This window comes from Blautia sp. HCN-20427, from assembly GCF_037890365.1.
GTDB lineage: Bacteria > Bacillota > Clostridia > Lachnospirales > Lachnospiraceae > Blautia.
Genome location: NZ_JBBKBX010000011.1, coordinates 1 through 115,343 on the forward strand (window position 1 = coordinate 1; position 115,343 = coordinate 115,343).

Annotated in this window: 89 protein-coding genes, 3 tRNA genes, 1 pseudogene and 1 riboswitch (1 of these 94 running past the window's edge); of the genes and pseudogenes, 81 read left to right on the forward strand and 12 right to left on the reverse strand. The window is 44.9% G+C overall.

Translation table 11 applies throughout. The features are described from left to right. Nucleotides 1–10: 10 nt before the first annotated feature. From WKT17_RS08280 to WKT17_RS08315, 8 genes are all read left to right on the forward strand, one after another. Nucleotides 11–82, forward strand: a tRNA-Glu gene (locus WKT17_RS08280). 50 nt (nt 83–132) lie between these two features. Beyond that, nucleotides 133–203 (forward strand) — tRNA-Cys (locus WKT17_RS08285). Between the two features lie 11 nt (nt 204–214). Beyond that, nucleotides 215–287, forward strand: a tRNA-Asn gene (locus WKT17_RS08290). 177 nt (nt 288–464) lie between these two features. Further along, a complete protein-coding gene (locus WKT17_RS08295) occupies nt 465–848 on the forward strand; it encodes a hypothetical protein (protein ID WP_226853537.1) in 384 nt (127 codons plus the stop codon). 130 nt (nt 849–978) lie between these two features. Then, nucleotides 979–2,157, forward strand: coding sequence for a class I SAM-dependent methyltransferase (locus WKT17_RS08300; RefSeq protein ID WP_294541330.1), 1,179 nt, complete (start codon nt 979–981; stop codon nt 2,155–2,157). Nucleotides 2,158–2,169: 12 nt separating this feature from the next. After that, nucleotides 2,170–4,629, forward strand: coding sequence for a hypothetical protein (locus WKT17_RS08305; RefSeq protein ID WP_294541331.1), 2,460 nt, complete (start codon nt 2,170–2,172; stop codon nt 4,627–4,629). Nucleotides 4,630–4,649: 20 nt separating this feature from the next. Then, complete coding sequence (locus WKT17_RS08310) at nt 4,650–5,765, forward strand: aminopeptidase (RefSeq protein WP_173748873.1); 1,116 nt, start codon at nt 4,650–4,652, stop codon at nt 5,763–5,765. Next, nucleotides 5,762–7,075, forward strand: coding sequence for a winged helix-turn-helix domain-containing protein (locus WKT17_RS08315; RefSeq protein WP_340272373.1), 1,314 nt, complete (start codon nt 5,762–5,764; stop codon nt 7,073–7,075). Before WKT17_RS08310 ends, WKT17_RS08315 begins: the two co-directional genes overlap by 4 nt. Nucleotides 7,076–7,148: 73 nt before the next feature. On the opposite strand, the gene WKT17_RS08320 is transcribed toward WKT17_RS08315, so the two are convergent. Then, on the reverse strand, nt 7,149–8,369 hold the full coding sequence (locus tag WKT17_RS08320) for a YfcC family protein (protein ID WP_294541334.1): 1,221 nt from the start codon (nt 8,367–8,369) through the stop codon (nt 7,149–7,151). Nucleotides 8,370–8,385: 16 nt separating this feature from the next. Continuing rightward, entirely contained in the window at nt 8,386–9,576 is a 1,191-nt protein-coding gene (locus WKT17_RS08325; protein ID WP_294541335.1) for an amidohydrolase, read from the reverse strand. Between the two features lie 420 nt (nt 9,577–9,996). Here WKT17_RS08325 and asnS point away from each other — a divergent pair, with 420 nt between their 5' ends. The 9 genes from asnS to WKT17_RS08370 all read left to right on the forward strand — a co-directional run bounded on the left by asnS (nt 9,997) and on the right by WKT17_RS08370 (nt 26,575). Continuing rightward, nucleotides 9,997–11,388: an asparagine--tRNA ligase gene (asnS, locus tag WKT17_RS08330; RefSeq protein ID WP_173748877.1), complete on the forward strand. Its 1,392-nt coding sequence runs from the start codon at nt 9,997–9,999 to the stop codon at nt 11,386–11,388. A gap of 12 nt (nt 11,389–11,400) precedes the next feature. Further along, the gene (locus WKT17_RS08335; protein ID WP_173748878.1) at nt 11,401–12,459 is read left to right on the forward strand and encodes a metallophosphoesterase family protein; all 1,059 of its coding nucleotides are present in this window, start codon (nt 11,401–11,403) and stop codon (nt 12,457–12,459) included. Next, complete coding sequence (locus WKT17_RS08340) at nt 12,456–13,982, forward strand: AAA family ATPase (RefSeq protein WP_291681915.1); 1,527 nt, start codon at nt 12,456–12,458, stop codon at nt 13,980–13,982. The genes WKT17_RS08335 and WKT17_RS08340 overlap by 4 nt, the downstream gene beginning before the upstream one ends. A 102-nt stretch (nt 13,983–14,084) precedes the next feature. Further along, nucleotides 14,085–14,984 (forward strand): DUF2935 domain-containing protein, encoded by a 900-nt coding sequence (locus WKT17_RS08345; RefSeq protein WP_173748880.1) that lies wholly within the window; start codon nt 14,085–14,087, stop codon nt 14,982–14,984. 94 nt (nt 14,985–15,078) lie between these two features. Continuing rightward, nucleotides 15,079–18,387: a UvrD-helicase domain-containing protein gene (locus WKT17_RS08350; protein ID WP_291681913.1), complete on the forward strand. Its 3,309-nt coding sequence runs from the start codon at nt 15,079–15,081 to the stop codon at nt 18,385–18,387. A gap of 154 nt (nt 18,388–18,541) precedes the next feature. Further along, nucleotides 18,542–20,035, forward strand: coding sequence for a TIGR02677 family protein (locus tag WKT17_RS08355; protein ID WP_291681912.1), 1,494 nt, complete (start codon nt 18,542–18,544; stop codon nt 20,033–20,035). Then, a complete protein-coding gene (locus WKT17_RS08360) occupies nt 20,032–21,177 on the forward strand; it encodes a TIGR02678 family protein (protein ID WP_291681911.1) in 1,146 nt (381 codons plus the stop codon). Before WKT17_RS08355 ends, WKT17_RS08360 begins: the two co-directional genes overlap by 4 nt. After that, complete coding sequence (locus WKT17_RS08365; RefSeq protein WP_291681910.1) at nt 21,170–25,270, forward strand: TIGR02680 family protein; 4,101 nt, start codon at nt 21,170–21,172, stop codon at nt 25,268–25,270. Before WKT17_RS08360 ends, WKT17_RS08365 begins: the two co-directional genes overlap by 8 nt. 3 nt (nt 25,271–25,273) lie before the next feature. Next, the gene (locus tag WKT17_RS08370) at nt 25,274–26,575 is read left to right on the forward strand and encodes a TIGR02679 domain-containing protein (RefSeq protein ID WP_173748884.1); all 1,302 of its coding nucleotides are present in this window, start codon (nt 25,274–25,276) and stop codon (nt 26,573–26,575) included. Nucleotides 26,576–26,584: 9 nt separating this feature from the next. Here WKT17_RS08370 and WKT17_RS08375 read toward each other — a convergent pair whose 3' ends face one another. Continuing rightward, the gene (locus WKT17_RS08375) at nt 26,585–27,823 is read right to left on the reverse strand and encodes a MerR family transcriptional regulator (RefSeq protein ID WP_291681906.1); all 1,239 of its coding nucleotides are present in this window, start codon (nt 27,821–27,823) and stop codon (nt 26,585–26,587) included. A 173-nt stretch (nt 27,824–27,996) separates the two neighbouring features. Between WKT17_RS08375 and hisD the strand changes: the two genes are divergently transcribed. The 13 genes from hisD (at nt 27,997) to WKT17_RS08440 (ending at nt 44,300) form a co-directional block, all read left to right on the forward strand. Further along, complete coding sequence (gene hisD / locus WKT17_RS08380; protein ID WP_291681904.1) at nt 27,997–29,262, forward strand: histidinol dehydrogenase; 1,266 nt, start codon at nt 27,997–27,999, stop codon at nt 29,260–29,262. Between the two features lie 86 nt (nt 29,263–29,348). Continuing rightward, entirely contained in the window at nt 29,349–30,071 is a 723-nt protein-coding gene (locus WKT17_RS08385) for a FadR/GntR family transcriptional regulator (RefSeq protein WP_291681903.1), read from the forward strand. A gap of 171 nt (nt 30,072–30,242) precedes the next feature. Next, entirely contained in the window at nt 30,243–31,373 is a 1,131-nt protein-coding gene (locus WKT17_RS08390; RefSeq protein WP_173748888.1) for an Ldh family oxidoreductase, read from the forward strand. A 43-nt stretch (nt 31,374–31,416) separates the two neighbouring features. Next, nucleotides 31,417–32,592 (forward strand): NAD(P)-dependent malic enzyme, encoded by a 1,176-nt coding sequence (locus WKT17_RS08395; protein WP_173748889.1) that lies wholly within the window; start codon nt 31,417–31,419, stop codon nt 32,590–32,592. Between the two features lie 210 nt (nt 32,593–32,802). Continuing rightward, nucleotides 32,803–33,963 (forward strand): GGDEF domain-containing protein, encoded by a 1,161-nt coding sequence (locus WKT17_RS08400; RefSeq protein WP_173748890.1) that lies wholly within the window; start codon nt 32,803–32,805, stop codon nt 33,961–33,963. Between the two features lie 275 nt (nt 33,964–34,238). Then, nucleotides 34,239–36,836 (forward strand): ATP-dependent chaperone ClpB, encoded by a 2,598-nt coding sequence (gene clpB / locus WKT17_RS08405; RefSeq protein WP_173748891.1) that lies wholly within the window; start codon nt 34,239–34,241, stop codon nt 36,834–36,836. A gap of 13 nt (nt 36,837–36,849) precedes the next feature. Continuing rightward, nucleotides 36,850–37,023 carry a DUF4250 domain-containing protein gene (locus WKT17_RS08410; protein ID WP_173748892.1) on the forward strand — a complete coding sequence of 58 codons (174 nt, stop codon included), beginning with the start codon at nt 36,850–36,852 and terminating at the stop codon, nt 37,021–37,023. A gap of 140 nt (nt 37,024–37,163) precedes the next feature. Next, the gene (locus tag WKT17_RS08415; RefSeq protein WP_173748893.1) at nt 37,164–37,832 is read left to right on the forward strand and encodes a response regulator transcription factor; all 669 of its coding nucleotides are present in this window, start codon (nt 37,164–37,166) and stop codon (nt 37,830–37,832) included. Then, a complete protein-coding gene (locus tag WKT17_RS08420) occupies nt 37,829–38,842 on the forward strand; it encodes a sensor histidine kinase (protein WP_294541345.1) in 1,014 nt (337 codons plus the stop codon). The genes WKT17_RS08415 and WKT17_RS08420 overlap by 4 nt, the downstream gene beginning before the upstream one ends. Before the next feature lie 98 nt (nt 38,843–38,940). Next, nucleotides 38,941–39,708 carry an ABC transporter ATP-binding protein gene (locus WKT17_RS08425; protein WP_294541348.1) on the forward strand — a complete coding sequence of 256 codons (768 nt, stop codon included), beginning with the start codon at nt 38,941–38,943 and terminating at the stop codon, nt 39,706–39,708. After that, the gene (locus WKT17_RS08430) at nt 39,698–41,719 is read left to right on the forward strand and encodes an ABC transporter permease (RefSeq protein ID WP_294541351.1); all 2,022 of its coding nucleotides are present in this window, start codon (nt 39,698–39,700) and stop codon (nt 41,717–41,719) included. The genes WKT17_RS08425 and WKT17_RS08430 overlap by 11 nt, the downstream gene beginning before the upstream one ends. Nucleotides 41,720–41,728: 9 nt before the next feature. Then, nucleotides 41,729–42,580, forward strand: a complete 852-nt coding sequence (locus WKT17_RS08435) for an AraC family transcriptional regulator (protein ID WP_294541353.1) — start codon at nt 41,729–41,731, stop codon at nt 42,578–42,580. A gap of 73 nt (nt 42,581–42,653) precedes the next feature. Further along, nucleotides 42,654–44,300, forward strand: a complete 1,647-nt coding sequence (locus WKT17_RS08440) for a glycoside hydrolase family 43 protein (RefSeq protein WP_173748898.1) — start codon at nt 42,654–42,656, stop codon at nt 44,298–44,300. On the opposite strand, the gene WKT17_RS08445 is transcribed toward WKT17_RS08440, so the two are convergent. Beyond that, nucleotides 44,297–45,526, reverse strand: a complete 1,230-nt coding sequence (locus tag WKT17_RS08445; RefSeq protein WP_173748899.1) for an AraC family transcriptional regulator — start codon at nt 45,524–45,526, stop codon at nt 44,297–44,299. The two genes, WKT17_RS08440 and WKT17_RS08445, sit on opposite strands and share 4 nt — an antisense overlap. 151 nt (nt 45,527–45,677) lie before the next feature. Between WKT17_RS08445 and WKT17_RS08450 the strand changes: the two genes are divergently transcribed. Genes WKT17_RS08450 through WKT17_RS08460 form a run of 3 tightly spaced genes read left to right on the forward strand, consistent with a single transcriptional unit; the run spans nt 45,678 to nt 50,272 of the window. Continuing rightward, nucleotides 45,678–46,847, forward strand: coding sequence for a glycoside hydrolase family 5 protein (locus WKT17_RS08450; RefSeq protein ID WP_294460801.1), 1,170 nt, complete (start codon nt 45,678–45,680; stop codon nt 46,845–46,847). A 21-nt stretch (nt 46,848–46,868) separates the two neighbouring features. Then, the gene (locus WKT17_RS08455) at nt 46,869–48,251 is read left to right on the forward strand and encodes an MFS transporter (protein ID WP_173748901.1); all 1,383 of its coding nucleotides are present in this window, start codon (nt 46,869–46,871) and stop codon (nt 48,249–48,251) included. Between the two features lie 23 nt (nt 48,252–48,274). Continuing rightward, complete coding sequence (locus tag WKT17_RS08460; RefSeq protein WP_173748902.1) at nt 48,275–50,272, forward strand: beta-galactosidase; 1,998 nt, start codon at nt 48,275–48,277, stop codon at nt 50,270–50,272. An 88-nt stretch (nt 50,273–50,360) separates the two neighbouring features. Here the strand turns inward: WKT17_RS08460 and WKT17_RS08465 are convergent, their stop codons facing one another. Beyond that, nucleotides 50,361–50,639, reverse strand: coding sequence for a type II toxin-antitoxin system HicB family antitoxin (locus WKT17_RS08465; protein WP_173748903.1), 279 nt, complete (start codon nt 50,637–50,639; stop codon nt 50,361–50,363). Between the two features lie 277 nt (nt 50,640–50,916). On the opposite strand from WKT17_RS08465, the gene WKT17_RS08470 reads away from it, so the two are divergent. From WKT17_RS08470 to WKT17_RS08490, 5 genes and pseudogenes are all read left to right on the forward strand, one after another. Further along, nucleotides 50,917–51,750 carry a winged helix-turn-helix transcriptional regulator gene (locus tag WKT17_RS08470; RefSeq protein ID WP_226853541.1) on the forward strand — a complete coding sequence of 278 codons (834 nt, stop codon included), beginning with the start codon at nt 50,917–50,919 and terminating at the stop codon, nt 51,748–51,750. Between the two features lie 84 nt (nt 51,751–51,834). Continuing rightward, nucleotides 51,835–52,596 carry a class I SAM-dependent DNA methyltransferase gene (locus tag WKT17_RS08475; protein WP_173748904.1) on the forward strand — a complete coding sequence of 254 codons (762 nt, stop codon included), beginning with the start codon at nt 51,835–51,837 and terminating at the stop codon, nt 52,594–52,596. Nucleotides 52,597–52,612: 16 nt separating this feature from the next. Beyond that, the gene (gene hslO / locus WKT17_RS08480; protein ID WP_291681891.1) at nt 52,613–53,494 is read left to right on the forward strand and encodes an Hsp33 family molecular chaperone HslO; all 882 of its coding nucleotides are present in this window, start codon (nt 52,613–52,615) and stop codon (nt 53,492–53,494) included. 47 nt (nt 53,495–53,541) lie between these two features. Then, nucleotides 53,542–55,452, forward strand: coding sequence for an NAD(+) synthase (locus WKT17_RS08485; protein WP_291681889.1), 1,911 nt, complete (start codon nt 53,542–53,544; stop codon nt 55,450–55,452). A 46-nt stretch (nt 55,453–55,498) separates the two neighbouring features. Continuing rightward, a pseudogene (locus WKT17_RS08490) lies at nt 55,499–56,470 on the forward strand (Gfo/Idh/MocA family protein). Between the two features lie 100 nt (nt 56,471–56,570). Here the strand turns inward: WKT17_RS08490 and WKT17_RS08495 are convergent. Beyond that, nucleotides 56,571–57,002 (reverse strand): FMN-binding protein, encoded by a 432-nt coding sequence (locus tag WKT17_RS08495; RefSeq protein ID WP_173748908.1) that lies wholly within the window; start codon nt 57,000–57,002, stop codon nt 56,571–56,573. A gap of 195 nt (nt 57,003–57,197) precedes the next feature. Here WKT17_RS08495 and WKT17_RS08500 point away from each other — a divergent pair, with 195 nt between their 5' ends. From WKT17_RS08500 to addA, 3 genes are read left to right on the forward strand one after another with little or no spacing between them, the layout of a single operon-like run. Continuing rightward, the gene (locus WKT17_RS08500) at nt 57,198–58,004 is read left to right on the forward strand and encodes a Cof-type HAD-IIB family hydrolase (protein ID WP_173748978.1); all 807 of its coding nucleotides are present in this window, start codon (nt 57,198–57,200) and stop codon (nt 58,002–58,004) included. Nucleotides 58,005–58,032: 28 nt separating this feature from the next. Beyond that, the gene (gene addB / locus WKT17_RS08505) at nt 58,033–61,476 is read left to right on the forward strand and encodes a helicase-exonuclease AddAB subunit AddB (protein ID WP_291681887.1); all 3,444 of its coding nucleotides are present in this window, start codon (nt 58,033–58,035) and stop codon (nt 61,474–61,476) included. A gap of 2 nt (nt 61,477–61,478) precedes the next feature. Continuing rightward, complete coding sequence (addA, locus tag WKT17_RS08510) at nt 61,479–65,177, forward strand: helicase-exonuclease AddAB subunit AddA (RefSeq protein ID WP_291681886.1); 3,699 nt, start codon at nt 61,479–61,481, stop codon at nt 65,175–65,177. 64 nt (nt 65,178–65,241) lie between these two features. On the opposite strand, the gene WKT17_RS08515 is transcribed toward addA, so the two are convergent. Continuing rightward, nucleotides 65,242–65,859, reverse strand: coding sequence for a DUF4230 domain-containing protein (locus tag WKT17_RS08515; protein WP_291681884.1), 618 nt, complete (start codon nt 65,857–65,859; stop codon nt 65,242–65,244). 223 nt (nt 65,860–66,082) lie between these two features. Here WKT17_RS08515 and WKT17_RS08520 point away from each other — a divergent pair, with 223 nt between their 5' ends. The 6 genes from WKT17_RS08520 (at nt 66,083) to WKT17_RS08545 (ending at nt 69,290) form a co-directional block, all read left to right on the forward strand. Further along, the gene (locus WKT17_RS08520; RefSeq protein WP_291681882.1) at nt 66,083–66,406 is read left to right on the forward strand and encodes a PadR family transcriptional regulator; all 324 of its coding nucleotides are present in this window, start codon (nt 66,083–66,085) and stop codon (nt 66,404–66,406) included. Next, complete coding sequence (locus WKT17_RS08525) at nt 66,403–67,221, forward strand: DUF1700 domain-containing protein (RefSeq protein ID WP_294541359.1); 819 nt, start codon at nt 66,403–66,405, stop codon at nt 67,219–67,221. The genes WKT17_RS08520 and WKT17_RS08525 overlap by 4 nt, the downstream gene beginning before the upstream one ends. Next, nucleotides 67,218–68,045, forward strand: a complete 828-nt coding sequence (locus tag WKT17_RS08530; RefSeq protein WP_291681880.1) for a DUF4097 family beta strand repeat-containing protein — start codon at nt 67,218–67,220, stop codon at nt 68,043–68,045. Before WKT17_RS08525 ends, WKT17_RS08530 begins: the two co-directional genes overlap by 4 nt. A gap of 29 nt (nt 68,046–68,074) precedes the next feature. Beyond that, a complete protein-coding gene (locus WKT17_RS08535) occupies nt 68,075–68,260 on the forward strand; it encodes a PspC domain-containing protein (RefSeq protein WP_173748915.1) in 186 nt (61 codons plus the stop codon). Nucleotides 68,261–68,327: 67 nt separating this feature from the next. Further along, complete coding sequence (locus WKT17_RS08540; protein ID WP_173748916.1) at nt 68,328–68,531, forward strand: small, acid-soluble spore protein, alpha/beta type; 204 nt, start codon at nt 68,328–68,330, stop codon at nt 68,529–68,531. A 49-nt stretch (nt 68,532–68,580) separates the two neighbouring features. Beyond that, a riboswitch (cobalamin riboswitch) is annotated at nt 68,581–68,777 on the forward strand. A 135-nt stretch (nt 68,778–68,912) separates the two neighbouring features. Next, nucleotides 68,913–69,290 (forward strand): hypothetical protein, encoded by a 378-nt coding sequence (locus tag WKT17_RS08545; protein ID WP_291681879.1) that lies wholly within the window; start codon nt 68,913–68,915, stop codon nt 69,288–69,290. An 86-nt stretch (nt 69,291–69,376) separates the two neighbouring features. Here WKT17_RS08545 and WKT17_RS08550 read toward each other — a convergent pair whose 3' ends face one another. After that, nucleotides 69,377–70,555 carry an MFS transporter gene (locus tag WKT17_RS08550; protein WP_291681878.1) on the reverse strand — a complete coding sequence of 393 codons (1,179 nt, stop codon included), beginning with the start codon at nt 70,553–70,555 and terminating at the stop codon, nt 69,377–69,379. Between the two features lie 278 nt (nt 70,556–70,833). On the opposite strand from WKT17_RS08550, the gene WKT17_RS08555 reads away from it, so the two are divergent. The 22 genes from WKT17_RS08555 (at nt 70,834) to WKT17_RS08660 (ending at nt 98,547) form a co-directional block, all read left to right on the forward strand. Beyond that, nucleotides 70,834–72,129, forward strand: a complete 1,296-nt coding sequence (locus tag WKT17_RS08555; protein WP_173748919.1) for an ABC transporter substrate-binding protein — start codon at nt 70,834–70,836, stop codon at nt 72,127–72,129. 25 nt (nt 72,130–72,154) lie between these two features. After that, a complete protein-coding gene (locus tag WKT17_RS08560) occupies nt 72,155–73,057 on the forward strand; it encodes a carbohydrate ABC transporter permease (RefSeq protein ID WP_291681877.1) in 903 nt (300 codons plus the stop codon). A 12-nt stretch (nt 73,058–73,069) separates the two neighbouring features. Continuing rightward, the gene (locus WKT17_RS08565) at nt 73,070–73,894 is read left to right on the forward strand and encodes a carbohydrate ABC transporter permease (protein WP_173748921.1); all 825 of its coding nucleotides are present in this window, start codon (nt 73,070–73,072) and stop codon (nt 73,892–73,894) included. A gap of 33 nt (nt 73,895–73,927) precedes the next feature. Further along, on the forward strand, nt 73,928–75,106 hold the full coding sequence (locus WKT17_RS08570) for a glycoside hydrolase family 88 protein (protein WP_173748922.1): 1,179 nt from the start codon (nt 73,928–73,930) through the stop codon (nt 75,104–75,106). Nucleotides 75,107–75,117: 11 nt separating this feature from the next. Beyond that, complete coding sequence (locus WKT17_RS08575) at nt 75,118–76,497, forward strand: sulfatase family protein (protein WP_173748923.1); 1,380 nt, start codon at nt 75,118–75,120, stop codon at nt 76,495–76,497. A gap of 20 nt (nt 76,498–76,517) precedes the next feature. After that, nucleotides 76,518–78,032: a sulfatase-like hydrolase/transferase gene (locus tag WKT17_RS08580; protein ID WP_291681875.1), complete on the forward strand. Its 1,515-nt coding sequence runs from the start codon at nt 76,518–76,520 to the stop codon at nt 78,030–78,032. A gap of 143 nt (nt 78,033–78,175) precedes the next feature. Continuing rightward, nucleotides 78,176–79,960 carry a sensor histidine kinase gene (locus WKT17_RS08585; RefSeq protein WP_291681874.1) on the forward strand — a complete coding sequence of 595 codons (1,785 nt, stop codon included), beginning with the start codon at nt 78,176–78,178 and terminating at the stop codon, nt 79,958–79,960. A gap of 21 nt (nt 79,961–79,981) precedes the next feature. Then, a complete protein-coding gene (locus WKT17_RS08590; protein WP_173748926.1) occupies nt 79,982–81,628 on the forward strand; it encodes a response regulator transcription factor in 1,647 nt (548 codons plus the stop codon). 100 nt (nt 81,629–81,728) lie between these two features. After that, nucleotides 81,729–83,009: a glycoside hydrolase family 125 protein gene (locus tag WKT17_RS08595; RefSeq protein ID WP_173748927.1), complete on the forward strand. Its 1,281-nt coding sequence runs from the start codon at nt 81,729–81,731 to the stop codon at nt 83,007–83,009. Nucleotides 83,010–83,039: 30 nt separating this feature from the next. After that, entirely contained in the window at nt 83,040–83,225 is a 186-nt protein-coding gene (locus tag WKT17_RS08600; RefSeq protein ID WP_319017070.1) for a hypothetical protein, read from the forward strand. After that, complete coding sequence (locus WKT17_RS08605; protein ID WP_302702871.1) at nt 83,212–83,439, forward strand: glycoside hydrolase family 2 protein; 228 nt, start codon at nt 83,212–83,214, stop codon at nt 83,437–83,439. The genes WKT17_RS08600 and WKT17_RS08605 overlap by 14 nt, the downstream gene beginning before the upstream one ends. Nucleotides 83,440–83,454: 15 nt before the next feature. Beyond that, nucleotides 83,455–84,702, forward strand: coding sequence for an AGE family epimerase/isomerase (locus WKT17_RS08610; protein WP_330593639.1), 1,248 nt, complete (start codon nt 83,455–83,457; stop codon nt 84,700–84,702). A 100-nt stretch (nt 84,703–84,802) separates the two neighbouring features. Further along, the gene (locus WKT17_RS08615) at nt 84,803–86,185 is read left to right on the forward strand and encodes an NCS2 family permease (RefSeq protein ID WP_173748928.1); all 1,383 of its coding nucleotides are present in this window, start codon (nt 84,803–84,805) and stop codon (nt 86,183–86,185) included. Between the two features lie 543 nt (nt 86,186–86,728). Next, complete coding sequence (locus WKT17_RS08620) at nt 86,729–87,289, forward strand: M15 family metallopeptidase (protein WP_370779157.1); 561 nt, start codon at nt 86,729–86,731, stop codon at nt 87,287–87,289. Nucleotides 87,290–87,672: 383 nt separating this feature from the next. Continuing rightward, nucleotides 87,673–89,013 carry a TrkH family potassium uptake protein gene (locus tag WKT17_RS08625; RefSeq protein ID WP_173748930.1) on the forward strand — a complete coding sequence of 447 codons (1,341 nt, stop codon included), beginning with the start codon at nt 87,673–87,675 and terminating at the stop codon, nt 89,011–89,013. Between the two features lie 61 nt (nt 89,014–89,074). Next, complete coding sequence (locus WKT17_RS08630; RefSeq protein WP_291681870.1) at nt 89,075–90,637, forward strand: DUF4118 domain-containing protein; 1,563 nt, start codon at nt 89,075–89,077, stop codon at nt 90,635–90,637. Continuing rightward, nucleotides 90,630–91,325 (forward strand): response regulator, encoded by a 696-nt coding sequence (locus WKT17_RS08635; RefSeq protein ID WP_173748932.1) that lies wholly within the window; start codon nt 90,630–90,632, stop codon nt 91,323–91,325. The genes WKT17_RS08630 and WKT17_RS08635 overlap by 8 nt, the downstream gene beginning before the upstream one ends. A gap of 115 nt (nt 91,326–91,440) precedes the next feature. Then, a complete protein-coding gene (locus WKT17_RS08640; protein ID WP_291681868.1) occupies nt 91,441–93,972 on the forward strand; it encodes an FAD-dependent oxidoreductase in 2,532 nt (843 codons plus the stop codon). A gap of 166 nt (nt 93,973–94,138) precedes the next feature. After that, complete coding sequence (locus tag WKT17_RS08645; RefSeq protein ID WP_291681866.1) at nt 94,139–94,642, forward strand: GreA/GreB family elongation factor; 504 nt, start codon at nt 94,139–94,141, stop codon at nt 94,640–94,642. Between the two features lie 98 nt (nt 94,643–94,740). Next, nucleotides 94,741–96,501 carry a Na/Pi cotransporter family protein gene (locus tag WKT17_RS08650; protein ID WP_173748935.1) on the forward strand — a complete coding sequence of 587 codons (1,761 nt, stop codon included), beginning with the start codon at nt 94,741–94,743 and terminating at the stop codon, nt 96,499–96,501. Between the two features lie 43 nt (nt 96,502–96,544). Continuing rightward, nucleotides 96,545–97,219, forward strand: coding sequence for a winged helix-turn-helix domain-containing protein (locus WKT17_RS08655; RefSeq protein WP_173748936.1), 675 nt, complete (start codon nt 96,545–96,547; stop codon nt 97,217–97,219). Continuing rightward, entirely contained in the window at nt 97,216–98,547 is a 1,332-nt protein-coding gene (locus tag WKT17_RS08660) for a sensor histidine kinase (protein WP_173748937.1), read from the forward strand. The genes WKT17_RS08655 and WKT17_RS08660 overlap by 4 nt, the downstream gene beginning before the upstream one ends. 80 nt (nt 98,548–98,627) lie before the next feature. Here the strand turns inward: WKT17_RS08660 and WKT17_RS08665 are convergent, their stop codons facing one another. Together WKT17_RS08665 and trkA are read right to left on the reverse strand one after the other, a co-directional pair. Continuing rightward, the gene (locus WKT17_RS08665; RefSeq protein ID WP_173748938.1) at nt 98,628–100,070 is read right to left on the reverse strand and encodes a TrkH family potassium uptake protein; all 1,443 of its coding nucleotides are present in this window, start codon (nt 100,068–100,070) and stop codon (nt 98,628–98,630) included. 11 nt (nt 100,071–100,081) lie between these two features. Then, the gene (gene trkA, locus WKT17_RS08670) at nt 100,082–101,443 is read right to left on the reverse strand and encodes a Trk system potassium transporter TrkA (RefSeq protein ID WP_291681861.1); all 1,362 of its coding nucleotides are present in this window, start codon (nt 101,441–101,443) and stop codon (nt 100,082–100,084) included. 203 nt (nt 101,444–101,646) lie between these two features. On the opposite strand from trkA, the gene WKT17_RS08675 reads away from it, so the two are divergent. From WKT17_RS08675 to WKT17_RS08725, 11 genes are all read left to right on the forward strand, one after another. Beyond that, entirely contained in the window at nt 101,647–101,841 is a 195-nt protein-coding gene (locus WKT17_RS08675; protein ID WP_173748940.1) for a DUF6472 family protein, read from the forward strand. 84 nt (nt 101,842–101,925) lie between these two features. Further along, nucleotides 101,926–103,212 (forward strand): glutamate-5-semialdehyde dehydrogenase, encoded by a 1,287-nt coding sequence (locus WKT17_RS08680; protein ID WP_173748941.1) that lies wholly within the window; start codon nt 101,926–101,928, stop codon nt 103,210–103,212. 6 nt (nt 103,213–103,218) lie between these two features. Next, nucleotides 103,219–104,001 carry a CPBP family intramembrane glutamic endopeptidase gene (locus tag WKT17_RS08685; protein WP_173748942.1) on the forward strand — a complete coding sequence of 261 codons (783 nt, stop codon included), beginning with the start codon at nt 103,219–103,221 and terminating at the stop codon, nt 103,999–104,001. Between the two features lie 89 nt (nt 104,002–104,090). Continuing rightward, a complete protein-coding gene (locus WKT17_RS08690) occupies nt 104,091–105,365 on the forward strand; it encodes an ABC transporter substrate-binding protein (RefSeq protein ID WP_291681857.1) in 1,275 nt (424 codons plus the stop codon). A gap of 79 nt (nt 105,366–105,444) precedes the next feature. Further along, complete coding sequence (locus tag WKT17_RS08695) at nt 105,445–106,350, forward strand: carbohydrate ABC transporter permease (protein WP_291681855.1); 906 nt, start codon at nt 105,445–105,447, stop codon at nt 106,348–106,350. 16 nt (nt 106,351–106,366) lie between these two features. Beyond that, on the forward strand, nt 106,367–107,248 hold the full coding sequence (locus WKT17_RS08700) for a carbohydrate ABC transporter permease (protein WP_291681853.1): 882 nt from the start codon (nt 106,367–106,369) through the stop codon (nt 107,246–107,248). Between the two features lie 168 nt (nt 107,249–107,416). After that, entirely contained in the window at nt 107,417–107,638 is a 222-nt protein-coding gene (locus WKT17_RS08705; protein WP_173748946.1) for a helix-turn-helix transcriptional regulator, read from the forward strand. After that, on the forward strand, nt 107,625–108,368 hold the full coding sequence (locus WKT17_RS08710; protein WP_340272421.1) for a DUF3169 family protein: 744 nt from the start codon (nt 107,625–107,627) through the stop codon (nt 108,366–108,368). The genes WKT17_RS08705 and WKT17_RS08710 overlap by 14 nt, the downstream gene beginning before the upstream one ends. 15 nt (nt 108,369–108,383) lie before the next feature. Then, on the forward strand, nt 108,384–109,280 hold the full coding sequence (locus WKT17_RS08715; RefSeq protein ID WP_173748948.1) for an ABC transporter ATP-binding protein: 897 nt from the start codon (nt 108,384–108,386) through the stop codon (nt 109,278–109,280). Further along, entirely contained in the window at nt 109,277–110,521 is a 1,245-nt protein-coding gene (locus WKT17_RS08720) for an ABC transporter permease (RefSeq protein ID WP_298059890.1), read from the forward strand. The genes WKT17_RS08715 and WKT17_RS08720 overlap by 4 nt, the downstream gene beginning before the upstream one ends. 295 nt (nt 110,522–110,816) lie before the next feature. Next, nucleotides 110,817–111,995: an FtsX-like permease family protein gene (locus WKT17_RS08725; RefSeq protein WP_340272425.1), complete on the forward strand. Its 1,179-nt coding sequence runs from the start codon at nt 110,817–110,819 to the stop codon at nt 111,993–111,995. A 159-nt stretch (nt 111,996–112,154) separates the two neighbouring features. On the opposite strand, the gene WKT17_RS08730 is transcribed toward WKT17_RS08725, so the two are convergent. After that, entirely contained in the window at nt 112,155–112,769 is a 615-nt protein-coding gene (locus tag WKT17_RS08730; protein ID WP_008393242.1) for a helix-turn-helix domain-containing protein, read from the reverse strand. A 371-nt stretch (nt 112,770–113,140) separates the two neighbouring features. Then, nucleotides 113,141–113,812 carry a helix-turn-helix domain-containing protein gene (locus WKT17_RS08735; protein WP_008393244.1) on the reverse strand — a complete coding sequence of 224 codons (672 nt, stop codon included), beginning with the start codon at nt 113,810–113,812 and terminating at the stop codon, nt 113,141–113,143. Nucleotides 113,813–114,306: 494 nt separating this feature from the next. On the opposite strand from WKT17_RS08735, the gene WKT17_RS08740 reads away from it, so the two are divergent. After that, a protein-coding gene (locus WKT17_RS08740; protein ID WP_268885626.1) for a replication initiation factor domain-containing protein crosses the window boundary here: on the forward strand, nt 114,307–115,343 show its 5' portion. Its footprint extends 25 nt past the window's final position; the window shows 1,037 of its 1,062 coding nt (coding positions 1–1,037); the start codon lies at nt 114,307–114,309; its stop codon lies beyond the right edge, outside the window.

Consider the following 115,343-nt stretch of genomic DNA (forward strand, 5'->3'; position numbering starts at 1 on the left):
GATAACATTTGGCTCCTTGGTCAAGCGGTTAAGACATCGCCCTTTCACGGCGGTAACACGGGTTCGATTCCCGTAGGAGTCATTTAAAAATACTTGCATATTTTATAAATATGTAAGTATAATATAGTATATGGCGCCATAGCCAAGTGGTAAGGCAAAGGTCTGCAACACCTCTATCACCAGTTCAAATCTGGTTGGCGCCTCTTTTTTATATTCCTCCTTAGCTCAGTCGGTAGAGCATGCGGCTGTTAACCGCAGTGTCGTTGGTTCGAGTCCAACAGGGGGAGTTTTTTGTATTTTAAAATCTGCATAGATGTTTGATATAGATGAGGTTTTTGAGAGGCGGTTCCTGATTGGTCGCTTCTTTTTTTGTATGTTAGTTATGGTAGGTTGTCTATTTTTTCACGCAAACATCAGTAAGGGAATATACTAATAAGAACAAAAAACCAAAGGAAAGCAGTCATATGGCATCGATGGAGCATAGAAAGGCATTTTATCGCACAGAGGGAAAACATTACCGACAGGAAGCGGAGGCAGAAAAGGAGAAGTCCCTGATTTATTCCTATTATCCTAAGGAAACGGTTCTGGCTCAGGCGTTTGTAGAAGATGCATGCGACAGACTGGACTATGAGGGCAGCTTTATCTATGATGAATATCCGGATAAGTGGCAGATAGAGAGAACCTGCCGGGAAATCTGCAGGCAGATGGAAGGCGCAGGAGAACTGGAAGCAATGGAAAGCAGGGGAAAGAGGCAGGAGGGATTCTGGGAGACCCTGACGGGGACTTTGCTGTGCCAGGAAATTTACCGAAGAAGGTGCAGAAGAAATCGCTGCAGAAAACTTTGGTGAAAAAGAGAAAAGAAGTTCTCCAAAACTGTTCTTTTTGGGGTTGCGGATTTCCGCTAAAACTTTTACAATAGTAGTGAATTGCAGGAACTTTAAGAGAATAAGGGGAAATAGAAAAATACAGGGGAAAATTATGACAGATTTAAGAGACTTTTTGAATAAATATGTGAATGTAAATCTCAGACGAGTGATTGTCAGTAATGCCAGAAAAAAAGACGGCATTTCCAAGATACAGGTGCGTCCGATACAGATGAAAAACGGAATTTTTTATCAGGTAACAAGGACGTTAGGGCCTAAAGAAATTCACGAAAATTATGAAAAAGAGGCGTTGGTATCTTATTTATGCTGCCAGATGACAGAAAATTTCCGGCAGCTCCAGCTTGAATCCAGGACTGTACAGGGAACGGTTCTGGTAAGTAAAAAGGGAAGTATGAGAATTACAGTGAAAGAACAAAAAGGGAAGAAGGCCCAGGAGTATCCGCCTATGCTTTCACACAACAGGACGAAGAATTATGTACTGAAAGAGGGAATTCCCGTGCCCTGGCTTTTGGACCTTGGGGTTATGAGCCAGGAGGGAAAGGTGAAAAATTCCAGATATGACAAATTTAAACAGTTAAACCGTTTTCTGGAGTTTATTGAGGATATTCTGCCAAAGCTTCCAAAAGACAGAGAAGTGGAAATTCTGGATTTCGGGTGCGGAAAGTCGTATCTTACGTTTGCAATGTATTACTATTTGAAAGAATTGAAACATTATGATATCCGTGTGACAGGACTGGATTTGAAAGCAGACGTTATCGAAAAATGCGAAGCACTTGCCAGAAAGTACGGTTATGAGAAGCTGCATTTTCAGCAGGGAGACATTGCGTCCTATGAAGACATGCAGAAAGTAGATATGGTGGTTACGCTTCATGCCTGTGATACAGCTACGGATTATGCGCTGGCAAAAGCAGTGCAATGGGGTGCAGCCGTGATTCTTTCTGTACCCTGCTGTCAGCATGAATTAAATGGGCAGATCGATAATGAGATGTTGGCGCCCATTTTGGAATATGGAATTTTAAAAGAGCGTTTTGCAGCGATTCTCACAGATGGCCTGCGGGCACAGATGCTGCAGAGTGCAGGATATGATACACAGATTCTGGAGTTTATTGATATAGAACATACACCGAAGAATCTTTTGATTCGTGCGGTAAAAAATGAGAAAGTAAGAAATGAAAGTACGAAAAAACAGCAAAGGAAGGCATGGGAGAAGTGTATAGAAGAAGTTCATGCAGTGCCTACGCTCCAGAAGCTGTTGTTTGAAACCATAGATTAGGAAGGATTTTAGATGAAAAAACGAATAGCGAGAATTCTGGTACTGATACTTGTTTTTTTATTAGGCGTAGCTGGATTCAGTGGACTGATGAATAGTCAGAACACAGACAATAAGACAGACCTGCAGACAGCAGTCATTCCCTGTATGGCCATGAAAATCGGAAATACGGAGGTAAACCGCATGTACGGATATGCCCAGGATATGGACGAGTCTTATATGAGAGATACGCTGACCCCTGTGGGAACAGATAAAACACTGGCCGTAAGCATTACCCCGTATGGGAGAAAAATCGAAAGTCTGGTGTATGAAATCAGGACTGCAGATGGAAGTAAGGTTGTGGAAAACAATAAGATTAAAAACTTTCAGGAAGAAGCAGACGGAAAACTTACTGCGGAGTTTACTTTGCAGAAATCCATTCTGATGAATCAGGAATACTCTCTGAGTTTTACCTTAAATACAGAGGCCGGAAGCTGGACTTATTATACAAGGCTGATTCAGAGAGCAGGGCTTAGTACGGATAAATATATCGACTTTGTCAACAGTTTTTATACCAAGTCCCTGATGCAGGAGGACAACGGAGATTTGCGGACCTATCTGGAAACGGACAGCAGTATCTCCAACAATAGTTTTAACGATTTGGATATTCATGCCAGCCTGGAAATGGTGACCTGGGGGTCTTTGGCTCCGGAACTGAGCAGACCGGGTATTCCCTCCATTAAGGAAATCAATGAAAATACGGGAAGCGTTTCTATTACCTATTATATTACTGCTGAAAATGAAAACGGCGAAGTGGAGCGGTATCAGGTGGATGAGTTTTACCGTATGCGGTATGACCAGACGAGAGTGCGTCTTCTGGATTTCCAACGCTCGGCCAAAGAAGTGCTGACTACGGAACAGAATATTGTATCAGAAGGTCAGCTGAATCTTGGAGTTACCGGAAAAGATATTCAGTATCTGTCTGACAGCGCAGGGAAAATTGTGGCATTTGTGCAGCAGGGAGATTTGTGGTCTTACAATCTGGAAACCAATAAACTCACCAGGGTATTCAGTTTTCGGGATGTAGGAAGCAATGATGAGCGCAATGACTATTCACAGCATGATATTGATTTGGTTCGGGTCAGCAAGAACGGAGATATTGATTTTGTGCTTTATGGGTATATGAATCGTGGAGAGCACGAGGGCTGTGTAGGAACAGCTGTTTATCACTATTCATCTGAACAGAATGTGATTGAGGAAAAATTTTTCCTGTCTTCCTCAAAATCTTTTGAATTTTTGCAGCAGGAAATTCAGGATTTTTCTTATATCAGCAAAGACGGACATTTTTATGTGCTGTTAGGCGGACAGTTGTATGACATTCAGATGGAAGATAAGAGTTATACTGTGATGCAGAAGGATATTGATAAAGAATGTTTCAAAGTTTCAGAAAATCAGCGGTATGCGGCCTGGATGGAAGGTATGGATAAGAATAATACGACGGTCATTACGCTTCTGGATATGGAGAAAAATATGAAACAGGAGATAAAAGCAGAGGACGGTACGAAAATACGGCTGTTTGGCTTTATTAACAATGATGTCGTTTATGGTGTGGCAAAAGATGGCGACATTAAGCAGAACAGTGCAGGAGAAACGGATTTTGCCATGACGGAAATTCGTATTCAGAATTCAAAAGGAGAGGTTAAGAAAACTTATCAGCAGGACGGATATTATATTATGGACGTTATCTTCCAGGACAACCTTCTGGAACTGGAGAGAGCCCAGAAGCAGGGAGATACCTATCAGAAGGTCAGTAACGGACAGATTTTGAATAATGTGAAGGACAAGCAGGATGAAACCTTTTCTGTGGTAATGCTGTCTACTGTACGTCAGGCCGCTGTTATGGGACTGCAGTTCACAGGCGGCAGCAGCCAGGAACCGTTGATTATGGAAGCAAAATTTACAGAACTTTCCGAAGATGATGTGCTGGATATGAAAAATGAGACGAAGGTCGGGGAAGAATATTATGTGTATGCCATGGGAAAACTATGGGGGATTTACGAAAGTGCTGCAGAGGCAGTAAAAGCGGCGGATGAGCAGGCTGGTGTGGTATTGAACAGCAGTCAGCAGTACCTCTGGGAGAGAAGCAATACAGCGGCAAAAGCCAGCATTGCTCTGGAGGATATTCCGGATGCGGTGAAGAACGCGCCCCTTGATGTCAGTCAGCTAAAGGACGACTTAAAAGGAGAAGGAACGGTTGTGAATCTCACAGGATGTACGCTGGAGCAGGTTTTATATGAAGTTGGCGTACAGCGTCCGGTCATTGTAAAGAGTAAGGACGGACAGGCGCGGGTGATTGTAGGATTTGACAGTTATAATACCACGCTGTATAATCCACAGACCCAGGAGACTGAACTTATGGGACTGCAGGACAGTACCAAGGCTTTTGAAGAAAACGGAAATGTATTTATCTGTTATGTAGAAAATATTGGAGAATAATTGCAGAAAGGAAAAAAACTATGGACGAAAGAATTAAAAAACTGGCAAAGGTGCTGGTACATCATTCCTGCCGTGTGCAGCAGGGGGAAAAGGTATACATCAATTATACCGGGTATGAAACCACAGCTTTGGCAAGACAGATTATCAAGGAGGTTTATGAGGCAGGAGGCCTGCCTTTCCCTCACTTTATTGACCCGCAGGTGGACAGAGAAATGCTGCTGCACTGCACAAAAGAACAGTTAGAACTTATGGCTGAAATTGACGGAAAAGAGATGGCGGAAATGGATTGCTATATCGGTATCCGGGGAGGGGCAAATGTCTCTGAAAAAGCAGATGTTCCGGCAGAGAAGATGAATCTTTTCGAGCAGTATTACAGCACTCCGGTGCACGGGGATATCCGTGTGCCAAAGACAAAATGGGTAGTGCTCAGATACCCAAACGCTTCTATGGCTCAGCTCTCCAATACCAGCCAGGAAGCTTTTGAAGATTTCTATTTTGATGTGTGTACACTGGATTACAATAAGATGGCAAAAGCCATGGAATCTCTTGTAAAATACATGGAAAAAACGGATAAAGTGCGCATTACGGCTCCGGGAACGGATTTGACTTTCTCCATTAAAGATGTGCCTGTTATTCCCTGCAGCGGCGAGTGCAATATCCCGGACGGAGAAGTATTTACAGCCCCGGTGAGAAACTCTATCAATGGTACGCTGTGCTATAATACACCGTCTGCATTCCAGGGATTTACTTATGAGAACATCTGTCTGGAATTTAAAGATGGTAAAATTGTGAAGGCTACGGCAAATGATACAGAGAGAATCAATAAAGTATTTGATATTGACGAAGGGGCAAGATATGTAGGCGAATTTGCTATTGGGGTGAATCCCTATGTGCTGCACCCAATGAAGGATACACTTTTCGATGAGAAAATCCAGGGTTCTATCCACATTACACCGGGAAGATGTTACGATGAGGCGCCCAACGGAAACGATTCTGCCATTCACTGGGATTTGGTGCTGATACAGAGACCGGAATACGGCGGCGGCGAGATTTATTTTGATGATGTGCTGGTGAGAAAAGACGGCAGATTTGTAGTACCGGAACTGGAAGGACTGAATCCGGAGAATTTGAAATGAAAATTGCCTTATTGCTGAAAGAACATTACAGGGAACACGCTGTACAGTGGCAGAAGAGTCTTTTGCCAAAAGTGCAGACTGAATTTGTTTCCTACAGCACCTTTGAGGAATTGGAGGCATGTTTCTACGAATTAAAAGACCGGGTGGACGGAATTTATGTCAGTGGAATCATGCCTTACCATGCGCTTGAACTTCTTATATCCGAGGAAGACCAGGTGTGTCTGGCTTATTCTCCTATAGATATGGAAAACACTTACCGGATTTTGCTGCAGAAAATGGTGGAATCCGGAGTGCACAGCCTTTCCAGAATCGGAATGGATTTTCTGAGAGGAAATGCAGATTTGGAAAATCTTATTCGTACAGAGAAATTTTCCCAGGCCGTGCATGAATACGAAAAGAAATGGGAAAAAATGAAAACTGTGGAAGAGATTGACGAAGAAGAACAGGCTATCTGCCAATACTATAGAGAACAGTGCCGTAAGAACCGGTTTGATATGGTGATTACTTACTTTCATTCTGTGGCAGAAAGCTTACAGGAATTTGATGTAGAGTGTTTCTATGTATATCCCAGTGTACAGGCTTTCTTGCAGATTATGGAAGGGTTGCAGAAAAATATTTCTTTAAAGTCTATGAAAAAGAAAATACCGGCCGTGATATACATTGATTTGGATGAGGCAGACAGGAAAAGCCCGGATATCCGAAAGGCTATGGAACAATTCAATAAAAAGCATTTGAATCAGATGATGCTAAAGGAAAACTACGCAGGTCTGGAATATATTACCGATTATGCATTTCTGCGAAAAATCACAGAGGGATTTTCAAAATGCAGAATTGGCGCCTGGCTGCAGGAGCAGATAGGTTTTACGGGGGCCGTAGGATATGGATTCGGAAATAATTTGTCTCAGGCCAGACTAAATGCCATAGACGCGTCTCATTACGGGAGAAACATCAAGGGAAATGGCTGCGCCAGTGTGTTAATTGACGGGGAAGAAAACCTGATTGTTTTGAAAAAGGGCAGTACAGAACAGCCCATTAATGTTTCAGAAGGGTATATCAGTGAAATTGCCAATCGGGTAAAGTTGTCTTCTGAGACGATTCTGAAGGTTATCGGCGTTATGCAAACGTATGGAACAGCAGAAATCACATCACAGGAACTCATGGATGCCCTGCATATTTCTCTTCGGACGGCCAATAAGTTTCTTTCTAATCTGGAAAAAAACGGATATGCCCAAGTGGCGGGCTTGAAAAGAAGCGGAAACAAAGGGCGGCCTGTAAATGTATACCGGATTTTAATGAATTATGAAAATTAAAAATGCCGCATGCAGTGCATAGGGAGAGAATACAGAAATCCTTCCTATGGACGGCATGCGGCTTTTTATTGCCTTACCAAATGCAGGTTGCAATGGCGATTAAAACTCCCTGGGTTACAAGCAGTATGAGGAAAAGGGGAACAATAAATTTCCACCATTTATCCATTTTTACCCCGGCGATACCACACATAATCGGTGTCATGGCAGTTGGCCAGATAATATTGGAGAGACCGTCACCAAACTGGAATGCCAGGACTGCTACCTGTCTGGAAATACCGCATAAGTCGGCCAGAGGGGCCATAATCGGCATACTGGTTACTGCCTGTCCGGAATCGGCAAAGCTGCGGGCCACCTTTTTTGCAATGATATTGGGACCCCATCCCATAATAAGGGAACTGATAATTCCCATAATAAGGAAAACACCGCTCAAGTCTTCAAAGTACCAGCCTTTCATCTTTGTACCCCAGACAATAACGGCAATGCCTGCAGCCAGAACGCCCAGAACCAGTTTCTCCCGGATACCGAAGGGGTGCTTTTCGATTTCTTCCGGATTCATGGTCAGATGGTCAAAACTATCACCATGCACAAGACTTTTGGCAGGGTCTGCCTGGACTTTCAGCGCATATCGTATGGTAAAGGCAGAAGCTACGACAATCATGGTCAGATGACAGACGAGACGGAAAGGAATTCCAGACATCTGCGGAAGTCCGGCAATACTCTGAGCCATACCTACGGTAAAAGGATTCATCACAGCGCCGCTGTATCCCAGACCGGTTCCAAGAGCTACAATGGCCAGACCTACCACAGCGTCATATCCCAGGGCAATGGCAATTCCCACAAAAATCGGAATAAAAGGAAAGGCTTCTTCAAATACGCCAATAGTGGAAGAAGCACAGCCCAGCACCAGAATGAAAATCGGAATAATGACAGCACGGGTTTTTCCTTTTAATACTTTCAAAAGTCCTGCCACCAGTCCGTTGAAAGCGCCGGTGGAGATAATCAATCCAATGGCAGCGTAGGCAATAAAGACGAAGAAAATAACGTCAGCGCCATTTAACATACCATTGTAAATCGCTTTTATAGCGTCAAAGAGTCCAACAGGGGAAGACTCTACGGTATGATACGTTCCTGGCACTACTACTTCGGTGCCTGCTTCATTTACTGCGCGTTCAAATTCTCCGGCCGGGAGAAGCCAGGTAGCGATAGCGCATACAAGAATAATGGCAGAGAGCAGAACAAAAATATGGGGCAGTTCAAATTTTTTCTTTTGCTTTGTTTCAGAATTTTTCTTCATAGCATAACCTCCGTTTCTACTTTTCCGTTTTTTTCTTTAATTCCTGTTTCCAGACTTCCTGTATGTTTTCCCGGAAGTTCTGATCTTCAAATACCTTCAGCACCAGTGCAGAGAGGATTTCGGCGCCGTTTGCCAGAGCTTCGTAAGCGGGAGGCTTTTGGGTAGCTTCCCGGAAAGCAGAAGTGTGCAGGGCCAGATTTTCCTCTGCGATAGAGAGCAGAGGCTGGATGGAAGGACAGTGATAGCTGACATTGCCCATATCGGAGGAACCGGTAGCCGGCTGAACGGGACCGGAGCACAGACCGAATTCTTTAAAATAATCGATGACCGTATCTTCCAGAAGGGGGATACGAACCATATCGTAGAAATCGGAAAGTCCAAAGCTTAAAGAAACTGTGCAGTCCAGCGCCATAGCTGCGGCATTGGCACATTTTTTTATCATTTCGTCCACTTCCTCCAGACGGGACAGAGAAGCGGTACGGAATTCCATACGGATTTTGGCATAATCGGGGATGATATTAGGGGCCTTACCTCCGTCTAAAATGACGGCATTCACATGAACATCGGGGGTAAAACATTCCCTTCGGGCGTCAATCAGGTCTAAAAACTTTCTGGCAGCAGCCAGAGCGCTCTTTCCGCGCCAGGGTGCGGCTACGGCATGAGAGGTTTCACCGTGAAATTCTGCAACATAGCAGCGCAGGCTGAGAACGTCCATGTTGGGAAGGGAAGTACCGCCTGCCCAACTGTGCATCATAACGGCCAGAGCCATGTTATCAAAGATACCCTGAGAAGCCATGCCGATTTTTGCGCCGTTTTCCTCTTCAGCAGGGGTTCCAATCACATACAGTTTGCCGCGAAACTGGTCTTTCAACTCCATGAGAGACATGCCTGTAAGAACAGAAAGCGCGCCGTGCAGGTTGTGTCCGCAGCCGTGTTCGATTTCCGGCAGAGCGTCATATTCCGTTAAGAGGGCCACAGACGGACCGTCTCCATTGTCCAGACAGGCGCAAAAGGCAGTATCATATCCGGCATAAGGGCAGGTGACGTCAAAACCGGACTGTGCAAGGAGTTCTGCGATTTTGCGGCTGGATTCATATTCTTCATAGGACAGTTCCGGGTGTCTGGCTAAAGATTCGCTTAAGGACCGGGCTTCGGGCAAATGCTGCAAGACAGCAGACCGGATTTGTTGTTTTCGTGTTGTTTCCATAAAAATCCCCTTTCTCTGAATAATAAAATACCGAATTGCGAGTGCGCTTTGCTAAAGCATGAAATATTTAAAGCATACTTAAAGCATTGCATGGGTCGATGGTAGCATATGTGCATAGAAAAAACAAGCTATAATATTTACAATTGTTGAAAATAACGGTAAATATAAAAAAGATATGTGGATATTGTATTAAAAGTAGTAAGAAGAGGAAAAATGTCATAAAAATTGTATGAAAAATCAAAAAAGAGAAGAGAAAAATAAGACGGTACAGAGAAGAAAAACAGGATATGGGATACAGGAGGTTTGCTATGGACGAAAATATCCAAGTTTAGCCTTGCACACAGCAAAACAATGGGATATACTGTAAAGAAGTCCATTGAAATATCAGACAGATGACCATATGGGAAGGAGATAGAGCTAATGCAGTTAACAACAGTAAAAGAGATTTACAAAAGTACAGAGCAGTATCTGGACAAGGAAGTGACCGTGGGCGGCTGGGTCAGAAGTGTTCGTGATTCCAAGACCTTTGGCTTCATTGTCCTTCATGACGGAAGTTTTTTTGAAACTCTGCAGGTGGTATACCATGATACCATGAGCAATTTCCAGGAGATTTCCAAATTAAACGTAGGTGCAGCCATTGTGGTAAAAGGAACTTTGGTAGCTACACCTCAGGCTAAACAGCCGTTTGAAATTCAGGCAACAGAAATCAGTGTGGAGGGGGATTCTGCAGCTGATTACCCGCTTCAGAAGAAACGCCATTCCATGGAATATCTGAGAACGATTTCTCATCTGCGTCCCAGAACCAATACATTCCAGGCCGTGTTCCGTGTGCGTTCCCTGATTGCCTTTGCCATTCATCAGTTCTTCCAGGAGAGAGGATTTGTCTATGTACACACTCCTCTGATTACAGGAAGTGACTGCGAAGGGGCCGGAGAAATGTTCCAGGTTACCACCATGGATTTAAATGATATTCCGAAGACCGAAGACGGAAAAGTAGATTTCTCTCAGGATTTCTTCCGCAAACCTACCAACCTCACGGTAAGCGGTCAGTTAAACGGGGAAACTTATGCACAGGCTTTCCGCAACATTTATACTTTCGGACCGACTTTCCGTGCAGAAAACTCCAATACTACACGCCATGCGGCAGAGTTCTGGATGATTGAGCCGGAAATGGCTTTTGCAGATTTAGACGATAACATGGCGCTGGCTGAGGATATGCTGAAATACGTTATCCGCTATGTACTGGAAAACGCACCGGAAGAAATGAACTTCTTCAATTCCTTTATTGACAAGGGACTTCTGGACAGACTGAACCATGTGTTAAACTCTGAATTTGGCCATGTAACTTATACAGAAGCCATTGAAATTCTGGAAAAAGCAAACGATAAGTTTGATTACAAAGTATACTGGGGCTGTGATTTACAGACTGAGCATGAGAGATATCTGACCGAGCAGGTATACAAACGTCCTGTTTTCGTTACCGATTATCCAAAGGAGATTAAGGCTTTCTACATGAAGCTGAACGAAGACGGAAAGACGGTTGCGGCTATGGACTGTCTGGTTCCGGGAATCGGAGAAATTATCGGCGGAAGCCAGAGAGAGGATTCCTACGAAAAACTTTGTGCGAGAATGGATGAACTGGGACTGAACAAGGAGGACTATGACTTTTACTTAGACCTTCGTAAATACGGTTCCACCCGCCATTCCGGATATGGATTGGGATTTGAAAGATGCGTGATGTATCTCACCGGTATGCAGAACATCCGTGACGTCATTCCATTCCCAAGAACTGTAAATAACTGTGAATTATAAAAAAGGAGTATTATGAAATTTTTCCATATAGCAGATGTGCATCTGGGGGCAGAGCCGGACAAAGGGTATGGCTGGAGTGCGGACAGAAGCCGGGAAATCTGGGAAAGTTTTCGATACGCAGTGCAGCAGGCCGGCAGAGAACATGCCGGTCTGTTTCTCGTTGCAGGAGATTTATTCCACAGGCAGCCCCTGGCAGGAGAACTGAAAGAAGTGAATGCCCTTTTTGCGTCCATACCGGACACAAAAGTAGTGCTGATTGCGGGAAATCATGACTATATCAAGGGAAAACCCATGAAAGAGAGAATCCAGTGGGCGCCTAATGTATTCTGGCTGGAAAATGAAGAAATGGAAGTTGTAGAATTTGCCGACCTCGGTGTGCGGGTTTATGGTTTCAGCTATCACAGCCGGGAAATTCGGGAGCCCCGCTATGAGCAGTTAAGGCCGAAAGATAATGTTTGCAAAAACATTCTTCTGGCACATGGCGGAGACGAAAAACATGTTCCCATCAGCCGCGATACCTTTCTGGGAACAAAATTCGATTATGTGGCTTTGGGGCACATTCACAAACCGCAGATATTGGAAAAAGACCGGGCAGTCTACGCAGGTTCTTTGGAACCGTTGGATAAAAATGAAACAGGTCCTCACGGATATATGAAGGGAGAACTGACTTCCCAGGGGACCTCCATTACCTTTGTACCCTGTGCCCGCCGGGAATACAAGCGAATCAAGATACAGGTAAAAGAGCAGACTACCCAGTTTTCTCTGGAAGACACTCTGGAAAAAGCCATACAGGAACGGGGAGTGCAGCACTTGTACTGCGTGACTTTAGAAGGAAACAGGGCTTTCGGAACGGAATTTCTTCCGGACAGGCTGTATCCGTTGGGAAATGTGCGGGAAATTCAGGATAATACCCGTCTGGCTTATTCTGTAGATACATTAAAGGAAAAATACAAGGGCAGCATACTGGAAACTTATATCCGGCTTCTGGAAGAAGAAGATACAGAAGAATGGAAAAAGGCATTGGGTTACGGTGTGGAAGCACTTTTGGAATCCGGGGAGGAAATGCCATGATTTTAAATAAATTGCTGCTGAAAAGTTTTGGGAAATTTCAAAACCGGGAAATTGTTCTGAAGGAAGGTATCAATGTTGTGTATGGAGAGAATGAAAGCGGAAAATCCACCATGCATACCTTTCTTCGTGCCATGTTCTTTGGTTTGCGCAGAATGAGGGGGAAGGCTTCCCGGACAGACACTTACACCCGTTATAAACCATGGGGAGAGAACGCCCGGTATGAGGGGATTCTCTGGTTTACCTGCGGAGAGAAACGATTTCGGCTGGAGAGAGATTTTTCTGTACCCCAGTCCCCGGCAACACTTTTCTGCGAGACGGATGGGGAACTTTTGTCTGTTGCAGATGGGGATTTGGATATGCTGCTGGGCAATATATCAGAGACAGTGTTTCAAAACACGGTGTTTGTTCCCCAGGCAAAAAGCCGGACCGAGGAAGGCTTATATACGGAACTCAGAGACTATCTGGCAGATTTTCAGGGAACCGGAGATATCCGTTTTAACCTGGAAGGCGCAGAGGAAATTTTAAAAGGCAGGAAAAAGTTCTGGGAACAGAAGGAAAAAGAAGAACAGCAAAAGAAAGAACAGGAAGAAACCAGAATCCGCTATAAAATACAACATGAGCAGGCGGAAATGGAAAATCTGGAAGAGAATCTGAAAAGTCTGGAAAAAAACAGCGGTATGTTAAAGGGACAGACGGCAAAATTGGAGAGAGCGGAGCGAGAAGCAGAAAAGCAGAAAAAAAGCAGCAGGAGATTTCAGACAATCTGGCGAATTTGGACGGTTTTTCTGGCTGTAATTGCCATGCTGGGAATTGGAAACAGGATTTCTTTTGCTGTCATGGCTTTTCTGCTCTGTCTTCTTCTGGCAGCAGGAGCAGGACTCTGGTTTTATGAGAAGCGGCAGACCTTTACGGAAGATGCTGGGAGAGAGGATGCTGAAAATTATGCGCGTATTCGGGAACGGCAAAAAGTTCTTCTGGAAAGTCAGCGGGAGAGAGTAACGAGGCTGGAGAATCTGGAAGAAGAATATCGGGAACTGCGGCGGAACAATGAAGCGCTTCTTCGTATTCGGAAAGAAATCCGAAGCATAACCCTGGCCATGCAGAAACTCCAGGAAGCGGCAAAACGGATGCAGGGATTTACCGGAGGAATTCTGACCCGGAAAATGTCAGAAGCAATCAGCGGCATTACCGGGGGAAAATATAGACAGGTTGTATTGGACAAAAATTTTCAGATTTACCTGGATACGGAGGAAACATGTCTGGAACTTCATCAGGTCAGCTATGGGACAGCAGAGCAGGTATATCTGTCTCTTCGCATGGCCTGCCGGGAAATTTTATGCCGGGAGGAGGAACTTCCTCTGGTGCTGGACGAGACTTTCGCCATGTACGATCGTAGACGCCTTTTAGAAACCTTGAAATATATCAGTCAACGAAATTCTCAAGTGATTCTTTTTAGCTGTAATAAAAGGGAAATAGAGATTTTGGAAGAGGCCGGGATACCGTTTCATTGTATAGAACTTTAATACGTATTACATGGGGCTTCAGAACATAAGGTGAATATTCCCAAACCACAGTTCTCAGCATATACTATAAAAACATTGTGAATGCATAAGGGATGCAGAGAAATGAAAGAGTATGTATCCACATCATTGGAAACCCATTTGTTTTTTGGAAGAATTATGAAAGAACACGCGCTGTTTCTTCTGGCTGCTTTTCCGGCAGGAGAAACGGAATATAAAAGCAAAGCAGACTGCTTCCGCGAACAATTTGAAAAAGTACTGGAGCAGACCGTACGCCTGGCAGACGGAATGGTAAGCGAAGAGGTTTTAGATTCCGGGGAAGTGTTCACGGAATTTACGGAAATGGCAGAGCGGCAGACCAGGAAACTGACTCAGATTCCCATTGATATCCGTATTACCCAGGCAGAAAAGAAACTGCGGGCAGGCTGCGGAAACTGTCCGGACAGGAGAATGACACAGCAGATACAGTGTTTGAACCGGAAAGTTCTTCATCTGTTAAATGGTTTGATTGCGTTTAAAAAGAAAATATTGCAGGAGGTTCTTGCTTGTAATCTGTATACGGCAAATTATCCGCTGCTCATTGAACATATTATCCGGGAGGCAAAATTATACCGGCAGACCATTACAGCGCTGGAACAAAAGGGGTGTATGATGTCCCAGGATTTAAAAGCTGCAGAGCAATTTTGGAATCAGATTATGATGGAGCATGCGTTGTTTATCCGCGGGCTGCTTGACCCCACAGAATGTGAACTGATAGAAAAGGCAGATGCTTTTGCCGGGGATTACTGCAGTCTGCTGGAAATGGCAAGAAAGCAGGATTGCCGGACTGTGGTTCAACTGACGGGAAAAACACTGGAAACAACGGAGAAGTACCGTGATTTTAAAGCAGCAGGTGCAAAAGGAATTACGGGCTGTAGTATACGTTCCGTAATCCTTCCTCTGTTGGCAGACCATGTCCTTCGGGAAGCAAATCATTATCTCCGTATTCTGGAAGAAGAGGGGTAAAAGAGGGCAGGTAACTCCCTATTGTTCCTATGTTCTTTTTGTGCTACAATCAAACCACAAAAGAGGAAAGCACAGTACGAGAAGGAATATGCCCATGGGATTACTGGATTATTTTTGGGGAGCGAGGAAAAAAACAAAGGCGAATGTGAAAAAAGAGGTTTCCGGCAAATGCCAGGAACTTTTGCAGTGGAGCGGGTATTGGAATCAGCTTGTGGATGCAGACCACTATATTTCACGCAAAGAGTATCAGGCAGAACTTCAGCAGTATACGGAAACTATGAGATTTTTTCATTCTCTGGACGAAAACGATATTCTGGAGGATTATTGCGCAAAAAACGGGTTTGATGCCAGCCAGGCCAGAGACTTGTATCACAAATATGAGCAGGCAGATAAGCTTGTGGAAGCAGCAAACGAGGCATATCTTGCAGCCCGGCTCATAGAAGAGAAAGAATATCTGGATCATATTCTGAAGGATGTAGACCCGGTGATTCGTCTGGATGATGACCAACGGCGGGTTGTTCTTTCAGACGAGGATTACAGTCTGGTGGTGGCCGGAGCCGGGGCGGGAAAAACAACGACGGTTGCGGCAAAGGTAAAATATCTGGTGGAAAAGCAGGGAATCGACCCCAGCCAGATTCTCATTATTTCCTTTACCAACAAAGCGGTGAAGGAATTGCGGGATAAAATTAATGAGAATCTGCAGATTCCCTGTCCCATCGCGACTTTTCATTCCACGGGGAATGCGATTCTGCATAAAAATAATCCCGAGCAGCTCAACATTGTGGATGGAAGTAAACTCTACTATTGTGTGCAGAATTATTTCAGAGAGAAAATTCTAAGGGATCCAAGTGTGGTGGACAGTCTGATTCTATTTTTCGCCTCTTACTTTGATGCTCCTTACGAAGGGGATGATATCAATCACTTCTTTCATCACATGGCCAATGCCAATTATGCGACTATGCGGAGTGAATTGAACGATTTCAAGGAAGAGATTATTGACAGAAGGAGCAAAAAGAAAACTACCATTCAGAATGAAACGGTGCGTTCCATTCAGGAAGTAGAGATTGCAAATTTTCTGTATTTAAACAGCATAGATTACGTTTATGAACCGATTTATAAATACAATATTTCCATGGCGAAAAAGCCCTATACGCCGGATTTTATGATAAAACAGGGGGAGCATATTGCTTATCTTGAACACTTTGGCATTACGGAAGACGGAAAGAACTTTCTGTATGACAAAGAAGAACTGGAAGCGTATAAGAAAGCGATTAACGATAAAGTTCTTTTGCACCGGAAACATCACACAGAACTTCTTTATACCTTTTCGTCTTTCCGGGACGGCAGAAGTATTTCCCAGCATTTGGAAGAAAGCCTTGTGCAGCATGGTTTTACGTTAAAGCGGCGTCCAAATGAAGAAATTGTCAGGAAGCTGGTGGACTCGGAGGAAAATAAATACATCCGCCGTCTTGTGTTTCTGGTGACGAACTTTATCAGAAATTTTAAAACCAACGGGTATGATGAAAGGGATTTCGACAGACTGGCTCTGAAAACGGAAAATGTAAGAACAAAGTTATTTCTGGACATTACCCATGCCTGTTTTTTGGAATACAAGAAGTTTCTGGTTGAAAATCATGCCGTGGACTTTGAGGATATGATTAACGAGTCTGTGCGGGTTCTCACCGAAGTAAAGGACATGAAGCAGAAACTGGATTTCAAATATTTGATTGTAGATGAATATCAGGATATTTCCAGGCAGAGATTTGATTTGGTGCAGGCTTTTTCAGAAGTAGCGGATGCCAAAATTATGGCTGTGGGAGATGACTGGCAGTCTATCTATGCATTCAGCGGTTCAGACATTACCTTATTTACCCAATTTGAGGAGAAAATGGGTTATGCAAAGCTGATGAAAATTGTAAGGACGTATCGAAATTCTCAGGAAGTCATTGATATTGCGGGAAATTTTATTCAGAAAAATACGTCACAAATCAGAAAGTCTTTGATTTCGCCAAAACATATGGAAGAACCGGTTATTATTTATACTTATGACAGCCGGGCAAAGGACCCTAAGGCAGACCGCAGAAGCGGGGCAGCCTATGGGGTAGCTTATGCGGTTCAGACGGCCCTGGAACAGATTATGAAGTATGAGCAGCAGGAGGAGAAGAAAGACAAGAAATCCAGTATTTTGCTGTTGGGAAGATTTAATTTTGATGGGGACAGGCTGGCCAGGACGGGACTTTTCGAGTACATCAGCAGAGGCTCGAAGGTGAAATCTGTCAAATATCCGGATTTGGATATTACCTTTATGACCGCGCATGCTTCAAAAGGTCTGGGATATGACAATGTCATTGTCATAAACGGACGTAATGAAACGTATGGATTTCCAGCCAAAATTGAAGACGACCCGGTACTGTCCCTGGTAATCAGAGAAGACCGGAGTATGCAGTATGCAGAGGAGAGAAGACTTTTTTATGTAGCTATGACCAGAACGAAGAACCGGGTATACTTCATTGCACCGGAACAGAATCCTTCGGAGTTTTTACTGGAAATCAAACGGGAGTATAAAAATGTCTTTCTGCGGGGGAAATGGTCGGAAGAAAAGCCGGAGATATCCGGCAAATATAAATGTCCAATCTGTGGATTTCCTCTTCAGCTGAAATATAAGCCTGCCTATGGACTGCGCCTGTATATCTGCACCAACGAACCGGAAATCTGCAGTTTTATGACCAGCAATCTTCGCGGAAAAAAACTTTCGATTATGAAGTGCCCCGATTGCCAGGATGGTTATCTGGTGGTGAAAACTCCAAAAAATCAGAGCCAGTGCTTCCTTGGCTGTACCAATTATAAAGTCAACGGTCAGGGGTGCAACAAGACGATTTCCATGCGGGAATATTATAAAATGATGGAATATCCTCTGTCGGAATTGGAAGGGACGGCTCATGAAAAGATGGCATCTGCCCAACCGAGACCAGGAGATAACTGGGAACAGGATATTATGGAGATTACCAAAAACAAGAAGGTGGACGAGTCCGGGTATCCTGTGTATAAGGACCACAATATTCTGGAAATTGCAGGAACTGTGCTGCAGTGTCTGGTTCATATCAGTGAAAAGAAATTTTACGGTGAAACCATACTCATCGGAAGCTTATGCGGTTCTTCGGATAAGAGAATTCTTCAGGACGGGCTGGAAAAATTGCCGGAATACGGGAATCTTTCTTATCTGGGCCGAAGCAATGTCCGGAAAGTAGTGGACTGGCTTTTGGAGCAGCATTATATACTGGAAACAAAGGGAGCCAATCCGGTTCTGCATATTACCAATGAGGGACTGCATTATAAAGAGCATATGACGCCGGGGAAGATGAAAGGGCTTTTGAAGGTGCTGGATGAGGGATCATTCATTTGAGCTTTTAGTTTAGAAGATAGGTCTGTTCAAAATAAACCAATCAGAAAAAATCTCTGTACATTTTCTGCCCTCCATGCTATCATAAACAAAGAAATACCCATACAGCAGGCAGTTTGACAGGTCTGTAAATACAATTTGTACAGAGGGAAAAAATATGGAAATTCAGGAAAAGATGAGAAAGCCGATGTTGGAGGCGAAATATCTGAATGTGGAAAATACAGACAGATATCGCCCTATCATCCGGCTTTTTTATTTAAAATATGAAAAACTGAAATACTGGCTTTATCAGGAAGAGGTTTTTGAAGAATTAAAAGAAGACCCGTATTTTGCGGATTATACCATGGAACAGTGCCAGCAGGACCTTACAGCCCTGGCCTCCTGGGGAAACCTGGTTACCATTCAGGATACCAGAAAGGTGACGACCATTGAAGAGTTCAAGAATAAAAAGTTCCGGTACCAGTTGTCGGAGACAGCCGTGGAAATCGAGCGTATGGTCATACGAATCGAAAATCTGTTTATTGAAGGCTCTTCACTGGAACCGACTCTGTTGGAGCGGATTCGGATCAATCTGGGAAAACTGGAAGAAATGTCTGTAAAAGAGGATGAAAAACTGCATGCCTGGTGGAACGATTTGAACAATGATTTCATTCGGTTAAACCAGAACTATCAGGATTATATGCGGGAACTGAACAGTGTAAAAGCAGAAGAGATGATGAAAACCAGGGAGTTTCTTTTATTCAAGGACCGCTTAATGGAATATCTGCGTTCCTTTGTGAAAAGCCTGCAGGTGAACGTGGCGGCTATTGAACAGGAACTGCGGAAGGTGCAGGAAGAAACGGTGAAGGATATTCTGAAGAAAGTCACTGCTTATGAGCTTTCCATTCCTCGTATGGATGTGGAAATTGATGAACAGATGATTTACGAAAAAATGAGCGGCCGCTGGGAAAGTATGGTGGAATGGTTTGCAGGAAAAGACGGACAGGAATCGGAAGCCGGGAAGGTGTTTGATACCACCAACGAGATTATTCGGAAAATTACCCGCTATGCAACCCGCATCAGCGAGATGAGCAATCAGGGTTCCAACCGGCGGGAGGAATATAAAAAGGTGGCACAAATGTTTGCCAAATGCAGAGATCTTTTTGAGGCGCACCGTCTGGCAGCAGTGGTTTTTGGCGTGGAAAAACCGCTGCATTTAAAGGGCGAAATGCCCAGGGAAACAGATAGTATTAACAGCGGTGTGTATGAAGAGAATCCTCATGTAGTTACGGTAACTCCAAGAGTTCGCACCTATCGGGAAAAGGCGAAAAGAAGTGGGATTATAGACCGCTCAGAAGAGAAAGAAGCCATGCGTAAGGCTGAGATACAGAGGCTGGAAAAGGAACGGAAATTATTAAGAAGTTACATCAAAAACGGCCGGCTGGAGTTTGCAAATCTTCCGGTGATTGAGCCTTATGTGCGGGATATGTTTCTTCTGTGGATGTCTAAGGCCCTGGAGAAGAAAAACCACAGAGCTAAGACAGAAGACGGTCAGATTTACTATATTGAACAGACCGATACCAAGGAATACTGTACATTAAAATGCACAGACGGAGAGTTTCAAATGCCTTGTTATACCATGGTATTTGAAGAAAGGGAACAGGAAATATGAAGGTACTGGAAGTGTTGCTGAACCGCAGATGGATTCTGAAATCCAGGGAGCGGGAATTGTATTATCAGGTAAAAGAAGCACTGGCATCCGGAGAGGAAAAGAAGTTTTTAAGAGAAAAGCTGGGGTATCAGGTGCTGATCAATCCCTATATGATTAAGGTGGAAAAACTGCCGGCAGTTCCGGAAAACTGGATGGGAATCTCAGACTTTCGTGACCCCATTGAGTATGTATTTTTCTGCCTGGTTCTCATGTTTCTGGAGGATAAAGAAGCAGAGGAGCAGTTTGTGCTTTCGGAACTGACGGAATATGTGCAGAGTCAGTATGAGAAGGAGCAGATTGACTGGACCATTTACCGCTACCGCCGCCATATGATAAAGGTGATGAAATACTGTGTGGCTTGCGGTATTCTGGATGTAAATGACGGAAGTGAAGAGGGATTTGCAAAGGATGATACCAGTGAAGTCTTGTATGAAAATACAGGTGTTTCCCGGTATTTTATGAAGAATTTTACCCAGGACATTATGGGATATACAGCGCCAAAAGACTTTGAAAAAGAAGAGTGGATTGACTTAAACGAGGACCGGGGAATTGTCCGCAGACAAAGAGTTTACCGAAGACTTCTGATGACCATGGGCATGTACAAAGACACAGATACAGAAGAAGATTTTGCCTATGTGCGGAATTACCGGAATATGATACAGGGCGAATTATCGGAGTTATTTGAATGTGAACTGCAGGTACACAGCAGCAGTGCTTTTCTGATTTTGGGAGAAAATTGCAGGCTTGGACGGACTTTTCCGGAAGAAAATACGTTGTCCGATATTGTGCTGCTTTTGTATCAGCTCTTGCAGGAAGAAATCCGGGAAGGGAAAATTGAGGTGTCTTTGGACGAACAAATCCGCCTTCCAAAAGAGAATTTTCAGCGGCTTATAGAGAAATGCAAGGAGCGGTTTGGGGCTGGTTTTAATAAGACGTACCGGGAAATGACCTTTGCAGAGTTTTACCGGGAAGTCTATGACTATATGGAAAATCTGATGATGATAGAGCAGGCTTATGGGGATGTATGCATCAAACCTGTGGCAGGAAAAATTGTGGGAAGATACCCGGAAGACTTTAGGAAAGAGGGAGGAAACGATGAATAGTGGGAAGTGGCAGATAAACAAAGTGGGACTGGTGGATTTCTGGTACTATGATGAGGAAGCCTTTGATTTTTCGGAAGGACGCATGCTGTTAAGAGGCGCCAATGGTTCCGGAAAATCGGTTACCATGCAGAGCTTTATTCCTCTTTTACTGGATGGAAATATGCGTCCGGAGCGCCTGGACCCCTTCGGTTCCCGTGCAAGGAAGATGGAGAATTATCTTCTGGAAGAAGGGGATGAGCGGGAGGAAAGAACCGGTTATCTTTACATGGAATTTAAACGGCTGGAGAGTGAAGAATACCTGACTTTGGGGCTGGGAATCCGTGCAAGAAAGAATAAAAAGCTGGAATCCTGGTATTTTTGCATTACAGACAACCGACGAGTGGGGCGGGATATTTTTCTGTATAAAGATGTGGAAAACAAAATCACCTGTTCAAAAATAGAGTTGAAAAACAGGATTGGAGAGGGTGGAAAGGTCATGGAAACCCAAAGCGAATATACCGCCTGCGTCAACCGTCTGCTCTTTGGATTTGAAACTCAGGAGGAATATAAGGAACTTCTGGAACTGCTGATTCAGCTTCGTACTCCGAAACTCTCCAAGGATTTTAAACCTACGGTTATCAACGAAATTTTGAGCAGTTCGCTGCAGACCTTGTCGGAAGATGATTTGCGGCCTATGTCTGAGGCCATTGAAAATATGGATAATCTGAAAACCAACCTGGATACCTTAAACGAGAGTATCCGTGGGGCCAGGCAGATTGAGAAGGTCTATGACCAGTACAATCAGATTGTGCTGTACGACAAAGCCCTGCTGTTTGCAGATGTGGGAAAGGCTTATGAAGCCTGCCTGACTACGGAGAAAAAATTCACAGAAGAACTGACCCAAAAAACAGCTGCTCTGACAGAAGAAAAACAGAGGTATCAGGAACTTGTGCAGGAGGAAGAGGTTTTAAAAGAAGAAAAAGAATCTCTTACGAAAAGTGATGCGGCAAAGTTAAAGGAGCAGGAACTGAAGCTGGCAGAAGAGCTCCGGGAAAAGGAAGAAGAGAAAAAGACCAAGGAACGTCAGGAGCAGGAGAAAAAGGATAAGCTGCTGGAGGCAGAGGAACGGTTAAAAAAAGAGCAGGAACACAACGAAACAATCTGGGAAGAGATGGAAAACTGTCTGGAAGAAATGGAAGAGGAGATGGAAGAAGTCCCATTTGATGACTTTGCATTTTTGAAAAAAGAACTGCTGGAAGATAAAATCCCGGATTATTCCTTTGGGTCTCATACGCAGCTTTTGAAGGATTATACAGAGAAAGTAGAAAAGGGAAAAGAAAGTCTGACAGAGGAGAAAAACTGTCAGGAAAAATACGACCGGTATTTGAAGGAACTGGATGTGTGCCAGGAAGAACGAAACGCAGCAGAACGGGAAGTCCAGCAGTATGAGCGGCTGCTGCAGGAAACAAAGGCAGAGCTGACAGAACAAGTGTATCTCTGGGAACGGAAAAATCAGGAGCTTTCTCTTGCGCCGGAAGTCTTGCAGGAAATTTCCAGAAAGATTCAGGAGTATGAGCAGGGAAAGGATTATTCCGAAATACGGGAACTGGCGAAGCCGAGGCTGTATGAGAAGGAAAGCAGTTTTACCAGAGAAAGGCTGCTGCTGGAGCAGAATCTGGAAACAGAAAGCCAAAAACTTCAGGGATTGGAAGAAGAACTGACAGAGTGGCAGAATCAGAAAGACCCGGAGCCCCGGCAGCCGGAGTGTGTACAGGAAAACCGCCGTCTTTTAAGAGAAAAAGGCATTCCGTACCAGCAGTTTTATAAGACCATAGAGTTTGGACAGAACTTAGAGCCAGAGCGGGCAGACAGGCTGGAAGAAGCCCTGCTGCAGATGGGAGTACTGGATGCGCTGATTATTTCAGAAGAATACAGGGAAAACGTGCTGGCACTGGACAGCGGCGTATGCGACAAGTACATCTTCAGTGATGTTTCTCATGTGCAGGAAAACCTGAACAATGTGCTGGATGTGGATAACGGGGAACATGATATTTTGCTGTACCAGAGCATTTCCAATATTTTGTCTTCTATTGGTTTTGGCAGAAAGACAGAGCAGGGAACTTCCTGGATTGACGAACAGGGTAACTACCGCCTGGGGGTTCTGGAAGGAACTGTTACCGGGGAATACCGGGCCAGATTTATTGGCGTGGGGGCAAGAGAGCAATATCGAAGGGAAAAGATAGAAGAACTGGAAAGTCTTTGCCGGGAGACGAAGCAGCAGGTGGCAGAGATAAAGGCCGCACTGGAGAAAAACCAACTGCGTCTGGAGCAGCTTCAGAAGGAATGGACAGAATTTCCAAAAGACGAAGATTTGAAAACAGCGGCGAAAGAGCTTGCGGACTGGGAATACCGCCTGGAACTTGCAGTCAGACGAGTGGGAGAGCAGCAGGCACTTACAGAAAAAGAGCGGAAGAAATTAGATGCAATCCGGGTCAAAGTAAGGGAATTATGCGGGAAATGTTACCTCTCCCCACGGTTGGATCTTTTTGCTGCTGTATTGGAATCCCTGTACAGATATAAGGAACTGATTTCGGACCTGCAGGTGGCTTACGGCAAGTACCAGAACGGAATCCGGTATGTGGAAAGTCAGCGGGAATATAGGGAAGGAATCGAGCTGGACTTAGATGATATCCGATATGATTTGAACAGGATTCTTTTAAAAGTCCGGGAACTGGAAGGTTTTCTGGACTCTGTGCGGAAACAATTGGCGCTTACGGATTATGAAGAAATTAAGGATCGTCTGGACTACTGTATGCAGCGTCTGGTTCTTCTGCCCGGTGAGAGAGAAAGCTGTGTGGGAAGGCAGAACAGACTGGAAAAAGATGCAGATGTGCTGCAGGAAAAAATACAGGAAAATGAGAAGAAAAAGGCAGAACTTCTGGAGAGAAAAGAGAAATACTGCCGTGTTTTTGAACTGGAATACCGTCTGGGATATGTGGAGCAGACTTTTCAGGAAACGGAAGATATGGGGACACTGGCTAAGGCGGTATGCAGCCGGTTTGCGGGCAGTTTTGGAAATAAAAAGCAGAGTGATGTCTTTGGCAGTCTGCAGGAAGCCTATCACCAGAACCGGGGATATCTTTTGGATTATCAGATTACCCTGTCCTCTCTTTTCGGAGAACTGGATGAGGAAAGCTCCTTCCTGGACATGAGTGTAAAGCGGATTGATATTTCGGCAAAATACAGGGGAACGGCAGTAAAATTTAAAGAGCTGCTGGAAAAGCTCTGTGAAGATGCAGAAGCCCTGGCGAAGATTTTAAATGAAAGGGACAGGGAGCTGTTTGAAGATATTCTGGCCAACACCATCAGCAAGAAAATCCGTGCAAAAATCCAGGCAAGCAGGCGCTGGGTAGAGAAAATGAATGCACTCATGGAGTCTATGCAGACCTCCAGCGGACTGAAGCTGAGCCTGCGTTGGAAAAATAAAAGAGCAGAAAAGGAAGAACAGTTAGACACCAGGGCTTTGGTGGAATTATTGCAGAAGGATGCAGAAATCATGCGTACGGAAGAGATAGAAATGCTCTCCCGGCATTTCCGTTCCAAGATTGAGGAAGCAAGGAAAATCGCAGGGGATATGGGAGCTGTGCAGTCTTTCCATGCAACCATGCGTGAGGTTCTGGATTACCGGAAGTGGTTCGAATTCCAGTTGGAGTGTCAGAAGACAGGAGAGAAGAAGAAAGAACTGACAGACCGGGTCTTCTTTACCTTCAGTGGAGGAGAAAAGGCCATGGCTATGTATGTGCCGCTGTTTTCTGCAGTTGTGGCCAAATATGCAGGAGCGCGTCCGGATGCACCCAAACTGATTTCTTTGGATGAGGCTTTTGCAGGTGTAGATGAAACCAATATCCGCGATATGTTCCGCCTTATGGTAGAGTTTGAGTTTAACTTTATGATTAATTCGCAGATTTTGTGGGGAGATTATGATACCGTCCCGGCCCTTGCTATTTATCAGCTGATTCGCCCGGAAAATGCCAGATTTGTATCCGTGATCCGTTATCTCTGGAATGGAAAAAAGAAGGTGATGGTGACGGATAAGACAGAAGAAGAGGTATAGAATATGGCTGAAATGGAACCGAAAAAGTTGGCAGAATGCCTGGACTATTTCAGGCAGCGTCCGGTTTATGAAAAACTTTTTCAAAAGTTCAGAGAAAAGTATGCAAGCCTTGGACATATGGGCGGAAAAGTGGTTCTGTCAGGACTTACTTTGGAAGAAAAGCAGCAGTTAGGCGGATTTCTGCAAAAGGATTACACAGAGAATAAAACCGTGACAGTTTCCGCCGAACTCCTGGAAAAACGCCTTGGTGAAAGCCGGTTTTCCGGGATTTCCGGGGAAACGCTTCTGCGGGCTTATTTCGGCAAAAAACTGACTGTGAAGAAAGAAGAAAAGCAGAAAGAAGAGGAAAAAAGGAACGCCTGTTTTGCAGAAATTCTGGAAGGCCAGGAAGAAAATCCGGCAGGAAAATGGCTGAAGGAGGTCTTGGAAAATCGCGGGAGCGGGTATGAGCTTCTGATGCAGCAGTACCGGGAAAATCCTGCGAAACTGGAGGAAATTCTGGAGAGTGTTATGAGGGCCTCAAAGCAGCTTAACCACATAAAAAAGAGGCAGCTTCTGGCAGTATTTGCAGCTCAGACAACGGGAAATCCTCATTACTTTGATACCGGAGAAACAGCAGAAAAACTCTTAATTTTATTCCTGAAACATCAGTTTCCAGGCAGTTATGAGAAAGGAATCTCCCCGGCAGAAGAGAGGAATCATCTGCTGTATCAGGCAGGGATTCTAAAAGATGACTTGTCCAATGAAACACTGGCTTATGGTCTTCATGCATGGAAACAAGACGGGAGTATGCATGAAGGAATCGAAGGATTTTTGAGAGAACAGGAACCTGTGCGTCTGACTCTGCGCACCCTTGGGGAAATCGGCGAAATCAGGGCACAGCAAAAAGAAATTTATGTAGTAGAAAATCCGGCCGTGTTTTCCGTTCTGACAAGCCGGAACCCAGCTTGTGCAGCAGTCTGCGTCAGCGGACAGCCCAGGCTTGCGACTTTGCTTTTGCTGGATTTTCTGAAAGAAAACCACAGGTTTTGGTATGCAGGAGATTTTGACCCGGAAGGGCTTTTGATTGCCCAGAGGCTGAAAGAGCGATATGGAGAGGCGCTGCATTTCTGGAAGTATGAGGCGCAGTGGTATGAGCAGTATCTGTCTTCTGTAAGACTGAGTGAGAGCCGGATAAAAAAGCTGGAGCATATTTATATGCAGGAACTGCAGGGCATTAAAGAAGGGATACAGAAACGAAAACGGGCGGCTTATCAGGAGGCCATGCTGGAAATTTATCAGGAAATACAGACGGCCTCGCTGTGACTGCGCCTCTTACCGGCACCTTTTTCCATGATACGGAAGAAGGTGCATTTTTTCACCCTTTACATGAAACCCAAATCCCAGGTTATTGCCCGAATCAGTAATACAGCCGCAGTCTTCCTGATACAGCAGTTCAAATCCATTGTTTTTTAATTCTTCCCGGAAGTAATGCAGATTGAAATTTTTCTCCGAGGATTCAGGGTACTGGCTTAAAAGCAGCTTCATGGACTTTTGAGCATGCTCAAAGTAAAAGTAAGTGCCGATAAGGTCTGCATCTTTTTTCAGATAAGGCAGAAGCCGTTCATACAAAAAGGTGTCATGATAAAAATTGTGCTCATTTGCAGCAAAGAAATCCAGATGCACGTCTATACATTCTGATTTTAGAGGGAATCGTGTGCTGCTGTCTGCCAGATATAAAATATCCAGATCCGGGCGTTGTTTTTCAATGAGATGTTTGTACATCAGCAGGGTTTCCGGGTATTTGTCAATGACGAGATACAGGCTGTCCTTTGGCAGGGCGGAAAGGTGATTATGCATAAAAAACCAGGCGTTGATATAGGTTTCTGCAACCACCTTTCCCCGGAGACTGGTTTCTTCCATTTGCTTCAACATCTGCTGGTAAGAACGCTCAAACATGGTGATAAGCTCCGGAGGCAAATCTTTGTAAAGTTCTCTGGTAACGTCCGGGGTGTCCTGCAGGTTGGTATTCTTGTTGGGCGTCATAAGGATTCCATTCTGAATCCGGGCCTGGTAGCCGCAGGAGCAGGAAAGGGCGCCTCCATAGAGAAAACGGGGATTCATTTCCACGTCTTTTAAGGACAGGGAACTTCCGCACACGGGGCAGCACAAAAGAGGCAGGGTAGACACCGGGACTCCGGTCTGCGGTATCCGGTCGGGCTGGTTTTCTTTCAGAGCCGCGATTTTTTCATCAAGTCTTCGGATAATTTCCTGTTTTCGGCTGATTTCCTGCAGGCAGAATTCCCGCTTGCCCTCGTAAACAGCCTTTAATTCTTCCATATCCTGGGAATCCGCCAGCCCGGAAATACGCTTGAGGGAAAGCAGCATGTGGATTTCCCGAAGGGTAAAATTCAGTTCTTTTAATTCCAGAATCCATTCCAAATCCTGAAGTACAGTTTCATCAAATACATACTGGCCCCTGGGCTTAGGGGGGACTAAAAGCCCGTAATTAATATAGTAATAAAGGTTATCCACGGAGATGTGGTAACGTCTGGATACTTCACCGATACGCATGAAAAGGACCTCCCGGTTTTGATAAAACCACTGTAGCATAAATCTTTAGTATACTCAAGGTTTTGGAAAAATATCCCGAAAAAAGACCGTTGACACAGGGGAAACTAAAGGTTTTACAATGTTTCCAGAAAGAAAAGCCGAAGACAGAAAAATCAGAACGGGAGTGTGTGGAGATGAAAGTTTTAAAAGAAGCGGTAAAGAGAACAGAAGAGGACAGAAAAAATCTTACAGAAACGGTAAGCCGCATGATAGAGGAAGTAAGATGCAAAAAAGACGAAGCCTTAAAAGCTTATAATCTGCAGTTTGACGGCTGCACCAGAGAAAGGCTGCAGGTAAGCCGGGAAGAAATACAGAAGGCATACAGCCAGCTTACCGGGCAGGAGATTGAGGACTTAAAGAAAGCGGCAGGAAATATCCGGGCATTTGCCAAAGCACAGAGAGAAACGGTAAAGCCTTTGGCAAATTTCAGCCCCATGCCGGGAATTTTCTTAGGACACAGGATTCTTCCGGTGGAATCCTGCTGCTGTTATGTGCCCGGTGGGAATTATCCCCTGTATTCTACAGCGTTAATGCTGATTATTCCTGCAAAAACCGCAGGGGTAAAGCGGGTGGCAGCCTGTTCTCCGGTGATGAAAGGAACCAATGCTATCAATCCCAAGACTTTGGTTGCCATGGACATTGCAGGCGTGGATGAGATTTATGCCGTAGGAGGCGCCCAGGCAGTGGCTGCTTTTTCCTACGGGACAGAGGAAATTCCGGCCGTGGATATGATTGTCGGACCAGGAAACCGCTTTGTGACAGAAGCGAAACGCCAGTGTTACGGTCAGGTTGGCATTGATTTTGTGGCAGGCCCCAGCGAAGTCATGGTGCTGGCAGACGGCAGCGGAACCCCGGAGGTGGTGGCCGCAGACTTGTTGGCGCAGTCTGAACATGACCCTAATGCAAAGGGAATTTTGGTAACCACAAATGAGGAATTTGCAGAGAAAGTGATAAAAGCAGTAGAAAAGGAACTGAGCATGCTCTCTACCGCAGAAATTGCAGAGAAATCCTGGAATACTTTCGGAGAAGTGATTCTGGCAGACAGTGAAGAAGAGATGGCAGACCTGGCAAATGCCTATGCGCCGGAGCACCTGGAAGTCAATATGAAAAACGCCGAAGAAATGGCGGAAAAGCTTTACAACTATGGTTCTCTCTTTATTGGTGAAAATACGGCAGAGGTGTTTGGAGACTATGCTTCCGGAACCAACCACACGCTTCCCACTCTCCGGGCAGCCCGTTATACAGGCGGCGTATGGGTCGGCACCTTTTTAAAAACCTGCACATACCAGAGTATGACAAAAGAAGCCATGAAAGAACTGGCGCCGCTGGTGGCAAGACTGGCAAAGGGCGAAGGTCTCATGGGACACGCAGAAGCCGCAGAAGTGCGGGAAAAGAAATAAAAGTTGGGATTTTCTCTGAAAATGGGTTCTTGCTGACAGGCAGTGCTTGTTATATACTGTCTATAGAAAGAGAAAGGCAGGAAGCTATGTTTAGAAAAATTGAGAAGGAAAATCCTTTTGAGGAAATTTTAGACCAGATTATTGAAAATATCAAAGAGGGAACTCTGAAAAAGGGAGATGCGCTTCCGGCAGAACGGAATATGGCAGAGGCCTTAGGGGTTTCCCGTCCTGTGGTGCGGGAAGTGTTAAGAACCCTGGCTCTGCTGGGGATTATCAAGACGGTGTGGGGAGGGGCAAGTTATGTATCCGAAAACCTGGAAAACAGTCTCATCGAGCCGCTGTCCATATTGCTGCGGTTAAACAACAGCAGCGTTTACCATAATCAGCAGCTTCGCAGCGCTCTAGAAGTAGAGGCTGCCCGTCTGGCTGCCAGAAACTGTACACCGGTGGACGCCGCAGAACTCCAGCTGATTCTGGCCAGACTGGACGCGGCAGAGGAAGAAAGAGTCAGAGGAGACTTAGACCGGGATTTGCATATCAAAATCGGAAAAATGGCGCAAAGTCCCATGCTGTTTTCCGTAATGAGCGCCTCCGCCCAGTTGACGGAAAACATCATTACAGGAATCCGAAGCTATATGATGCAGAAACAACATTCCGTTTCACAGATGGATGAACAGCACCGGAAACTGGTGAACGCAATTGTGGAGCACCGGGAGGAAGATGCTGAAATCTGCATGAAGGAGCATATGAAAACCATAGAAAATTATATATTGGAAATAGACCGGAAAAAAGAGAATACACAGGTCTGAAACGGAGCTTAAAAGCTGTTGCATAAAAAAATGCGGCGGCTTTTTTTATATCCAGGTAGTTTACAGGCATTATTTCTCTTTTTTCCATTGCATTTTGTATTTTGTGGTGGTATAATTCGTTTAAAGATTGGTAATACCAATAAAGATAATGGAATACCAGGAGGCCACGTTATGGGATATGTAAAATGGAGTTATCCGGTTCTGGAACATTTTTGTTATGATGTGTTCAGAGCTTTTGGATTTAGTGAAAAGGAAAGCAAAGAAATCGAAGATGTACTGCTGACTGCGGATTTGTTCGGAATAGAAAGTCACGGTATGCAGCGTATGGTGCGGTATCACAAAGGAATTGAAAAAGGTACGATTCACCCAAAGGAAAAACCGGAGGTAGTGTTTGAAACACCTGTTTCTGCAGTGGTTGACGGACACAACGGTATGGGACAGCTGATTTCTATTTTTGCCATGAATAAGGCGATTGAAAAAGCGAAGACAACGGGAATCGGTATTGTGACAGTAAGAGAATCCAACCACTTTGGAATTGCCGGCTACTACGCAAAGATGGCCAGCGACCAGGGACTGTTGGGAATGGCCTGCACCAATTCCGAAGCGATTATGGTGCCTACTTTCGGGAAAAAAGCCATGCTGGGCTCCAATCCCATTGCGGTAGCTATGCCGGCAGACCCCTATCCTTTCCTCTTTGACTGTTCTACCACGGTGGTAACCCGAGGAAAGCTGGAAATGTACAATAAGATGAACAAACCTCTTCCGCAAGGATGGGCCTTGGATGCAAACGGACACGAAAGCACACAGGCGCCCACGGTACTGGAAAATATTGTTTCCAAACGCGGCGGCGGTATTATGCCTCTGGGAGGAAATAAGGAAGTGAGCGGCAGTCATAAAGGATATGGATACGGTATGCTGTGCGAATTATTCAGTTCTATTTTTTCTATGGGGGTTACCTCAGAAAAATGCTGTACTTTCCCGGATAAAACAGGTATCTGTCATGGATTTGCAGCAATAAATCCAGAGATTTTCGGAAACCCGGAGGAAATTAAGGCACACTTATCCGAATATCTGGAAGCTTTACGGGAAAGTCCGAAAGCAGAAGGCGAGAGCCAAATCTACACCCACGGAGAAAAGGAAATTTTTGCAGAAAAGGACAGAAGGGAGAACGGAATTCCTGTAAATGACAATACTATGGCGGAACTGGCAAATCTCTGTGCTTATCTGAAGCTGGATTTCCATTCTTATTTTAAGGACTATGAACTGCCCGGAGACGGAACGTTTTTCACAGGAAATTATTAATCAAACCCATAGACGGAAAAAGTAGGGATTAGGAGGACGTATCATGGATTATGCAAAAGAATCATTGAGATTACATAAAGAGTGGAAAGGAAAAATTCAGGTTGTGGCAAATGTGCCGGTAGAAACCAAGGATGACCTGTCTTTGGCTTATACGCCGGGTGTGGCACAGCCTTGTCTGGAAATCCAGAAGGATGTAGAGAAATCTTATGAACTTACCAGAAGATGGAATATGTGCCTGGTGGTTACAGACGGTTCTGCCGTTTTGGGACTGGGAGACATTGGCCCTGAAGCCGGAATGCCGGTTATGGAGGGAAAATGTGTGTTGTTCAAAGCTTTCGGAGATGTAGACGCATTTCCTCTCTGCATTAAATCACAGGATGTCGATGAGATTGTAAATACGATTTACCTGATTTCCGGTTCTTTCGGCGGTGTCAATCTGGAAGATATTGCGGCTCCCAGATGTTTTGAAATCGAGAAAAAACTGAAAGAGAAATGTGATATTCCTATTTTTCATGATGACCAGCATGGCACGGCAGTGATTACTTTGGCAGGCTTAAATAATGCTATGAAGCTGACTGGCAAGAAGAAAGAGGACGTTTCCATTGTTATGAACGGCGCCGGTGCGGCAGCAATTTCCATTGCCAGACTGCTTTTGAAAGCAGGATATAAAAAGGTTACCCTCTGTGACAGAAACGGAGCGATTTACGAAGGCAGAAAAGAGGGCATGAATGCAGTAAAAGAAGCGATGAGTAAAATCACCAATCTGGAGAAAAAGCCAGGAAGCCTTGCAGAGCAGATGAAGGGTGCGGATGTCTTTATCGGTGTATCTGCACCCGGAGTAGTGACAAAGGAAATGGTAGAGAGCATGGCAAAGGATGCAGTTATTTTTGCCTGCGCCAACCCGGTTCCGGAGATTTATCCGGAAGAGGCCAAAGCAGCAGGAGCGAAAGTGGTAGCAACAGGCAGAAGCGATTTCCCGAACCAGATTAACAATGTTCTGGCATTCCCGGGAATCTTTCGCGGAGCGTTTGATGTGAGGGCAAAAGATATTAATGATGAAATGAAGATTGCGGCAGCAGATGCTCTGGCAGGACTGATTACAGAAGAGGAACTGACCCCGGATTATATTATTCCCAAAGCTTTTGACAAAAGAGTAGGCCCGGCAGTGGCGAAAGCAGTAGCCAAAGCTGCCAGAGACACCAAAGTTGCAAGAATATAAAACAGAAAAAGAATAGACGGGAAAATGGGACTGCAGGGGCAGTTCCATTTTTCGGTAAATTGTACATGCAGATACCGGAAAAGAAAGACAGAAGTAAGTCATAATAAATAAAAAAGCCGCGGTAAAGGAAAAAAGGATAGGATAAGGATTCCTTGTTTTTTCTTTTTGTGTTAAAATGGGCAAGGATATATACAATAAGGGAGTATACAAATGAGAAAGAGGTATTTTTCACGAGTAGACCGGCAGGTAGCAATGCTGCTGAGTACGATATTGATTTTATCCAGTTTATCTATATATTTCGTGACCACTCAGATTTATTATCGTTCCGTACTAAAAAGTCTGACCGGACGTGTGAAAAACATACAGGAATATATTGAGCACCAACTGACGCCGGAGACGTTTTCAGATATTAACAGCAAAGAAGATATGAATAAGGAAAGCTATCAAAAACTCAAGAATCAGATGGAAGAAGTTCGGGATATCGGTGACTTAAGGTATCTGTATACGGCGAAGAAAAATGATGCAGGGAAGCTAGTGTATGTAGTGGATGGTCTGCCCGAAACAGCAGATGATTTTCGTTATCCGGGAGACCTGATTGAGGTGGAAATACAGGAAAAACTGGAAAGCGCACTGAAAGGAGAAATGGTACTGCCGGATAAAATCATGGATACGGACTGGGGAGACATATTTATTGCTTATTTTCCCCTGCACGATGAGGATGAGAAGGTAATCGGGGCTCTTGGAATTGAACTTGCAGCGGATGTAGAGGCAGCGACTTTTCAGGAAGTGTCCAAGTCGGTAAGTGCGGTGTGCGTGACTTTCTGTGGGATTGCTATTGCCGCGTCCATTCTGATTTTCCGGAGAATTTCCAATCCCTTATACAGGGATATGGCGAATACGGATTTTATGACAAAGCTGAAGAATAGAAATTCCTATGAAACAGACAGAGAGAATCTGAATGCCCGGAAGCGGATGGAAGGTATGACTGTGGTGGTCATTGATGTCAATAACCTGAAGCTGGCCAATGACTGTCTGGGACATGATATAGGAGACAGCTGCATTATCAATGCGGCAAAGATTTTACAAAGTGTGGAGTCAGCCCGGATTACAGCGTACCGCTACGGCGGTGATGAATTTGTCCTGCTGATGGAGAACCAGCCTGAGCCGGAAGCGCTTCTTGAAAGCATAAAGGACAGGTTCCGAAAATACGCAGATAAGCTGAAAGTGCCGGTAGCCCTTGCTGTGGGATATGCGCAGTTTGACCCTAAGCTGGATAAGGACATCAGGGATACACAGAAACGGGCGGACGAACAGATGTATCAGGACAAAATGAGAATAAAGGAAAAAGAGGAGCCGATGGAATCTGTGTGATTCTGTCGGTTTTTTTGAAATGCTGTTTGCAGGGAGACGGAAATACTGCTGCAATAAGGCGCAGAGAAATCAGTGGAAAAGGTGTGAAGAAGTCTATGATGAAAAGTCAAAGAGTATCGCAGGAATAGAATGACAAGGTTGAAAAACTTCAAAAAAATTAGCACTCGACCCTTGACCTGGCTAACAGAATGTGATATTGTTATAATATAAATAGAACAAGTAAACAACATTCGGAGTTTCTTCCGAAGATAGGATAACCAAAACGGAGGGATTTTATGAACATTACAAAATTTACACAGAAATCACTTCAGGCTGTTCAGAACTTAGAGAAGACTGCTTATGAATTCGGCAACCAGGAAGTGGAGCAGGAACATTTGTTATATAACCTTTTACATCAGGAGGACAGCCTGATTTTAAAACTCATTGAGAAAATGGAGATTCAGAAAGAGCATTTTCTGGACCGTGTGGAGCAGGCCTTAAATGCCAGAACGAAGGTTTCAGGGGGTCAGCCTTACATCGGTCAGTACCTGAATAAGGCTCTTGTGAGTGCGGAGGACGAGGCATCTAATATGGGAGACGAATACGTTTCCGTAGAGCATTTGCTTCTGGCGCTTTTGAATCACCCCAGCCCGTCTATGAAAAAAATCTGGCAGGAGTATGGTATTACAAAGGAACGTTTCCTGCAGGCTTTAAGTACCGTGAGAGGAAACCAGAGAGTCACCACAGACAATCCGGAGGTCACTTACGATACTTTGAATAAATACGGACAGGATTTGGTGGAAAAAGCCAGAGAGCAGAAACTGGACCCGGTTATCGGCAGGGACAGTGAAATCCGGAATGTGATTCGGATTCTGTCCAGAAAGACGAAAAATAATCCGGTGCTTATCGGTGAACCCGGTGTGGGTAAAACAGCGGCTGTGGAAGGGCTTGCCCAGCGTATTGTGCAGGAAGATGTGCCGGACGGCTTAAAGGATAAGAAAATTTTCGCTCTGGATATGGGCGCTCTGGTGGCAGGCGCCAAATACAGAGGTGAGTTTGAGGAACGTCTGAAAGCCGTTCTGGAAGAAGTCAGAAAGAGCGAAGGGCAGATTATCCTCTTTATTGATGAGCTGCACCTGATCGTAGGAGCCGGAAAGACAGACGGCGCCATGGATGCGGGAAATATGCTGAAACCGATGCTGGCCAGAGGCGAGCTGCACTGTATCGGCGCTACAACCCTGGATGAATACCGCAAATACATTGAAAAAGACGCGGCACTGGAACGTCGTTTCCAGCCGGTTATGGTGGATGAACCTACAGTGGAAGACACGATTTCGATTCTTCGTGGACTGAAAGAACGGTATGAAGTATTCCACGGAGTAAAGATTACGGACAGCGCCCTGGTGGCTGCGGCAACTCTTTCCGACCGTTATATCAGCGACCGTTTCCTGCCGGATAAGGCCATTGACCTGGTGGACGAGGCCTGCGCCCTGATTAAGACCGAATTGGATTCCATGCCTACGGAACTGGACGAAATGCGCCGGAAGATTATGCAGATGGAAATCGAAGAAGCGGCTCTGAAAAAGGAAAATGACCGGCTGAGCCAGGATCGTCTGGTAGATTTACAAAAAGAAATGGCAGAACTGCGGGACGCTTTTAATACTCAGAAAGCCCAGTGGGACAATGAAAAATCCACGGTGGAGCGTCTGCAGAAATTAAGAGAGCAGATAGAGGACATGAATAACCAGATTCAGAAAGCTCAGAGAAATTATGACCTGGACGAAGCGGCAAGGCTGCAGTACGGTGAACTTCCCAAATTGCAGAATCAGCTGGCAGCAGAGGAAGAGCGGGTGAAAAATCAGGATTTATCTCTGGTGCACGAAAGTGTTACGGATGAGGAGATTGCCAGAATTATTTCCCGCTGGACAGGAATTCCGGTGGCAAAACTCACGGAGGGTGAGAGAAGTAAGATTCTGCACCTGGAAGATGAACTGCACAAGAGAGTCATCGGACAGGATGAGGGTGTCACCAGGGTGACAGACGCCATTATCCGCTCCAAGGCGGGTATCAAAGACCCCACAAAGCCCATTGGTTCCTTCCTGTTTCTGGGACCTACGGGTGTAGGTAAGACGGAACTGGCAAAAACTTTGGCAGCAACGCTTTTTGATGATGAGCAGAATATGGTTCGCATTGATATGAGTGAGTATATGGAGAAATATTCCGTATCCAGACTTATCGGGGCGCCTCCGGGATATGTGGGATATGAGGAAGGCGGCCAGCTGACAGAGGCTGTCAGAAGAAAACCGTATTCCGTCGTGCTTTTTGATGAAATCGAGAAGGCTCATCCGGATGTCTTTAACGTACTTCTGCAGGTGCTGGATGACGGACGAATCACAGACTCCCAGGGCAGAACCGTGGACTTTAAGAACACCATTCTCATTATGACTTCTAACATCGGTTCGCCGTATCTTTTAGAGGGAATCGAGGAAAACGGTGAGATTAAGCAGGAAGCAAAGGAGGCTGTGGAGAAGGATTTGAGAGCCCATTTCCGTCCCGAATTTTTAAACCGTCTGGACGAAATTATTATGTTTAAGCCTCTGACCAAAGGAAATATCGGCGGCATTGTAGATTTGCTTATGGCAGATTTGAACAGAAGGTTAAAAGACCAGGAATTATCCATAGAATTGACAAAAGCTGCAAAAGATTATATTATTGAGGGCGGATATGACCCTGTATACGGCGCCCGTCCACTGAAAAGATATGTGCAGAAATATGTGGAAACACTGACTGCGAAACTGATTCTTTCCGGGGACATCAGCACGGACAGCAGGATTATCCTGGATGTGGAAAACGGGGAGCTGACGGCTCATGCAGAGAAGGTGCAGCCCTCATAAACAGGAGGCAGCCATGATACCAAAAGATCCGGTAATGCTTTTGAGTTATGTAAACACACAGCTTCGTGATTTTTATCCTTCCTTTGCAGCACTTTGTGAGGACAAAGAGTTGAGTGCAGAGGAAATAACAGCGAAATTGGCGGGAATTGACTACGAATACGACAGAGGCAGAAACCAGTTTATTTAATCCGATAGGGATACTTCAGGAACAGATACGGCCATTGGCCGGAAGTTCATGGAGTATTCCTGTTTTTTTCTGCCTTTTTTAATCCAGAACCTGCTATAATAGAGGCAGGACAGACAAGAAAAGAGAAAGTTGGAATAGGGATGAAAAAAATAGCAGTAATTGAAGATGACAGAGTGCTTCGGCAGTCCCTGGCAGGGATTTTAAAGGAAAACGGATATGAGGTATGCTGTGTGGAGGATTTTGCACATGCGGAAGAAGAGGTGCGCAAGGCGGAAGCAGATTTGCTGCTGCTGGACATTATTCTGCCGGGAAGCAATGGACAGGAGATTCTGCGGAATCTACGGAAAACTTCGGATATCCCGGTGCTGATGCTTACCAGCAAAACAGGGGAAACGGACGAAATTCTGGCTATGAGTTACGGGGCGGACGATTACATGACAAAACCGTATAATCCGGCGCTCTTACTTTTGAAAATCGAAGCCATTTTCCGGCGGATACAGCCCAAAAGCAGTGAAGAGGAGACAGAGTATCAGGGGGTCCGGCTGAATTTGCTGCGCAGTACTGTGGAATATGGGGAAAAAGAGGTGGTGCTTTCCAAAAATGAAATGTCAATTCTTCATTACCTGATGAAGCACCGGGGAAAAATTGTGTCCAGAGACGAACTGATGGATTATCTCTGGGACTGCAATGATTTCGTAGATGATAATACACTGACCGTGAATATCAACCGTCTGAGAAGGCGCATGGAAGAGGCGGGCATTTCCGGTATGATTGAGACGCGGAGAAGACAGGGGTATATATTGGTATGAATCTGAAAAATTATGTGAAGGACCATGGGATTTTTCTGCTGATACAGCTTACAGCCATAGCGGTACTGGAAGGGGTGCTGCTTTTGTTTCATGCAGCCTTTGCTCTGCAGATGTTTTTTCTGTTTGTGGAACTTTTGGCTTTGTTTGGAGTGCTGTTTTATGATTATGGAAGGAAGCGGCAGTTTTACGCGCATATGGAAGGCCAGATGGAGACGCTGAAGGAGAAGTATCTTCTGATGGAAATGCTGGAGGAGCCGGAGTTTTTGGAAGGAAAGATTTTCTGTCAGGTCATGCAGGAAATGGAAAAATCCATGAATGATGAGATTTTCGGGCAGATACGCAGGAATAATGAATTTAAACGGTATGTGGAAACCTGGGTACATGAGGTGAAACTGCCCATTGCCAGTATCCGCCTAATGCTTCATGAACACAGAAGTGAGGTTTCCAGAGCCTTGAAGGAACAGGTAAGCCGTATTGAAAGTGACGTGGAACAAGTGCTGTATTATCTACGCAGCGAGGTGCCGGAAAAAGATTATCTCATACAAAAGTATTCGTTAAAAGAACGGACAGACAGAGCTATCGCAGACAATAAGGACAGTCTGATATTCCATCATATGAGAATCCGGCAGGACACAGAGGCTGTCATGGTGTGCACAGACGGAAAATGGCTGAACTTTATGCTGGGACAGATTCTGAGCAATGCGGTGAAGTATAAGAAAGACGAAGAACCGTGTATACAGCTTTGGAGTGAGATTCAGAAGCACTGTGTAAAGCTGCATATCCGGGACAATGGAATGGGGATTCCCAAGCAGGATTTGCCCCGGGTGTTTGAAAAGTCCTTTACAGGGGAAAACGGAAGAAAAGGGCAGGCGTCTACCGGAATGGGGCTGTATCTTTGCAAAACCTTGTGCGAAAGGCTGGGACACCGGATAGAAATTGCGTCCCGGGAGAGGGAATACACAGAAATCATCATCATATTTCAGCAAAATGCTTTTATAGAGCTTTCGTAACCTTACGAAGATGTAAGGTTCTGTAATCTAAAACCATGGATTTCCGTTCTCGCTCTTTCTATAATAGGGATATGAAAAGCAAGAGAAAGGAATGGAGTATGAAACCTTTATTAGAAGTACAGAATCTTATCAAATATTACGGTAACAAATCCAGTTTGACGAAAGCGGTAAATGACATCAGTTTCACCGTGGAGAAAGGGGAATTCACGGCAGTGATGGGAGCCAGCGGTTCCGGAAAAACTACGCTTTTGAACTGTATTTCCACCATTGACCGGGTGACAGGAGGACACATCTTTGTGAATGGGCAGGAGGTCACGAAATTAAAAGGGCACAGTCTGACGAAATTTCGCTGCAGGCAGCTTGGCTTTGTGTTTCAGGATTTTCAGCTTCTGGATACATTGAATGCCTTTGACAATATCGCATTGGCTCTGCAGATACAGAATCAGAAGCCGGACGTCATTCGGAAAAAAGTTATGGAAATGGGGGAACAATTAAACATTACCGATGTTTTGCAAAGGTATCCCTACGAAATGTCCGGAGGGCAGAAGCAGCGCTGCGCCTGTGCCAGAGCTATGGTAACGGAACCGTCGCTGATTCTGGCAGATGAACCGACAGGGGCTCTGGATTCCCAGAATGCGGGCATGCTTCTGGGCAGTCTGCAATACATGAATACAGACCTGGACGCCACCATTTTCATGGTGACCCACGACGCTTTTTCTGCCAGCTATACCAGGCGGGTACTGTTTATGAAGGACGGAAAACTTTTTCACGAGCTGCGGAGAGGCCAAGAGGGCCGAAAAGAGTTTTTCGACAGAATTATGCATGTGATTTCCCTTTTGGGAGGTGATTTGAACCATGTTGTTTAATCTGTCATTGAAAAATTTCAGGAAAAGTATCCGGGATTATTCTATCTATTTTTTTACGCTGATTCTGGGCGTTGCGGTGTTTTATATTTTTAATGCCATTGAAACCCAAAGCGCTATGCTGGAGGTAAGCCGGACGAAAGAAAACATTCTGCAAATCATGAACTCCATTTTGGAAGGGGTCAGCCTGGTGATTTCTTTTATTTTGGGATACCTGATTGTATATGCCAGCAGCTTTATGCTGAAACGGCGGAAAAAGGAGTTTGGAATTTATCTGATTCTTGGCATGAAGAAGCGGCAGGTGGCAGGGATTCTCTGGCTGGAAACCGTGTTTATGGGGATGATTTCTCTGGCGGCAGGGCTTATCATAGGAATTGGACTGTCCCAGTTTATGTCTCTTTTGGTGTCCAACCTCTTTGAGGCAGACGTATCGGCTTTTCGCTTCGTGATATCCGCAAAGGCGGTGGGAAAAACCATCCTATATTTTCTGGTGATTTACCTTGTGGTCATGTTCTTGAATACTTTTGCGGTAAGCCGGGCCAGACTCGTGGATTTTCTTTTGGCAAAGAGAAAGAAAGAGAAGAATCTTCTGAAACATCCGCTGCTTTGCGTTTTGATTTTTATTCTGGCATGGGGAATTCTGGGCCGGGCTTATTACAATGTGACGGCAAATCAGGAAAGTCTGGCAACAGAAGCAGATGTGCTGTTTCAGATTCTGCTGGGCTGTGTGGGAACCTTTCTGGTGTTCTGGTCGGCAGCCGGATTTCTGGCGGCAATTATGGGAAAACTGCCGGGCATTTACCGGAAGGGGCTGAATTCTTTTACCGTGGGGGAAATTTCCAATAAGATAAATTCTACGGTGGTTTCGGGAACGGTTATCTGTCTGCTGATTTTTCTTACCATTTGTACACTGTCCGCAGTCTTTACCAGGAAGGATTACAAGGAGAAAGAGGCAAGAATTCTGGCGCCTGTTTCGATTTCCATGTCAAAGGAAATGACGGACTCGGTGACCGTGGAAGAATTGGTAAGAGAGAAAACAGATTTGACAGAGAATCTGGCAGAGCAGGAGAGTATCTTTACTTATCAGTGTGCAGATGTGACCCGTAAAACCGTTCTGGGAACCTATTATGACGAAATAAAGGACGGTTATGGCAGCTATTATGCCAAACAGTTTGGGGAAGAGAAGGCCGTGTTTGTAAAAGTCAGTGATTACAACAAAATGGCGGCTCTGTATCATCTCTCGTCTTTTGAACTACAGGAAGATGAGTACATGATTGTAGCAAATACGCCAAAGGACATGGAAAATACGTACAACATGGGATTAAAGAGAAATCAGACCATAGATATCAGAGGGAAAACTTATCACGCAAAATATGACACGGTTCAGGAAGGTTTTCTGATGATGAACTATGACCGAACCTATGAGGTTTTCATTTTGGTGCCGGACAGTGTGGAATTAAAGGACACGGAAAGATATAAGAATTATTTTGCGGCAGCGTATAAGAAGGATAGCAAGGCCTTTCGCAAGGAAGTAGATTTGCATTTACATGAGCAGTTAAATTCCGCGGATAGTACCCATGCGCCTGTTTATATTTCCACACAGTCTAATATTTATGACGATACCATTGGCAGCAGTGCTATGTATATTTTTCTGGGGCTGTATCTGGGCATCAGTTTTCTGATTTCAGGGGCGGCGATTCTGGCATTGAAAATGCTTTCCGACGCAGCGGACAGCCGGGACAAATATGTAATTCTCCAAAGGCTGGGGTGCAGTAACCGGAATATCCGGAAGGCTTTGTGGAAACAAAACGGAATTTTCTTTCTGTTTCCTCTTCTGATAGCGGGGATTCATTCGATTTTTGGGATTCAGGTATGCAATGAAATGCTTTCTATTTATGATTCGGGAAGTATTCTTCCGGGGGTGTGTATTGCTGCAGCGCTGGTTCTGTCTATTTACGGAGGATACTTTTTAGTGGCGCAGGTGTGCAGCCAGAGAATTGTGGAAGGAAAATAGGAAATAATCATGAGACACGAAATAGTAGCTGCAAATACAGATATTGAGGCCAGATTTTATCTGTCTGTGGACGAGGGGAGCTTTGTTACACCCCACTGGCACAATAGTCTGGAAATGGTTTATATGCTGGAAGGCAGCATGGAGGTCAGCTGGGAAAATCACAGGACGCAGGTGCATCCGGGCGATGTGGCGCTGGTGAATTCCAGAGTGATTCACTCGGTGCGAAGCAGCCAGAATAAAGCCCTGGTGCTGCAGGTGCCCGAGGAGGTTTTGAAGAAATTTGTACCGGAGATTTGGAGGTATTCCTTTTTTGTGCCGGTACATCCGGAGAGCAGAGAAGAACAGGCGGTACTGGAGAAAATGAAGGGAATTTTTCTGGAAATGCAGCAAATTTATGAGAACCGCCCGGAGGGGTATTTGCTGAAATTTAACAGTCTTCTCTACGATTTGCTGTATGAACTTCTGCAGTCCTGTTCAGAAAAGCTGGGAGAGAGACAGATTTCTCAAAATAACCGCCATTTGGCAGAAATCACGGCAATCATGCAGGAGATAAAAGACCGCTATAAGGAACAGATTCCTATTTCCAGTCTGGCAGAGCAATGGGGATATCATCCCGACTATCTGGCGCGGATTTTTCGGAGATACACAGGTATGACCATAACAGAATATGTGTATGCCGTGCGGATTCAGCATGTATACCGGGATTTGGCAGACACGGAAAACAGCATTGGTGAAATTTTTGCTGCCCATGGATGCCAAAATTACCGGGTAGCTATGCGGGTGTTTAAGGAAAAATACGGGTGTACGCCCAAAGAGAAAAGACAAGAGAGAAAAAGTCGGAATCGTCCTATAAATGAGTAGGAAAAAGCGATAGGAATCAAAAGGATTTTTCTGTAAAATAAAGGCAGAAAAAAGTATCTGGAGGGAATGAAAGATGATTCAAAATCCGATTTTTAAAGGGTTTAACCCAGACCCCTGCGTATGCAGAAAGGGAGAAGATTACTATGCGGCAGTTTCTACTTTTGAATGGTTTCCGGGAATTCCGATTTATCATTCAAAGGATTTGAAAAACTGGGAACTGTATACCCATGTATTGAATGACGATGAGAAGGTGAATCTGCGGAAACTGCCTTCTGCTAAGGGAATCTGGGCGCCTTGCCTGACTTACTGTGAAGAGGAAGATTTGTTTTATGTGGTGTATGGAGTGATGAATTCCATGAATGCCCGTTATTTTGATGTGAACAATTATCTGATTACGGCAAAAGATATTTGCGGACCCTGGAGCGAGCCGGTGTATCTGCATTCCTCTGGTTTTGACGCGTCTATTCTCCATGATGATGACGGCAGAAAGTGGATTGTCTCTTTGGAATGGGAAACCAGGGAGGGGTATGAAAAGCCGGGAGCCATTTGCATGGTAGAATATTCTCCGAAGAAGAGAGAAATCATCGGTTATCCCAAGCGTATCTGGAATGGGGGAACAGACAGAGGCTGCATTGAAGCCCCGCATCTGACCAAGCGAAACGGTTTCTATTATCTCATGTGTGCAGAGGGAGGAACCGGATACAATCATTGTGTAACTATGGCCCGTTCCCGGCAGGTATGGGGGCCGTATGAAGGTGACCCGGCCAATCCCATTGTCACTTCGGTACCGGGAGTTTCCAATGAAAGACATGACCCGGATCATTTGAAGCCCCGCTATTATAATCCGGATTCTGTGCTGCAGAAGTCGGGACATGGCAGTTATGTGGAGACTCAGAACGGAGAAGTATATTTGCTGCATCTCTGTGCCAGACCTTTTGTGCCGGAACTGCGGTGTACTCTTGGCAGGGAAACGGCGATTCAGAAAATGAAATGGACAGAAGACGGCTGGCTGCGTATGGCGGACGGCAGTCATCTGGCAAAAATGGAAACGGAAGAGAGCAATCTTTTGGAAGTGCCTATGGCGAACATACCGGATTTTGATGATTTTGACGGGGAAGAACTTGGGAACTGGTACTATGCCCCCAGAATTATGCCCCAGTCATTTGCCGATGTAAAGGCACGTTCAGGCTATGTGAGAATCCGGGGACAGGAATCCCGTACGTCTCTTAATGAAGTGAGTATTCTGGCAAGAAAGCTCACCAGCGTGTACGCAAGGATTACCACAAAAATGGACTTTAAGCCGGAGGTGCACCAACACAGCGCCGGATTAATTTTGTATTATGACAATATGAATTATATCAATCTGCGGAAGTATTACAGTGAAACGCTGGGACAAAGCGCTCTTTCGATTATCCATCTGGAGAACGGAGAGAAGACAGAGTTTTTAAATACCAGAATTCCGGTGGAAGACCGGGAAATTTATCTGCGGTTGTATATAGAAGGGCGAAAATCCTGGTTTGCGTGGAGTTATGACGGCGAAGTCTATGAAAAGATAGGCCGGGTTTTTGATACAACCAGGTTCTCAGATGAATACTGCAAATACGGAGAATTTACCGGTACTATGGTGGGGCTTACCTGTGCAGACAGGGTAAAGCATGCCCATTGTGCGGATTTTGATTTCTTTGAATATATTGCAGATGAAAGCAGGAATCCTTCTTAAAGGAATTCCCGCACATGATATTTATCACGATACTGTTTCAGTGTCATCCCTGTCTGGGCTTTAAACTGCTTTCCAAGGTGGCTTTGGGAAGAAAAGCCCAGATAGGAAGCAATTTCAATATAAGAATAATTGGAATAAGTCAGCAGGTTTTTTACCAGCTTGAACTTTTCCTGTGCAACAAAATCTACAATAGAAATACCCTCATGTCTGCGAAATAAATTGGAAAGATAATTGGGATTTAAGTATAATTCCCGGGCAATATCCGGAATGCGGATTTTCTCGTGGAGATGTTTAAAAATATAGTCTTTACACTGTTCTACTGTAGGGTTTCCCTCCCTTTTTTTCTGTTGGGATGTCTGTTTTTTTAAGTCTTGTACAAGTCGTGCATATTCCATTTCAAAGGTGCGTATCAGAGGATACAGCGCAGCAGGATTTTGCATACTGTCCAGTTTTTGAATATGAATGTCGCTGAGGGAATAGGCGATTTCAGGGAGCACTCCGCCCCGGATAGAAGCACGGCAGGCCAGGGTAGTCACCACGATTCCCAGATTTTTTAGCTGACGCAGGGGATTTTCCGACAGGGTTCCCAGTTGTCCGGGATAGTCTTCTTCAAAGCTTTTCTGCAGCATTTCCAAATCCCCGTTTTCAATACTGGAAAATTCCCGTAGTTCCTGGTCATAAGGGTTATGGGTTACAGCCATTTCCTGATTATGAAAAATCAGGTCAGCCAGCTTTTGCTGTGTTTCCTCCGGAGAAATCAAGGGAACAACATTTTGGAAAAGAAGGGTATCCCGGTTCAGGAAATTTTCCTGAAAAGAGTTATAAATGAGCAATACACAGTCTGCAAAGTCTGTAAAATCGCAAAGGGCGGCAGTTTCCGGGAAGTCCTTTGGCATTTTGGATGCCGTCAGTGCGGTTTTGAGAGACGCTGAGGAAGAGAAGCGCACAGGGCCCACTACAAAAAGTCCCTCCGGAGTGGGAACAGAGGCATAAATAAGGCTGTAGTTGACTGTAAGCAGCAGGGGGAACTTCCGGGCGGCAGCGGTGTAAAAGGTGCGGAGGATTTCTTCGGTCAGAAAAGAGGCATCCGTAAACGCATAGCGGGAACAAAAACTCTCGTCAGGAACAAGAGAAGGGAGAGGGCAGGAAGAGGGAAGGAGCGGATACCGTTTGATTATGGTGTGCAGGCGGCAGGAAATATAGTGCATCAGATATTGATAATTCATAAGAACCTCCGGGAAAAACAAATTCTGTGAGCACAGTATAGCACAATTTTTTATATGTGAAAAGTGATATACTGCTGTGAAAAGTAATATATTTTCCGGAAATGAGAGCATACAATAGAGGTATCATATAGAAGCGGAAAGGAAGAAAAGCATGAAAGTAAAAGGCGTGAACCTGGGAAACTGGCTGGTGCTGGAGAAATGGATGAGTCCTTCTTTATTTGAGGGGACAACAGCGGAGGATGAGTATTATCTGCCTACACAGTTGTCAAGAGAAGTGTATGAGGCAAGGATAAAAATACATCGCTCTGAATATATCACAGAGCGTGATTTTACAAGAATTAAATCTATGGGTATGGATGCAGTGCGGATTCCGGTTCCTTATTTTATTTTCGGAGACAGAGAGCCTTTTATTGGGTGTATAGAGGAGTTGGACAAGGCATTTTGCTGGGCTGAAAAGTACGGACTTCAGATTCTCATAGACCTTCATACAGCGCCGGACAGTCAGAATGGATTTGACAACGGCGGTATCAGCGGGGTGTGCAAGTGGTCACAGCAGCCGGATGAGGTGGAATTTGAGCTGACTGTATTGGAAAGACTGGCCGAGAGGTACGGTAAGAGAGAAGGACTTTGGGGAATTGAGGTACTCAATGAGCCTGTTTTAGAGGATATGTGGGAAAGCATGAAGGTGACGGAGCGTTATCCGGCAGCAGACCCGGAGAAGGCAAAAGGGACAAAACCCAATACCATGGAGTTTGTCCGGGAGTTCTATCTGAGAGCCTATGACAGAATCCGGAAGCATATGCCCAAGGAAAAATATGTGGTTATCCACGACGCATTCAAACTGAAAGCCTGGAAAGATTTCATGCAGGAAGAAAAGTACAAAAATGTAGTGCTGGATACACATCAGTATCTTATGATGGCAGAATTGCAGGGGTGTCCTCAGACGGTGGAAGGTTATGTAAACTATATTGAGGAAAATTTTGAAAAGGATATTCAGGAGATGTCCCAATATTTCCCGGTCATCTGCGGAGAGTGGTGTCTTTTTAATTCCCTGGCAGTGGGAAGAGATACCAAAGGCGGACAGACGGTATTGAACGGCCAGGAAGGTGTTTCAGAGGAAAGTCTTACACCGGAACAGAAAAGGGAAATTTATCAGGCTCTTGCAAAAGCGCAGTTAAAGGCCTGGGACGCAGGAAGCGGTTATTTTTACTGGAGTTATAAGCTGCTTACGGACACGGTGAATACCCCCGGCTGGGTCGGCTGGGACAGTTGGGATTTGGGAAGATGCGTGGACTTTGGCTGGTTTCCCACAGAAAGATAAAAGGAAAGGCAGGACAAACAAATGAAAACAGATAAAAATCCAAACGCAAAATTATCCTTTTTGGAACGGTTCGGCTATGGACTGGGGGACTATGCAGGAAATCTGGTATATTCTGCTATCAGCGCTTTTCTGCTGGTGTATTACACCAATGTAGTGGGGGCAAATGCAGCGGCGGCAGCTTCTATGATTGCAGTGTCTAAGCTGCTGGACGGTATTTCAGATTTGATTATGGGCTATATCATTGACCATACACACAGCAAATGGGGAAAAGCGCGTCCGTGGATTGCAAGACTATGTATTCCGCTTGCAGTATGTACTGTGCTGATGTTCAGTGTGCCATCACAATTTGCGGGAAAAGCGCAGATTGCTTATATGTTTCTGACTTATAACCTGGTATCTACTATTTTTTATACAGGCATTAATGTGCCTTATGCAACCATGCACGGGTTAATGACAACCAATCAGTATGAAAGAGGGCTGCTGGGGAATTTCCGTATGCTTCTGGCAACCGCAGGAACGATGACCATTAACACCGTAGTTCTGAAAATGACCGGATTTTTCGGCGGCGGCGATGCCTATGCACAGAAAGGCTGGACGCTGACTTTTGTGGTGCTGATGCTTGTATTTGTTGTGTTAAATATGTTTACCTTCTTTGTCTGCCGGGAACGTGTGACAGAACAAAGTGAGGAACGGGAAAAAGTTTCTTTTGTCAAAGGAATTACAGGGCTTTTGAAAAACAAATACTGGGTGCTTATGGTTGTGGCTCTGTTTTCTATGTACTTTATGATGTCCTGTTTCTTTGGTTCTGCTTTGTATTTTACAAAGTATAACATGGGAAATGAGGGACAGTATGCCATGGTTTCCAATCTGCTTTCCGTGGCTCAGATTGTAACCATGTTCTTTACGCCGCTTCTGATGAAAAAGGTAAGCAAGAGAAATGTATTTCTTCTTGGAATGGCAATTTCTACCATTGGTTTTCTTATGGCAGGTGTGAGTACGGATTATGTCATTATCTGTGTATCCTCGGTTGTAAAAGGAATTGGTTTTGGCTGTGGAGGTGCAACGATGTTTGGCTGTCTGCAGGATGCCATTACTTACGGGGAGTGGTATAATGGATATGGAACCGCCGGTATGGGAAATGCAGCTTCCTCCTTCTGTATGAAGGTAGGTTCCGGTGTAGGTACGGCAGCTCTTGGCTGGATTTTGAATGCCGGAGGGTTTGATGCAGCGAAAGATGTGCAGAGCGCATCTTCCCTGCACGCGGTTACCACAGCGTTTGTGTGGGTTCCCATTGTAACTTCTGTTATCTGTGTGGTCTGTATGCTGCTGTTTGATTTGGACAAACATTATGACCAGGCTGTGGCAGATTTGGCACAGGGGAAATCCAGAATCCATCAGAAATAGAATACGAGTAGGAGAGAAGTTTGATGAAAGAGGAATTGCTGTTTGGTGCGGCTTATTATGCGGAATATATGCCATATGAGAGAATTGACCGGGATATGGAAATGATGAAGCAGGCAGGTATGAATGTTCTGCGTATTGCAGAATCCACCTGGAGTACGCTGGAACCTCATGACAATGTATTTGATTTTTCTTTTCTTGATAAGGTGCTTGAGGCCGCAGAGCGAGAAAACCTTTCCGTCATTGTGGGAACGCCTACTTATGCTGTTCCTGCCTGGCTGGTAAAGAAAGACCCGGCGGTGCTGGCGGTTACAAAGGAAAGACAGGAATTATACGGCAGACGGCAGAACATGGACATTATGAATGAGACTTTCCGTTTCCATGCAGAACGGGTGATCCGGAAATTACTGGAGCATACCGCAGGCAGACGCTGTGTCATAGGATTTCAGATTGACAATGAAACCAAGCATTACGGTACGGCATCTCCCGGGGTACAGGCGCTTTTTGTGGAATATTTGAAAGAAACTTTCGGGACAACGGGGAAACTGAATGAAACCTTCGGGCTGGCGTACTGGAGCAATTCTGTTCATTCCTGGGAAGATTTTCCGGATATGAGAGGCTGTATCAACGGCGGCCTGGCCAGTGAATTTGAAAAGTTCCAGAGAAAACTGGCGGCAGAGTATTTAAGCTGGCAGGCGGACCTTGTAAGAGCCTATAAACGGGAAGACCAGTTTATCACCCACAATCTGGATTTTGAATGGAAGAAATTCGGTGCGGATATTGCCCAGGATGGATACTCTTATGGAGTGCAGCCGGATATCAACCACTATGAGGCAGCAAAGTGCCTGACGATTGCGGGCACTGATATTTATCATCCTACACAGGATTTTCTTACAGGGGCGGAGATTGCCTTTGGAGGAGATGAAATACGCAGCCTTAAGCAGGAAAATTACTTTGTGCTGGAGTGCCAGGCCCAGGCTTTTAAATATTGGACGCCTTATCCGGGACAGCTTCGTCTTCAGGCATACAGCCATCTGGCCAGTGGCGCTAAAGGGCTGATGTACTGGAACTGGCATTCCATTCACAATGGATATGAAACTTATTGGAAAGGGCTTTTGAGCCACGATTTGGATACCAATCCCACTTATGAGGAAGCCTGTGTCTTTGGCAGAGAATGGAAAAATCTGGGAAAGAAGCTTATCGGGCTAAAGAAAAAAAACAGAATTGCCCTTTTGGTGGATAATCAGTGTCTGACTGCCATGAAGTGGTTTCCTATTGACAGGGATTTAAGCTATAATGATGTAGTGCGCTGGGCTTACGACAGCCTTTATGAGATGAATCTGGAGTGCGATGTGGTGGATGTGCAGGCCGTAGACATGAGTCGGTACGACATGATTGTAACGCCTGCCCTGTACAGCGCAAAAGAATCTCTTTTGCAGCAGCTGGAAGAGTTTGTTGCCCGGGGCGGTGTGCTGGTAAGCACGTTCAAATCCTTTGTATGCAATGAATATTTAAGTGTGTACTGCGATAAACAGCCACACAGGCTGCACCGGTGTTTCGGTATGAGTTACAACCAGTTTACCGAGCCTGGAACAGCGGCTTTAAAAGGGCAGAAGGTGCAGTATTTTGCCGAACTTTTAAAGACGGAGGGTGCAGAAAGTCTGGGGAATTACGAACATAAATACTGGGGAAAATATGCGGGAATTACCTGCAATGATTATGGAAAAGGCAGAGCCTATTATATTGGCTGCTTTACGGAGAAAGGGATTTTAAAAGAAATTTATGCCCAGGCAGGAAGAGATGCCGGTATGGAACTTCCCTTGTCAGTCTGGCCAGTCGTGTTCAGAAGCGGAGAAAATGCAGAGGGGCATATGCTGCATTATGTGCTGAATTACAGTGAAAATCAGCAGGAGGTTTTGAATCCTTACAAAAGGGTAAGGGATTTGCTTTCAGACAAGGTGTATGAACCGGGAGAGAAGATTCTGCTGATGGACTGGAATCTGGCAATTTTGGAAGAAATTTAAAGCGTTATTTGGAACAAAAAATAAGAACAGGCAGGAGCAGGAAGTGCTTCTGCCTGTTCTGAGCATCTCTCATAAAGCAAAGTCTGCTTTATTCATCCCAACCTTCATAAAACCGGATATTTACGGAAATATTTCTTACAATATCCCCTTCCTGTAAATCCATATCACTTTCGTCCGATACAGAGGGGAGGCTGCAGTCCTCTTCGGAGAGTTCCAGGCTCAGCCAGTCGTAGGCAGCCTCGTTGGCATTATCTACGGCATCTTCCAAAGTGTCGCCTTTGGCATAGCAGCATTCCAAATCCGGAAAGTGGCCTTCATATGTTCCGTCTTCTGCTTTGCGGAAAACCGCAGGATATATAAATTTCATAGGGAAACTCCTTTCTGGGTATTCTGAATTTATAATATTGGCTTCTTTAGGGAGTATATAACAAAATTCCGGGAGGGACAAGTAAAATGTGGGGATAAGGTATATCTGTGAAATGTACATACAGGCTGAAAGAGACGCGGAATTATGGTATAATGCAAATAAAAAATTGGAAAGGAAGAAAATATGGATTCAAAGGATATCAAAGCAATATTGGGAATAGGTGAGACCGTTGCAGTGGAATTTAAACGCTGCGGAAATGGCATTGAAAGTGATGTCTATGAGACTGTATACAATGGACCGGGTAACAGGAGAACAGGGATTCAATCTGGCTGCAGTTATGCTTTTGGGATATGATGATGTGATTTTAGATATAGTTCCAACCTATATGACAGACGCATTGCTTCGGCGCATAAATGTAGACCGTTATGATGATAGAGAAATTGTACAGACAAATTTGATAGAAAGCTATGAACGATTGATGGAATTTGGACACAAGCATTTACCGGATAAATTTTTTCTGGAAGATGACCAGAGAAAGAGCCTGAGAAATATTATTACTCGAGAAATGATTGCAAATACATTGATTCACCGTGAATATACAAGTTCTTATCAGGCAAAATTTGTCATAGAGAATGAACGTATGTATGTAGAAAATGCAAACCGGGCTTTGCAGCAGGCAGTTCTGACGCCGGATAATATGGAACCACTGCCTAAAAATCCAATCATAGCGTCGTTTTTTAGAAATATCGGATATGCAGATCAACTTGGTTCGGGGGTGCGGAATTTGTTTAAGTATAGTAAATTCTACTCTGGTGATGACCCGAAGTTTATGGAGGGAGATATTTTTAGAATTATTGTACCATTAAATGAAAGAAAGACGAAAGAAACTATTACCCAATCGGCCACCCAGTCCACCCAATCAGATGAGATAAAGCCGGTTCAGAGAATCATTGAAATCATAGAACAGAATCCACTTCTTTCTCAAAAGCAAATGGCTGAAAAATTATCTTTAAATCAAAATACACTGAAATATTATATTAAAAAGATGCGGGAAAAAGGAATTATTGAAAGAGTTGGTTCCAGCCGAAAAGGAAAGTGGGTTGTTAAATAACGGAAAAATGAATCTTTCTTTACACAACTCGGTATTTCGTGATAGTATGAATTGGAATCAGGAAAGAAAAGGAGGAATCCCTATATGGGTTCTTACGAAAGTTTTGCCAGGGTATATGATTTGTTTATGGACAATATACCCTATGACGAATGGTGCAGTTACCTGATAGAACTGCTGAAAGAATACGGCATAGAGGACGGTCTGGTTCTGGAGCTGGGCTGCGGTACCGGAAATGTAACAGAACGGCTGTTCAATGCGGGATATGATATGATCGGTGTAGACAATTCCATGGACATGCTGGAAATTGCCATGGAAAAGAAAGAAGAGAACAAAAAGGACATTCTGTATCTTCTGCAGGATATGCGGGAGTTTGAACTTTATGGGACAGTTCGGGCGGTGGTGTCTATTTGTGACAGTATGAATTATATCACAGAGGAAGAAGACCTCTTAGAGGTGTTCCGCCTGGTTAATAATTATCTGGACCCCGGTGGAATCTTCCTATTTGATATGAATACAAAGTATAAGTATGCGGAGATTCTGGGGGATAATACAATAGCAGAGAACCGGGAGGACGCCAGCTTTATCTGGGATAACTATTATGATGAGGAAGAGCAGATAAATGAATATGATTTGGCGTTGTTCATTCCCGAGGACTGTCAGGGTGAGCTGCTTTACCGGAAATATGAGGAAACTCATTATCAGAGAGCATACGAGCTGGAAACCGTGAAGCGGCTTCTGGAAGAAGCGGGTATGGAGTTTCTTGCTGTGTATGACGCATTTACACGGGAAGAGCCAAAGGCAGACAGCCAGAGAGTTTACATGATAGCCAGAGAAAAAGGAAAATAAAACAGGGAGAGACAAAATGGGAGATTATATAGTAAGAGCAACTGCAGCAAACAGTCAGATTCGGGCCTTTGCTGCGACAACCAGAGATTTAGTGGAATATGCCAGAGCTGCACATAACACAAGCCCGGTAGCTACAGCAGCGCTGGGACGTCTTTTGACAGGGGGCGCTATGATGGGCGTTATGATGAAGGGGGAGAAAGACCTTCTGACTTTACAGGTAAAAGCAGGCGGCCCTTTAAACGGCATGACTGTTACTGCAGATTCCAGAGGAAACGTCAAGGGATATGTGGGAAATCCAAACGTGGTGCTGCATGCCAATGACAAAGGAAAATTAGATGTAGCAGGCGCTGTAGGCGTGGGATTTATGAACGTCATTAAGGATATGGGGCTGAAAGAGCCTTACATGGGACAGACCGTGCTGCAGACCAGTGAAATTGCGGAGGATTTGACGTATTACTTTGCTACCAGCGAGCAGGTGCCGTCTTCTGTAGGACTGGGGGTTTTAATGGAAAAGGACAATACCGTGAAACAGGCCGGAGGCTTTATCATTCAGCTTATGCCTTTTACAGAAGAATCCGTTATCAGCCAGTTGGAAGAGAATCTGAAAAACGTAACGTCTGTTACTGCGCTTCTGGAAGAGGGACACACACCGGAAAGCCTTCTGGAGACTCTTTTAAAAGGCTTTGACATAGAATTTACAGAAAAAATTCCTACACAGTTTTACTGCAACTGTTCCAAAGAGCGGGTAGAGAGAGCTTTAATCAGTGTAGGCAAAAAGGACATTCAGGAGATGATTGACGATGGAAAAGAAATTGAGATGAATTGTCATTTCTGCAATAAAAATTATATTTTTACCGTGGACGAACTGAAAAGAATTCTGAAAGAATGTAAAAGATAAGGGCATAGAAGGATAGAAGTAAAAAAGCAGGAAAGGTTTGGTGCAAAATGAAAGACGGATTCATAAAAGTGGCAGCCGCAACACCGGATATTCAGGTGGCAGACTGTGTTCACAACACCCGGGAAATTGTAAAAAAAGCAAAAGAAATGAGCCGGGAGGGCGCCCGTATTCTGGTGTTCCCGGAACTTTGTATTACGGGGTATACCTGCCAGGATTTATTTCAGCAGGATACTCTTCTGGAATCTGCCAAAGAGCAGCTTTTAAAGGCAGCAGAGGAACTGAAAGAGGTTCCGGGACTGACTTTTGTGGGGCTGCCTCTGGAATTTCATGGGAAGCTGTACAATACCGCAGCGGTGTTAAGCGGCGGTGAGATTCTGGGAATTGTGCCAAAGCAGTATTTGCCCAATTACGGAGAATTCTATGAAGCCCGTCATTTTGTCTCCGGAGGAGAGATTCTGGACTATATTCCTATGGGAAAGGGAAAAGTTCCCTTCGGCAGCAGGCTGCTTTTTACCTGTGAGGAAATGCCGGGACTTACGGTGGCAGCGGAAATCTGTGAGGATTTGTGGGCGCCCTGTCCTCCAAGCGTAGGACACGCCATGGCAGGAGCCAATGTGGTGGTGAACCTGTCGGCCAGCGATGAAACAGTGGGAAAAACAGAATACAGGAGAAGTCTGGTAAAGGGACAGTCGGCAAGACTCTTGTGCGCTTACATTTATGCCACAGCAGGAAACGGAGAGTCCACTCAGGACTTGGTTTTCGGCGGACAGAATCTTATCTGTGAAAACGGCAGTCTTCTGGCAGAGGCGCCGCTGTTTGCCAATGAAACGATTTACGGAGTTCTGGATATTCAGAAGCTGAAAGGGGAGAGAAGACGGATTTCCACCTGGCAGCAGGAAATGGATGGCTCTTATCTCAAGATTTCTTTTCACCTTCCGAAAGAGGAAACACTGCTTACCAACTGCTTTGAGCAGAATCCTTTTGTACCGGGAAATCCGGAAAAGAGAGCGGAAAGGTGCAATGAAATTTTGAATATTCAGGCTATGGGACTGAAAAAGAGAATGGAACACACCCATTGCAAGACAGCGGTTTTGGGAATTTCCGGCGGTCTGGATTCTACCCTGGCTCTTCTGGTGACAGCCAGAGCTATGGATTTGCTGGGTATGGACAGAAAGCAGATTGTGGCGGTTACCATGCCCTGCTTCGGAACGACGGACAGAACGTATACCAATGCCTGCGAACTGACCAGACGTCTGGGGGCGGAACTTCTGGAAGTGGACATTAAAAAGGCAGTTCTGCAGCATTTTGAAGATATTGGGCAGGATCCACAGGTGCATGACGTGACGTTTGAAAATGCACAGGCCAGAGAGCGGACCCAGGTGATTATGGATATTGCCAACCAGCGGGGCGGCATGGTTATCGGTACCGGAGATTTGTCAGAACTGGCCCTTGGCTGGGCAACGTATAACGGAGACCACATGTCTATGTATGGAGTCAATGGTTCGGTGCCGAAAACTCTGGTGCGCTATCTGGTGCGCTATTATGCGGAAACCTGTGGGGAAGAAAAGCTGGCGCAAATCCTTATGGATGTGCTGGATACTCCGGTAAGTCCGGAACTTCTGCCGCCTGAGGACGGTGTAATTTCCCAGAAAACAGAAGATTTGGTAGGACCGTATGAACTACATGACTTTTTCCTCTATTATATGCTGCGGTTCCATTTTTCGCCGTCCAAGATTTACAGAATGGCGAAAGCGACTTTTGAAGGTGCGTATGACGAGGAAACGATTTTAAAATGGCTGAAGAAGTTTTACTGGAGATTTTTCTCTCAACAGTTTAAGCGTTCCTGTCTTCCGGATGGACCGAAAGTGGGCAGCGTGGCGGTATCGCCCCGCGGGGATTTGCGTATGCCAAGCGACGCCTGCGTGACGGTGTGGATGAAGGAAATAGAAAAGTTATAAGAACGTATTTGGTGGGATTTTACGGGAGGTTTGGATTATGGAAAAACTGAGAGTCGGTATTTTAAGTACCGGAAATATTGCTGCCACAATGGCAGGAACTGTCAAACAGATGAAAGAGGCCCGGGTGTGTGCCGTTGCGTCGAGAAATCTGGAAAAGGCAGAGAAATTTGCGGAAAGATTTGAAATTCCGAAAGCCTACGGTTCTTATGAAGAACTGGCAAAAGATGAGGAACTTGACGTGGTCTATGTGGCAACGCCCATGTCAGAGCATTATGAAAATGTAAAAATGCTGCTGAACCATGGCAGAAACGTGCTTTGTGAAAAATCTTTTGCGTTGAATAAAAAACAGGCAGAGGAAATGATTCACCTGGCAGAAGAAAAAGGTCTTCTTTTGACAGAAGCCATCTGGGTGCGGTATATGCCTATGTAGAAAACACTAAGGCAGGTGCTGGATTGTGGAATGATCGGCGAGCCTATGACAGCTACCGCCAATCTCTGCTATCTCATAGACCAGGTGCCGCGGCTTATGGAATTGAAGCTGGGCGGCGGCGCACTTTTGGACGTAGGTGTGTATGTCCTGAACTTTGCCTCTTTGGTATTTGGAAATGAGATAGAAAGTATCACTGCAAAGGCATTGATGACAGAGGGTGGAGTGGACGCGCAAAACAGCATTACGCTCACCTATCCGGGACAGAAAATGGCAGTGCTGAACAGTTCTCTTCGTGTGATTTCCGACAGAAAAGGCGTGATTTACGGCACAAAGGGATATGTGATTGTAGAGAATATCAACAATTTTGAGTCCATTGCCGTGTATAACCGGGACAGGGAGCAGGTGGCATTTTATGAACAGCCGTCTCAGATTTCAGGTTATGAATATGAGGTGCTGGCCTGCAAAGAAGCGTTGGAAAAGGGATGGAAGGAATGTCCGGATATGCCTCATGCAGAGACCCTTCGGATTATGGCACAGATGGATGCCATCCGCGAAGGATGGGGGATGAAATACCCCCAGGAAAGATAGAAAGATACCAGGAATTATGCGATTACAGTAAAAGAAAAACTGCCCCATAAAGTCTGCGGAACACTTACCAATTTCCGCAGCGGCTTCATGGGGCAGTTTTTTATTTTCGCGCCTTTTCAAGTGCCTTCTCAATGGCATCTAACAACATCATGGAGGTATATTTGTTTTCCTCTGTATATGTGATGTTTTCCGTGGACTGTGTCTGGCAAATCTGTTCAGAAAGCGCGTCCAGGGCCGGCTGCATCAGGGGATACATAGCAGTGGTGGTTTCGCTTAGATTTACAAGAGAAATGGCATTGATGTGATTTTCGTCCACCGTAACCTCCACATCAAAGGTATTGTCGTTGAGTGTAATGGGGCTTGCATAGACACCGGCGTGATAGACGGCTTTGGCACTGGCGGTATCTGCGTCCCTGCTCTTCCCAAACATCATAAAGAGTACCACAGCCAGTACAATAGCCAGTACCACAAAAATACCTGTATAAATGACTTCTTTCATATGTAACACAACAATTTTGGTTTTTGAGCTCATGGCTGCACCTCCTGCATTCCTTTTTATAACATATTACCGGGTAAGGGAAAATATGCCTGTGTATTTGCACATCTACATTTAACAATACACGGATTGGCATTTAAAATGGGGTATGTTATTATGAAAAGGAACAGAAATGCCAAGGAGACATTCCATGAAAGAATTGAAAATGAGAGAGAAACAGGAGAACAGATGATGCGTTATAAATTATTGGTTTTAGACATAGATGGAACCGTGACAAATTCTAAAAAAGAGGTCACAGAGAAGACGAAAAAGGCTATTATTGAACTGCAGGAAAGAGGAATTCCCGTGGCCATTGCTTCCGGGCGTCCGCCTCAGGGGGTGTACAAGGTGGCAGAAACCCTGGAACTGGACCGTTTCGGCAGTTATATTCTGCCCTTTAACGGCGCGAGAATTTTGAATTTCCAGACCAGGGAATGTGTGTATGAGAAAACGCTGCCCATGCACCTCCCTGCAAGGCTCTGGAAAGATGCCCTGGAGAATGGAATCGGTATCATTACTTACGAAAAAGACGAGATTCTTTCCGGAACAGAGCCGGATAAATATATGGAAATCGAGGCGAAAATCAATCAGCTTCCCATTGTATATAAAAAGGACTTTGGAACTTATGTAAACTTTCCGGTGAATAAATGTCTGATGACCGGAGCACCTCAGGATTTGGAAGCCCTGGAGCCTGTGATGGCCCGGAAATATTGCCATGAGGCCCAGGTATTCCGGTCAGAGCCTTTCTTTTTGGAAGTGACGCCGAAAAATGTGGACAAGGCTTACTGTCTGCGGCATCTTCTGGAGATTCTGGGAATCAAACGGGAGGAAATGGTGTGCTGCGGTGACGGTTTTAATGATGTGTCCATGATTCAGTACGCCGGTCTTGGCGTGGCTATGGCCAATGCCCAGGAGCGTGTCAAGGAAGTGGCGGATTATATTACCTGTTATGACAATGACCATGACGGTATTGCAGAGGTAATCGAAAAATTCTTTTAAGTCCCCAGGTTTCTGAAAGGAGGAACGTATGGCATTACAGTTTATTTTCGGCCCTTCGGGAGCAGGGAAATCCCATTATATTTACAGCAAAATCATACAGGAATCCATGGAACATCCGGGCCGCTCATATCTGGTGCTGGTACCGGAGCAGTTTACCATGCAGACCCAGAAGGCACTGGTAGAAATGCACCCGCGAAAAGGCATTATGAATATAGATGTCCTAAGTTTTGAACGTCTGGCTTTCCGTGTGCTGGAGGAAGTGGGGGAGACTCAGAGAGAACTGCTGGAAGAAACGGGAAAGAGCATGGTGCTGCGAAGAGTGGCGCAGGAGAAGAAAAAGGAACTGAAGGTTCTGGGCAGCAAAATGGACAAACAGGGGTATGTATCCCAGATGAAGAGTATGGTGTCTGAGCTGCGGCAATATGAAATCGGGTCCTCTGATTTAGAGGAGATTCTGGAGGATTTAAAGAACCGCCCGGAGCTGTATTACAAATTAAAGGATATGCAGGTGCTGTATCAGGGTTTTTTTGAGTATCTGGAAGGCAACTTCATTACCCAGGAGGAAGTCTTAGACGTACTGGGAAGGGTGGCAGACAAGTCGCGGAAATTAAAGGACAGTGTGCTGGTACTGGACGGCTACACCGGATTTACCCCCATACAGATACAGCTTCTGGAAAAACTGTTGGAAATCAGCAGTCAGATTTATGTCACCGTAACCATGGGGAGAGGAGAAGACCCGTATCATCCCGGCAGCCCCCATCAGCTTTTCTGCCTAAGCAAGCAGACCGTTGCAAGATTATGTAAACTTGCTTCGGAGAAAAAAATTCACTGGGAAGAGCAGTGGGTACCGGAAAAAGGGGCGCCGTATCAAGGGAGATTTACAAAAAATCTGCCGATGGATTTTCTGGAACGGAATCTTTTCCGTTATCGCAGAGGAACGTATGATAAAAAACAACATGCTGTGCATATCCGGGAATCCCTGAATCCGGCACAGGAAATGGAGGAAACCGCAGGTATTATCCGGGGGCTGGTGCGAAAAAAAGGTTACCGTTACCGGGATTTTGCTGTGATTACCGGAGACATGGAGGTTTATGCCCCTGCAGCGGCCAGAGCTTTTGAGAAATACCATATTCCCTGCTTTCTGGACCAGAAGCATTCCGTGTTTCTGAATCCTTTTGTGGAATACATTCGTGCCGCCGTAGATTTAATCATCGAGCAGTTCAGCTATGAGAGTGTGTTCCGCCTGCTGCGATGCGGGCTTACGGATATTACCGAGGAAGAGACAGACCGGCTGGAAAATTATGTGGTAGCCATGGGAATCAGGGGCTTTGCGGCCTGGAACCGGGAGTGGGTGCGCACTTATCGTGGACAGAATCCAGAAGAATGTGTATTACTCAATGAAATTCGTACCCGCCTTGTGGATATGTGGGAACCTTTTTATACGAAAATGCGGGAAAAGGGTGCTGATATTACAGATTATGCAAGGGCTTTGTATGAGTATATCTGCAGCAATCACATTCAGGAGAAAATGCAGGCGTATGCGGAAAAATTCCGGCAGGAAGAAAACCTGTCCATGGTGAAGGAATACAGTCAGATTTATGAGATTGTCATGAATCTGCTGGACAAGCTGGTGGAAATCCTGGGAGAAAAGAAGGTGCGGCTGCGGGAGTTTAAGGAGATTCTGGACGCCGGGCTTTTGGAAGCCAAGGTGGGAATTGTGCCGCCCACCTCAGACCAGGTGCTGGTTGGGGATATGGAGCGAACTCGTTTAAAGGATATTAAGATACTGTTTTTTGCCGGGGTCAATGAAGGGAAAATTCCCAAGGAGACTCAGGCAGGAAAACTTCTTTCTGATTTGAACCGGGAAGAAATGCGGGAATCTTTGGAACGGCGGGGCTTGTCCCTGGCGCCCACGGCAAAGGAAAGCCTGTATACCCAGAAGTTTTATCTGTATCTGAATCTGACGAAACCCAGTGAGCAGGTGTATCTGTCTTACAGCCGTTTAAGCAGCAGCGGGGAAGCCCTGTCTCCTTCTTTTCTTATTTCCCAGATAGAGGGCTTATTTCAGGATTCCAGAGAGAACCAGGAGATTCTTTTGTACAGAGAAAGTGTGACAGGGGCTTTGGAAAAGCTGTCGGGAGAACTGCACAGTGTTCAGAAGGAGTCTCCGGTTTTTGAAGAACTGATGAACTGGTTCTGCAGCCGGAAGGAATGGGAAGCTGTGGTGAAGAATCTGATTCAAGGGGCTTTTTACGCCAATCCCCAGGACGCTATCAGCCGGGGTACTGCTCATGCGCTTTACGGCACAGAGTTGGAAAACAGCGCGACCAGGCTGGAAGAGTTTGCCAAATGTGCCTGCGCTCATTTCCTGTCTTATGGTCTTGCCCTACGGGAACGGGTGCGGTATGAGTTCAGTATGGCGGATTTGGGAACTCTGCTGCACAACAGCCTGGATTTGTTTGCCAAAAAAGTCCGGGAACAGGGCATGAAATGGGTGGATTTAGAAGACGGACCAAGAGACGCTCTGGCAGAAGCCTGCGTAGATGAGGTGGTGGAAAAATCAGGAGAAACCATTCTCTTAAGCAGCGCCAGAAATGCCTATACGGTAAACCGGGCCAAGCGCATGGTGAAGCGCAGTGTCTGGGCTCTGCAGTGGCAGTTAAAGCAGGGGGATTTCTATCCGGCCCTGACGGAATGGGCTTTTGGGCCTGCGGATAAGATAGACAGCCTGCATTTTTCTCTGGGAGAAGGAGAAGAATTGCAGCTGCGGGGACGGATTGACCGGGTGGATGTGTGCCGCGGAGAGGACAACCAGCTCTATGTAAAAGTGATTGATTATAAATCCGGGGCTACCAAGCTGGATTTACTGAAAGTCTATTATGGTTTGCAGCTGCAGCTTGCCCTGTATCTCGGGGCGGCCATGGAACTGGAAGCCAAGCGGTTTCCGCAAAATCAGGTAAAGCCCGCAGGTATCTTTTATTACAATGTGAAAGACCCGGTGTTAAACCAGGAGGATGTAAAAGACCCGGAACATCCGGAAATGGATATCCTGAAAAAGCTGAAAATGGACGGACTGGCAGGAGCAGAGCCGGAAATTCTGGAAAAACTGGACCGGAACCTGGCAACGGCGAAAGGCGTGGAATCTCTGGCCGTGCCCGTCAAATACACGGCAAAAGGAGGATTTGCCAGCAATTCCAAAGTGGCAAGTCAGGAACAGTTTGGGGATATGATGTGGTATGTAAACTGCAAGGCAAAGGAAATCGGCGGAAAAATTCTGGGTGGAAATACAGAGGTCAATCCTTTTGAACAGCAGAAGGAAAACGCCTGCGTTTACTGCCCGTACCGCAGTGTGTGCGGATTTGATGAAAAGGTTCCCGGCTACCGCTACCGGAGGCTGGTGCCTTATAAAACAGAGGAAATCTGGGAGAAACTGAAAGAATACCGGGAGAATCCGGAGAAAGGAGAGGTTTAAGCATGGACGTTTCATGGACAAAGGAGCAGCAGAAAGTCATTGATACCCGAAACTGCAACATTCTGGTCAGTGCGGCGGCCGGCAGCGGAAAGACAGCGGTGCTGGTGGAGCGTATTATCCAGAGAATCACGGATAAACACCAGCCCATAGACATTGACCGTCTGCTGATTGTAACCTTTACCAGAGCGGCGGCCGGGGAGATGAAGGAACGTATTCGGACTGCCATTGAGAAAAAGCTGGAGGAGGACCGGGATAACGAACATCTGCAAAGACAGAGCACCCTGGTACATCATGCCCAGATTACCACTATTGACAGTTTTTGTTCTTATGTGGTGAAGAATTATTTTCATCTCATCGATTTAGACCCTTCCTTTCGTATGGGAGACGAGGGAGAAATGCGGCTTTTGCAGGCCGACGTGGCAGATAAAGTCATGGAAGAGGCGTACAGTGCGCCGGAGAATGAGAAATTCTGCTTTTTTGCGGACAATTTTTCTTCCGGGAAAACAGATGAGAAAATACCGGAAATGATACGGAAGCTTTACGGTTTTTCCATGAGCTACCCCTATCCGGAGGAATGGCTGAACGCCTGCAGAGAGGCTTATGATATAGAAACGGCAGAGGAACTGGAAAAAGCTCCCTGGATGAAGGCGGTGAAGGAAGAAATCCGCAAGCAGATACAGGAGGCAGCCAAACTTCTCACGGAGGCAGGAAACCTTGCAGGAGAACCGGACGGGCCGGGCTTTTATCTGGGGCTTTTGGAACAGGAAAAAGCGGCGGCAGAGAACCTGGAAAAGGCGGAGACTTTCGCAGAATACAAAGCGCTTTTCGATACCCTGGAATTTAAACGCCTTCCGGCAGGGAAAAAGGCAGAGAAGGAACTGGTATCGGAAAGCGTGCAGGAACTGGTGAAAAATCTGCGGAATCAGGCAAAGGATTTGCTGAAGGAAATTCAGGACCGGTATTTTTCAGAAAGTCTGGAAGAGATTCTGGAACATCTCAAAAAGGCAGGAGAGCCGGTGGGCGTTCTGGTGGATCTGACCCTGCGCTTTATGGAGTGCTACCGGGAGAAAAAAAAGGAAAAGAACATCCTGGATTTTGCGGATTTGGAGCACTATGCCCTGGAAATTCTGGTACATCACACACCAAAAGGAGATGAGCGGACCGACGCAGCCAAAGAACTGTCCCGGCAGTTTGCAGAGATTATGATTGACGAGTATCAGGACAGTAATCTGGTGCAGGAAAAACTGCTGACCTCTGTGTCCGGAGTAGAGGACGGCATGTATAATATTTTCATGGTGGGAGATGTGAAGCAGAGCATTTACCGTTTCCGTCTGGCCAGACCGGATTTGTTTATGGAGAAATTCCGTACCTATCCTCTTACGAAAGGGGAAAACCGTCTGCGGATTGATTTGCACAAAAACTTCCGAAGCAGGAAGGAAGTGCTGGACAGCGTCAACTATCTCTTTTATCAGATTATGGGAGAAGACCTGGGCGGCGTGGAATATGACCGGGACGCGGCGTTGTATGCAGGGCGGGTTTTTCCGCCGAAACCGGAAGGTTCGGAAACGATGCAGCCAGCAGCGGAGGTACTGCTTCTGGAGGAAGATGACCCGGTGTGGAAGGACAGCGAAAATCCCGAGAGTATCCGGGAAACCGAGGCCCGTATGATTGCTATGCGGATTCGGGAGCTTATGGAGACAGAGCAGGTTCTGGACAAGAAAACGGAAACCTACCGTCCGGTATGTTATTCGGATTTTACGATTTTGCTGCGTACCATGTCGGGCTGGGCAGAGACTTTTAAGAAGATTTTAAATTCCTGCGGGATTCCCGCCAGCGTTACCACCAAGACCGGATACTTTTCCGCGCCGGAGGTCACCAGTGTGCTGGATTACCTGCAGATTCTGGACAACCCGCTGCAGGATATTCCGTTGGCCGGGGCTTTAAGATCCATGCCGCAATCGTTCAGTTTTGAAGAATTGGCGGAAATTAAAATTCTGGGAAAAGAGGCGGAAAAGCCTGCGCTTTATGAAGCCTTGCTTCTGGCAGAGCAGCAGGACAGTCCCCTGGGGGAAAAGACCCGTGGTTTTCTTAAGATTTACCGGAAACTGCGGAGCAAGGTGCCCTATACCCCTATGCATGAACTGATTTGGGATTTCTTCGATGAAACGGGATTTCTGCTCTATCAGCAGGCCTTTGTGTCCGGGGAACAGAAAAAGGCCAATCTGCTGATGTTGGCAGAGAAGGCCAGAGATTATGAAAGCACCAGTTACCGTGGGCTGTTTAACTTTATCCGCTATATTGAAAATTTGAAAAAGTATCAGGTGGATTTCGGGGAGGCCAATATTCTTTCCGACAAAGAGGATACCGTGCGGATTATGAGTATTCACGGCAGCAAAGGACTGGAATTTCCCATTGTCTTTGTGGCAGGTATGGGGAAAAGTATCAATATGCAGGACGCCAGAGAAAGTATGGTTATGCACCCGGATTTGGGAATTGGCGCCCCGGCTATGGACGAAAAGCTGCGGATTCGTACCAGAACCATTCTGCAAAGAGCTGTACAGCAGGAAATTCAGGCAGAGAGTCTGGGAGAAGAGCTGAGGATTCTCTATGTGGCCCTTACCAGAGCCAAGGAGAAACTGATTCTTACGGGAACAGTTTTAAAGCTGCAGGAAAAGCTGGTCGGATTTGAGATGGTGAAGCGGCAGCGGGAAGAGCGTCTTTCCTACGGTATGCGTACAAAAGGAAAAAGCTATATGGATTGGATTTTGCAGGCTTTGGCCCGTCACAGAGCCATGAAACCACTGTATGCAGAATACGAACTTCCCGTATACCCGCTGAATCCGTTGTATGAAGGGGAAGGAGATTTTCTTATCCGTAAAGTTTACCCATTGGAATTAGTCATAGAAGAAACCCAGCTGCGCATGGAAGAGGAACAGGAGAAAGCACGGCTGCTGTCCTGGGACTGCGGACAGGTTTACGATGAAAAGCTGAAACAGGAATTGGAAGACAGTTTTTCCTACGTGTATCCCTACGAAGCCCAGGCACTGATTCCCTCCAAACTCACGGTTTCCGAAGTGAAGCGCATGCAGGAGCCGGTACAGGAGGAAAGCCATGTTCTGTATGAGGAAAAACCTGTGGAGACTTATGTGCCTGCTTTTATGCGGGAGAAGGAAGCAACGCCTCAGGGGGCGGCCAGAGGAACCATCTATCACCGGGTTCTGGAAAATCTGGACTATGGAAAAACAGAGGATTTAGACCAGATAAAGGCGCAGATAAAAGCGTTAGGGCAGCAGGGAAAACTGACAAAAATCATGGAAAAAACAGTGCGGGCTCAGGATATTTACCGGTTTGTCCAAAGTGCTCTGGGACAGCGGATGAAAGCGGCAATGGAGAAGGGGAAGCTCTATCGGGAGCAGCCCTTTGTTATGGAAGTATCTGCTAATCAGGTGAAGCCGGAATATGACCCACAGGAACAAGTGCTCATTCAGGGAATTATGGATGCGTATTTCGAGGAAAACGGGGCGCTGGTGCTGGTGGATTACAAAACCGACAAGGTGTATGGAAAGAATCCGGCTTCTCTGATAAAGAAATATCAGGTACAGTTGGAATATTATGCAGAAGCCCTGGAACGGCTGACCGGAAAAGCAGTGAAGGAGAAATATATTTATTCCATTGACCTGGGAGAAGCGGTGCCGGTATAAGAATTCTGGCATATAGTGGAAACGGAAAAGAGGCTGTTTGACAGCCTCTTTTCTGTAAATTTTTTTAATTTGCCGCAGAGGATTCCGATTGGGTATCTGCAGCCGTTTCAAAGGTAATTTCCGGCTTTGTATCCTCCTGGTTCCACATGGAATTTACCAGTTCCGTAATCACGGTTTTCGCCCGTTCTTCTGCGGTGGTGAGCAAATCTGTTTTTTCTGCCTGCTTGGTTACGTCCTCTTTGGCATACTGCAGAGCCTCTACGGTATCCTGGCGGTCCTGAAAATTAAAAAGTGCAAATTTTTCATCATAAAATTCCAGGCTGTCCGGGTCAATGGTAATGTCCTGAATTTCTGCTTTGGGAAGGGTTACGGATACTTTGTTTCCCTTTATATCCATCTGTACCTGTCCTAAATCCACCCCGGCCTTTACATTGGCATCGTAAATCATCGTAAATTCTTTCTTGGTGAGAAAGGTGATTTCTCCCTGGCTGTACCGTACCAGTCCCCGGTAGGCAAGTTCTGCGGTGGACAGCTGGGAGAGTTCTGAAATCTGCGCGGTAATCGCAGACGTGTTCAGCTCCGGCTTCTTACTGGACTCCAAATATCTTCCGGCAATCATGCCCAGAATCAGAATGGCGGCAGCGGCCAGAATGGCAAATATTTTTCCGAATTGTTTTTTCATGTATTCCTCCTGTGTCGAAAATCCTTGAAATTTGCGAAATGTGTCTCTATACGAGTATAAAGGTTTGCAGAGAGAAAGAAAAGAAAAATCTTTAAAATTTCTTTTGTTTTTCTTCTGTAAAATATTATTGACAATATTATATTATATGACGTATAGTATTAAACATAAAATAGTATTGCTTAAGAAACAATATTATGGAGAAAAAAGGAAGCGAGGTGGACATATGGTTTTTAATACAGGAGCAGCGCTTTTGGACGCCATTGTGCTGGCCGTTGTATCCAAGGAAAACGAGGGTACCTATGGGTATAAAATTACCCAGGATGTGCGTCAGGTGCTGGAGGTTTCGGAATCCACGCTCTATCCGGTTCTGCGGAGACTTTTAAAAGACCAGTGTTTGGAAACTTATGACAGAGAATACGGCGGAAGAAACCGGCGATATTATAAGGTAACAGAGAAAGGGATGGTGCAGTTGAATCTGTACCGGGCAGAATGGAAAAGCTACTCAACGAAAATCAGTGAATTGTTCGAGGGAGGGATTCAGGCATGAACAGAAAGGAATTTTTGGCGCAGCTTTCGCGGCTGTTGTGGGATATACCGGAAGCGGACAGAAAAGACGCTCTGGAATATTATGAAAACTATTTTGAGGATGCAGGGGAAGAAAACGAATCCTCTGTCATACAGGAACTGGGAAGTCCGGGGAAGGTGGCAGCCATCATAAAAGCCGGCCTGGAAGAGGGACAGAATGAGTATGGGGCATACACAGAGGCCGGATACCGGGATGAACGGTTTGAAGAACGGAATATGCCTGAGCGGCAAAAGGCAGAATCTTCTTCCGACTCCCAAAATCATGAGGAAGACCGCCAGGAAAAGAATAACTGGGATGGAAGCCGTTATCACGGAGAGGAGAATGGGGGAAGTACAGCTTATGAGGGACCGTATCGAACCTATGCGGGAACCGCACAGAGAAAACAGCCAAGAGGCGGACTTTCCTGGCCGCTGCTATTGGTATTGGTGATTCTTACTTGTCCTTTGTGGGGCGGATTGGGACTGGGACTGCTGGGTGTGTTTCTGGGGCTTTTGGGCGCCTGCATTGGAATTCTGGCAGCTTTGCTTTTTAGCGGGCTGGGATTGGTAGTTGGCGGTGTGGTGCTTCTGGCTAATGCCTTTATTTTTCAGTTGGGAACTCCGGCTACTGCTGTAGTTACCGCAGGGGCAGCGCTTATGATGACAGCGCTGGGACTGCTTTTGACTTTGGGATTTTTCCTTCTGGTGATAAAAGTTTTTCCGCCTTGTTTCCGATGGTGCATAGATTTGATTCAGCGAATTCTTCACAGAGGACATACAGGAGGTGACCGGGCATGAAGAAGTTTACAAAAATTGTTTTGATTTCCATACTGTGTTTGGGGCTTTTGGGAGGTATTCTGTTCGGCGCAGGTGTGGCGGCAGGCGGAAGTATTGATTTGGTTTATGAAGGAAATCATCTGGCAAATACCCGGCTGTTTCGGATGATAGCCCACAAGCTGCAGAAGCATGAACACAGATATGAAGAGTGGGAAGACAAATGGGACGAAGGTCTGTCGGATATTGATGCAGTTGATGATGACAGTACACCGGGAAACCTGGAATACTCCCAGACAGAGGTAGAGCGTCTCCTCCTGGAAGTGGATACAGGAATTGCAGAAATCCGTACAACCACGGGAAATACCATTCGGATTCTGGGAGTCCGGGAAGACGATACGGTAAGCCGCAGCTTCGATAATAAGGAATTGTATATAGAAGCCGAAGGCGACCATGACAGCGAAAAGACAAAACTTGTGATAGAAGTACCGGAAAATAAAACATTCAAAGATCTGGAGCTGGTTTCCGATACGGCTCAGATAAAAACAGTGGGAAAACTGCGGACCGATAAGGCTTATCTGGAAACAGATACCGGAAGTGTGCAGGCAGAGTATCTGGAATTTCAAACAGGAGAAATAGAGTGTTCCACCGGAAATCTCCAGGTGAAATGTGCCGGAAAACTAAACGATTATACCGTTTATGCAGAAAGCGACAGCGGCAATCTGGTTCTGGATGGAAAGGAGTATGTGGGTTACCAGGAAGGTGTTTTCGGAAATGCAGACAGCCAAAAGACCATAGACGTGTCAAATGATATGGGAAATATGGAAATCGAGTTTGAAAGTAAATAAAAAATAGAAGCAAGGAAAGGAGTTATCATATGTCTGATAAAAGATTGTATCGTTCCTCTGTAAATTATATGCTGGCAGGGGTCTGCGGAGGAATTGCAGAATATTTTAATATTGACCCTACTTTAATAAGGCTGGCATGGATTATCTTGACCTGCATGAACTGCGGCACAGGAATTGTGGCTTATATCATTGCAGCCATTGTAATTCCAAAATAAAATTTACAGACGGTATAAAGTGAGAAAAAAGGGCCATACTCCAGTTAGAAAGGAGTGTGGCTTTTTTATGGCAAAGAAAAAAGAAGAAAAAATTGATTTAAACAATATTCCGGAAGAGGAAAAAATAAAATATGAAATTGCCGGAGAACTGGGACTTTTGGACCGGGTAGCTGCAAATGGCTGGAAAAGCCTGTCTGCAAAGGAAACGGGACGTATCGGCGGGCTTATGACAAAACGCCGAAGAGAACAGCAAAAAACAGGAGAAAATTAGGAAAAGTGCTTGACGCGGCTTGGAGGCAATGGTATTATAATCAATGTATAATTCCATAAACCTATTAAGTGCACCGTGTTGACCGCACAACACTGGTGAAAAGGGAATCAGGTGTGAGTCCTGAGCGATCCGGTCACTGTATTTGGGGAGTGATGCCGCAGAAGTCCATTGTACGAAGCAGTACGAGAAGGAGCGGCAAAGCGATGAGCCATGAGTCAGGAAACCTGCTTAGTAGTAGTAAGGTGATAACTTCCGTGCAAAGTTTGAAATCCCTCACACTGTTTACAGACAGTTGACGAGTCCGCTTTCACAAGGAAGGTGGATTTTTTTATGGAATTGCCGAAAGGTGAACCTGAACTTATAGAATTATGCATTGATTAAATGGCAGGTGGTATATTCCCTGATTCTATGTTTCCTGTTTGGCTGTTTACAGGTTTTGTTTTCCCGCAACAAACAAAACCGCGCATCCTCCGCAGAGAGCAGGAAAGCTTCGTGACCGGAATCAGGGAGTGTCCATCAAAAAGATTTCTACATAGTCTCTTATCCGCAATTCAGCGGGAAATTTCAAGTTATAGTATTTATGGGAAAAAATATAAAAAGGAAAATGGGAAAGTGCATTGTCTGACAGACATTTCTATTTCTAATGTTCAGTTTGATGGAAACAAACAGGAAATTTTTATTGCTGTTCCTTTTATGACTTGGCCTGCAGGGTTGGAGGCGATGAGTTTGTACTGTTTCTGCCGGACACCATGGATATAAAGTTGTATAAAAGAAATGCAGGAAGGGGTGTCGGTAAATACCGATTTTTAAGCTCTAAATCTTAAAAAACCCCTTAACTGCATTTTTTAAAGCGCACTTTTTCTCATTTTTCGTATATGTCTTACCAGCAGAAGAATGCAAACCAGGTCAATGACCACAACTGCAATAATGGACTGCATGCCGTAGTAAATACCGGCAGTTTCTGCAATTTTACCGATAATGGACGGCATGAGAATAGAGCCGAAGCTGGCAAGAGTGAGAATGAAACTCCAGGCCAGAGAATATTTTTGGATAAGGCTTCCAGAAAAGGAAACCGTAGTGGGATAAAGCCCTGCCATACTGAAGCCAAAGCCCATAATTCCCACAAGAATCAGCGGTGTAGTGGAACTGAACAGCAGTAGGATTAAAAATCCCACCAGTCCGAAGCCCATGACAAGCAGCAGCCATTCCTTATGAACTCTAGTGGAAAGCCAAGCCGTTAAAAGGCGGCCGGCTAGAATCATGACCCATAAAAGGCTGGCCGTGACCTGAGAAAGAGATGCGGGCAGCAGTCCGGTATCCTTAAAGTAAGTAATCATCCAGCCAATTACTCCCTGTTCTGCACAGAGATAGAAGAAAAGAGTCAGTGTGCAGAGATAAAACAGCGGTTCTTTGAAAAAAGCAAAATCAGCAGCTTTTTTTATCTGTTCTTCTTTTTTTTCTTTAACAGAATCAGGAATCATAAAATACATGACCCAGCTTAAAACGCCCATAATCAGCATGAAAGAACAGGCGTAAATCCAGTTATCGCTGTTTGTCCGCGTCATGGCAAGCAGCAGAAGCGGGAAAGTAAAGGCGCCGATAGCAAACATGGCATGCAGGCCATTTAAGAGCGATGCCTTACCGGGAGCCAGTTCGTTAATGGAGGTGTTGCAAAAATTACTGGTAGCGCCCCGGGCCATACCGGTGAGGAAAAAGGCCAGTGCCAACATAAAATTATTGTCAGAAAGAAGAATGACCAGGTAGGAAAGGGCAATGAAAGAATTGAAAAAAAGAATGCTTTTCTTTCTTCCCCAGACCTCGGATAAAGCGCCGCAGGCAAAGCTGGAAATCAGATTTCCTACGGAATGAAGGCTGACAATCATACCGCAAAAAGCATAGGCCAGTCCCCGGGAATCCCGGATATAAGGCAGGAGTGAGCCAATGGAGAGTGCAAGCATACCGTTTATGATGAAGACGCCGTAACTGCACAGAAATTGTCTGTTTTGAGTTTTGTCTTGAAACAATGATAAGTCCCCCTCTTTTTAAAATTGAAAATGCAAAATCGAGTATAGTCTAAAACAAATCTGCAGTTTCGTCAATGGAAGAATCCCACTTTGTAATGCGGAAATAGTAACAGAATCTAAAAAAATGACAAGAAAATTTTGCTGCAACCTGCAGAAAGTAACAGAAATAGGAAAATAATTCATTTCAGAAAAAAAGGCTTTCTGTTAATCTATAACTACAAAGAAAACACCCCGTAAAGAGCGGAGAAAAGAATGAAGAGAAAGAAGGAGAGCAGCACATGAAAGCAAGAAAAGCAATGGCAATGGGACTTATCGCGGCGATGTCAGTGGGAATGCTGGCAGGCTGCGGAGGTGAAAAAAAAGAGGACGGAAAGGAAACTGCAGACGGAAAGCAGAAGCTGACCATTTCCACATGGGACAATGACACATCACCGCAGTTCAAAGCGGCGGTAGAGGTATTTCAGGAAAAATACCCGGATGTAGAAATTGAATACATTGACACAGCGGCCAATGAATACAACAACAAATTGACGGTTATGCTGGCTGGCGGTGACCCGGACCCGGATGTTATCTTCGTAAAAGATATGGGGACACAGTTGAGTATGCAGCAGAAAGGACAGATTGCCTGTCTGGATGAATACATAGAAAAAGATAAGCTGGACTTATCTGTTTACAACGGAACAGCAGAGGATTTACAGATTGATGGTTCCTCCTACACACTGCCTTACCGCTCGGACTGGTATGTTCTGTATTACAACAAAGACTTATTTGACAAAGCAGGCGTTCCTTATCCAAGCAATGATATGACCTGGGATGAATACGAAGAACTGGCGAGAAAGATGACCTCCGGAGAAGGCAATGACAAGATTTACGGAACACACAACCACAACTGGATGGCGCTGGTATGCAACTGGGCTATTCAGGACGGAAAGAATACACTGGTATCCGATGACTACAGCTTCCTGAAACCTGCTTATGAACAGGCTCTTCGCATGCAGGAGGATGGCATCATTCAGGATTACGCAACTATTAAAACAGGTAATTTACATTATTCCAGCGTTTTTGAGCAGCAGCAGTGTGCAATGATGCCCATGGGAACCTGGTTTATTGCAAACCTTCTCCAGGCACAGAATGCAGGAGAACTTGGATTTAACTGGGGATTCGCAACCATTCCGCATCCGGAGGGCGTAGAGGCAGGCAACAGCGTTGGCGCGGTAACACCGGTGGCTATCAATGCAAATTCTGACCAGAAAGATTTGGCATGGGAATTCATCAAATGTGCAACCAGCGAAGAAACAGCAGAAAAGCTGGCAGAACAGGGTATCCTGACCGTTATTCAGAATGACACCATTATGAACAAAGTCACATCTGTGGAAGGTTTTCCGGAAGGCTGTGCAGAAGCACTGGAATTAAAGGGAATGGTATTTGACAGACCACTGGACAAAAACATTGAAAAAATTCGTAAAGCAGTGGAAGAAGAACATGACCTGATTATGATTGGCGAGGAAAGTATTGACGACGGAATCAAGAATATGACAGAACGCGTTAAGGAAATACGGGAGGCCAATCCGTAAGGAAGAAAGACAGGAGAAAAAGGATATGGCATTAACACCGAAACAAAAAAGAGTTGTAAAAAATAATCTGATTGGATATTCATTTATCCTGCCAAACTTTATCGGATATTTTCTGTTCATCTTTATTCCGGTAGTATTTTCCTTTGTATTAAGTGTCATGAAGTGGAACGGTTCTGCAAATACACCTATGGAATTTGTGGGATTTGATAACTTTGTGAGACTCATGGGAGATTCTACCTTTAAGATGTCCGTGGGACACACCTTTTATTATGCGGTTTTCACCGTGCCGCTGACGGTTGCGGCAGCACTTCTTATCGCAGTGCTTCTGAACAGTAAGATTAAAGGAATTGTGGTTTACCGTACTGCATTTTTCTTCCCTTATATCGCTTCCCTGGTTGCGGTAGGAGCTGTGTGGAACATGCTTTTTATGAAAGATGTGGGACCGATTAATGAATTTTTAAGAGCCATTGGTATTTCCAATCCTCCGGGATGGGTGGCATCTGTGAAATGGGCCATGCCTGCCATTATTATTGTCAGTGTATGGAAATACATGGGCTATTACATGATTGTATATCTGGCAGCTTTGCAGGGGATTTCTAAAGAACTTTATGAGGCGGCAAGTCTGGACGGGGCCACCGGATGGAAAAAACTGAGATACATCACCATCCCCATGCTGAAGCCCACAACTTTCTTTGTTGTTATTATGCTGACCATTCAGTGCTTTAAGGTATTTGACCTGATTTATATTATGACAGGCGGAGGACCCGGCCGTGCAACCCAGGTTATGGTAAACCATATTTACGATGCAGCGTTTACCAACTTTGAATTTGGCTATGCAAGCGCAAGCGCCATTGTTCTCTTTGTCATTGTACTGGTGATTACGCTGATTCAGTTTAAGGGCGAGAAGAAATTTACGGAATGGATGTAAAGGGGTGACAATATGAAAGCAGAAAAGAGAAAAAAGATATTTATTTATATAGGCTTGACTTTCCTGGCCGTGCTCATGGCAGTTCCTTTTTACTGGATGTTGATTTCTTCCGTGAAGCTGAATAAAGATGTGTTCAGTATTCCCATGGAATGGATTCCCAGAAGCTTCCATTTCGAGAATTACCAGGAAATCTGGGAAAAGATTCCGCTTCTGACTTTTTTCAAAAACAGCACGAAGCTGACGGTAATTACCACCATTATCCAGCTGGCTACCAGTTGTTTTGCAGCTTACGGTTTTGCAAAAATGGAGTTTAAGGGAAGAGATTTCCTGTTCCTGGCTTATGTCACCACGATTGCAGTTCCATGGCAGGTATACATGGTGCCTCAGTTTACTATGATGTCCAAATTCGGTTTAAACAACACCCATGTGGGACTGATTATGCTTCATGCGTTCAGTGCGTTCGGCGTGTTCTTAATGCGGCAGTTTTTCTTAAGTGTGCCGAAAGAACTGTCAGAAGCAGCGAGAATTGACGGATTGGGCGAGTACGGTATCTTTGCCAGAGTTGTGCTTCCTCTGGCGAAGCCGGGAATTGCAACTCTGACCATCTTTACTTTCGTAAACGTATGGAATGACTTTATGGGACCTTTGATTTATTTAAACAGCACGGAACTGAAAACCATTCAGCTGGGTATTCGTATGTTTATTTCCCAGTATGCAGCAGACTATGCGTTGATTATGGCAGCGTCTGTATGTGCGCTGATTCCGGTAGTGATTATTTTTATCGCTTGTCAGAAGTTCTTTGTAGAAGGTGTTGCGGCAAGCGGTATCAAAGGCTGATATTTGTAAGATTAGGAAAATGGGAGGACAAGTATGGCACAGACATTTGAAACCCTTAGAAAGTATCCGGGGACTTCGGAAAAAATGCTTCAAAAGGCAATCGAGCAGGCGACCAAAATTGTAAAGGGCAATCTGGGGGATTTTACAGAGTCCTTCCAGTCTCCCAATACGGAAAACGGTTTCTACTGGCCTACGGAAAATGTAGAGTGGACCACAGGATTTTGGACCGGTGTTGTATGGCTGGCGTATGAACTGACAAAGGACGAGGCTTTCCGAAAAACAGGGGAAATCCATGTGGAGAGTTTTCTGAATCGTATAGAAAAGAAAATTGACGTGAATTATCACGATATGGGATTTTTATACAGCCTTTCCTGTGTTGCGGCATACAAACTCTGCGGCAATGAAAAGGGCAGGAAGGCTGCTGTTATGGCGGCAGACCACCTTTTGACCAGATACAGGGAAAAGGGAGAATTTATTCAGGCATGGGGCAATGTGGGGGACCCCGGGGACTATCGGCTGATTATTGACTGCCTGTTAAATCTGCCTCTTTTGTACTGGGCAACAGAGGTTACAGGAAATCCGGAATATGCGGACAAGGCCTGCCGTCATATGCATACAGCCATGCAGTGTGTGTTGAGAGAAGACCATTCTACTTACCACACTTATTATATGGACCCGGAGACCGGGAAACCTTCTTACGGAGTCACCCATCAGGGAAACAGAAATGGTTCTGCGTGGGCAAGAGGTCAGGCCTGGGGTGTGTATGGCGTTGCGCTCAGTTACCGTTACCAGCAGAAACCGGAATATATTCAAATGTTTCGGGATGTGACAGATTACTTTATTGCGCATCTGCCGGAGGATTTGGTTCCCTATTGGGATTTTGATTTTGACACAGGCAGTACAGAGCCAAGAGATTCTTCTTCTTCTGCTATTGTCATCTGCGGTATTTATGAAATGCTGCCTCACCTGGAGAAAGAGGAGGCAGAGAGATACCGCATGGCAGCGGACAAAATGCTGTGTGCGTTGATAGAAAAATGTGCGGTAAAGCACAGGACAGAGTCTAACGGACTTCTGCTTCACGGTACTTATGCCAGAAGCTCCGAGGAGAATACCTGTAAGAACCGGGGTGTAGATGAATGCAATACCTGGGGAGATTATTTCTATCTGGAGGCTTTGCGGAGAAGACAGGGTGAGTGGAACCCTTATTGGTAGGAGGCAGAAAGGTGAAGAAAAAACCGAATTTACTATATGTTTTTTTGGACCAGTGGAGATATCATGCGATGGAATGCACGGGGGAAGACCCTGTGCATACTCCGCATATGGATACTTTTGCAAAAGAGAGTCTGGACTGCAGGGAGGCGGTAAGTACCTTTCCTCTGTGCTCCCCGCACAGAGCTTCGCTTCTGACAGGAAAGTATCCTTTTAGCCTGGGCATGTGGACCAACTGTAAAATCGGACTCAGCGAGGTGCTCATGCTGCGTCCCCAGGAAACCTGCATTGGAAACGTATTGAAAGAAAATGGATACCATACCGGATATATCGGAAAATGGCATTTGGACGCAGCGGAACAGAACTTTCAGCAAAATCCGGTTTCCGGGGCAAGGGACTGGGACGCTTATACGCCGCCGGGCGAGCGAAGACAAGGCTTTGATTACTGGCTTTCCTATGGGGCCTGCGACAATCATTTAGATCCCCACTACTGGGCAGATACGCCCAGGCAGATAAAACCTGGCTGCTGGTCACCGGAATTTGAGACAGACAAGGCGCTGGAATATATGGAGGAACAAAAGGGAGAAGAGGAGCCGTTTGCACTTTTTGTATCTTATAATCCCCCCCATCTTCCTTATGAATTGGTTCCGGATAAGTATTATAAGCAATATGAGAATATGCCGGTTCACTTCCGGAAAAATGTGCCACCGGAAAAGCGGACACCGGAAATGGAAACCATTACCAGACAGTATTTTGCAGCAATAACCGGGGTGGATGAGCAGTTTGGCAGAATTTTACAGTATTTAAGGGACCATCATCTGGAAGAGGATACTTTGGTGGTGCTTTCAGCAGACCATGGAGAAATGTTGGGGTCCCATGGACGTATGAGCAAAAATGTGTGGTATGAGGAATCCATTCATATTCCGTTGTACATACGGCAGAAGGGACAGGTTCCTTTGGGAGTGTATAAGGAACTGCTGGCAAGTCCGGACCATATGCCGACGCTTTTGGGGCTTCTGGATATTCCTGTGCCGGATACCTGCCAGGGCTTTAATCATGCGCCATGCATACGCGGGGAAGCAGATAATGCACCCAAACAGGCATTTTTGTGTTCTTATCCCGGAATGCCGGAAATGGTGGCAGCTTATGAAAAGAAGGGAAGGAACAGCAAATGCTACGGATGGAGAGGTATTCGTACCCAACGGTATACGTATGTAGTGAATAATGGTTATACGCCGGGGGAAAGGCAAGTACGTCTTCTCTATGACAATGAGAAAGACCCTTATCAGATGTCTCCTCTGGTGATTACGGAACTCAATCAGGATCTGGTGCAGGAATACGAAGCAAGGCTGCGGGAATATCTGGATATGCAGCAAGACCCGTTTCTTTTATAGAGCAGGGGACAGGAGGAAGTATGAGCAGGAAAAAACAGGTGATTTTTATTATGACAGACACCCAGAGGACGGATATGCTGGGCTGTTACGGCAATGAACGCATGATAACGCCTAATCTGGACAGGCTGGCCAGAGAAGGAATCCGCTACGACAAGGCATATACCACACAGCCGGTATGTCAGCCGGCCAGAGCGGCAATTTTTACGGGAAGCTACCCACATTCCTGCGCGGGGTGGTCAAATTGTATGGGATTGTCGGACAATGTGCCGAATATCGGACAGAGGCTGAGCGACGCGGGAATTCATACCGCTTATGTGGGAAAATGGCATTTGGACGGGGGAGATTATTTCGGGCTGGGCAGATGCGCCAAAGGCTGGGATGAGGATTACTGGTATGATATGCGGTGCTTTCTGGAAGAACTGACCCCGGAAGAACGATATCGTATCCGGCAGATGGAAAGCATTGAGAAATATAATATTACGGAAGATATGACGTATGGACACCGGTGTGCAGACCGGGCTGTGGATTTTATAGAGAAACACAGGGATGAAAATTATTTTCTGGTGGTTTCTCTGGACGAACCACACGGGCCCCACATCTGTCCGAAGAAATATGTGGATTTATATGAAGACTATGAGGTTCCCATAAAGGAAAATATGAAGGACACTCTGGAGAATAAGCCGGAACATCACAGAATCTGGGCCGGGGAGGAGTATCTGAAGGCCTGCAGGGAAGACTTTTCTTTGAAGCCAAAGGAATTTCTGGGCTGCAATACTTTTGCAGACTATGAAATCGGAAGAGTGATAGACGCGGCAGAACAGCAGGAGGACGCGCCCATTATCATTTACACCTCGGATCACGGAGATATGATGTATGCCCATTCCCTTACAGGAAAAGGCCCGGCGCTGTATGAGGAGATTGTACATATTCCTTTGATTATCCGGGGGCTGGGACAGGGTGTAGATACCAATCCGGTTTCTCATATCAATCTGGCGCCCACTATTTTTGACATCTTCGGTGTGCCCATTCCGAAAATGTTTGAGGGCAGAAGTATCTGGCAGGAAGTTCTGAATCCGCAGGCTCGCTGCAACGATTATGTGTTTATGGAATTTGGAAGATATGAGGTTGACCATGACGGCTTCGGCGGTTATCAGCCGCTGCGGGGTGTTTATGACGGCAGATACAAAATGGTGCTGAATCTCATGACCAGTGATGAACTGTATGATTTGGAAAAAGACCCCCAGGAAATGGTAAACCTGATTGAAAAACCTGAGTATGAGGAAGTGAAGAAACGGCTTCATCAGGCAATCCTGGACAATATGTATGAAACCAGGGATCCGTTCCGGGGATATTATTGGGAGGACAGGCCGTGGAACCGGAGAACGGAATTTAAGACCTGGGACAGCAGGCTCATGACCAGACAGCGGGAAAATGAGGAATATGAACCAAGACAGCTGGACTACGGCACCGGACTGCCTATGACTGCGGCAGTAAGGAAAAAAGGGGAATCGGACGCAAAATTTGCAGAAAAATAGAGTGAAAGAGACAGGGGACTGCAGGAGAAGGGCAGTGTCCTGTCTTTCGCATACCTGGAAGAAAGAGGCAGTTTCTTCTTGTAGAGAGAAAAGAGAATGAGTATAATGAAAGGCAGAGATGTATCGTGTTGGGGGACGCCAAAATGAAGAATAAAAAAATATGGAAAACACTCCAGGGAAGGATTATCATGTACAATCTGAGTATTGTGATTCTGGTGGCCTTCATTGGAAGTATGGGAACTTATCACAGTTCGTTTAAGCGCTCTTTGGAAATGACGGAGCAGACCATGGAGAATGATATCGAGGGTATTTCAGAAAATTTTTTTGTGGCCTATGAAGAAATGATGAATATTATTCTGAACTGTACGGGTCGAAGTTCTATGAATTACGGCAGCCTGGATTTTGCAGACCAGCCTTCCGCCAAGAAGCAGGCGCTGATAAACAGTACACTTATGAGTGACTACTGTGCCATTTCCGGATACGGTTCTTATATTAATAAACTGATGATTCTGGACAAAAACGGAAATGCCATACAGTCCGGCAGCAGTCCGGGGAGCAAGGATGACGTAAAACAATTACTGGAGACAGACTGGTTTTGGCAGGAAGCGGAAAAGTCGGCGGATGAATACCGTCTGAAAGTAGTGGACAACCCCTTTTTTCAGGGGAAAGGGGAGATGTTGATTCCAATCGTCCGTCCTTTGGACGTAGCAGGCAGCAACAGCAAGGAGGGATGGGGATTTCTGGGATTTTCCACCAAGTTGTTTGAAAAAGAACTGAAAAAGGCAGACCATGGGGACACTCTGGTGGTTGCTGTGGAAGACGGGACCGTTATCGCAGCTGCCAATGAGGAAAAATTTCAGAAAAAGGATTTGCAGGAAATGACAAAAAATCTGTTGGAAGCAGAGACCTCCGGCGGCATTGAAAAGAAGAAGCTGCAGGGAGAAGCATGTCTGGTAGCCTGGTCTAAAAATTCTATGAGCGGTATTCTGGTTTACGAAATTATGCCAATCAGTTCTATTAAAAACGAGAAAATGCTGATTCTAAACCTGGCTGTTTTCATGTTTATCAGTTGTCTGCTGGTGGGAATGGGGATGTCGGTGCTGTTTTCCAACCGGCTGCGAAAACCAGTGGCGCTTTTGAGCGAGCAGGCAAGAAAAATCGGAAACGGAGATTTTTCCTGTAACCCACAGATTGAGAGTGAAGACGAATTGGGGGAAATCGGCCGGGGTATGAATAAAATGAGCAGGAAAATTGCCCAGCTTCTGGATAAAAGTGTGGAAGATGAGCGGGAGAAGAAGAATCTGGAAATTAAGATGCTGCAGGCTCAGATAAATCCACATTTTTTGTATAATACCCTGGATTCCATTCGGTGGATTGCCGTGATACAGAAAAATACCAGCATTGTGAAAATGGTTGCAGCCCTGTCCGGACTTCTGAAAAATATGGCAAAAGGTTTTAATGAGAAAGTGACTTTGCGGGAAGAACTGAAGTTTCTGGAGGATTACATTACCATTGAAAAAATGCGTTATATGGAAATGTTTGATGTAGAGACCCAGGTGGAAAAAGAAGAGCTGTACGAGGCAAAAATCATTAAGCTGACCTTGCAGCCACTGGTGGAGAATGCGATTTTTTCGGGAATTGAGCCGGGAGGAAAGAACGGAAATATCCGTATTCATATCTGGCAGGAAGAGAACCGGCTTTGCGTCAGTGTAAGAGATGACGGCGTAGGAATGACGGAAGAGAAAATCCGGGAGATTATGGAAAACCCGCAAAAGCGCAAAGGTGACACGATGAGCGGCATCGGTCTTCCTAATGTGGACCAGAGAATTAAGCTGGTCTATGGGGAAAGCTATGGGATTCATATTCGCAGCCGGGTGGGGGAATACACAGAAATTCTGGTGACTTTACCCATAGAATATGGAAAATAAATAAAAAAGAGGATGGAGAAGATGTATCGTATTTTACTTGTGGACGATGAACCGTTAATACTGGCAGGGATTGCGTCTATGATGGAGTGGGGAGATTATGACTGTGTGGTTGCGGATAAGGCAACCAACGGAAGTCAGGCATTGGAAAAGATAGAAGAAATCCAGCCGGATATTGTGATTACGGATATTAAGATGCCGGCCATGAATGGACTGGAATTTATGGAGGAGTGCAGAAACCGGGGATATCAGGGGGAATTTATCCTGCTGACCAACCTGGAAGAATTTTCTCTGGCACAGAGAGCCCTGCGTCTGGGGGCCTTGGATTATCTGGTGAAAATAGAAATTACACCGGAAATCCTTGGAGAGAGTCTGCAAAAAGCCACTGCGATATGTCGGGAAAAGCAGGAAGCAGAGGGCAGTCCGGTTATTCAGGAAGTATTGCAAAAAAACGCAGAGGAGATTACAAAAAAATTCTTCGGGGAAATTTTGGAAAATAAGAGGGAAGATTGTGGAAAACTGCGGGAAAAATGGGAGAAAGAAGTAGAAAGACTGGGATTGGAAAAACTATATGAAAGTCCGGTGCTTGTGTGGATTCGCCCCTATCAGCAGGAAACCCATTTGTTCCAGAAGACAGAGGCAGCAGAGCAAAAGGAAATTATGGAATATGCGTCCAGTCTTTTAAAACAGTTTATGGACCGTATCAGCCCGGTTTACTGTATGATGAACTGGGAGAGAAGGGGAATTCTGGCTGTATTTCCACAAAAAGAACTGCCGGATTCTTTTTCTGCCCTTGGAAATAAGATTTTGACTATTTTTCAGAATTATTTCGGAAATCCGGCTTTTGTGGCGGTCAGTACACCGGCAGAGAATATCTGGGAAGGCTTTGGCCGTGGGGTTCATCAGATAAGAACTCTGGAGGAATATTATTATTACCACAGTGAAACTCCCATTTTGTGTGCCGGGGATTTTCATCCTGAAGACCTGGAAAAGAACCATTCCAGGCACGAGGTTTTTGACATCAGCTTTCTGAAAAAGGATTTGCAGCAGGCCCTGATTGTGCAGGACAGGGAAAAGGTGGAACGGGTTTTTTCGGAAGTGGCAGAACTTTTTTTGGAATACCAGCCGGCAAGAGCACAGGTCATTGATGCCTGTATGAATCTGTACTATTTCTTTTTCTCTTATGCAGAGGGGGAGAAGCCAGGAGAGGAAAGGGGCTTTCCCTATCCTTCGGAGATTGTAGAACGGCTGGGCGCCTGTTTTACCTTAGAGGAGAATATTCGCTGGCTGCAGGAACTGGGAAATTGGATTGGCAGCAGGATGGAAAGCCTTAAGGGCGGCAGCAAGACGGAGAAAATCGTTGCCTCTGTGAAAAAATATGTACAGGAAAATTATAAAGAAAAGCTGACTCTTGCTATGATTGCCAATGCCATCGGCATCAGTCAGGGGTATCTGAGCAGTGTGTTTAAAAAGCAGACGGGCAGCAATCTGAATGATTATGTCAATCAGGTGAAAATCGAAAAAGCCAGGGAGCTTCTGGGGCTGCATGAATATATGATGTATGAAATTTCGGATATGTTGGGATTTGAAAATCCTTATTACTTCAGCAAGGTTTTTAAAAAGATTATGGGAATGACGCCCAGCGAATATGAAATGACAAGAAAAAATTAGAGGATATCTGGGAAAATTCCACTATTTTTTTCAAAAAAAGTCTGCTAGAATATTCCAAAGAAAATTTACTTTCCAATTATATTGATATGGAGGACAAATCATGAGCATACAGGAAACCATGGATGATTTTTTAGAAATGTTAAAAGAGCAGACAAAGGAATGTCCGCATCTTATGGAACTTTTCACTACCTGCTACACCAACACACTGGATACCACGGTAAAGAGAATGGAAAACAATACCACCCATGTCATTACCGGGGATATTCCTGCCATGTGGCTGCGGGATTCCGCTGCCCAGCTGCGTCCGTACATCTTTCTGGCGAAGGAAAATGAAGAGGTGCGGGAATTGATAGCAGGTCTGGTAAGACGGCAGTTTTTCTGTATATGCATAGACGAGTATGCCAATGCCTTTAACGATTCTCCAAGCGGAGCCTGCTGGGAAAAAGATGACCCCAACCAGAATCCCTGGGTTTGGGAACGAAAATTTGAGGTGGATTCTCTGTGCTATCCCATTCAGCTTGCGTACCTCTTATGGAAGAATACAGGCTGCACCACCCAGTTTAACGAGGATTTCCAAAGCGGGGTACAGAAGATTTTAGAGGTGTTCCGAACCGAGCAGCACCATGAGGAAAAATCCTCTTACCGCTTCTGCCGCCATAACGGTTATTACCGGGATACCCTTTCCAGAGATGGAAAAGGTGCGCTGGTAAAATCCGGTACGGGCCTGATTTGGTCCGGTTTTCGTCCCAGTGATGACGCCTGCACTTACGGGTACCTGATTCCTTCCAACATGTTCGCCGTAACCGTGCTGGGATATCTGGAGAAAATTGAGCGGAAGATTTATGGCAATGGGGAAATTGCAGAGGCGGCAAAGGCTTTGAAAGAGGAAGTACATACCGCCATTGAAACCATTGGAAAGACTTTTACCGAAGAGTTTGGCATGGTCTACGCCTATGAAACGGACGGATTCGGCATGTACAATTTAATGGACGATGCCAATGTGCCAAGCCTTCTGGCCATGAATTACCTGGGTTATCCGTCAGATAAGGAAGTCGAAGCCAACACCAGAAGACTGCTTTTAAGCGAAGCCAATCCTTTTTACTTCAAGGGCGCAAAAGCGGCAGGGATAGGAAGTCCCCATACTCCGTCCAACTACATCTGGCACATTGCCATGGCGGTGCAGGGGCTGACCACCGGGGACAGAGAAGAAAAGAGAAGAATTCTGGAAAACATGGCTGCTACCACAGGAGGAAAAGGCGTGATGCATGAGGGCTTCTGCTGCGAGGATGACACCCGGTATACCAGAGAGTGGTTCTCCTGGGCCAATGCCATGTATGCAGAATTATTCTTGAATTATCTGGGGTATACACTGGACAAATAGAATTATGCAAAGCGTTTCTTTGCGCCTGTGATGATTTCCTGCCAGGAAGAAAGCTGGCTGACCCAGGAAGCCAACATGAACCGCCAGCATTTTGCATTTGAGAAATCTATTACCCTAAATGTGACAAATGAGACTTTAAAAGACAGAGAAATTTTGGTAAAATGGTATCTGCGGAACGCGAAGGCAGAAATTTTGGAAGCCCATGAAATACTTTAAATATGAAAATCCAAATCTCCGTTACAAAGTGGAGGGGAATACCATTACCGTGTGGGCGGATGCCTATGCAAAGAGTGTGGAAATCTTAGATGAGAATGAGGATATGGTGCTGTCCGACAATTATTTTGATTTGCACGGGGACAGCAGAACCGTGGAAGTTTTAAGAGGTGTGCCTGAGAATATCAGAGTCCGCAGCGTTTATGACATTCGATAGAGGAGGATAACAGCAATGGGTGAAATGAGTAAAAAATATTTGATTGATACGGAGGAAAACAGACAGTTTTTAAAAGAAATCAATGAGAATTTATTGAGTTTCGGACATAAATTCCCGTCTCCGGGAGGAAGCTCTTACTATCTGGGCGAGGACGGAACTCCCTGGAAGGAGAGAAACCGTGAAACCTGGATTACTTCCCGTATGGCTCATGTGTACAGCATCGGAACTTTTCTGGGACATGAAGGCAGCAAAGAACTGGCAGCCGCAGCCATCAAAGGTTTAAGAGGAGAGCTTCACGATGATAAAAACGGCGGCTGGTATGCAGGACTTACCGCAGACAATGAAATTGTGCCGAATAAACAGTGCTATGCACATGCATTCGTTATTCTGGCCGCTTCTTCTGCCGTACTGGCAGGGGTAGAAGGTGCTCAGGAACTTTTAGAAGACGCTTTGAAACTCTATGACCTGCGTTTCTGGAACGAAGAGGAAGGTCTTTCCTGTGACACCTGGAACACAGAGTTTACCGTATTGGATGACTATCGCGGTTTAAATGCCAATATGCACACCGTAGAGGCATTCCTGGCAGCAGCAGACGTGACAGGAGATGAAAAATACCGCAAAAGAGCAGGACGTATCATTGACCATGTGCTGGTATGGGCATCAGATAACAACTGGAGAATCCCGGAACACTTTACAAAAGAGTGGGTGGCAGATTTGGAATGCAACAAAGAACAGCCGGCAGACCAGTTCAAACCATACGGCGCTACACCGGGACACGGCATTGAATGGGCAAGGCTGATTACCCAGTGGGCTTTATCTGCACACAAGGACAACAAAGAAGGCGCTGCAAAATACATCGAAGCGGCAGAAAATCTCTTTAACCGCGCAGTGGAAGACGCATGGAATGCAGACGGGGCGCCGGGTATCGTATACACCACAGACTGGGAAGGCAAGCCGGTGGTACACGACAGAATGCACTGGACACTGGCCGAGGCCATTAACACCTCCGCAGTGCTGTACCATGTGACAAAGAAAGAAAAATACGGCGAAGACTATACAGAGTTTATGAAATATCTGGACGAAAAAGTGTTGGATCATGTAAACGGTTCCTGGTTCCATCAGATGAATGAGAAGAATGAAGTCATTGGAACCGTATGGCCGGGCAAATCCGATATTTATCATGCCCTGCAGGCAACCCTGATTCCTTATCATACACCGGAACTGTCCATTGCTCCGGCGGTGAAGGCTGGGATGCAGATTTAGGCCGGTTTTGTTTAATTTTATAAAAAGCTTGTAAAACCAAGCGGAATTGCTTACAATACATCTGTTGCCCTATAACGATAGAAAACGGAGGAGAAATAGAATGTTGGAAAAGATATTCAAACTGCGTGAGAACGGTACAGATGTGAAAACAGAGATATTGGCCGGAATCACCACTTTTATGACCATGGCCTATATTTTGGCTGTCAACCCGGGTATTATGGCAGAAGCAGGCATGGACCAGGGAGCTGTATTTACCGCTACAGCTCTGGCTGCCCTTCTGGGTACTTTATTTATGGCGTTTTTTGCCAATTATCCATTTGCACTGGCACCGGGAATGGGACTGAATGCGTACTTTGCGTACACTGTAGTGCTGGGAATGGGATACTCCTGGGAAACCGCTCTCACAGCAGTTTTTGTGGAAGGTCTTGTTTTTATTGTTCTGTCACTTACCAATGTGCGTGAAGCAATTTTTAATGCCATTCCCCAGAACTTAAAAGCTGCTGTGAGTGTGGGAATCGGTTTGTTTATTGCTTTTATCGGCCTGCAGAATGCCAAAATTGTCATTGGCGGTTCCACTCTGCTGCAGCTGTTTTCTTTAGAGGCTTATAATGAGGTAAACGGAGTAAAGGCTTCCTTCCACGACGTGGGAATTACCGTGCTTCTGGCCATTATCGGAATTTTAGTCACAGGATATCTGGTTATTAAGCAGGTGAAAGGAAATATTCTGTGGGGGATTCTGATTACCTGGATTTTAGGAATTATCTGCCAATTTGCAGGAATCTATGTACCGAATCCAGAACTGGGATTTTATGGTCTGCTTCCTGATTTCAGCAATGGACTTTCCATTCCAAGTATTGCCCCTGTGTTTGGAAAATTGGATTTTAGCGGGATTTTTTCACTGAATTTTGTGGTTGTGGTATTTGCCTTTTTATTTGTGGATTTGTTTGATACCATTGGAACACTGATAGGGGTATCCTCCAAGGCTCAGATGCTGGATGAAGACGGAAAACTTCCCAATATTAAAGGTGCCTTAATGGCAGATGCAGTAGCTACAACATTGGGTGCCGTTATAGGAACATCCACCACCACTACTTTTGTAGAAAGTGCATCTGGTGTTTCAGAAGGAGGAAGAACAGGACTGACTTCCGTGACAACGGCTGTTTTGTTTGGTCTGTCCCTGTTCCTGTCACCAATTTTTCTTGCTATTCCGTCTTTTGCAACGGCGCCTGCACTGGTAGTAGTCGGTTTCTATATGCTGACGAATGTAGTGAACATTGACTTTGATAATGTTTCTGAAGCATTGCCGTGCTATATCTGCATTGCTGCCATGCCTTTCTTCTACAGCATTTCCGAAGGAATTTCTATGGGGGTTATCTCCTATGTGGTTCTGAATCTGTTTACAGGAAAAGCAAAAGAGAAAAAAATCAGCCTGTTGATGTATGTGCTGGCAGTACTGTTTGTGCTGAAGTATGTGCTTCTGTAAGAGAAGAAATAAAAAGATAGCCGGGAATGCTGCAGTTGGCAGTCTCGGCTATCTTTCTGTTCCGGCATAAGTATTTTCCAGTTTTCTCCCTCTTGTATGAAATGAGTTATCCGGTACATAATAACTCAAGTAGGAAAGAACTATTAAAAATTTAAAAAAATTGTAACAAAATGAAGAAATTACAAAAAAAAGATGATATAATAAGCGCACATTACGTAATTGAATCAGTTGTATTTTGGGTAAAGGGTGGTAATTGATATGAACCAGAGAAGCAGGAGAAGGCACAGAAGAAATATCCGAAGAGTCCGGCAGAGAAACAGAAGATTGCTGTTAATGGCGGTTCTTATGTGCTTTATTGCCTGGGCGGGCATTACGAATATAAAGAAACAGAAGGAAGCAGAGGAGTCCAAAGCGGCTTACGCAGAGCAGCAGAAAAAAGAAGAAGCAGAAAAAGAAAGTGAAAAAGAAGAATCCAAGCTGGTTCTGGCAGAGGAAAGCGAGAAGGACAAGTGGTATTTAAAGCTGGTAAATGCCAAAAATCCCATGACAGAAGCAGACGTGCCGGAGGTGGAGACGGAAACTCTGGATTCGGAAGGGTATCAGGTGGATGCCAGAATTATGGATGACCTGGAAGACATGTTTGCAGCGGCAAGAGAAGCCGGACGTTCTCCTATGATTTGTTCGGCATTTCGCTCCTGGGATACGCAAGTATCCTTGTATCAGAACAAAATCAGCAGAGTCATGAGCGAGGACGGGCTGAATGAGGAAGATGCAGCCATAAAAGCGGCCACTGTAGTGGCAAAGCCAGGTACCAGTGAACATCAGGTGGGGCTGGCTCTGGATATCGTTTCTTCCGAGTATACCAATCTGGATGAGGGACAGATGGAAACGGAAGACCAGAAGTGGCTGATTGAAAACTCCTGGAAATATGGATTTATTCTCCGTTATCCACTGGACAAAAGTGATATTACAGGGGTTATTTTCGAGCCCTGGCATTACCGCTATGTAGGGAAAAAAGCGGCAAAAGAAATTACCGAGCAGAATCTGACTCTGGAGGAATATCTGGGGGCAGAGCCGGTGGGAGACCCTACGGGGGATTTGTAAAAAGGGAATCGTCGTTTTATGCGACGGTTCCTTAAATTATTTACGGAGAATTTCTTCAAAAGGAAAAGATACACTTTTTCACAATCTTTATTTCTTCCCCCTTTTACAGTATGAAACAAAGAGTAGAAGCATCTGCTAATACTTTTGCAAAGATGCATCCATTTTTGTCATTCCTGGGGGTTTTTATCGGAATGCCGATTCTGACGCTGGGAGCCGTAGCTCTTTGCTCTTTCGTCGTGGTTTTTCCGGTAGCTTTGATAATGGGATGGATATAAAGATTTCTTTATACAGTCTTAATACTGTATAAAGTTTGCTTACACAGTTTTTATGCATGACAAGCCATAATTAAGATACCATAAAGATTGTGGAGGAAGAGAAAACTCATGCGTAAAAAAAGACATTTTACTTCATTTCAGATTATCAGTCTGGGATTTTTTATAGTAATTTTGACTGGTAGCCTTCTTCTGATGCTGCCTGTTTCTACCAATGGACCGGGAGGAGCCTCTTTTTGGGATTCTCTGTTTACGGCCACTTCTGCGGTTTGTGTAACTGGTTTGATGCTGCATGATACGGCACAGTACTGGTCTTACTTTGGGCAGTTTGTCATTATGATTCTCATTCAGATAGGCGGTATGGGCGTAGTGACTGTGTCCATTGCCATAGCCATGCTTTCCGGGAGAAAAATAGGACTTATGCAGCGAAGTACGATGTGCGAGGCGATTTCCGCCCACCATGTTGGGGGAATTGTGCGCATGACAGGCTTTATTTTAAGAACAACAATTATCATAGAACTGACAGGAGCAGCAGCCATGTTTCCGGTGTTCTGCCGGGATTTTGGCGCGGTGAAAGGGTTGTGGTATTCTCTTTTTCATGCGGTTTCAGCTTTTTGTAATGCCGGATTTGATTTGCTGGGAGTGAGAAGTGAATTTTCCTCCCTGACTACTTATGCGGACAATCCGGTGATTAATATTACCATTATGACCCTGATTGTCACCGGAGGAATCGGTTTCCTTACCTGGGATGATATAAAAACCCACAAAATTCATCTGAAAAAGTACAGAATGCAGAGTAAGGTGATTCTTACGGTAACCAGTCTGTTGATTTTACTGCCTGCCCTGTATTTTTATTTTGTAGAATTTTCTGCGGACAAGTGGAGCGGCATGAGCGTATCAGAGAGGATTTTGGGTTCCTTTTTCCAGTCTGTAACACCCAGAACAGCCGGATTTAATACAGTGGATTTGACCATGCTCAGCGAAGCGGGCGTATTTATTATGATTATCCTTATGATTACCGGCGGTTCTCCCGGGTCGACTGCAGGCGGCATTAAGACAACTACCATTGCCGTGTTGTTCTCTTCTGCCTTTTCTGTATTCCGAAGAAAAGGGGAGACCAATTGTTTTCATCGCAGAATTTCAGACGACACCATAAACCATGCGGCTACGATTCTCCTGATGTACCTGGTGTTGTTCCTCACCGGCGGAATTGCCATAAGCTGTATGGAAGGCATTCCTATTTTGGACTGTCTTTTTGAGACGGCTTCGGCCATAGGAACTGTAGGGCTGACCCTTGGAATCACTACAGAACTTGGATTTGCTTCCCGGCTCATATTGATTGTGCTCATGTTCTGGGGACGTGTAGGCGGCCTGACTCTGGTCTTTGCAGCTATTTCCGGCAAGCATCCGGACTTTGCCAAATTTCCTATGGAGAAAATTACCGTGGGATAGTGAAGCGCAGAGAAAAGTGTGCTAATATGGAAAACAGAAAAAGAGGAAAGGATGCAAAAAGATGAAAAGTACGTTCAGGGACTTGTTAAGCCGGGAAAAAGGGAAAATAGAAAATCTGGCAGGAGATGTTTTAAAAAGTATATTTGTGCTGGCAATCTCTACATTTATCAGTTACTTTTTTTCCCGGCGGGGATTTCGGGAAGCAAATATTATTACCGTATATATTCTGGGGGTTCTGATAACGGCTATATGGACTTCAAAGAGAGCATACAGTCTTGTCAGTTCCGTTATCAGCGTCCTGCTCTTTAATTTTCTGTTCACAGAGCCGCGCTATACTTTCAATGCCTATGACGCTGGGCATCTGGCGACCTTTCTGGTGATGTTTATCGCTGCTTTTATCACCAGTTCCCTGGCGGTGAGAATAAAGCAGCAGGCCATGCAGTCTGCGGAAACAGCATACAGGACAAAGATTCTTTTTGAAACAAATCAGCAGCTGGGCATGGAGCAGGATATTCAGGGGATTATTTCTGTTACCTGTGGGCAGCTCAGAAAACTTTTAAAGAGAGACATTATTTTCTATGAAGTGCAGAATAACAAACTGGGAAAGCCTGCAGTATTTCCTTATCAGGAGGAGGACTTACCCAATTACCTGTCACCGGAGGAAACGAAGGTTGCCCGATGGGTGCTGGAACACAATATTCATGCAGGTGCGGCTACGAAAACTTTTCCGGAAGCAGAATGCCTGTATCTGTCCGTAAGAGTGGGCAGTGATGTGTTTGGCGTAGTGGGAATTGCTATTGGAAAAAGCAGACCGGATTCCTTTGAAAAAAGTGTTATGCTGTCTATTCTGGGCGAATGTGCCCTGGCTATGAAAAATGACAAAGTTTCCAAAGAAAGAGCCGCCGCTGCGCTTTTGGCAAAGAATGAACAGCTTCGTGCCAATCTGCTGCGCTCCATTTCTCATGATTTGAGGACGCCTCTGACATCTATTTCGGGAAATGCAGGGATTCTGCTGTCCAGTGAAGAAAGTATGGACCGGGAAAAGCGCAGACAGTTGTATGAAGATATTTACGATGATTCCCTGTGGCTGATTAATCTGGTGGAAAACCTGCTTTCTGTTACCCGGATTGAAGATGGTACTATGAAGCTTCGGCTGAATACAGAACTTCTGGAAGAAATTGTTCATGAGGCAGTGAAGCATGTGGAAAAGAGAAGCAAGGAACACAGCATTACGGTTCACTTTTCAGACAGCCTGCTTTTGGTGAAGGCAGATGCCAGACTGATTGTTCAGGTATTGATAAATCTTATGGATAATGCTATTAAATATACCCCTGCCGGGTCGACGATAGAAGTAGAGACAAGGCAGAAGGATGGCCTGGCAGAGGTCAGCGTATCGGATAACGGAAGCGGTGTTTCAGAAAATGCCAAGGCGCATATTTTTGAAATGTTTTATACAGATGCCACAAAAGCGGCGGACAGCCGCAGAAGTCTCGGTCTGGGACTTGCTTTGTGCAAATCTATTATTACGGCTCATGGAGGAACAATAAAAGTCGAGGACAATCAGCCCCATGGCGCCCGCTTTGTATTCACATTGCCTGCGAAGGAGGTTAAATTACATGAATAAACCATTAATTTTAGTTGTTGAAGACGACACAGCAGTCAGAAACTTGATTGTAACCACTTTGGAAACCCATGATTATCGTTTCCAGGCAGCGCCCACAGGGGAAACTGCCATTATGGAGGCGGCTTCTCACAATCCGGACGTGATTCTTCTGGACTTGGGACTGCCGGACATGGACGGCATTGACATTATCAAAAAAATCCGTACCTGGTCTAAGAAACCGATTATTGTGATCAGTGCAAGAAGCGAGGACACGGACAAAATCGAGGCGCTGGATGCAGGGGCAGACGATTATCTCACGAAGCCTTTTTCCGTAGAAGAACTTCTGGCCCGTCTCAGAGTGACTTTCCGCCGTTTGAACGACAGCCGCGAAGAGCAGGTGCAGAATTCCGTATTTCAGGATGGAGACTTGAAGATTGATTATGCCGGGGGCTGCGCCTTTATGAAAGATAAGGAACTGCATTTGACTCCTATTGAATATAAACTGCTGTGCCTTCTTTCCAAAAATGTGGGAAAGGTGCTGACGCATACCTATATCACAAAAGCCATCTGGGGAAGCGCATGGGACAATGATGTGGCGTCCCTGCGGGTATTTATGGCAACTTTGAGAAAAAAAATTGAGCCAAACCCATCAGAGCCTATGTATATACAGACGCATATCGGCGTTGGGTATCGGATGCTGAAGGTGTGACAGGAAAAAACAGAAAATAACCACAGAAAACAGTAGTAATTTTATCCAGATTGGATTATACTGTAGGTAACACGAAATTGTATAAAAAGAAAAACAAAAGGGAGGTTACTTACGAATGGAATCCTTGAAATTGAGAGAAAATTTTTACTGGACCGGCATTGTAGATGACCAGCTGAGGGTATTTGACATTATTATGTATACAGAGTTTGGAACAACCTACAATTCCTATGTCATGAAGGCCGGCGATAAGACCATCCTGTTTGAGACAGCCAAGGCAAAATTTTTTGATGAGTATCTGGAAAAACTGAAAGAGATTACAGATATTTCCACCATCGACTATCTGGTGGTGAACCACACAGAGCCGGATCATGCCGGAAGCGTAGAAAAGCTTCTGGAATTAAATCCGGGGCTGAAAATTGTGGCAACAGGCTGCGCCATCAGCTTTTTGAAGGAAATCGTAAACGGCGAATTTACGGCCATTCCCGTAAAGGACAACCAGGAGATGAAAATCGGGGACAAAACCCTAAAATTTCTTGTAGTGCCCAATTTACACTGGCCGGATACCATGTATACTTATATTGAAGAAGAACAGATTCTGGTAACCTGCGACTCCTTCGGTTCGCACTACGGCTTCCATGATATTCTGGTGAGCAAGGTGACAGACCGGGAAGGCTATATGCGGGCAACCAAGTATTACTTTGACAACATTATCGGGCCTTTTAAGCCTTATATGAAAAAGGCGCTGGACAGAGTGAGAAATCTGGATATTTCCATGATTTGCACAGGACACGGTCCGGTGCTGGATACCAACATTGATTTTATGCTGGATACTTATGAGGAATGGTGCACCGTGGTGAATCCCAATCCCAGAAAAACCGTAATTATTCCTTATGTAAGCGCCTATGGATATACAAAACAACTGGCAGAAACCATTGCCAGGGGCATTGAAGAAAGCGGAGATATTGATGTGCGCTGTTATGATATGGTAGAAGCAGACCGGGGCAAGGTTTTGGAGGAACTGGGCTTTGCGGACGGAATCCTCTTCGGTTCGCCCACCATTGTAGGAGAAGCGTTAAAGCCTATCTGGGATTTGACAACCTCTATTTTCGCAGGCACTCACGGCGGTAAGCTGGCCGGCGCATTCGGAAGCTATGGCTGGAGCGGCGAGGCGGTTCCCCATCTGATTGAAAGACTGAAACAGCTTCGCATGAGGGTGATAGACCAGGGCTTCCGGGTGAAGTTCAAACCAGGAGAGGAAAATCTCATGGACGCTTATGAGTACGGCTATAATTTCGGCTGTGTGCTTCAGAATAAGGAAAATGTAAAGCAGGCAAAGGGAAGCAGAACACTGGTGAAATGTCTGGTATGCGGAGAAATCTTTGATTCTTCTCTGGAAATCTGTCCGGTCTGCGGTGTGGGCAAGGAGAATTTTGTGCCTGTAGACGTGGAAGAAAACAATTATCACAACGATACCAGAAACTTCTATGTGATTCTGGGCGGCGGCGCAGCAGGATACTCCGCAGCAGCGGCCATCCGGGAAAGAGATAAGACAGGCTCTGTGGTTATGATTTCCAATGAGCCATATCTTCCTTACAACCGTCCAATGCTGACAAAATCCCTTATGGCAGATTTGACAGAAGAGCAGATTGCCATGCAGAGCAAAGAATGGTATGAAGAGCAGAACATTCATCTGATACTGGGAAAAGAAGTTACCGGCCTGGATACAGAGCAAAAAGAGGTCCTGCTGGAGGACGGTACGAAGCTGGCTTATACAAAACTGATTTACGCCCTTGGTTCCGAGTGCTTTATACCGCCGATTCCCGGCCATGAGCAGGAAGGCGTTGTGGCTGTACGCCGTCTGGCAGATACCAGAAAAATTGAAAATATGCTTCCAAAAGTGAAACATGTTGTAGTTATCGGCGGCGGTGTGCTGGGACTGGAAGCAGCATGGGAAATGAAAAAAGCAGGCTGCAGCGTAACGGTACTGGAATTGGCTCCCCAGCTTATGGGACGTCAGTTGGACGAAGCAGCAGGAGAAATGCTGAAGCTTATCAGTGAGAGCAGGGGCATTTCCATACACACAGGCGTTCAGATTGCAGAACTGGAAGGAAACGGAAACGTAACAGGCGTGAAGCTGGGAGACGGTACAAGCCTTCCGGCAGAACTGGTTCTTGTATCCTGCGGTGTGAGAGCCAACACACAGCTGGCACAGGCAGCGGGCCTGGAAATTGACCGGGCTGTTGTGGTGAATGAGAAGATGGAAACCAGTGTGCCGGATATTTATGCCTGCGGAGACTGTGCCCAGTTTAAAGGCGTCAATTACGCAATCTGGCCTCAGGCGGTAGAACAGGGCAAGGTAGCCGGCGCAGCGGCCTGCGGCGATGAAGCCGTATACGAGACCGTTCCGGCGGCGCTTAGCTTCCACGGCATGAAGACCGCACTTTTTGCAGCAGGAGACAATGGCAAAAATCCGAACCTGATTTACAGGACAGCAGAGTTTAAGGATTTGGGAAGAAAACATTATCAGAAGTATTACTTCCTGAACAACCGCCTCTGCGGCGTCATTCTTATAGGGGATGTTAGCCGTATGGCAGAGATGACCCAGGCGCTGGAAAATCATACGCTGTATCAGGAAATTGTGAAATAAAACGGGCAGAGATGATTTGTGAAACAACAGCGGGAATCTTTATACATGAGAGAATGGTGTATAAAGGTTTCCGCTTTGACTTTTGTCGGGTAGACAAACACAGAGGGGAAGGATATACTATTTAAAAGCAATAAAAATAAAACCAGTGAAAAGTGAGGTTACAGACATGGGAGAACGTCTTACCAAAAGCGATGTGGAAAAAATTCAAAAAGAAATCGAATACAGAAAGCTGATTGTACGCAAGGAAGCCATTGAGGCTGTGAAAGAGGCAAGAGCCCAGGGGGATTTGAGCGAAAATTTTGAATATTATGCGGCAAAGAAGGACAAAAATAAAAATGAGAGCAGAATCCGCTATCTGGAACGCATGTTAAGACAGGCTGTCATTGTGTCAGAAGACTCCAAAGCAGATGAAGCCGGTATGAATAACGTAGTCGAGGTATATTTTGAAGAAGAGGACGAGACAGAGACCTACAAGCTGGTGACCTCTATCCGGGGAAATTCTCTGGAGAATAAAATCAGCATAGAGTCTCCGCTGGGAAAGGCTATTCTGGGACATAAAGAAGGCGATAGAATCTGGGTAAAAATCAGCGACTCCGCAGGCTATTACATTGTCATTCGTCATATCCGAAAAAATACAGATGACGCAGAAGACGCCATTAAACGTTTCTGATATTTTACATAGATTTAACATAAATCCTTAAAAGATTTTACATAGGCTGCTTATAATGAGAAAAACTAAAGAAATATACCGTACAGAAGGAGAAAATTATGGATTTTTTTAGCATTTTAAGTATGATAGGAGGTCTTGCCCTTTTCTTATATGGGATGCATGTTATGGGAGATGGTCTGGCAAAGGTTTCCGGTGGAAAGATGGAGAAGATTCTGGAAAGCCTTACCTCCAATCCTTTAAAAGCAGTAGGGCTGGGTGCCCTGGTAACGGCAGTGATACAGTCTTCCTCTGCCACCACAGTTATGGTAGTGGGGTTTGTAAACTCCGGCATTATGAAACTTTCCCAGGCAGTAGGCGTCATTATGGGAGCCAATATCGGAACCACGGTGACTTCCTGGATTCTCAGCCTTTCCGGTATTGAGAGCGATAATTTTTTTGTTCAGTTGTTTAAGCCTGCATCTTTTTCGCCGGTTCTGGCCATGATAGGTGTAGCTTTCTTATTGTTTGCCAAAAGTGAGCGGAAGAAAGATTTGGGAACCATTTTTCTGGGATTTGCCGTGCTGATGTACGGTATGGACAGCATGAGCGCAGCAGTGAAACCTCTGGCAGACGTACCAGAATTCACGGGAATTCTGACCGCATTCAGCAATCCTCTGCTGGGTATGCTGGCCGGCGCCCTTTTGACGGCTGTGATTCAAAGTTCTTCTGCGTCCGTGGGGATTCTGCAGGCCCTCTGTGTCACAGGGGCTGTCAGCTACGGAGCAGCCATTCCCATTATTTTGGGACAGAACATCGGTACCTGTGTGACGGCTTTGTTGTCTGCCATTGGCGCAAAGAAAAACGCAAAGCGCGCCGCTATGGTACATCTGTATTTCAATATCATTGGCACAACGGTATTTCTGGTGATATTCTACGGTCTGAATCTGGTTTTTAAGTTCAGCTTTTTGGACCATGCAGCCAATGCAGCAGGCATTGCCGTTGCCCACAGTGCTTTTAATGTTTTTGCTACCGCTGTGCTTCTGCCATTTTCCAAAGGTCTGGAAAAACTGGCCTGTCTTACCATCCGCGATGAAAAAGAAGAAACCGCACAGTCAGATGGTGCTCAGCTTTTAGACATTCGTTTTCTGGAGCAGCCAGCTTTTGCCATGGAACAGAGCCGCAACGTGGCAAAGCGTATGGCGGATACATCTAAGAATGCGCTTTTTACAGCCTTTTCCCTATTTAGGGAGTACAATCCCGAACAGGAAAAAGCAGTGACAGAAGAAGAAAAACGGGTGGATGCGTATGAGGATGCGCTGGGAAGTTATCTGGTGAAGCTGGGGCAGAAGGATTTGACGCAGCAGGACAGCAGAGATTTATCCATCATTCTGCACTGCATTGGAGATTTTGAGAGAATTTCTGACCATGCGGTAAATATTATGGAATCCGCCAGAGAACTCCATGAAAAAGGAATACACTTTTCTAAGAAGGCTCTGGAAGAACTGAAAGTTATCAGCAGGGCAGTGGCAGATATTGTAAATACTTCCTACCAGGTTTTTGAAGAAAAAGACAGAGAGCTGGCAAAGCAGGTAGAGCCTCTGGAAGAAATCATAGATGAACTGAACATGGAACTGAAAAACCGCCATGTGCGCAGACTGCGGGAAGGTACTTGTACCATTGAGCAGGGTTTTATACTGTCGGATGTGCTGACCAGCCTGGAGCGGATTGCAGACCATTGCTCCAACATTGCAGTGTGCGTTTCTCAGGTGGCAGAGGACAGCTTTGATACCCACAGTTACTTAAATGCCATGAAAAAAGAAGAAAATGAAGCCTTTCAGCGCAGAATGGAAGAGACAAGGAAGCAGTATTCTCTGCCGTAAGGAGATGCAAACGGGGGATACCAAGAAGGAGTAGGATACAGAGATGATTTATTGTGTGGAGGATGAACGGAATATCAGGGAACTGCTGGTATACACTCTTGGAACCACAGGATTTGAGGCCAGAGGTTTAAGCGATGGAAAAGAACTGAAGAAAGCGCTGAAAGAGGAAGTGCCGGAATTGATTCTGTTAGATATTATGCTGCCGGGAGAAGACGGCTACCGTATTCTGGAGAAGCTGAAGCAGAGCCCGGAGACCAGTGAAATTCCTATTATTATGGTAACGGCAAAAGAAGCGGAATACGACAAAGTACGTGGACTGGACGGCGGTGCAGACGATTATATTACAAAGCCTTTTGGTATGATGGAATTTATTGCAAGGGTGAAAGCGGTGCTGCGCAGAACCAAAAAACATTCTCAGAAACAGGAATATCGTTTTAAGGGGTTGAAGGTCCATGTGGAGCGCCATCAGGTTTTTGATAATGAACGGGCAGTGGAACTGACTTTAAAGGAATTTGAACTGCTCCGTTACCTGATGGAGAACCAGGGGCTGGTAGTCAGCCGGGACCAGATTCTGGAGCGTATCTGGGGATATGAATTTGCAGGTGAAACCAGAACCGTAGACGTACATATCCGGACATTGCGGCAGAAGCTGGGAGAATCCGGTTATCTCATAGAAACTGTCCGGGGTGTGGGGTATCGCATAGGAGACAGGCAATGAAGCAGAGAATCATGAATAATATAGGGTTTCTGGTGGCTCTGAGCATGCTTCTGACTTTTACCGCAGCCAGTGTTATTATGTATGAAAAATACAACAGTTATATGAGGCAGGATGTAAAAAATGAGGTAGAGTATATCCGATATGCCATAGAGAAGATAGGAGAGGAGTATCTCACGGAAGAGACCGGAAATCTGACAACCAGTCGGATTACCCTCACGGCGCCGGACGGAACCGTTCTGTATGATTCTGAGCAGTACGCTGACCAGGAGGAAAATCGTACCGGCAGTCCCGGATTTGAAAAGGTACAGGAAGATGGAACCGGAGAAGTCATGCGCTATTCAGAGTCCCTTTCCCAGCAGACCTACTACTATGCCGTTAAGCTGAACAGCGGGAATATTCTGGGGGTGGCGAAGACTACAGAAAGCGTTTTTCATACCATGTTTTCCAGCTTTGCCCTGATGGGAATTCTTTTGCTGGCAATTTTGGCGCTTGGCTTCTGTCTTATGGAGAGGCAGACCAAGAAACTCATAGAGCCTATCAATCAGTTGGATTTGGAACATCCTCTGGAACATGTGGAATACGAAGAACTGCGTCCTCTTTTAAACCGTGTGGACCAGCAGAACCGGCAGATTGCCCAGCAGGTGGAAGAACTGCGGCAGGCGGAAACCGTACGCCGGGAATTTTCTGCAAATGTGTCCCATGAACTGAAAACCCCTCTGATGTCCATTTCAGGATATGCGGAACTGATGAAAAATGAGATGGTGCGTCCCCAGGATGTGCCGGAATTTGCAGGCAGGATTTATGACGAGGCCAGCCGCCTGACCAGTCTGGTACAGGATATTATTGAGATTTCCAAGCTGGATGAAAAGAGCGGGGAAATGCCCTTTGAAACCGTGGATTTGTATGAAGTGGTGCAGGATATCTGTCAGAACCTCATGTTGCCGTCTAAGCGGAAACAGGTCACCATTTTTACAGAGGGAAAGAGTGCAGAGATATATGGAGTACGCCACATTTTATACGAGATGTTGTATAATCTTGTGGATAACGCCATTAAATATAACAAAGAAGGTGGATATGTAAAGGTTCTTCTGGCAAAAGAGAAGGAACATGTGATTTTCACGGTAGAAGACAATGGAATCGGAATTGCCAAAGAAGAGCAGGAGCGTATTTTTGAACGGTTTTACAGGGTGGATAAAAGCCATTCCCGCCAGACCGGAGGCACCGGGCTGGGACTTGCCATTGTAAAGCACGGTGCAATGCTCCATCACGCGGAAATTCTTCTGAGCAGCGAGCCGGGAAAAGGAACGAAAATCCAGGTACAGTTTTAAGAAAATACAGAAAAACAGCAAACAAAAAAGGCTATCGTTTTACATGCACTTCAAGCGATAGCCTTTTTTGCTGCAAAATTTTAATACCGTTTCCAGGTATCTCTTACAAATAACAAAAGCATGGGGAACAATTCCAGACGTCCCGCAAGCATATCAAAGGTCAGCACCAGCTTGGCGCCGTTAGAAAACAGACCGAAGTTCTGGGTCGGTCCCACCAGTTCCAGTCCGGGGCCGATATTATTCAGTGCAGAGGCCACGGCTGTGAAGTTGGTAATCATATCGAAATTATCGAATCCCACCAAAAGTACAGAAAAAGAAAATACCAGTACATAGGCAATGAGGAATACATTGGTAGCACGTACAACTTCATGTTCCAGGGTATGACCGTCCATTTTCAGTTTCCGCACACTGCGGGGATGAAGCAGGGTGTGCAGTTCCTTTTTGATGGTTTTAATCAAAATCACGAAACGGGACACCTTAATACCGCCTCCGGTGCTTCCCGCACAGGCGCCTACAAACATTAGCAGTACCAGAATGGTTCTGGACGCTTCCGGCCAGTTGTTAAAGTCCGTAGTGGCATATCCGGTGGTGGTAATAATGGAACCTACCTGGAAAGCCGCATGGCGCAGAGCGTCTCCGAAGGTGTCATAGATATTCCGAATATTAAAGGTAATAAAGGCTGTAGTTACCAGAATAATACCGAGATAACACCGGACTTCTTCCATCTTAAAGGACTGACGGAATTTTCTGCACAAAATTAGGAAGTAGGCGTTAAAGTTAATTCCAAATAAAATCATGAAAACTGTGACTACCACTTGCAGGTAAGGGGAGTAGCCGGCAATGCTGTCATTTTTAATACCGAAGCCGCCCGTACCGGCTGTGCCAAAGGTGATTGTCAGCGTATCAAACAAAGGCATGCCGCCCAGAAGCAGAAAAAGAATCTCCAGGATAGTCATAAAAATGTAAATAAAGTAAAGGACTTTTGCTGTGGACTGTACCGTGGGCATGAGTTTGCCTACAGAAGGCCCGGGGCTTTCTGCTTTCATCAGGTTCATATGGGAACCGCTGCCATGGGTGTGCATGAAAGAAAGCAGGAACACCAATACCCCCATACCGCCAATCCAGTGGGTAAAACTTCTCCACATCAGCATACACTTCGGCACAATTTCCACGTCTGTGAGAATACTGGCTCCGGTGGTGGTAAAGCCGGATACTGTCTCAAAAAGAGCGTCCACCGGGTTTGTCATAACGCCTCCTATGAGAAAAGGAATTCCGCCCATAAGGCTCATGACAATCCAGCTCAGGGCAACGGTTACAAATCCCTCTTTTACATAAAAAACAGAGTTTTTTGGACTTTTTCTGGTAAGCACAGCGCCAATGAGCACGCACAAGAGGGCTGTAAAGAAGAAGGCCCAGCCGCTTTCTTCCTGGTAAATAATGGCAGTGACACAGGGCAGCATCATAAAAGCTGCCTCAAAGTACAGGACTTTGCCAATAATAAATTTAACAATTGCGTAATTCATTCCTCTGCCCTCTACTTTTTCAAAATATCTTTCAAATCGTTTAAGCCTTCTATCGTGGTTACCACAATGACGGTATCGCCCACCTGGATTTTATCCTGTCCTTTGGGAATCAGGATGTTGCCGTTGTGGTTGATACAGGCAATGAGAAGGTTGTCTTTGAGGTTCAGCTGGCTTAAGGGGACATCCGTAATACTGGAGGACTCTTTTACTGCAAACTCCAGAGCTTCCGCATGTCCGTCCAGAATGTGGTACAGCGTTTCTACGTTGTTGCTGCTGATGGAATTTTCCATAGCCCGGACATAGCGCAGAATATAGTCTGCTGTAATATTTTTGGGATAAATCACACTTCCCAGATCCAGTTCCTCCACAATATCGTCAAAGGCAATGCGGGTGACCTTGGTAATCAGCTTGGCATTGGAGTTTTTCTTGGCAAACAGAGACAGCAGAATGTTTTCCTCATCCATATTAGTAAGGGTCACAAAGGCCTCTGTCTGGGCCAGTCCCTCCTCAAGCAGCAGCTTTTTATCTGTACCGTCACCGCAGATGATGGTAGTTTCCGGCAGAAGCTGGCTTAATTCCTCGCAGCGGGCAATTTTGGATTCTACAATCCGTACATCGACTTTTAATTCCGACAGCAGAGTAGCGAGATAATAGCCAAGAGTACCGCCGCCTACAATCAGAGCGTTTTTTACCTGCTGGGTATGCACGCCGATTTTTTTGAAAAAGGCAGCCGAATTTTTTACAGAGGCCACAATAGAAATGCGGTCGCCGTTTTGCAGTACAAAGTTACCGGAAGGAATAAACACTTCATTCCCTCTTTCTACACCGCAGACCAGAATATTGCACCGGAGTTTGTCTACCATTTGCATAATAGACAAGCCGTCCAGACGAAATTCGGGCAGCAGCTTAAATTTCAAAAGCTCCACTCTTCCTTTGGCAAAGGTGTCCAGCTTAATAGCAGAAGGAAAGCGCAGAAGACGGAACATTTCCATGGCTGCGGAATATTCCGGATTGATAATCATGGCAATTCCAAGGCTTTTTCTGATAAAGTTCCTTTCTTTATTGTAAATCGGATTACGCACACGGGCAATGGTGTGGCATTTGCTCACCTTTTTGGCAATGACACAGCACAACAGGTTTAATTCATCCGAGCCGGTAACGGCAATCAGCATGTCCGCCTCCTCAATGCCGGCTTCTGACAAAACGTTGACACTGGAGCCGTTTCCAGCCAGTCCCATGACGTCAATGGTTTCGGAAAGCTGCTGGATTTTCAGCGGATTTGTGTCAACCACGACCAGGTCGTGTTGTTCGTAACTGAGCTGTGCTGCAAGGGTACATCCTATCTTGCCGCAGCCCACAATTATAATCTTCATAAGAACCTCCATAAGCATTAAAAATGTGTAAATATAATAAGAAAAAGATAAAGATTATATAAAGTTCAAGGCTAATTATAACACTCCCTGTTTTATTTGCAATGAAAGAATCTGTTTTTCATTCTTTTCATTAAAAATTGACAAGAAGAAGAGATTTTGGTATATCTAAAACATACAGAATGAAGGAAAAGGACGGGATGAATATGAGTAAGAAAAAACAGGGGACAACCAGCTGTGAATACTGCAGCAATTACATATATGATGAGGAATTTGGCTATTATATCTGTGATGTAAATCTGGATGAAGACGAAATGAGCCGTTTCCTTTCCGACAGTTTCTACCACTGTCCCTATTTTCAGATGAACGATGAGTATAAAATTGTGAGAAAGCAGATGTAGATTGCATAATGGAAACTTTCCATATATAATAAGTACATCTATTTATCAAGTTAAAGAGAAAAAGTAAAGAAGGGCGGTAAAACCATGGATATCAGAAGTGAAGTGAAAAAAATGAAAGAGGACAGCCCAAAGATGGCAGCGCTTTCTTTGGAGACCAGAAATCAGGCGCTGTTGGCAGTGGCAGAGGCGCTGCAGCAGCAGAAAGAAAAAATCTTTGAAGCCAATCAGAAAGACCTGGAAGCGGCAGCAGAGTCCGGCCTGCCCCAGTCTGTACAGAAACGGCTGAAATTTGATGCGCATAAACTGGCTGATGTTATCAGCGGAATCAAAGAACTGGTAAAACTTCCGGATCCTTTATCCCAGGTGCAGCTTTCCAGACAATTAGACGACCATCTGAACTTGTACCGGGTGACCTGCCCCATTGGAGTGATTGGCATTATTTTTGAGGCAAGACCGGATGCTCTGGTGCAGATCTCCTCTCTTTGTATCAAGAGCGGCAATTGCGCAGTTTTAAAAGGAGGTCGTGAGACCGCAGCCACCAATAAAGTTCTTTTTGGAATCATTTATCAGACAGTTACAGACTGCGGCCTGCCATCTGGCTGCCTTTTGCAGGCAGAGCAGCACAATGAAATTGATGAACTGCTTTCCTGCCATGACTGTGTGGATTTGCTGATTCCCAGAGGTTCCAACCAGTTTGTACAGTATATTATGAACCACACCAAGATTCCCGTTATGGGACATGCAGACGGCGTGTGTCATACTTATGTAGATGAGGACTATGATATGGAAAAAGCGCTGCCGGTTCTCGTAGACGCCAAGACCCAGTACACAGCGGCCTGCAATGCTACGGAAACCCTGCTGGTACACCGGAGGATTGCAGAAGAATTTCTTCCCAAAGCAGAAGCGGCTTTAAGAGCGGCGGGAGTGAGCCTGCGGGGAACTTTGGAAGCAAGTCAGTATATAGACTGCGAAATCATGGAGGAAGCAGAATTTCACACGGAATATCTGGACATGGTACTGTCTGTAAAACTGGTAGACAGCCTGGAGGAAGCCGTTCGCCATATCAATACTTACGGCTCCCATCACACAGACTGTATTCTTACGGAAAATCCGGAGCACGCAGAAACGTTTATGCAGCTTGTGGATTCCGCAGGCGTGTATCAGAACTGTTCCACCAGATTTGCCGACGGTTTCCGTTATGGCTTTGGAGCAGAGGTGGGGATCAGTACCGGAAAAATTCATGCCAGAGGCCCGGTGGGGCTGGAAGGCCTGGTTACTTATAAATACAAGCTGTATGGACAGGGACAGATTGTGGCGGACTATGCAGAGGGCAGAAAGTCCTTTCACTTTCAGGAACTGGATAGAGGATAAGAACAGATGAAAAAGGTTATATGCATTTTAAAGAGTCTGCTTCCTATGCTTCTCTGGCTGGGAATGCAGAGCGTCGTCAGCATCCTGTTTCTTTTGACAGGGGTTTTGACTGGAAAAGGGCCTTTATGGGCAACAGGGGGAGAACTGCCCTACGTCATTTCCGTGCTGGCGAATGGCGTTACTTTTCTCCTGGGATATCTGTGGCTGCAGAAAAAGAAGAAAGAAACCAGCGGGCAGGAGAGAAGGTTTTCCCTGGGCGCAGCAGTAAAACTTCTGGCTGTGGGTGTGATTTTTCAGATGATTGTCAGTCTGCTGTTGGCCGGTATGCAAGTGGTGTTTCCAAAAGCAATGGAATCTTATGCGCAGGTGCTGGAAAATCTGGGGGTGTTTGCACCGTCTGTCTTTTCTGTGCTGTATACGGTGGTGTTTGCTCCTTTGACAGAGGAAATGGTCTTTCGCGGCGTAACCCTGCGGATTTTACAAGAGGAACTGCCCTTTGCAGCAGCCAATGTGCTGCAGGCCGTTCTTTTTGCTCTGATGCATGGGAATCTTGTGCAGTCCTCTTATGCTTTTCTGGCAGGTCTGCTGTTGGGAACTGTTGTGAAAAGATACGGAAAACTCAGTGCAGCCATATGGTGTCATTTTGCAGTCAATGCTTCCGGTTTATTTCTGGGAGACATCAGCGTACCTGGAATCTTTCTTTTGCTGGGAATCAGTTTCGGAGTTCTCTTGGTATTTGTCATAATAGATAAAAAAATGGAGAAAACAAATGAAAAATATAGAGTATGACGTAAAAATAAAAACTGGAGTTGGGAAAGTGGCAAAAATAATGTTGATAATACAAAAATAGCGCAGGATAATACAAAGTTATTTGTGCAATGATGGTAGCTTCTCTGGCAGCCTGCGGAGGCGGCGGAGATAAAGAAACATCCGGCGGCGCCGACAGCGGCAAGGACGGGGGAAAAGAACTGGTTTACTGGTCCATGTGGAGTGAAGAGGAGCCGCAGGCAAAAGTGATTCAGGAAGCTGTGGACAAGTACACAGAAGACACAGGAGTTAAGGTAGACGTACAGTTTAAAGGACGTAACGGACAGCGTGAAGGTTTACAGCCTGCATTGGATGCTAAGCAGACCATCGACTTGTTTGACGAGGATGTAAACCGTGTAAACGGTTCCTGGGGAAGTTATCTGATGGATTTGGAAGAGCTGGCAAAAGATTATGAGGCAGAGCATGGAAATGAAACACTGTTTGCTATTGCCCGTAATGCAGCAGGCGGAACATTAAAATCCATTCCGTATCAGCCCTCTATTTTCGGTTTCTTCTATAACCAGACTTTATTTGATAAAGCAGGCATTGCAGCAGCGCCGACTACATGGGAAGAATTTGATGCAGCCTGTGCGAAATTAAAAGAAGCGGGAATTACACCAATCACAGGTGATACCACTTATATGACTTCCTTTATGGGATATCATCTGGGACAGGATGGCGTAAAAGCCTTAGTGAATGACCCGGCTATTCAGGAAAAAATTGACGCAGGCGAAGTGGAAGATGTAAACTGGGATGACCCAAGAGTTGCTCAGGCAGCAAAAGACATTGAAGACTTTGCTAAGAAAGGGTACTTCTCCGAAAATATTGCGTCTAACGTATATCCGGCAGGACAGAATCAGGAATTTGCCCCTGGAGAAGCAGCAATTATTATCTGCGGATCCTGGCTGCCAAACGAAATCAAAGCGTCTGTAGCAGAAGATTTGACATGGGGATACTTCAACTACCCATCTGTAAAAGACGGAACAGATGACAATACGGCAAACAACATTGCCAATCAGGTATTTGCCATTAACAAAGAATCCAAGATGGCAGAAGAGGCTATGGAGCTGATTACTTATATCACAACCGGGGAATTTGATAAGAAGATGACAGAGCAGTCTCTTTCCATTCCGGCTGACAAAGCAAACTCTGATGCATGGCCAACAGAACTTGAGGCGGTAAAACCTGGGTTTGAAGCAACAGCTACATACTATGACTGGGCTGTTGGCGCTGAAAACAATGGCGACCTGACACCTGTATTAAACGAAAACACAGTAAAACTTATGGCTGGCGACATGTCTGCTGATGAATTTGTAAAATCCTGTAAATCAGCAGCAGGAGAATAAGAAGTATAAAAGATATGGTGGCATGAGCGTACAGCACGCTGCCACCATATTTCTTTTTGGATATTAAGGAGATACCCGCATGAAAAAAAATAAAGGAATGATTATCGGTTTTCTTGCCCCGGCAGTTCTGATTTTCCTGGCTGTATTCTTATATCCCATTGTCAGAACCGTTATTATGAGTTTTTTTAAGATTTCTTCTGTGACAGACAGTGTGGATTTGTGGAAATTCGTGGGAATAGAAAACTACCAGAAATTATTTGCAACTGATATTTTCAGAACCTCCATGATGAATATTGGAAAAATATGGCTTTTAGGCGGTATCATTGTTATGACAGTTTCCCTGCTGTTTGCCGTTATTTTAACCAGCGGAATCCGGGGAAAGAAAATCTTCCGCGCCATTATTTATCTGCCTAATATTGTAAGTGCTGTGGCTCTGGCTACCATGTGGCTGCAGTATGTATACAGCCCTAAGTTTGGTCTTCTTAAGAACGTTCTGGATAAACTGGGACTTCACGAACTGGCAAAAACCCAGTGGACGGCTCCGGACCATGTATTCTGGGCTCTGCTGTTTGCTTACTGCTTTGGTATGATTGGTTATCACATGCTTATCTGGATGAGCGGTATTGAGCGAATCAGCCCGGACTTTTATGAAGCGGCAACTTTGGACGGAGCAAACAAAATCAATCAGTTTCGTTATATGACACTGCCATTGTTAAAAGGTGTCTTTAAGATAAATATTACTATGTGGTCTGTAAGCACAGCAGGTTTCTTTGTATGGTTACAGCTGTTCTCTTCTGTTACAGCCAATAAAGCCACCATTGTTCCAGTACAGTATATGTATTCTCAGATTTTTGGCGCCGGAAATGCGGTGACAGAGCGTAATGCAGGATATGGTGCGGCCATTGGTATTATTCTTTGTATCTGTGTTGTTTTAATCTTTACCATCTGCAACGCACTGGTAAAAGATGATGATTTGGAATTTTAGAAGGGAGGACAGGTTCATGGCGAAAGAAAAGAAAATAGTCAAAGATAAAATTAACTGGAAAAAAGAACTGAAACTTGCTCCCGGATATATTATTATTCTTTTGTGGGTAGCGTTTACGCTCATGCTTCTAGGCTGGATTCTGGCTGCAAGTTTGTCCACCACAACGGATATTTTTGCGGGAAAAGCACTGAAGTTCCCTACGGGGCTGCATTTTGAAAATTATGCAAAGGCATGGGGATCCGGCGGCGTAGCCACCTTCTTTATGAACTCCCTGCTGTATTCGGTAATATCCTGTACATTGCTGATTCTTATCTGCGCACCGGCTGCTTATGTGCTGGCAAGATTTACCTTTATAGGGAATAAGATTATTCAGACCGGTTTCGTGTCTGCTATGGGTGTTCCCATTACCATGATTGTGCTGCCGCTTTTCTGTCTGGTAGCAAATATGGGAATTTTAAACAACGTAGTGGCAAGTAAGGCAACGCTGATTTTCCTGTATATCGGAATTAACATTCCCTATACAACCATTTTCCTGCTTACCTTTTTTGCCAACTTATCCAGAACTTACGAAGAGGCTGCAGCCATTGACGGCTGTCCTCCGGTGAAGACTTTCTGGAAAATTATGTTCCCGATGGCTCAGTCTGGAATTGTTACAGTTACGATTTTTAACTTTATCAATATCTGGAACGAGTACTTCCTGTCTCTGATTTTTGCAAACAGTGATGAACTCCGTCCGGTAGCGGTAGGTCTTTATGGCATGCTGCAGTCTATGCAATATACAGGAAACTGGGCCGGTATGTTTGCAGCCGTTGTCATTGTATTCCTGCCAACCTTTATTCTCTATATTTTCCTGTCAGAGAAGATTATTGGCGGTGTTACCGGAGGTATCAAAGGCTGATATCGGTTTTGTATCGGGAATCAATCGAAGATGAAAGAGGATGTTGTTGCAAACAGCATTCTCTTTTTTTGCGAAAAAAATAATTGACAACTTTATTTGTCATTTGCTATAATAATGACAAATAAAGTTGTCAATATGACAAGAAAATAAGTCAAGGAGGCAGTGCGTATGCCGCTATATAACCGTCTGAAAGAATACCGGGCAAGGCTTGGCATTAATCAGCAGGAACTGGGAAAACGGGTAGGTGCTTCACGGCAGACGATCAGTCTGATAGAGAGGGGCGATTATTCGCCTTCCGTAACCCTTGCTCTGCGGATTGCAAAGGAATGCTCCGTAACGGTGGAAGAAATATTTCAGTATGAGGAGGATGAGAACGATGAACAGGAATAAGAAGAAAAAGGAAACCGATAGGAAGACAGCCTTGATACAAATGGTGATTATGCTTTCGTGCGGCGGTTTTGTAGGAGGGGCGGGAACGGTGTTCTTTCTTTTCTATGGAGAATCTGTGATCCAGGTGCTGAATCGGATTTCCGATTCTGTGGGAAACTATGCGCCCTGGATTTTGATAGTTCTTTGCACTTTGCTGTGTGTGGCAGCACCTGTTGGTGTGGGAACTGTGAGGTGCAAATTTAAACGCTGGAATCAGGATGATGAAGAAGAAACAGAAAGATTAGAGAAATATGTAGGGGGAGTTCAGAACTTTCTTTCGGTGTTTATCATTTTTTCCATGTGTATGGGAGGACCCTGCATGACAGCACATGATGGGATGTCTACCATATCTGTTCTCTTTTTCGTAGCTACTACGTTCTGGACTCTGTTCTGGCTGAGCAGGGTCGTGTATTACCAGAAGCAGATGAACCCGGAGAAAAAAGGAAATATCCTAAGCTGGAATTTTGACAAAGAATGGCTGGCCAGCTGTGACGAAAGAGAACAGCTCAGAAGTTTTCGTGCGGGATATTATGCTTATTATTACAATCAGTTTATTAACCTGATTATTTTTATTATACTTTTGTGCGCAGCCAATGTCTATGAGATAAGCGCTCTTCCTTTTGTGATACTGGGCGTCGTCTGGTGTGCACAGACATTGATATACTGGTATGAGTATGAGAAGAAAAGGTGAGAGGAGCGTGAGATTATGGGACTTACAGTAGAGAATCTGACAAAGCGGTTTGGAGAAAAAACAGCGATTCATCATCTGAATTTTGTCATGGAGGAGCCGGGAGTATTTGGGCTGCTGGGAACCAATGGTGCAGGGAAAACCACAACCATACGCAGCATTCTGGGCATTATGCAGCCGGATGAGGGAAAGGCACTCTGGAATGGAAAGAAAATTACCAGGGATACCCTGGCTTTCGGATATCTGCCGGAAGAAAGAGGCATTTATATGAAAGCAAAGGTTCTGGAACAGTTGATTTACTTTGGCATGCTCAGAGGCATGAAGAAAGCAGAGGCGAAACAATCGGCGCAGGAGCTTATGGAACAGCTTCAGGTGACAGAGTACCAGAACATGCAGGCAGAAAAGCTGTCAAAGGGAAATCAGCAGAAGATTCAGCTGATTGCAGCTATTATACACAGACCGCAGTTGATTTTTCTGGATGAACCTTTTTCCGGTCTGGATCCGGTAAATGCCGTAGTGCTGCGGAATCTGGTGAAAAAGCTGGTAAAGGAAGGCAAATATATCATACTTAGTACCCATCAAATGGAAACGGTGGAGGAATACTGTAAAAATCTTGTGATTCTGGACAGAGGGAAAACTCTTTTAAGCGGCACTCTGAAAGATATCAAAAGGGCGTATGGACGAAGCAATCTGATTGTTTCTGCGGAAAAGGATGTCAGGGATATTGCAAGGCAGGAAGGTCTGGAGGTTTTCGAGGAAAGAGCCGCGGAGACAGAGTATAAGATTCAGAGCGAGGAGATGGCCTGCCGTTTTTTGAAACATATGCTGGCAGAAGAAATTTACCCTTTGAAATTTCAGATTATGGAACCATCCTTACAGGAAATTTTTGTGAAAAAGGCAGGTGAGAGCAGATGAAACAAATGCTGATTGTGTTTGTCTATACCTTAAAAGAAGGAATCCGCAAAAAAGCGTTTTGGATTTCAACCATTATCATTATGGCAGCCGTGTTGCTGTTGTGCGCAGTTCCCAGAGTCTTTACAGCATTTACAGGAGAAAAGTCCACGGAAAAAGCAGACCATGAGAAAAAAGGTATCTGTTATCTTCTGGATGAAGTGGGGATTTTTCAGCAAAACCTTGAAATGTTTCAGGAACTGTATCCGGAACTTGATTTCCAGATTGCAGAAAATGAAAATCTGGAAACCTTGAAACAGGAAATTAAGGAGAAAGAAGACGATTCTCTTATTTATATTGAAAAGACAGACGGACAGCCAGTGGTACATGTGGTCAATGCAAATTTTATGAAAGGAATCAGTGCGAAAAATACAGCAGCTGTCTGTGACCAAATTATGCAGTCCCAGTCCCTCCGCGAGTTGGGCGTGGGAGAGCAGCAGATAAAAGCCATACAGACGCCCCTGTCCTATACGGAAGAATATGCAGGAGAGATGGATATAACAGGCTATATTCTCGGTGTTTTTATGACTATTGTTATGTTCTTTGCGGTTTATTATTATGGAAATGGGGTGGCTATGTCCGTAGCTGCCGAAAAAACCTCCAGAGTTATGGAAACACTGATTGTCTCAGCAAAGCCTTCCAGGATTTTAGCAGGAAAATGTCTGGGCATGGGTGTTGTGGGGCTTTTGCAGCTGGGAGGCCTCCTGGTCTTTGGCGGATTGTGTTATAAATATCTGTTGCCCAACGATGTACAGCTGGGTGGAATTCAGCTTTCCGGAATTTCTGTTTCTGCAGGTACGGTAATTTTGCTGCTTGTGTACTTTATACTGGGCTATGCGCTGTATGCAGTGCTGAATTCCGTATGTGGTGCAGCAGTCAGCAGAATTGAAGACTTAAATGCAGCCCTGCTTCCGGTTTCCATTGTTGCAATCCTTGGTTTTTACTTAGGATATTTTACTTCCATTGCAGGAGGAGGCAGCAGTACCTTAACAGCGCTGGCCCTGTACCTGCCTATATCTTCTCCTTTTGCAGTACCTTTTAAACTGTTGACAGGAGAAATCGATCCGGTACAAATCGGTGTTTCCCTTGCCGTTTTGGCTGTTACAATTGTAGTGGCTGCAGCCATAGCTTCAAAGATATACAGTATTTCTGTAATGCATTATGGAAAACCATTGAAATTAAAAGATATGAAAAAAATGAAATAAGAGAAGAAAGAAAAGGGCTATCGGGTAATATCGTTTTTTTACCTTCAAATCTTAAAATAAGAATCTCCCATAGAAATCAGTGTTTTAAATATCTGATATTCTTTGGGAGTCTTTTATTTTTCTTTTTCTCTGTTTTTTCTTCAAACAATTCGATAAAATAAATAATATGTGGAAAATATACATCCGACTATAGTAAGGATACGAAATATAGGGAAAACAATATAAAATTTATAAAAAACTAGACAAAAAATATAGCACAATATATAATTAACTCGTGAAAGGAGGGGTGGAAATCATGCTTTTTTCAATAATAAGGGTACAAATAAAGCGAAATCCGGGAAGAAGTATTCTAACCGTATGTATAGCCATGTGCTTACTCTTGTTTGTGGGAGCTTACTGGGAAAACGTAATACGAATGGAAAACGCTCTCCACACACTTTCAGACAGTATTCCGGTTGGAGGGAGCATCACCGATATCAGTGGGGGAAAGCAGACCGCTCTGGAAATTTCAACAACAACAGCAGATAAAATTCTGGAATCCGGGTATGTGAAAAATGTAATTTATACCGGACAGGCAGCCGGAAATTTGGAACAATATAACCGGGTAGAAAACCCCAAAGTATTTGATACCACCATTGTGGGAAGTAACAGTTGCGATGCTTTTTCTGCTCTTACAGAAGAAACGATTTCGTTTTTTGAAAAGGGAGAGGAAAATTTTTTATCTACAGACAAACCGTTGTGCGTAGTAAGCGAACAGTATGCAAGAGAACATCAAATCAAGGAGGGGGAGACCCTGCAATTTCCTTTATACGCCATAGAGTATAAACAGGGAAGCAGCAGTGTTCAATACAGGGAAGCGGGAATGGCGGAACTTACGGTCATAGGAACCGTACCAGAACGTTATTTAGGCGACACTGTGATGGATATTTTAGTTCCGGTACAATGGCTGAGAGCTTATATTGAGGAAGCAGACCTTCGTTTTTCCTATAGTTCCATGAATTTTCAGGTGAAAAATCCCATGAAGCTGAATGCATTTAAGAAAGCAATGGAAAATATGGGATTGCAGGAAAAAAGTCAGGAAGCAATGGAGGAGGTTTATGGAGGAACTTTAATTCTGGATGATACGATTTTTATAGAGAATGCGGAAAAATTGCAGGGGAATTTGCAGACTTTGAGAAAATTTCAGATTCCATTTCTTTTACTGGTGGGGATTTTGGTTATCACGGTCACCTTTTTAATTATGAGAAGCAGAAGGCTTGAACTTGCAATCGCCTCCTCTTTGGGGCAGAAAAGCAGTAGGGTGGCCTTGCAGTTATTCTTGGAAATCGGATTGCTGAATCTTTTGGGAAATGCGTTGGGAATGGTTCTATTAATGTTTATTACCCAGATTTCCATAAAGGATTTATTGGAAACTTTATATCTGATTTTTGATTATCCCTATAAATATTACACTTTCAAGCTTTTCGAAGTATAGAAAAACACTCATTTTACCACGAATATACCACGATTAAACGAGCCTTGATATGACGATAAAATAGCACTAAAAAGACACCATTGACACATTGAAGTGGTGTCTTTTATTAATAAGCAGTCAATCCTAAGACTAACTGCTTTTGCAAAATAAAGGTAATCACTATTTTGTTTGTTTCTTTAGAATAATATAGCTTGCAATCACAACTACAAAGAATACTAACACGAAAACTAAAGTATGAAATATTCCTATCGGATAAGGTGCAATCCACCCTTCTAGTTTGAAAACCAATCCTGAAATATATCCTGTAATCATAGAAATAGGCATAAAAGCAACTCCGATTATATTAAGCCAATTTACATAAAAGGGGGATTTTTCTTCCGATAGTATTCTCGCTATAAAATATCCAACAATCCCTATAGCTTGAATAATCATTGAACCCCAAACTGCTTCCATTGTTTGTTCTGCATACCAATTACCAAATGCACAAAACAGCCCAATAGCAACAAAAGCTGTTGATGATATATAAAGTACCTTACTCGTAAGCTCTTTATTTTTTTGTTCTTTGTCTGCTACTGGTTCAATTCCCTTTAGGATATAGTCAGTTGTTACTCCAAAAAAATCACTCATTATAATTATTTTTTCTAAGTCAGGCGTACTTTGTTCACTTTCCCATTTGGAAACAGCCTGCCTTGAAACTCCAACTTTATCCGCAAGTTCCTCTTGTGATATTCCTTTTGATTTCCTTAAATATTGTATTCTGTCTGCCATATTCATTAGCTAACACTCCTTTCTTTCATGGTGTAATTTTAGCAATATTATCAGTTGCATAGCCACCATTTAGATATGGAAATATGTCAACTGGCAGTTGCAATGATGTTTTTTGACAAATCAGCAGAATATTCTTGCTTATAACGTAATTTAAACATATCCATATTATAACAGTTCCATATATCCGCCACAACAAAAATCAGCACACCCCCCCCTTGACATTTTTCTGTCTTGAAAAATACACACTTTTTCTTTCTTCCTCTTGATTACCAACCACAGAAAAGAAAAAGCCCTGTCAAGAGCCTTGCCACCATTGGTGGTGCTTTGCACTCTTTACTGGGCTTTTTGTTTGCTGTATCTTTCATTCAAGAGGAAAATTAAAGACCTCTGTTCCATTTCTCTTTCAGATAATCTTCATAGTCCGTTTCATCAAAATCTAACTGTGGCGAAGTGTCGGGAATGTTATTTCTGCTGTCTATGTCCGCAAGTTGACGGAATATCCAGTCATCATAAGGGTCATGGTATTTATACTCTTTGGGCTGTTCTCTGTATCGGTCTAACCCTCGCATTTCCTTATGTACTTTCATCATGCGTTCTATTTTTTGACGTTGTATCAACTGCTTGATTTCCATAAGTTCTTCTAACTCCGTAACCTCATTGGTAATGTAGTTATGGATATACTGTATGAGTTTGGTTTCCATGTAAAATCTGCATTCTTTTTCATCATTGAAAAATTCATTTTCAGACAGATAATCTAAGGAAACATTGAAGTCCTGTTCCCGTTTGATAATATCCATGATATATGGTTCGGTGTGGTCAATATACTTCCATTCTCCTGATAATAATTCATTGGGCGTTACTCCCAGCACGTCCATTATCTTTTCTAATGTGTCAAAGGTAGGATAATTCACACCCCGTTCAATCTTGGAAAGGCTCTGCATATTGATACCGATTTTATCCGCAAGTTCCTGTTGTTTCATTCCTCTGTGTTTTCTTATGGTCTGTATATTCTCTCCTAAGAAACTGATTTTCTTTTCATAATGTTCCATAACTTAGTATAACCGCTCCTTTCGTTGCTTTTCTCGGTGTTTATAAGCATATCATACTTAATATTTATCAAAAAGTCAATCAAAACTTCTTGACAAGTAATTCTAATGGCGTTATTATCGTATTAGATAGGGTGATTAAGCACGCTAGGGTCAATCACACGCTTGAGTAAGCATAGAAAAGATGTATTTTCATTTTGATAGCATGAATAAGCATGGACTATCAGACCGAAAATAAGGTTTCTGACTGGGGCTGTTCCGTTTAGCCACGAGTCTTACAAGGCTCGTGAGCGTTAAGAACGGATCAGACACAGGAAGAAAGGGAACGCCTTTAGGCGTTCATAAAGGGCGTATATGTAACACCGCCCTGCGTATACATGTCATAGTACCTAGAAACTGTGATAAATAAAGGAAAAAACACGATTTTTACCCGCAAAAAACGGGGCATACGAAAGGAGCAATGCACTATAACTACACACAAAAATTTATCCGTTAAGATTGATTACATCAGCATTGTATTTGAAACGGCAACCGCTGAAGATATAATCATGCACATTTTAGATTTACCGACTGACATTTTCAATGTTTATCCAGCAATGATAAAATTCAAGACTTATCAAGCACGCTGGCAGATTGGAGATATTTATGTATCGGGGGACGCAAGAAAGACAGAGGATAACCCACAGGGGCTAGGCTGTTATCTTGTTATGACTGGCAGAGGTTGTGATGATATTTTCCGTATTCTCGACAGTAGGAATTATACCTTTGGGGATATGTTTCGACGCTGTGAGCGAAGATACGGACTGGATAACTTTCATTTCACAAGACTTGATATTGCCATTGATGATAAGAACGAAAAGCCATTCTTTACCATAGAGCAGATAAAGAAGAAATGCGAAAAAGAGGAATTTATTTCTAATAGTGAGGGCTACCACTTTGACGAAAGCAAGTTTGATGATTTCGACACCGCAAAGACTGTTTATATCGGTGCTGGTAAATCGGGATTATCCTACCGCTTTTATGATAAGGATAAGGAAGTCTGTTCAAAACATAATAAGACACTTGATGAAGTCGGCAGTTGGAAACGGACAGAAATGCAACTGCGTGATGATAAGGCTCATGTTTTTGCCATGACATTCAAAGACAGACCGTTGGAACTTGGGGAACTGGCTTTCGGGCTATTAGCAAACAACCTACGCTTTGTCGTGCCAAACAGAAATGAAAGTAATAAGAGCAGATGGAAAACGTGTCGGTTTTGGGAACGATTTTTAGGGGCTGTGGAAGTCTTGAAACTGCAAGTACCGAAACTACATAATTCCCTTGAGGAAACACAGCAATGGCTCACAGAGGGTGGCGTGATTTCTGCTGTCAAAAGTTTTTATTTCTTAGAAGAACATGATGCATTAGGTGGACTGGAAAAAGTGGGAACTATGCTTGACAGGGCAAGATACAGCAGTTCCCTTTCCAGTAAATTAACCGCCCACTTACAGAGGATAGACCGCACCGACCTTATCCCCTATATCCAGTATGACAC

Bases quoted from the DNA above. Each gene is read 5' to 3' on its own strand.
- WKT17_RS08665 (WP_173748938.1), bottom strand. From the start codon at position 100,070: ATGAATTACGCAATTGTTAAATTTATTATTGGCAAAGTCCTGTACTTT.
- WKT17_RS08600 (WP_319017070.1), top strand. From the start codon at position 83,040: ATGATTTCCTGCCAGGAAGAAAGCTGGCTGACCCAGGAAGCCAACATG.
- WKT17_RS08340 (WP_291681915.1), top strand. From the start codon at position 12,456: ATGATTTTAAATAAATTGCTGCTGAAAAGTTTTGGGAAATTTCAAAAC.
- WKT17_RS08560 (WP_291681877.1), top strand. From the start codon at position 72,155: ATGGCATTAACACCGAAACAAAAAAGAGTTGTAAAAAATAATCTGATT.
- WKT17_RS08585 (WP_291681874.1), top strand. From the start codon at position 78,176: ATGAAGAATAAAAAAATATGGAAAACACTCCAGGGAAGGATTATCATG.
- WKT17_RS08300 (WP_294541330.1), top strand. From the start codon at position 979: ATGACAGATTTAAGAGACTTTTTGAATAAATATGTGAATGTAAATCTC.
- WKT17_RS08315 (WP_340272373.1), top strand. From the start codon at position 5,762: ATGAAAATTGCCTTATTGCTGAAAGAACATTACAGGGAACACGCTGTA.
- WKT17_RS08710 (WP_340272421.1), top strand. From the start codon at position 107,625: ATGAACAGGAATAAGAAGAAAAAGGAAACCGATAGGAAGACAGCCTTG.
- WKT17_RS08470 (WP_226853541.1), top strand. From the start codon at position 50,917: ATGAGACTGTATACAATGGACCGGGTAACAGGAGAACAGGGATTCAAT.
- WKT17_RS08415 (WP_173748893.1), top strand. From the start codon at position 37,164: ATGAAAAAAATAGCAGTAATTGAAGATGACAGAGTGCTTCGGCAGTCC.
- WKT17_RS08485 (WP_291681889.1), top strand. From the start codon at position 53,542: ATGAAAGACGGATTCATAAAAGTGGCAGCCGCAACACCGGATATTCAG.
- WKT17_RS08675 (WP_173748940.1), top strand. From the start codon at position 101,647: ATGAGTAAGAAAAAACAGGGGACAACCAGCTGTGAATACTGCAGCAAT.
- WKT17_RS08345 (WP_173748880.1), top strand. From the start codon at position 14,085: ATGAAAGAGTATGTATCCACATCATTGGAAACCCATTTGTTTTTTGGA.
- WKT17_RS08605 (WP_302702871.1), top strand. From the start codon at position 83,212: ATGAAATACTTTAAATATGAAAATCCAAATCTCCGTTACAAAGTGGAG.
- WKT17_RS08690 (WP_291681857.1), top strand. From the start codon at position 104,091: ATGATGGTAGCTTCTCTGGCAGCCTGCGGAGGCGGCGGAGATAAAGAA.
- WKT17_RS08610 (WP_330593639.1), top strand. From the start codon at position 83,455: ATGGGTGAAATGAGTAAAAAATATTTGATTGATACGGAGGAAAACAGA.
- WKT17_RS08580 (WP_291681875.1), top strand. From the start codon at position 76,518: ATGAGCAGGAAAAAACAGGTGATTTTTATTATGACAGACACCCAGAGG.
- WKT17_RS08320 (WP_294541334.1), bottom strand. From the start codon at position 8,369: ATGAAGAAAAATTCTGAAACAAAGCAAAAGAAAAAATTTGAACTGCCC.
- WKT17_RS08295 (WP_226853537.1), top strand. From the start codon at position 465: ATGGCATCGATGGAGCATAGAAAGGCATTTTATCGCACAGAGGGAAAA.
- WKT17_RS08440 (WP_173748898.1), top strand. From the start codon at position 42,654: ATGATTCAAAATCCGATTTTTAAAGGGTTTAACCCAGACCCCTGCGTA.
- WKT17_RS08565 (WP_173748921.1), top strand. From the start codon at position 73,070: ATGAAAGCAGAAAAGAGAAAAAAGATATTTATTTATATAGGCTTGACT.
- WKT17_RS08655 (WP_173748936.1), top strand. From the start codon at position 96,545: ATGATTTATTGTGTGGAGGATGAACGGAATATCAGGGAACTGCTGGTA.
- WKT17_RS08590 (WP_173748926.1), top strand. From the start codon at position 79,982: ATGTATCGTATTTTACTTGTGGACGATGAACCGTTAATACTGGCAGGG.
- WKT17_RS08360 (WP_291681911.1), top strand. From the start codon at position 20,032: ATGAAGGTACTGGAAGTGTTGCTGAACCGCAGATGGATTCTGAAATCC.
- WKT17_RS08715 (WP_173748948.1), top strand. From the start codon at position 108,384: ATGGGACTTACAGTAGAGAATCTGACAAAGCGGTTTGGAGAAAAAACA.
- WKT17_RS08525 (WP_294541359.1), top strand. From the start codon at position 66,403: ATGAACAGAAAGGAATTTTTGGCGCAGCTTTCGCGGCTGTTGTGGGAT.
- WKT17_RS08620 (WP_370779157.1), top strand. From the start codon at position 86,729: ATGACAGAAGCAGACGTGCCGGAGGTGGAGACGGAAACTCTGGATTCG.
- WKT17_RS08625 (WP_173748930.1), top strand. From the start codon at position 87,673: ATGCGTAAAAAAAGACATTTTACTTCATTTCAGATTATCAGTCTGGGA.
- WKT17_RS08410 (WP_173748892.1), top strand. From the start codon at position 36,850: ATGATACCAAAAGATCCGGTAATGCTTTTGAGTTATGTAAACACACAG.
- WKT17_RS08680 (WP_173748941.1), top strand. From the start codon at position 101,926: ATGGATATCAGAAGTGAAGTGAAAAAAATGAAAGAGGACAGCCCAAAG.
- WKT17_RS08450 (WP_294460801.1), top strand. From the start codon at position 45,678: ATGAAAGTAAAAGGCGTGAACCTGGGAAACTGGCTGGTGCTGGAGAAA.
- WKT17_RS08495 (WP_173748908.1), bottom strand. From the start codon at position 57,002: ATGAGCTCAAAAACCAAAATTGTTGTGTTACATATGAAAGAAGTCATT.
- clpB (WP_173748891.1), top strand. From the start codon at position 34,239: ATGAACATTACAAAATTTACACAGAAATCACTTCAGGCTGTTCAGAAC.
- WKT17_RS08365 (WP_291681910.1), top strand. From the start codon at position 21,170: ATGAATAGTGGGAAGTGGCAGATAAACAAAGTGGGACTGGTGGATTTC.
- WKT17_RS08425 (WP_294541348.1), top strand. From the start codon at position 38,941: ATGAAACCTTTATTAGAAGTACAGAATCTTATCAAATATTACGGTAAC.
- WKT17_RS08455 (WP_173748901.1), top strand. From the start codon at position 46,869: ATGAAAACAGATAAAAATCCAAACGCAAAATTATCCTTTTTGGAACGG.
- WKT17_RS08420 (WP_294541345.1), top strand. From the start codon at position 37,829: ATGAATCTGAAAAATTATGTGAAGGACCATGGGATTTTTCTGCTGATA.
- trkA (WP_291681861.1), bottom strand. From the start codon at position 101,443: ATGAAGATTATAATTGTGGGCTGCGGCAAGATAGGATGTACCCTTGCA.
- WKT17_RS08700 (WP_291681853.1), top strand. From the start codon at position 106,367: ATGGCGAAAGAAAAGAAAATAGTCAAAGATAAAATTAACTGGAAAAAA.
- WKT17_RS08725 (WP_340272425.1), top strand. From the start codon at position 110,817: ATGCTTTTTTCAATAATAAGGGTACAAATAAAGCGAAATCCGGGAAGA.
- WKT17_RS08630 (WP_291681870.1), top strand. From the start codon at position 89,075: ATGAAAAGTACGTTCAGGGACTTGTTAAGCCGGGAAAAAGGGAAAATA.
- WKT17_RS08305 (WP_294541331.1), top strand. From the start codon at position 2,170: ATGAAAAAACGAATAGCGAGAATTCTGGTACTGATACTTGTTTTTTTA.
- WKT17_RS08595 (WP_173748927.1), top strand. From the start codon at position 81,729: ATGAGCATACAGGAAACCATGGATGATTTTTTAGAAATGTTAAAAGAG.
- asnS (WP_173748877.1), top strand. From the start codon at position 9,997: ATGCAGTTAACAACAGTAAAAGAGATTTACAAAAGTACAGAGCAGTAT.
- WKT17_RS08695 (WP_291681855.1), top strand. From the start codon at position 105,445: ATGAAAAAAAATAAAGGAATGATTATCGGTTTTCTTGCCCCGGCAGTT.
- WKT17_RS08530 (WP_291681880.1), top strand. From the start codon at position 67,218: ATGAAGAAGTTTACAAAAATTGTTTTGATTTCCATACTGTGTTTGGGG.
- WKT17_RS08390 (WP_173748888.1), top strand. From the start codon at position 30,243: ATGGGATATGTAAAATGGAGTTATCCGGTTCTGGAACATTTTTGTTAT.
- WKT17_RS08730 (WP_008393242.1), bottom strand. From the start codon at position 112,769: ATGAATATGGCAGACAGAATACAATATTTAAGGAAATCAAAAGGAATA.
- WKT17_RS08535 (WP_173748915.1), top strand. From the start codon at position 68,075: ATGTCTGATAAAAGATTGTATCGTTCCTCTGTAAATTATATGCTGGCA.
- WKT17_RS08475 (WP_173748904.1), top strand. From the start codon at position 51,835: ATGGGTTCTTACGAAAGTTTTGCCAGGGTATATGATTTGTTTATGGAC.
- WKT17_RS08350 (WP_291681913.1), top strand. From the start codon at position 15,079: ATGGGATTACTGGATTATTTTTGGGGAGCGAGGAAAAAAACAAAGGCG.
- WKT17_RS08570 (WP_173748922.1), top strand. From the start codon at position 73,928: ATGGCACAGACATTTGAAACCCTTAGAAAGTATCCGGGGACTTCGGAA.
- WKT17_RS08515 (WP_291681884.1), bottom strand. From the start codon at position 65,859: ATGAAAAAACAATTCGGAAAAATATTTGCCATTCTGGCCGCTGCCGCC.
- WKT17_RS08445 (WP_173748899.1), bottom strand. From the start codon at position 45,526: ATGAATTATCAATATCTGATGCACTATATTTCCTGCCGCCTGCACACC.
- WKT17_RS08540 (WP_173748916.1), top strand. From the start codon at position 68,328: ATGGCAAAGAAAAAAGAAGAAAAAATTGATTTAAACAATATTCCGGAA.
- hslO (WP_291681891.1), top strand. From the start codon at position 52,613: ATGGGAGATTATATAGTAAGAGCAACTGCAGCAAACAGTCAGATTCGG.
- addB (WP_291681887.1), top strand. From the start codon at position 58,033: ATGGCATTACAGTTTATTTTCGGCCCTTCGGGAGCAGGGAAATCCCAT.
- WKT17_RS08400 (WP_173748890.1), top strand. From the start codon at position 32,803: ATGAGAAAGAGGTATTTTTCACGAGTAGACCGGCAGGTAGCAATGCTG.
- WKT17_RS08370 (WP_173748884.1), top strand. From the start codon at position 25,274: ATGGCTGAAATGGAACCGAAAAAGTTGGCAGAATGCCTGGACTATTTC.
- WKT17_RS08735 (WP_008393244.1), bottom strand. From the start codon at position 113,812: ATGGAACATTATGAAAAGAAAATCAGTTTCTTAGGAGAGAATATACAG.
- WKT17_RS08640 (WP_291681868.1), top strand. From the start codon at position 91,441: ATGGAATCCTTGAAATTGAGAGAAAATTTTTACTGGACCGGCATTGTA.
- WKT17_RS08375 (WP_291681906.1), bottom strand. From the start codon at position 27,823: ATGCGTATCGGTGAAGTATCCAGACGTTACCACATCTCCGTGGATAAC.
- WKT17_RS08385 (WP_291681903.1), top strand. From the start codon at position 29,349: ATGTTTAGAAAAATTGAGAAGGAAAATCCTTTTGAGGAAATTTTAGAC.
- WKT17_RS08310 (WP_173748873.1), top strand. From the start codon at position 4,650: ATGGACGAAAGAATTAAAAAACTGGCAAAGGTGCTGGTACATCATTCC.
- WKT17_RS08335 (WP_173748878.1), top strand. From the start codon at position 11,401: ATGAAATTTTTCCATATAGCAGATGTGCATCTGGGGGCAGAGCCGGAC.
- WKT17_RS08430 (WP_294541351.1), top strand. From the start codon at position 39,698: ATGTTGTTTAATCTGTCATTGAAAAATTTCAGGAAAAGTATCCGGGAT.
- WKT17_RS08705 (WP_173748946.1), top strand. From the start codon at position 107,417: ATGCCGCTATATAACCGTCTGAAAGAATACCGGGCAAGGCTTGGCATT.
- WKT17_RS08545 (WP_291681879.1), top strand. From the start codon at position 68,913: ATGGCAGGTGGTATATTCCCTGATTCTATGTTTCCTGTTTGGCTGTTT.
- WKT17_RS08685 (WP_173748942.1), top strand. From the start codon at position 103,219: ATGAAAAAGGTTATATGCATTTTAAAGAGTCTGCTTCCTATGCTTCTC.
- WKT17_RS08460 (WP_173748902.1), top strand. From the start codon at position 48,275: ATGAAAGAGGAATTGCTGTTTGGTGCGGCTTATTATGCGGAATATATG.
- WKT17_RS08355 (WP_291681912.1), top strand. From the start codon at position 18,542: ATGGAAATTCAGGAAAAGATGAGAAAGCCGATGTTGGAGGCGAAATAT.
- WKT17_RS08395 (WP_173748889.1), top strand. From the start codon at position 31,417: ATGGATTATGCAAAAGAATCATTGAGATTACATAAAGAGTGGAAAGGA.
- WKT17_RS08500 (WP_173748978.1), top strand. From the start codon at position 57,198: ATGCGTTATAAATTATTGGTTTTAGACATAGATGGAACCGTGACAAAT.
- WKT17_RS08435 (WP_294541353.1), top strand. From the start codon at position 41,729: ATGAGACACGAAATAGTAGCTGCAAATACAGATATTGAGGCCAGATTT.
- WKT17_RS08520 (WP_291681882.1), top strand. From the start codon at position 66,083: ATGGTTTTTAATACAGGAGCAGCGCTTTTGGACGCCATTGTGCTGGCC.
- WKT17_RS08465 (WP_173748903.1), bottom strand. From the start codon at position 50,639: ATGAAATTTATATATCCTGCGGTTTTCCGCAAAGCAGAAGACGGAACA.
- WKT17_RS08555 (WP_173748919.1), top strand. From the start codon at position 70,834: ATGAAAGCAAGAAAAGCAATGGCAATGGGACTTATCGCGGCGATGTCA.
- WKT17_RS08635 (WP_173748932.1), top strand. From the start codon at position 90,630: ATGAATAAACCATTAATTTTAGTTGTTGAAGACGACACAGCAGTCAGA.
- WKT17_RS08615 (WP_173748928.1), top strand. From the start codon at position 84,803: ATGTTGGAAAAGATATTCAAACTGCGTGAGAACGGTACAGATGTGAAA.
- WKT17_RS08325 (WP_294541335.1), bottom strand. From the start codon at position 9,576: ATGGAAACAACACGAAAACAACAAATCCGGTCTGCTGTCTTGCAGCAT.
- WKT17_RS08650 (WP_173748935.1), top strand. From the start codon at position 94,741: ATGGATTTTTTTAGCATTTTAAGTATGATAGGAGGTCTTGCCCTTTTC.
- addA (WP_291681886.1), top strand. From the start codon at position 61,479: ATGGACGTTTCATGGACAAAGGAGCAGCAGAAAGTCATTGATACCCGA.
- hisD (WP_291681904.1), top strand. From the start codon at position 27,997: ATGAAAGTTTTAAAAGAAGCGGTAAAGAGAACAGAAGAGGACAGAAAA.
- WKT17_RS08660 (WP_173748937.1), top strand. From the start codon at position 97,216: ATGAAGCAGAGAATCATGAATAATATAGGGTTTCTGGTGGCTCTGAGC.
- WKT17_RS08720 (WP_298059890.1), top strand. From the start codon at position 109,277: ATGAAACAAATGCTGATTGTGTTTGTCTATACCTTAAAAGAAGGAATC.
- WKT17_RS08645 (WP_291681866.1), top strand. From the start codon at position 94,139: ATGGGAGAACGTCTTACCAAAAGCGATGTGGAAAAAATTCAAAAAGAA.